The organism is Clostridium frigidicarnis, assembly GCF_900111985.1.
In the GTDB taxonomy this organism is placed as follows: domain Bacteria; phylum Bacillota; class Clostridia; order Clostridiales; family Clostridiaceae; genus Clostridium_Z; species Clostridium_Z frigidicarnis.
On the sequence record NZ_FOKI01000004.1, the window covers coordinates 115,343 to 199,799 of the forward strand.

At 28.0% G+C, this 84,457-nt stretch carries 67 protein-coding genes and 1 riboswitch (1 of these 68 only partly in view); of the genes, 53 read left to right on the forward strand and 14 right to left on the reverse strand.

Annotation, left to right across the window (positions count from 1 at the left end; translation table 11 throughout):
* From gcvPB to BM119_RS03460, 8 genes are all read left to right on the forward strand, one after another.
* A protein-coding gene (gene gcvPB / locus BM119_RS03425; RefSeq protein WP_090038928.1) for an aminomethyl-transferring glycine dehydrogenase subunit GcvPB crosses the window boundary here: on the forward strand, window positions 1-1,358 show its 3' portion. The gene continues 94 nt to the left of window position 1, outside the view; only the last 1,358 of its 1,452 coding nucleotides appear in the window; its start codon lies beyond the left edge, outside the window; its stop codon occupies window positions 1,356-1,358.
* Between the two features lie 305 nt (window positions 1,359-1,663).
* A complete protein-coding gene (gene lpdA, locus BM119_RS03430) occupies window positions 1,664-3,043 on the forward strand; it encodes a dihydrolipoyl dehydrogenase (RefSeq protein ID WP_090038930.1) in 1,380 nt (459 codons plus the stop codon).
* A gap of 186 nt (window positions 3,044-3,229) precedes the next feature.
* Window positions 3,230-4,213, forward strand: a complete 984-nt coding sequence (gene lplA / locus BM119_RS03435) for a lipoate--protein ligase (protein WP_090038932.1) — start codon at window positions 3,230-3,232, stop codon at window positions 4,211-4,213.
* Between the two features lie 259 nt (window positions 4,214-4,472).
* Window positions 4,473-5,276 carry a DUF368 domain-containing protein gene (locus tag BM119_RS03440; protein ID WP_090038933.1) on the forward strand — a complete coding sequence of 268 codons (804 nt, stop codon included), beginning with the start codon at window positions 4,473-4,475 and terminating at the stop codon, window positions 5,274-5,276.
* A gap of 422 nt (window positions 5,277-5,698) precedes the next feature.
* A complete protein-coding gene (locus tag BM119_RS03445) occupies window positions 5,699-6,082 on the forward strand; it encodes a glycine cleavage system protein H (protein WP_090038935.1) in 384 nt (127 codons plus the stop codon).
* 425 nt (window positions 6,083-6,507) lie between these two features.
* Window positions 6,508-6,963, forward strand: coding sequence for a hypothetical protein (locus tag BM119_RS03450; RefSeq protein ID WP_090038936.1), 456 nt, complete (start codon window positions 6,508-6,510; stop codon window positions 6,961-6,963).
* 239 nt (window positions 6,964-7,202) lie between these two features.
* Window positions 7,203-8,411 (forward strand): NAD(P)/FAD-dependent oxidoreductase, encoded by a 1,209-nt coding sequence (locus BM119_RS03455; protein WP_090038937.1) that lies wholly within the window; start codon window positions 7,203-7,205, stop codon window positions 8,409-8,411.
* A 160-nt stretch (window positions 8,412-8,571) separates the two neighbouring features.
* The gene (locus tag BM119_RS03460; protein ID WP_090038938.1) at window positions 8,572-8,997 is read left to right on the forward strand and encodes a hypothetical protein; all 426 of its coding nucleotides are present in this window, start codon (window positions 8,572-8,574) and stop codon (window positions 8,995-8,997) included.
* On the opposite strand, the gene BM119_RS20545 is transcribed toward BM119_RS03460, so the two are convergent.
* Window positions 8,994-9,152, reverse strand: a complete 159-nt coding sequence (locus tag BM119_RS20545) for a hypothetical protein (protein ID WP_423230994.1) — start codon at window positions 9,150-9,152, stop codon at window positions 8,994-8,996. The two genes, BM119_RS03460 and BM119_RS20545, sit on opposite strands and share 4 nt — an antisense overlap.
* Window positions 9,153-9,515: 363 nt before the next feature.
* Here BM119_RS20545 and BM119_RS03470 point away from each other — a divergent pair, with 363 nt between their 5' ends.
* From BM119_RS03470 to BM119_RS03540, 15 genes are all read left to right on the forward strand, one after another.
* Window positions 9,516-9,932 (forward strand): DUF3785 family protein, encoded by a 417-nt coding sequence (locus BM119_RS03470; RefSeq protein WP_090038939.1) that lies wholly within the window; start codon window positions 9,516-9,518, stop codon window positions 9,930-9,932.
* A 34-nt stretch (window positions 9,933-9,966) separates the two neighbouring features.
* A riboswitch (Fluoride riboswitch) is annotated at window positions 9,967-10,028 on the forward strand.
* A gap of 263 nt (window positions 10,029-10,291) precedes the next feature.
* Window positions 10,292-11,575: a voltage-gated chloride channel family protein gene (locus BM119_RS03475; protein WP_242948300.1), complete on the forward strand. Its 1,284-nt coding sequence runs from the start codon at window positions 10,292-10,294 to the stop codon at window positions 11,573-11,575.
* Between the two features lie 76 nt (window positions 11,576-11,651).
* On the forward strand, window positions 11,652-12,245 hold the full coding sequence (locus BM119_RS03480) for a hypothetical protein (protein ID WP_090038941.1): 594 nt from the start codon (window positions 11,652-11,654) through the stop codon (window positions 12,243-12,245).
* 209 nt (window positions 12,246-12,454) lie between these two features.
* Window positions 12,455-14,272: a sensor histidine kinase gene (locus tag BM119_RS03485; RefSeq protein ID WP_090038942.1), complete on the forward strand. Its 1,818-nt coding sequence runs from the start codon at window positions 12,455-12,457 to the stop codon at window positions 14,270-14,272.
* Window positions 14,259-14,855, forward strand: a complete 597-nt coding sequence (locus BM119_RS03490; RefSeq protein ID WP_090038944.1) for a response regulator — start codon at window positions 14,259-14,261, stop codon at window positions 14,853-14,855. Before BM119_RS03485 ends, BM119_RS03490 begins: the two co-directional genes overlap by 14 nt.
* Before the next feature lie 174 nt (window positions 14,856-15,029).
* On the forward strand, window positions 15,030-15,194 hold the full coding sequence (locus BM119_RS03495; RefSeq protein WP_090038946.1) for a zinc-ribbon domain-containing protein: 165 nt from the start codon (window positions 15,030-15,032) through the stop codon (window positions 15,192-15,194).
* 429 nt (window positions 15,195-15,623) lie between these two features.
* Window positions 15,624-16,763, forward strand: a complete 1,140-nt coding sequence (locus tag BM119_RS03500) for a DEAD/DEAH box helicase (RefSeq protein ID WP_090038948.1) — start codon at window positions 15,624-15,626, stop codon at window positions 16,761-16,763.
* Between the two features lie 485 nt (window positions 16,764-17,248).
* Entirely contained in the window at window positions 17,249-17,434 is a 186-nt protein-coding gene (locus BM119_RS03505) for a hypothetical protein (RefSeq protein WP_090038950.1), read from the forward strand.
* A gap of 28 nt (window positions 17,435-17,462) precedes the next feature.
* Window positions 17,463-19,643, forward strand: a complete 2,181-nt coding sequence (locus tag BM119_RS03510) for a DNA topoisomerase III (protein ID WP_090038952.1) — start codon at window positions 17,463-17,465, stop codon at window positions 19,641-19,643.
* Window positions 19,644-19,667: 24 nt separating this feature from the next.
* Window positions 19,668-20,039 (forward strand): hypothetical protein, encoded by a 372-nt coding sequence (locus BM119_RS03515; protein WP_090038953.1) that lies wholly within the window; start codon window positions 19,668-19,670, stop codon window positions 20,037-20,039.
* A gap of 435 nt (window positions 20,040-20,474) precedes the next feature.
* Window positions 20,475-22,199: a ferredoxin hydrogenase gene (locus BM119_RS03520; RefSeq protein WP_090038955.1), complete on the forward strand. Its 1,725-nt coding sequence runs from the start codon at window positions 20,475-20,477 to the stop codon at window positions 22,197-22,199.
* Window positions 22,200-23,136: 937 nt separating this feature from the next.
* Window positions 23,137-24,654, forward strand: coding sequence for a glutamate/gamma-aminobutyrate family transporter YjeM (gene yjeM / locus BM119_RS03525; protein WP_090038956.1), 1,518 nt, complete (start codon window positions 23,137-23,139; stop codon window positions 24,652-24,654).
* Window positions 24,655-24,909: 255 nt separating this feature from the next.
* Window positions 24,910-26,409, forward strand: coding sequence for a glutamate/gamma-aminobutyrate family transporter YjeM (gene yjeM, locus BM119_RS03530; RefSeq protein ID WP_090038958.1), 1,500 nt, complete (start codon window positions 24,910-24,912; stop codon window positions 26,407-26,409).
* A gap of 189 nt (window positions 26,410-26,598) precedes the next feature.
* On the forward strand, window positions 26,599-28,134 hold the full coding sequence (locus tag BM119_RS03535) for a GTP pyrophosphokinase (RefSeq protein ID WP_090038960.1): 1,536 nt from the start codon (window positions 26,599-26,601) through the stop codon (window positions 28,132-28,134).
* A gap of 32 nt (window positions 28,135-28,166) precedes the next feature.
* Window positions 28,167-28,727 carry a DUF3867 domain-containing protein gene (locus BM119_RS03540; RefSeq protein ID WP_090038961.1) on the forward strand — a complete coding sequence of 187 codons (561 nt, stop codon included), beginning with the start codon at window positions 28,167-28,169 and terminating at the stop codon, window positions 28,725-28,727.
* Window positions 28,728-28,887: 160 nt separating this feature from the next.
* Here the strand turns inward: BM119_RS03540 and BM119_RS03545 are convergent, their stop codons facing one another.
* Complete coding sequence (locus tag BM119_RS03545; RefSeq protein WP_090038963.1) at window positions 28,888-29,415, reverse strand: TetR/AcrR family transcriptional regulator; 528 nt, start codon at window positions 29,413-29,415, stop codon at window positions 28,888-28,890.
* Window positions 29,416-29,794: 379 nt separating this feature from the next.
* On the opposite strand from BM119_RS03545, the gene BM119_RS03550 reads away from it, so the two are divergent.
* The 4 genes from BM119_RS03550 to BM119_RS03565 all read left to right on the forward strand — a co-directional run bounded on the left by BM119_RS03550 (window position 29,795) and on the right by BM119_RS03565 (window position 32,919).
* Window positions 29,795-30,301, forward strand: a complete 507-nt coding sequence (locus BM119_RS03550) for a GNAT family N-acetyltransferase (protein ID WP_090038965.1) — start codon at window positions 29,795-29,797, stop codon at window positions 30,299-30,301.
* 171 nt (window positions 30,302-30,472) lie between these two features.
* Window positions 30,473-31,021 (forward strand): nitroreductase family protein, encoded by a 549-nt coding sequence (locus tag BM119_RS03555; RefSeq protein WP_090038967.1) that lies wholly within the window; start codon window positions 30,473-30,475, stop codon window positions 31,019-31,021.
* An 11-nt stretch (window positions 31,022-31,032) separates the two neighbouring features.
* Window positions 31,033-31,374 carry a hypothetical protein gene (locus BM119_RS03560; RefSeq protein WP_090038969.1) on the forward strand — a complete coding sequence of 114 codons (342 nt, stop codon included), beginning with the start codon at window positions 31,033-31,035 and terminating at the stop codon, window positions 31,372-31,374.
* A gap of 345 nt (window positions 31,375-31,719) precedes the next feature.
* On the forward strand, window positions 31,720-32,919 hold the full coding sequence (locus BM119_RS03565; RefSeq protein WP_090038970.1) for an alanyl-tRNA editing protein: 1,200 nt from the start codon (window positions 31,720-31,722) through the stop codon (window positions 32,917-32,919).
* Between the two features lie 68 nt (window positions 32,920-32,987).
* Here the strand turns inward: BM119_RS03565 and BM119_RS03570 are convergent, their stop codons facing one another.
* Window positions 32,988-34,346 (reverse strand): DUF2334 domain-containing protein, encoded by a 1,359-nt coding sequence (locus tag BM119_RS03570; RefSeq protein ID WP_090038972.1) that lies wholly within the window; start codon window positions 34,344-34,346, stop codon window positions 32,988-32,990.
* Window positions 34,347-34,730: 384 nt separating this feature from the next.
* Here BM119_RS03570 and BM119_RS03575 point away from each other — a divergent pair, with 384 nt between their 5' ends.
* From BM119_RS03575 to BM119_RS03610, 8 genes are all read left to right on the forward strand, one after another.
* The gene (locus BM119_RS03575) at window positions 34,731-35,849 is read left to right on the forward strand and encodes an MGDG synthase family glycosyltransferase (RefSeq protein ID WP_090038974.1); all 1,119 of its coding nucleotides are present in this window, start codon (window positions 34,731-34,733) and stop codon (window positions 35,847-35,849) included.
* A 241-nt stretch (window positions 35,850-36,090) separates the two neighbouring features.
* A complete protein-coding gene (locus BM119_RS03580; RefSeq protein ID WP_242948302.1) occupies window positions 36,091-37,431 on the forward strand; it encodes an MATE family efflux transporter in 1,341 nt (446 codons plus the stop codon).
* 128 nt (window positions 37,432-37,559) lie between these two features.
* A complete protein-coding gene (locus BM119_RS03585) occupies window positions 37,560-41,783 on the forward strand; it encodes an acyl-CoA dehydratase activase-related protein (RefSeq protein ID WP_090038976.1) in 4,224 nt (1,407 codons plus the stop codon).
* A 488-nt stretch (window positions 41,784-42,271) separates the two neighbouring features.
* A complete protein-coding gene (locus tag BM119_RS03590; RefSeq protein ID WP_090038978.1) occupies window positions 42,272-43,000 on the forward strand; it encodes an HAD-IB family hydrolase in 729 nt (242 codons plus the stop codon).
* A gap of 474 nt (window positions 43,001-43,474) precedes the next feature.
* The gene (locus tag BM119_RS03595) at window positions 43,475-44,869 is read left to right on the forward strand and encodes a peptide MFS transporter (RefSeq protein ID WP_090038979.1); all 1,395 of its coding nucleotides are present in this window, start codon (window positions 43,475-43,477) and stop codon (window positions 44,867-44,869) included.
* 591 nt (window positions 44,870-45,460) lie between these two features.
* Entirely contained in the window at window positions 45,461-46,855 is a 1,395-nt protein-coding gene (locus BM119_RS03600; RefSeq protein WP_090038981.1) for a peptide MFS transporter, read from the forward strand.
* 1,012 nt (window positions 46,856-47,867) lie between these two features.
* Window positions 47,868-49,205, forward strand: a complete 1,338-nt coding sequence (gene glpT / locus BM119_RS03605; RefSeq protein ID WP_090038982.1) for a glycerol-3-phosphate transporter — start codon at window positions 47,868-47,870, stop codon at window positions 49,203-49,205.
* A gap of 131 nt (window positions 49,206-49,336) precedes the next feature.
* Window positions 49,337-49,972: an undecaprenyl diphosphate synthase family protein gene (locus BM119_RS03610; protein ID WP_090038984.1), complete on the forward strand. Its 636-nt coding sequence runs from the start codon at window positions 49,337-49,339 to the stop codon at window positions 49,970-49,972.
* Between the two features lie 77 nt (window positions 49,973-50,049).
* Here the strand turns inward: BM119_RS03610 and BM119_RS03615 are convergent, their stop codons facing one another.
* Window positions 50,050-50,319 carry a late competence development ComFB family protein gene (locus BM119_RS03615; protein WP_090038986.1) on the reverse strand — a complete coding sequence of 90 codons (270 nt, stop codon included), beginning with the start codon at window positions 50,317-50,319 and terminating at the stop codon, window positions 50,050-50,052.
* A 324-nt stretch (window positions 50,320-50,643) separates the two neighbouring features.
* Between BM119_RS03615 and BM119_RS03620 the strand changes: the two genes are divergently transcribed.
* The 6 genes from BM119_RS03620 (at window position 50,644) to BM119_RS03645 (ending at window position 56,992) form a co-directional block, all read left to right on the forward strand.
* Window positions 50,644-51,150: a flavodoxin family protein gene (locus BM119_RS03620; protein ID WP_090038987.1), complete on the forward strand. Its 507-nt coding sequence runs from the start codon at window positions 50,644-50,646 to the stop codon at window positions 51,148-51,150.
* Between the two features lie 190 nt (window positions 51,151-51,340).
* Window positions 51,341-52,378 (forward strand): ABC transporter substrate-binding protein, encoded by a 1,038-nt coding sequence (locus tag BM119_RS03625; RefSeq protein WP_090038989.1) that lies wholly within the window; start codon window positions 51,341-51,343, stop codon window positions 52,376-52,378.
* Complete coding sequence (locus BM119_RS03630; protein WP_090038991.1) at window positions 52,378-54,027, forward strand: ABC transporter permease; 1,650 nt, start codon at window positions 52,378-52,380, stop codon at window positions 54,025-54,027. The genes BM119_RS03625 and BM119_RS03630 overlap by 1 nt, the downstream gene beginning before the upstream one ends.
* A 1-nt stretch (window position 54,028) precedes the next feature.
* Window positions 54,029-54,982: an ABC transporter ATP-binding protein gene (locus tag BM119_RS03635; protein ID WP_090038992.1), complete on the forward strand. Its 954-nt coding sequence runs from the start codon at window positions 54,029-54,031 to the stop codon at window positions 54,980-54,982.
* Between the two features lie 177 nt (window positions 54,983-55,159).
* A complete protein-coding gene (locus BM119_RS03640; RefSeq protein WP_090038993.1) occupies window positions 55,160-55,858 on the forward strand; it encodes a hypothetical protein in 699 nt (232 codons plus the stop codon).
* A gap of 270 nt (window positions 55,859-56,128) precedes the next feature.
* On the forward strand, window positions 56,129-56,992 hold the full coding sequence (locus BM119_RS03645; RefSeq protein ID WP_090038995.1) for a L,D-transpeptidase family protein: 864 nt from the start codon (window positions 56,129-56,131) through the stop codon (window positions 56,990-56,992).
* A 234-nt stretch (window positions 56,993-57,226) separates the two neighbouring features.
* Here the strand turns inward: BM119_RS03645 and BM119_RS03650 are convergent, their stop codons facing one another.
* Window positions 57,227-57,868 (reverse strand): PHP domain-containing protein, encoded by a 642-nt coding sequence (locus BM119_RS03650; RefSeq protein ID WP_090038997.1) that lies wholly within the window; start codon window positions 57,866-57,868, stop codon window positions 57,227-57,229.
* A gap of 588 nt (window positions 57,869-58,456) precedes the next feature.
* Here BM119_RS03650 and BM119_RS03655 point away from each other — a divergent pair.
* The 5 genes from BM119_RS03655 to BM119_RS03675 all read left to right on the forward strand — a co-directional run bounded on the left by BM119_RS03655 (window position 58,457) and on the right by BM119_RS03675 (window position 64,233).
* Window positions 58,457-59,731 carry a dicarboxylate/amino acid:cation symporter gene (locus BM119_RS03655; RefSeq protein WP_090038998.1) on the forward strand — a complete coding sequence of 425 codons (1,275 nt, stop codon included), beginning with the start codon at window positions 58,457-58,459 and terminating at the stop codon, window positions 59,729-59,731.
* 165 nt (window positions 59,732-59,896) lie between these two features.
* Window positions 59,897-60,310, forward strand: coding sequence for a hypothetical protein (locus tag BM119_RS03660; protein ID WP_090039000.1), 414 nt, complete (start codon window positions 59,897-59,899; stop codon window positions 60,308-60,310).
* A gap of 519 nt (window positions 60,311-60,829) precedes the next feature.
* Window positions 60,830-62,398, forward strand: coding sequence for an ABC transporter substrate-binding protein (locus BM119_RS03665; protein ID WP_090039001.1), 1,569 nt, complete (start codon window positions 60,830-60,832; stop codon window positions 62,396-62,398).
* A 60-nt stretch (window positions 62,399-62,458) separates the two neighbouring features.
* Window positions 62,459-63,412, forward strand: coding sequence for an ABC transporter permease (locus tag BM119_RS03670; RefSeq protein WP_090039003.1), 954 nt, complete (start codon window positions 62,459-62,461; stop codon window positions 63,410-63,412).
* Window positions 63,412-64,233, forward strand: a complete 822-nt coding sequence (locus BM119_RS03675; protein ID WP_090039004.1) for an ABC transporter permease — start codon at window positions 63,412-63,414, stop codon at window positions 64,231-64,233. The genes BM119_RS03670 and BM119_RS03675 overlap by 1 nt, the downstream gene beginning before the upstream one ends.
* 66 nt (window positions 64,234-64,299) lie before the next feature.
* Here BM119_RS03675 and BM119_RS03680 read toward each other — a convergent pair whose 3' ends face one another.
* From BM119_RS03680 to BM119_RS03690, 3 genes are all read right to left on the reverse strand, one after another.
* A complete protein-coding gene (locus BM119_RS03680; RefSeq protein WP_177199302.1) occupies window positions 64,300-66,357 on the reverse strand; it encodes a methyl-accepting chemotaxis protein in 2,058 nt (685 codons plus the stop codon).
* 126 nt (window positions 66,358-66,483) lie between these two features.
* Entirely contained in the window at window positions 66,484-66,846 is a 363-nt protein-coding gene (locus BM119_RS03685) for a rhodanese-like domain-containing protein (protein ID WP_090039007.1), read from the reverse strand.
* Between the two features lie 180 nt (window positions 66,847-67,026).
* Window positions 67,027-70,017, reverse strand: coding sequence for a vitamin B12-dependent ribonucleotide reductase (locus BM119_RS03690; RefSeq protein WP_090039008.1), 2,991 nt, complete (start codon window positions 70,015-70,017; stop codon window positions 67,027-67,029).
* A gap of 615 nt (window positions 70,018-70,632) precedes the next feature.
* Between BM119_RS03690 and BM119_RS03695 the strand changes: the two genes are divergently transcribed.
* Complete coding sequence (locus BM119_RS03695) at window positions 70,633-71,136, forward strand: gamma carbonic anhydrase family protein (protein ID WP_090039010.1); 504 nt, start codon at window positions 70,633-70,635, stop codon at window positions 71,134-71,136.
* A gap of 18 nt (window positions 71,137-71,154) precedes the next feature.
* Window positions 71,155-71,994 carry a CvfB family protein gene (locus tag BM119_RS03700; RefSeq protein ID WP_090039012.1) on the forward strand — a complete coding sequence of 280 codons (840 nt, stop codon included), beginning with the start codon at window positions 71,155-71,157 and terminating at the stop codon, window positions 71,992-71,994.
* A gap of 51 nt (window positions 71,995-72,045) precedes the next feature.
* Here the strand turns inward: BM119_RS03700 and BM119_RS03705 are convergent, their stop codons facing one another.
* The gene (locus tag BM119_RS03705; RefSeq protein ID WP_090039013.1) at window positions 72,046-72,360 is read right to left on the reverse strand and encodes an FHA domain-containing protein; all 315 of its coding nucleotides are present in this window, start codon (window positions 72,358-72,360) and stop codon (window positions 72,046-72,048) included.
* Between the two features lie 273 nt (window positions 72,361-72,633).
* Here BM119_RS03705 and BM119_RS03710 point away from each other — a divergent pair, with 273 nt between their 5' ends.
* Complete coding sequence (locus tag BM119_RS03710) at window positions 72,634-73,122, forward strand: GAF domain-containing protein (RefSeq protein ID WP_090039015.1); 489 nt, start codon at window positions 72,634-72,636, stop codon at window positions 73,120-73,122.
* Window positions 73,123-73,299: 177 nt separating this feature from the next.
* Here BM119_RS03710 and BM119_RS03715 read toward each other — a convergent pair whose 3' ends face one another.
* The 3 genes from BM119_RS03715 to BM119_RS03725 all read right to left on the reverse strand — a co-directional run bounded on the left by BM119_RS03715 (window position 73,300) and on the right by BM119_RS03725 (window position 77,515).
* Window positions 73,300-75,906, reverse strand: coding sequence for a calcium-translocating P-type ATPase, PMCA-type (locus BM119_RS03715; RefSeq protein ID WP_090039016.1), 2,607 nt, complete (start codon window positions 75,904-75,906; stop codon window positions 73,300-73,302).
* 542 nt (window positions 75,907-76,448) lie between these two features.
* A complete protein-coding gene (locus BM119_RS03720; protein ID WP_090039018.1) occupies window positions 76,449-76,976 on the reverse strand; it encodes a chromate transporter in 528 nt (175 codons plus the stop codon).
* Window positions 76,977-76,978: 2 nt separating this feature from the next.
* Window positions 76,979-77,515 carry a chromate transporter gene (locus tag BM119_RS03725; protein ID WP_090039019.1) on the reverse strand — a complete coding sequence of 179 codons (537 nt, stop codon included), beginning with the start codon at window positions 77,513-77,515 and terminating at the stop codon, window positions 76,979-76,981.
* Window positions 77,516-77,749: 234 nt separating this feature from the next.
* Here BM119_RS03725 and BM119_RS03730 point away from each other — a divergent pair, with 234 nt between their 5' ends.
* Entirely contained in the window at window positions 77,750-78,172 is a 423-nt protein-coding gene (locus BM119_RS03730; RefSeq protein ID WP_090039021.1) for a YaaR family protein, read from the forward strand.
* A gap of 273 nt (window positions 78,173-78,445) precedes the next feature.
* Here BM119_RS03730 and BM119_RS03735 read toward each other — a convergent pair whose 3' ends face one another.
* Window positions 78,446-80,365, reverse strand: coding sequence for an NAD(+) synthase (locus BM119_RS03735; protein ID WP_423230995.1), 1,920 nt, complete (start codon window positions 80,363-80,365; stop codon window positions 78,446-78,448).
* A 223-nt stretch (window positions 80,366-80,588) separates the two neighbouring features.
* Between BM119_RS03735 and BM119_RS03740 the strand changes: the two genes are divergently transcribed.
* The 3 genes from BM119_RS03740 (at window position 80,589) to pip (ending at window position 84,088) form a co-directional block, all read left to right on the forward strand.
* Complete coding sequence (locus tag BM119_RS03740; RefSeq protein WP_090039024.1) at window positions 80,589-81,368, forward strand: hypothetical protein; 780 nt, start codon at window positions 80,589-80,591, stop codon at window positions 81,366-81,368.
* 186 nt (window positions 81,369-81,554) lie between these two features.
* Complete coding sequence (locus tag BM119_RS03745) at window positions 81,555-82,913, forward strand: alanine/glycine:cation symporter family protein (RefSeq protein ID WP_090039025.1); 1,359 nt, start codon at window positions 81,555-81,557, stop codon at window positions 82,911-82,913.
* A gap of 218 nt (window positions 82,914-83,131) precedes the next feature.
* Window positions 83,132-84,088, forward strand: a complete 957-nt coding sequence (gene pip / locus BM119_RS03750) for a prolyl aminopeptidase (protein ID WP_177199303.1) — start codon at window positions 83,132-83,134, stop codon at window positions 84,086-84,088.
* 76 nt (window positions 84,089-84,164) lie between these two features.
* Here pip and BM119_RS03755 read toward each other — a convergent pair.
* Window positions 84,165-84,457 (reverse strand): IS3 family transposase (locus BM119_RS03755; protein ID WP_143087286.1); only part of this gene is annotated, 293 nt, incomplete at its 5' end.

An 84,457-nucleotide genomic window follows, 5' to 3' on the forward strand; every position in this document is an offset into this window, starting at 1 on the left:
AAAATATTCTTCCAAAGAATATGATAAGAGAAGGTGAGATAAAGCTTCCAGAAGTAAGTGAGGTTGATGTTGTAAGACATTATACAGCATTGTCTAATAAAAATTATTGTGTAGATACAGGGGTATATCCATTAGGATCATGTACTATGAAGTACAATCCTAAAATAAATGAAGACATAGCAAGTTTGGATGGGTTTAGCAAGATACATCCATATCAATGTGAAAAGAATGTACAAGGAGCTTTAGAACTTATGTATAATCTTTCACAAGATTTATGTGAAATAACTGGATTAGAAGCATTTACTCTTCAACCAGCAGCTGGTGCTCATGGAGAACTTACAGGATTACTTCTTATAAAAGCTTACCATGAGAGTAGAAAAGACCTTAAGAGAAAGAAAATAATAGTACCAGACTCAGCACATGGTACAAATCCAGCAAGTGCTATGGTAGCAGGATTTGAAGTTGTTGAAATAAAGTCATGTGAAGATGGATCAGTTTCAATAGAAGAGCTTAAAGCAGCTTTAAGTGATGAAGTTGCAGGACTTATGCTTACTAATCCAAGCACTTTAGGATTGTTTGAGGAAAACATTGTTGAGATAAGTAATCTTGTTCATGAAGCAGGGGGACTTGTATACTACGATGGAGCAAACTTAAATGCTGTTATGGGATATGCAAGACCAGGTGATATGGGATTTGATGTTTGTCATTTAAATCTTCATAAAACATTCTCTACACCACATGGTGGAGGGGGACCAGGATCAGGTCCAGTAGGAGTGAATAAAAAACTTGAAAAATTCTTGCCAGTTCCTTTAATAAAAAAACAAGATGACTTGTTTACATTTGATTATGATAGACCAGATTCTATTGGTAAGGTAAGAAGTCTTTATGGAAATTTTGGTGTTTTAGTTAGAGCTTATACTTATATATTAACTATGGGAAAAGAAGGATTAAAAGCTGTTTCTGAAAATGCTGTTTTAAATGCAAACTATTTAAGAGTTGCATTAGAGGATTATTATAAAGTTGCTATAGATAAGGTTTGTAAACATGAAATAATATTTGATGGTTTGAAAAATAATCCAAATAATGTAAGTACATTAGATGTAGCTAAGAGACTAATAGATTATGGTGTTCATCCACCAACAGTTTATTTTCCATTAATTGTCCATGAGGCGTTAATGATTGAACCAACAGAAAGTGAAAGTTTGGAGTCACTTAATGACTTTATTGAAATTATGAAAAAAATAGCTGTAGAAGCTAATGAAAGTCCAGAATTATTACATGAAGCACCTCATAATGCGCCAGTAAGAAGGTTGGACCAAGTTAAGGCGGCAAGGACTCCAGTATTAAAGTGGCAGTAAGATTTTAAAATATAAAAGGTGTGGCGAAAAAGTCACACCTTTTTAAATGTACGGGAAAGTATAAAGTCTTGAGGTAGTGACAAGTTGCAAGCGGCAAGTGATAAGTTAGGGAAGTTTTTCTTCACGTTGTTAATAAAAACTAATAATTTAATGTCTAATTTTAAAATTTAAAAAATATAATTAAAGAAAATCTGTGATTTTCAACCTCAACTTGTCACTTGTAACTATAAACTTGTCACTAAAAAAGTTACATTCAACCACAATTGTAAATTCTCAATTCTCAATTTTATAAGGAGGATCAGTTTATGAAGGATATTATAGTAATAGGAGGAGGCCCAGGAGGTTATGTTGCAGCAATAAGAGCTGCTCAACTAGGGGCAAATGTTTCAGTTGTTGAGATGGATAGGTTTGGGGGAACATGCCTTAATAGAGGATGTATACCAACTAAAGCTATTTATAGAACAGCAGAGTTATTTAATACATTAAAACATATATCAGATTTTGGTATTAATGTTAAAGAATTTAGCATAGATGTAGACACAATACAAAATAGAAAATCAAACATTATAAATACACTTGTATCAGGTATTGAAGCTTTATTAAAAGGTAATGGGGTAGAGGTTATAAGAGGGGAAGCTATACTTATAGATAAAAATACTGTTAATGTAAAGTGTGAAAATGAAGAAATTATTTTAAAAGGAAAGAATATAATAATTGCAACAGGTTCACAATCAGAAATTCCAGAAATTCAAGGGAAAGAACATAAAAATGTTATAACTAGTGATGAACTTTTAGATTTTAAATCTATACCAGAAACTTTAGTGGTAATAGGTGGTGGGGTCATAGGTATGGAATTTGCAACTATATTTAATGCTATGGGAAGTAAAGTTAAAGTAATAGTTGCAAGGGATTCTATATTATATGATGTAGATAGAGAATTAACAAAGAGATTTACAGCTATGGCAAAGAAGTCAGGAATAGAAATTCTTACCTCCACAAAGGTTAAATCATTTGATGGAGAAGAAAAAGTTTTAATTCAGTGTGAAGGAAAGAAAGGCGAAGTTAGTATTGAAGCGGATTTAGTTTTGTTAGCAAAAGGAAGAAAAGCTTTATTAAACGGAATTGACACAGAAAAAATAGGCATAGAAACTTATAAAAAAGGAATAAAAGTAGATAAAAATTACGAAACATCAGTTAAAGACTTATATGCTATAGGAGATGTCAATGGAATATCTCTACTTGCTCATGCCGCATCTCATCAAGGAGTTCAAGTAGTTGAACATATACTACTAAATAAACCATGTGATGATTTAGTGATTCCAAGCTGTATATTTACTTTCCCAGAAATAGCTACAGTTGGAATTACTGAAGAAGAAGCAAAAGTTAAAAACATTTCTTATAAGAAAAACAAGTTTATGTTTGGGGCTAATGGTAAAGCTTTAGCTTTAGGTGAGGGAGAAGGTTTTGTTAAGGTAATAAGTGATGAAAATAATAAGCTTATAGGAATTCATATAATGGGACCACATGCTTCAGATTTAATACTAGAAGGAACCTTAGCTGTGGAAAAAAATATGACTGTAAAAGATATTAAAGAAGTTGTCCATAGTCATCCAACATTAGGTGAGGCTCTTTATGAAGCCATACTAGGAATAAATAAAGAGGCTATTCATAGTATAAATAAGTAATCTTTCTTTATAGAAGAAAAAAGCATATAAATCAATTAATTCTTAGCTTTAGATGGAGGTTAATTATAATGAACAAATTAACTTTAACTGAAGCTAAGAATAATTTATATTTAATTTAATAACTATTGAGTAGAAATATATATGAGTAATTATTAGTTAATTTTAAAATATATGGGGGGATTTTTCATGAGATATATAGATATTAAACATACAGATCCATATTTTAACTTAGCATTAGAGGAGTATTTACTTAAACATAGTGACGATGATGAATATTTTGTCTTGTGGAGAAATGAGCCATGTATAGTAGTTGGTAAAAATCAAAATACTTTATCGGAAATAAATGTTGATTACGTTAATGAAAATAAAATAAAGGTTGTAAGACGGCAAACAGGAGGAGGAGCTGTATTTCATGATTTTGGAAACTTAAATTTTACTTTTATAGTAAAGGATGATGGCAGAAGCTTTACCGATTTTAAAAAATTTGTAAAACCTATAATAGGAGCTTTAAATGAATTAGGAGTAAAGGCTGAGTTTTCTGGTAGAAATGATCTTTTAATAGAGGGGAAAAAATTCTCAGGAAATGCCCAATGTAAGTATAAACATAGGGTTATGCACCATGGGACTTTATTATTTTCTTCTGATATAGTTAATTTAAGTGATGCATTAATATCAAAGCCTATAAAATTTTCAGATAAAGCTGTAAAGTCTGTATATAGTAGAATAACTAATATAAGTAATTACTTAGATGATAGTTTGAGTGTTATAGATTTTAAAAACAAAATTTTTGAATATGTAACAAGACATGAAGAAGATAAAAAAATAACATATTTAAGTGATGAAGAGATACGGTATATAGAAGATTTAAGAGAAAGTAAATATTCAACCTGGGAATGGAATTTTGGAAAGTCACCTAAATATAATTTTTTTAATGAGAAAAAATTTAAGGGTGGAACAATAGAAATAAATATAGAAGTGAAAAATGGTTTCATGAAAGAGGTTAAGATTTTTGGAGATTTTTTTGGTGTAAAAGATGTGTGTGAAATAGAAAGGGCACTTAAAGGAAAAAAACATAAAAAAGATGCTATAATAAGTGAATTAAATGAATTTAACATAGATGAATATTTTTTAAATATATCTTTTGATGAAATAGTATCTGTGTTTATCTAAATCTATAAGAAAAAACCCTACAATTTTTATTAATGTTATGATAGAATTCTGTATAAGATTAAAGTTACTTTGTATAATAGTTTATTAAATGTAAATTTACTTTAATAAACTATTAGTAACATCATATATTAGTTAACCATTATTAAAAGTAGGATATAGATAATGAGTATAGGACAAGGGTTGTTTTATAGGTGAGAAATAAAACTTATAAAATGATTTAGTTATAATATATGAAAAATAATAAAAAGGTAGGGTACATATGGAAGTTATACTAAATATTTTAAAAGGGATGATAATAGGAATATCAAATATAATTCCAGGAGTAAGTGGGGGTACAATGGCAGTTGTACTTGGAATATATGACAATCTTATATCATCAATTAATAATTTACTTAAAGAGTGGAAGAAAAACTGTGTGTTTCTTGGAGAGATAGTAATTGGTGCTGGACTTGGAATAATCTTATTTAGTAAATTGATAACAATATTATTAGATAAAGCTCCAATGCAAACTAATTTCTTTTTTATAGGACTTATAGTTGGCACTTGTCCAATAATATATAAAAAGGCAACAGAAACAAAAATAAAACCAATAAACTATTTAAGTTTTATTTTAGCGTTTGGACTGTTAGTAGCAATGGCATTTATAAGAACTCCTGGAGAAAGTGTTGTGATTATAAGAGAAATTTCAACAATAACATTTTTCAAATTAGCATTTGGTGGATTTTTAGCAGCAGCAGCAATGATTTTACCAGGAGTTAGTGGATCATTTTTACTACTTGTATTAGGCATGTATAATACTATAGTAACAGCTGTATCAGAAATGAATATACTAATACTTATTCCTGTAGCTATAGGTGTTATATTAGGGCTTGTAACTATGACAAAAATAATCGACTCATTTATGAAGAAATATCCTCAAATAGCATATTTATTTATATTTGGGCTGGTTTTAGGATCAATATTTTCTATTTATCCAGGATTTTCTTTTGGGATAGTTGGAGTATATTCTATAATCGCTTTGATAGTAGGGTTTATCATAGCATTTTTGATGGGAAAAAAATAAGGCGTTTTATTAAAAGTATAATAAGCAAAGGGATATGAAATTTTTTGATTTCATATCCCTTTTATTATAATGAGAAATATAGATTAAAAGACAATTACATTATAGGAGAAAGTAGTCTGCAAATTGACTCGAAGAATTTATTTAATAAGCTTCGTTTTTAAACTCATTATACAAAAATAAAACACAAATTCAAAAGAAATAGACATGGCATCTTGGACTTGTTATTTTCTTTCATGTGCCTTATTTAAAAATATATAAGGTAGTTTATAAAAATACAAGTATATTTTCCTAAACTACCTTATATATTTATAACAAACTACAATGTAAAGAATAACTTTAAAAATCAAGTAATTCTTAGATTTAGATGATGTTATAGTGATTAGCCATCATATAAATTGAATTTTAAATTAGGGGGAGTATAAATGACTAACTTAGAAAAATTATTTTATACAGAAGATCATCAGTGGGTAAATGTTAAAGGGAAAAAAGCCTATATAGGAATTACGGATTATGGACAAGAGTTATTTGGAGATATAGGTTTTATTGATTTACCAGATAATGAGGAACAGTTTGAAAAAGGGGAGGCATATGTTGTTGTTGATGGACTTAACATAGCATGTGATGTGTGTATACCATTAGATGGGAAGGTTTTACTAACCAATGAAATTTTATCAGATAATCCAGCAGTGATAAATGACAGCCCGTATAATAATTGGATTATATTAATTGAATTAGATGACAAGAACCAGTTAGAGGATTTGTTAAGTTATTCGGAATATGAAAGTATATGTGAAAAGGAGAAATAATATATTATAATTTATATTTAGGCTAAGATAAAATTTTTCTTAGCCTTTTATATAATTTAGTGTTAGTTATAAATTATCCTATTGAAATAAATAAGGCTAAAGGGTATAGTCTATGTTATTAGCGACAAGTTGCAAGAAAAATAAACCTTAATTTTAACTCTCAATTCTTAACTTTATGTAAGTGACAATTGAGAGATTACAAGTTATAATTGAAGGCTATAGGTGTATAGAATTATGCTATGATATTAGTGAGAATAGACAAATTAACATTAAAGTTTATTAGGTGAAAATTCTAAGGAGTAAGCTTATAAAATTGAGAATAAAGTTTTATGTGAGAAATTATAGATGTTAATCATTAACTTCTATAAGAGTTAGCATTAGAAATACTACAAATATAAATGATTTTAAAAGGAGAAAATATAGTTATGAAGAAAATTAAATTAGAATACATAGTTGAGCATTTTCAAAATTGTATAGAAGAATTATACGTTTTCGTTGATAAGGAAAACATGGAGTTAGAAGCAATAAGTAAGGAGGCTATGAATCTTGCAAGAACAGGAAAAAAGTCAGAAGAACAATGGATGCAAGATCAAATTAAAAGTGCAATAAATGTTCTTAAGGATATGAAAAATAAAAGATTTATATTGCTTCCTAATGAGGATTCAATAGAACTGCCTAATTTACAAGAAGATTTTTGCTATACATTAGATAATGAAGATATAAAACAAAAACTTTTAAGTAATATAAGTGGTTTTGGAACATTTAGAAATATATTAGAGAAAGAAAACTTAATAGAAAATTGGTATGAATTTGAAGATGGTTTTTATGTTAACATGGCAAAAAAATGGTGTGAGAATAATAAAATAGAGTATGAAATATAGAGAAAACCAAAGTAACAAAGTTTAAGTCTAAATTAGATTTTGCAATAACTGGAGGTTATACTGATATTGAGTACGATTGGGTTGTAATACTTTTTAAGATTAGGAATATTATCAATTGTAAAATTATATATGTGATATAAAAATTAAATAATATTAAACTCTAACTTGGATAAAATAATAAGTATAAAGACTGCTAGATTTTAAGGTAAAATTTACTTATTAAGGAGTTTGAGGCTTTTATGGAACAATATGTACAGGGTGAACCTATATTTTTAAAATTGAACAGTATACCCAAACAATATCCTTATTTAACAGAGGATATTTCAACTGATGTAATAATAGTTGGAGGAGGGGTGACGGGGGCAATACTTTCCTATTATTTCAGTGAAAATAATATACAAAATGTTATTTTAGAAAAGAACAGAATAGCACATGAAAGTACAAGTATAACTACTTCTCTTTTGCAATATGAATTAGATGAGAACTTAAAAGCGTTAACAAGTGTTACTTCATTAGAAAATGGAGTATTAGCATACAAACTAGGTGTTAAAGCTTTAAAAGAAATAGAAAAGTTTATAAATAAATACGGAAATAATTGTGAATATTCTTTAAAAGATACACTTCTATATACATCAAACAAGATAGAGATAAAAGAGATGAAACAAGAATATGAATTAAGATTAAAGAATGGATTTGATGTTGAATACATAGATGAAAGTAATAATCCTTTTTCTTTTGATTTAAAGGCAGGAGTTTATGGGAAAAATGGTGGGTCACAATTAGATCCATTTAAATATACCCATGAACTAATAGAAATTTCACAGAGTAAATGTGGCAAAGTTTTTGAAAACTCAGAAGTTACAAAGGTAAACTATTTTGAAGAATATGTAGAAGTAGAAACATGTTATGGGCATAAAGTAAAAGGAAATATAGTCATCGTAGCAACTGGATATAACACAAAAGTTTTTACAGACAGGAATTTTGGAACTAAAACTACTACTTTTAATATAGCAACTAAACCAGTTAGTGAGTTTAATGGATGGAAGAATAGAGTTTTAATTAGGGATAACAACGATCCATACAACTATTTAAGAACCACGGATGATAATAGAATAATAATAGGCGGAGAGGATATAAGCTTCATACCAGGTATATTTAATGAGAAAAAGGCAGAAGAAAAGTATTCTATTTTAGAAAATAAGTTGAAAAATATGTTCCCCAATATAAAAGATATTGAGGTTCAATATAAATATTGTGGAGCATTTGCTTCAACAAAAGATAATATGGGTTTTTTAGGGAAAGATCCTAATAACGAAAAGCTTTGGTACTGTTTAGGATATGGAGCTAATGGAATATTGTTTTCTATTTTAGGTGGAGGTATGCTTAGTAAACTATATCTAGGAGAAGAAGATAAGAACTTAAATTTATTCAAAGTAGATAGATTTTAAGAATAAACACTAGAATCAGTATATTTTACTGATTCTTTTTTTGATGACTAAGTAAATTTAAGGTGAAGTTAATGAAGAGAGTAGAAAAATCCACGATAACTATATTAGAAATCTTTATCCTTTAAAATACATTTAGTTATTTAAAAAGGGGGAAATAGTTATGGGAAATGGAATTGTTAGAGATTATTATAGACAAATGAAAGTATTATCATTTGATCATAATAATTTTAAAACAAAGGAGTCTATGATAGATAAACTCAAAGAGAATAATAAACCACTAGATAACAAAGGAAAAGTAACAACAAAAGATAAAAATAAAGAGGATAAGAGTAGGATTAAAACCAGAGAAGCAAAACTAAGACCAGGTTCCATATATAATGGAAAAGGAATTCAAATGGATAGGATTTCACAAACAAAAACAAATTACTTGAAAAAAATAACAAATCAAGGAAATAAAATGAATTATTTCATAAAAACAAAAGAAGAAAATAAAGCTAGTACTAATAAAAATACTAAGCAAAATTATAGTATAAACACATTAAAAAGCAATGATATAAGACTTAGAATGTTAAGAACAATGTTTTAATAAAAAATCCTAGTAAGATATAAAATGTTACTAGGATTCTTTATTAAGCCCAACTTCATCTGAAGATGTAGTATCTTCAATAAGATAGCAGTTTTAATCATTGGTTCTAAGAATCTAATACAATTTTCATTTTGTGCTTTATCTCCTTTAGCCACTTTGTATTCAAAGTTTTCACTTAAATCACAATGGGGTCTAGCTTCTTTAAGTTTTGACTAATATGTAAAAATATTTATGAAGTTGAAATTATGGAACTTAAGAATTTCTTGAAATCAAATCATATATGTGTTATTAATATATAATATATGGTAAAGAAAAAGGGGAATTTATAATAAAGCCAAATATGTTGATAATTTTTAGAAACATTAAAAATACATAGTTGTTTTTAGTTGAAAGTTGAATGGAGAAAGCGTATTTGTGTGACAAGTTAATGATAAAATCTTCTTAGAAAGATTTCTAAAATAATACATAATATCATAATATATTTATGAAATAAAATACAATACCATAGGGAGGAAAAAATGAATTATAAATTTATATTTAAAGATAAAGAATATGATCTTATAGAAGAAAAATGTGAATGTTTTTTTAATGATGAAGAAACACCTATAAATAATATTGAGGTTTTAAACATATTAGATTTATTAAACAAAGCAGAAAACATAAATTTTGGATTAGAATATTATGCAGAACCTTGCGAAGTGTGCCTTCATGGAAAAGAACAAAGAAAGAAAGTGTTTCCATTTTTAGAATACCATTTTTATATTTTTACTAAAGATAATAACTACATTACAAGTAGTATATCAAATGATTATGAAGAAAATAGCTACAGTGGAATATATAAAAAAGGTAAGGTTGATAATAGTTATATTGTAAGTATAATGATATGTGAGAATTGTGGAGATTATATTATAGAAATAGAACAATGCAATATGTAATAGAGCTTGATTTATTCTAAAAAACATATATATAATTAAATTAGGTGATGGAGTTCACCTTAACTGCTAATTTTAGCTAATGACTCCTACAAGTTAACTAAGGGTATTAGTATACTTGTAGGAGCTTTTTTTAATGTAAAGAAAGGTAAAAAAAATTTGGTTCTAAAGTACTGATAAAACCTAGAGTTAAAGAGGTTTTTAATTGGTGACAAGTTGCAAGTGATAAGTGGGAAGTTAAGGATGGAATCTTCTTACAGAGGATTTCTATAATGAAAATATTTTTTAAGAAAACCTGTGATTTTTAATCGCAATTGTCAATTGTAAACTGTCAATTCTTAATTAGAATTGGAGGTATTAAAGTGAGTGAGTTTAAAAAAAGTATTAATAATATTTTTATGGCAAAGGAATATAAAAACATTATTAATAAATTTGTTAAATGGGTGACTTTAGGAGGGATATCTGGGGTCATTGTAGGATGTTTTATAGCATTATTTTTAAATAGTCTTGTTTTGGGAACAAAATTAAGAGAAGAAAATCAGTGGTTATTATATTTATTGCCTTTAGGCGGGGCTTTTGTGAGTTACTTATATGTTAAAATAGGGAAAAACTCCATAAAAGGCAATAATCTTGTAATAGAAGCTATAAATGATGGTGAAGAAAACATTCCTTTAAGAATGGCTCCACTTGTATTATTTGGAACATTTATAACCCATTTATTTGGTGGATCAGCAGGACGAGAGGGAACTGGGGTACAAATTGGTGCTAGTATAAGTGGGTTTATAGGAAGAGTATTTAAACTAAATAATATAGATTATAGAATTCTAATTGTTAGTGGAGTAAGTAGTGGATTTAGTGCTGTTTTTGGAACACCTATAGCAGGAACTATATTTGGTCTAGAAGTAGCAGCAATAGGTGTAATGAAGCACGAAGCATTAATACCTTGCGTTGTAGCAAGTTTCACAGCGAATTTTACCACTATGCTATTTAATGTGTCCCATAGTCACTATAATATGGGGGAAAGAATGACACCTAGCTATTCATTATTTATAAAGATAGTATTATGTGCCATAGCATTTGGGTTAATGAGTAGAGTGTTTTCATCATTAACTCATTATTTGAAAAAACTATTATCTAAATTATTTCATAGTAGCAGTGTAAAGAGTTTTATTGGAGGAATAATAATAATTTTATTAACATTCATAGTAGGAAATAGAATATATTTAGGGCTAAGTTTAGATTTGTTAAGTAATTCTTTTACACATGAAATACCTAATAGTGCATTTTTATGGAAAACAATTTTTACATCATTAACTCTTTCAGCAGGGTTTCAAGGAGGGGAAGTTACTCCATTGTTTGTAATAGGAGCGACACTTGGAAATTTCATAGCTCCTTTTATAAACTTACCAATATCTTTTATAGCAGGACTTGGAATGATAGGAGTATTTTGTGGTTGTACCAATACTCCAGTAGCTTCCTTTATAATGGGAATAGAATTATTCGGAGTTAATAATTTAGAGTATGTATTTATAGTATGTATTATAAGTTATTTTTTCTCAGGGAATGGTGGAATATATTCATCACAAAAAGCATTTAGGCCTACTATTATGTTTAAAGATGAAATAGAAGAAAAACAGATTGTATAATATGAATTTCCAGTTATAATTATAATGAAAAGAAAGTATTAATAATATGAAAGTATAATATAAAGGAATGATTTTAGTGAGTAAATTAATGAAACCTATAAGTTATGAGAAGTTTTTAGAAATAGTAAAAACACCAATAAAAAATATAGACTATGCTTTTGATAATTATAGCAGTGGTATTTTAGATACTCAGGATCATTGTTTAAGTTTGAAAGAAGCAAAAGAATTAAATGTAGGGCAGGTTTGTAGTTATAATGTAAGTAATGAAGATAAATATATTAATTTTATGAAATCAGTATATAATCTAAATAAAAATAAACCAGTAGTTGTTGATTTCTATCTGAAAGAAATAGATAATGAAGGATGTCTTAAAATTTTACAACATTTAGATTATGAGGATAAAATAATATTTATAGACCATCTAAGAAACTTGAACACTGAAACTGTATATTTTTTACTAGAGTATGAGGAATTAATTTCATTTGTAACGAGACTATCAACAAGGGAACTTCATTTTTGTACTATATATTTTAATGAAATTCCAATGGCTATATGGGGTAATTATGAATTGTCTTTTCCAGTATTTTTTAATAATCCTAAAGATATGGAAGTTTATCATGATTTAGCTAATAAAAATAACTTGTTTATTAGAGATGTAATTTTAAAATAACTTTAATTTAAGGTTTGCTTTTAATAAGTTTTTTATAAGCAAGCTTTTCTTGTAAGTTAATTTTCACTAAAAACTTAGCTTAATAGCTAATGTAGAGAAGTTACTTTTTATTTATTTAATATAGGAGAAAAATTCTCTAAATTTCATATCAATATAAAGTTGAGAGAAAACATTTAAAAATATATTATATAAGGAGGGGGGGACAGGTTATGAAAAGAGGATTAAAACAAAAGTTTTTCTTTCTATTTTCTACAATGTTTGGAGTTATCTTTATTATAGTATCAGTATCTATATATAATCTGTTGAGAATAAAAAGTACTACAGATACATTAATGGCAGATAATTATTCATCTATTGGTGCTACAAGTGCTATGGCGACAATAGTAGATAAACAAAACACAAATATTGTGAATTTTATTAATACCAAAAAGGATGAATATAGAAAAGATTTTTACATTTTAAACGGAGAGTTTTATAAGCAATATATCTTTCAGAGCAATAATATTACAGAGAAAGGTGAAAGCAATGGGAATAATAATGTAAGAACTGACTATGATACTTTTATGGAGAAAGCAGTTAAGGTTTTTAAAGGCGAGGATAGATCAGCAGAGGAAAACTTGACAATTTACATGAAGGAAGTTCAACCTCAATATATGTCGTTAAAGGAAAATTTAAAATATATAGAGAATTTAAATGAAGAAGGATTATTAAATAAGCAGCAAAATTTAAAAGATCGAGTAGATTTATCTATGTATACAATGGTTTTTTTATCAATAATACTGATGATATTTACTATAAATATATTTATAAGATATATAAATAAATTTTTAGAACCTATAGTTATTCTTAAAGAAGATATTATAAATTCTAAGCAAAGTGGTTTTTTACATAAAACCCGTGTTCTTTCTGATGATGAGGTAGGACTTTTAGCAAAAGAATTTAATAAAATGAATGAAAAAATAAATGAATTCAAAAACTCAACTTTAGGAAAAATTATGGAGGAAAAAAACAAATCAGAGGCTATAGTAGAAAGTATTTCAGATCCTATTATAGTTTTAGATGAAAATTTTAGAATAGTATCTTTAAATGATTGCTGCGAGAAGGAATTTAAATTATCTCTTAGTATTGTAAGGAATAGACACATATTAGAAGCCATAACTAATGGAGAGCTTTTCGATTGCATATCCTCATTTATTAAATATGGGGAAGATAAGGCTTCGAAGATTATATCAATAGAAAATACAACTTATGATGTAACTTTATGTTATTTCATGGATATAGATAAGAAAAGAAGAGGGTTAATAGTGTATTTCCATAATATAACAGAAATTAAAAGAGTTGAAACAATGAAACAAGAATTTATATCATCTTTATCTCATGAAATAAAAACTCCTTTAACATCTTTAATTATGGGGGCCTCTATATTAGAGGAAAGTGATATAGATAACAATTATAAAAAAATAGTAAAAACTATAAGTGATGATGGTGACAAAATATTAACACTTATAAATAACTTTTTGAGAATACATGAAATAGAATCCTATAATAATTTATTGAATATAGATAGCTTCTCAATAATACAACTAATAGAAGGATGCTTAGATGGCTTTTACACCCTAGCTGATAGCAAAGAAATAAAAATATTAACAGAATATGATGAAGATATACCTAGAATTACGGGAGATATGGAAAAACTAGGGTGGGTTATAAATAATCTTCTTTCTAATGCGATTAAATATTCAAACAATGAAGCAACTGTAAAAGTAACAGTTAGAAAAGATAAAAATAATATAGAAGTAGATGTTAAAGATAATGGTATAGGTATATCTAAAGAAGATCATCCTAAAATATTTGATAAGTTTTATAGAGGCGTAGATGATACTGAGGGCACAGGCCTTGGATTAGCTTTATCAAAGGAACTTATAGAATTACATAAAGGATGTATAGAGTGTGAAAGCAAATTAGGAGAAGGTAGTTTATTTAGAATAATATTGCCTATTGGAGGAGATATAAATGAAGAAACGTAGAGTATTAATTGTTGATGATGTAAAAAATATACGCGAAATGTTAAAAACTTGTCTTGAAGTAGAAGGTTATACTGTTTTTGAAGCTTCATGTGCAAAGGAAGCTATGAATATAATAGAGAGAGAAGAAATAGATATAGTATTTAGCGACATAAAAATGCCAGAAGTAAATGGTACAGAGCTTTTAAAGATGATAAAAAGATATAATAAAAATATTATTGTAATAATAATGACTGCATTTGGAACAGTTAAAAATGGAGTTGAATGCACTAAGTATGGTGCATCAGCATATCTTCAAAAACCATTTACAACAAAGAGAGTAAAAGGGGTATTGGCTGAAGTATTAGAAAAAGAACATCTTAGAACAAATATAAACTTTTATATTGTATCAGCTAAAAAGCTTATTGAAAAGGGAGATTTAACTAAGGCACATGATATTTTGAAAAAGAGTCTTAATATAAGGGATGATTGTGGAGAAGTATATTATCTTATAGGAAAGATAGAAGAGTTAAATGGAAATAATGATAAAGCAAAGCATTTTAAAGAATTTGCATGTGTACTAGGATTTAAAAGTAATGAAGTTTAATATTGGGGAATTTTGTATAGATAAAAGTAAAAATATAGGTTGCAAAGTTAACTATAATATGGTATTCTGAACAAGTAATAAAAATAAATTTGAGAAGATTAAAGATAGTAATATTTCCTCTATTTTGGAAATAAATTATTAAACTTTAAATCTTATAAAATGGAGGAATATAAAATGGAAGATAAGACTTTAGTATGTGTTGATTGTGGAAATGAATTTGTATTTACTGCAGGAGAGCAAGAATTCTACAAAGAAAAAGGATTCGATAACGAGCCTAAGAGATGTTTAGATTGTAGAAAAGCTAAAAAAGCTCAAAGCAATAGAAGATTTGAAAGATAATCATTATTAAGAATTTTATGACTATAGGAGTTTCTCTTATAGTCTTTTTTAATGTATAAGAAAGTATAGAATTTTTTAAGTCTGAAAAATTGAGAAAATTCTATAATTAGAGAGATTTTTAAATTCAGAATGAAGTATGAAACCTTATTAGGAAGATTTCTGAAATAAAAAATATTTTCAAGAAAACCTGTGATTTTCAACCATAAAGTTCAACTTCATATTTAGAAAGTCTACAAGTTTTAATTGTAAATTGTAAAATCTCGATTTCAATTAGAGTGAGGTGTAACAACTTTTAATCTAAATAATTAATTTTGACAAGTAAAAAAACAACTGATAAAATTGATTATTAATATAAATATATACATATAATAAAAATGGAAAAATATAAGATTAAGTTTACATAGAGTGTAAAGAAGAAGAGGGATATAAATGGAAAATAAATTTAATAGTTTAGGACTTGAAAAAGAAATAGTTAATGCATTGGAAATATTAAAAATAGTTGAACCTACAGAAATACAAAAGAAGGCTATACCAGTTGCATTGAGAAGAGAAAATATTGTAGCTCAATCAGAAACAGGAACAGGCAAAACTTTAGCGTACCTTTTGCCTATAATACAAAATATAGATAGTTCTAAAAAAGAGGTACAATGTATAATTCTTGCACCAACTCATGAATTAGTAGCTCAAATTCATAACGCATTAGTTGAATTAAGGGAAAAAGGAAATCTTGATTTTACATCAACTTCACTAATAGGAAGTGCAAATATAAATAGACAAATAGATAAATTAAAATCAAAACCTAATATATTAGTTGGTTCAGGTGGAAGAATTTTAGATCTTATTAAAAAGAAAAAAATAGATGCTAGAAAAGTAGATACTATTGTCTTGGATGAAAGTGATAAGCTTTTTGATAAAAAAAATGTAGACAGTACTAAAAAATTAGTAGACCAATTAAAAGAAGATATACAAATAATGATGTTTTCAGCTACTCTTACGGAAGAGTCAATATTAGGTGCACAATCTATAATGAATGATGCTGAAGTAATAAGGGTTGAAGAAGAGAATAGAGTAAACCCTGATATAACTCATGGATATTTTTTAGTGGAAAATAGAAAGAAAATAGAGGAATTAAGAAAGATAGTTTATGCAGATAAGATAGAAAAGGCTTTAGTATTTATAAATAATACCTATGATGTAGGAATAGCCTTAAAAAAGCTTGGCTTCCATAAGATAAAGGCAGAAGCTTTATATGGTAATAATGGAAGAGATGATAGAAAAAAGGCCTTGGATAATTTTAGAAAAGGTAAGGCTACATTATTAATAGCAACAGACATAGCGGCTAGGGGATTAGATATAAAAGGTATGACTCATGTTATAAACTTAAATATGCCAGAAGATTCTAAGGACTATATACATAGAGTTGGTAGAGTTGGTAGAGCGGGAAATTTAGGAGTAGCATATTCCTTAATAGATCCAAAAGAAGAAAAAATAATAAAGAAATTTGAAGATAAACTAGGATTAGATATACCAAAGCTTATAGTAGCTAATGGTAAAATTTCAGAAGATTAGATAGTCTTTAGTCATATTGAAACCTTTAAGAGCATAATATTAACTATTAATATATGTTATTAGGGGGATGGAGATATGCCAGACAAGGGCAAAAGTAAAAGTGGATCAACTAAAAAAAATACTGGTAAAAAGGATACTAAAAACAAAGGAAGTAAGAAAAAATAAGATTTTAATATAAGATAATTAGGATGTGTAAGATAAATTTTACACATCCATTTATTTTAATATGCACTTTTTTAGCTAAAAAAATGGTTTTAGTGATATAATTTAAATATCTATATATTATTAGTGGCAATAAGGCACATTCAAAAAAAATAACAAGTCAGTATGCTAGTCTATTTTGTGCCATACTGTGTCAGCCATATTAGCCCATAGTCTATGCTATGAACTAATATCACTTTCTTGTCTGACACAAAATATACATGGCATCTTTGACTTGTTATTTTCTTTCATGTGCCTAAGATAAGCATAGGAGGAGTTACACTATGGAAGTTAATGTTTATTTAAAAGGAAATACAGAGCCTGTTACATATAAAGGTGATAGAATAGATGTTTTGGATTTCAAGATGAATGGAATTAATTATAAACAAATAAGATGCTTTAAAAATGGATTTTCTAAAAGTGAGCTTATAGAAGTTAATGGAATTGATAAAATAAAGGAAGAAAAATAATTTAAGAGAAGACTGAAAGGATATTAATATGAGTAAAATATTAGTTTTAGCTGAAAAACCTTCAGTAGGAAGAGACTTAGCTAGAGTTTTGAGATGTAATAAAAAAGGCAATGGGTGTCTTGAAGGAGATAAATATATTGTAACGTGGGCATTAGGACATTTAGTTACTTTAGCAAACCCAGAAGCATATGATGATAGATTTAAAAATTGGGAAATGGAAACATTGCCAATGATTCCAGATAGATTTAAGATCGTTGTTATAAAATCTAGTGGAAAACAGTTTAGTGCTGTAAAGGAACAAATAAATAGAAATGATGTTAGTGAGATAGTTATAGCTACTGATGCAGGACGTGAAGGGGAACTTGTGGCAAGATGGATACTAGACAAGGTACATAACAGAAAGCCATTAAAAAGACTATGGATATCCTCTGTTACGGACAAAGCAATAAAAGAAGGATTCAGTAAATTAAAACCAGGAAAAGAATATGAAAATTTATATTATTCAGCTGTAGCTAGGGCAGAGGCTGATTGGGTAATAGGAATAAATGCAACAAGGGCATTAACTTGTAAATATAATACAAGTCTTTCTTGTGGAAGAGTTCAAACACCTACTTTAGCAATGATAGCTAAGAGAGAAGATGAAATAAAGAATTTTAAGCCAAAAACTTATTATGGAATAAGTGCAGATGTTAAGGGAATGAGGTTAACGTGGCAAAATAAAAGAAACAATGATACAAAAACATTTAATAAAAAAGAAGTAGAAGATAGTTTGAAAAATATAAAGTCAAAGGATGCAATAGTTAAGGAACTAAATAAATCCATGAAAAAGGAATATGCACCAAAGCTTTATGATTTAACAGAACTTCAAAGAGATGCAAATAGAATTTTTGGATACTCTGCAAAAGAAACTTTATCAATAATGCAAAGACTATATGAAAATTATAAGGTTCTTACTTATCCAAGAACAGATTCAAGATATTTAACAGATGATATGGTAGACACATTAAAAGATAGAGTAAAAGTTTGTATGACAGGTCCATATTCTAAAGTTGCAATGAATATATTAAAAGGAACTATAAAAGGAAGTAAGTCTTTTGTGGATAATAGTAAAGTATCAGATCACCACGCTATAATTCCAACAGAAGAAAGCATTGTTTTGAGTAAATTAGGAGATAAGGAAAGAAAAATTTATGATCTAGTTATAAAAAGATTTTTAGCAGTTTTAAGCAAACCATGTGAGTATGAAGAAATTACATTGAAAGCTGAAATTGGAGAAGAAGTATTTAAAGCAAAAGGAAAAAGAATAATATCATTAGGGTTTAAAGAAATATATTCTAAAGAAGAGCATGGTGAGGATAGTAAAGAAAATCAATTACTACCTGATGTAACTAAGGGACAAATATTAAAGGTTATTAATATAAAAGAGACTAGTGGAGAAACTAAGCCACCAGCACCGTTTAATGAAGGTACTCTTTTATCTGCTATGGAAAATCCTGCGAAATATATGGAAAGTAGCAATAATGAATTGGCTAAAACTCTAGGGGAAACTGGTGGACTTGGAACAGTAGCTACAAGAGCTGATATTATTGAAAAATTATTCAATACTTTCTTACTTGAAAAGAAAGGTAAGGATATATATATAACATCTAAAGGAAGCCAACTATTGAATCTTGTTCCAAGGGATTTAAAATCTCCAGAACTTACGGCTAAATGGGAACAAAAACTTAATAATATATCTAAAGGAAAACTTAATAAAAATGTTTTCATAAATGATATGAAAGAATATTCAAAAGTTATAGTAAATGAAATAAAAAATAGTGGAGAAAAATTTATTCATGAAAATGTAACTGGAGAGAAATGTCCAAAATGCGGCAAAAAAATGCTTCAGGTAAACACAAAAAAAGGAAGAATGCTTGTATGTCAGGACAGACAATGTGGAGAAAGAAAGAATTTAGCAATGGTAACAAATTCAAGATGTCCAAATTGCCATAAGAAATTAGAACTTCGTGGTGAGGGAGATGGAAGGATATTTGTTTGTGGTTGTGGATATAGAGAAAAATTAAATTCATTTAATGAAAGAAAGAAAAAAGAATCTCAAAATGTATCTAAAAAAGAGGCTCAGAAATATATAAAGAAAATACAAAAAGAAAATGATGAACCAGTAAACTCAGCTCTTGCAGAAGCCTTAGCAAAGTTGAATTTAAAATAATAGCACCATAAGGAGGAGTAATATATGGCATTTGGAAAGAAAAGGTTATTTATAGGGGCACTTCCTGAAAAATTTATAAATAGTAATTTACCAATATGTCCTATGTGCTTAAATAAGACAGAATGGTTACATGAGCAACAGTTTACTTTTCAAGGAGTAAGGTTTAGGTATAAATGTCTGAAATGTAATTGTATAATATCCATATCAAGAAAAGAAGTTTTAAAGTATAACGATAATGAAATACTAATATTAAAAACAAAGAAAACAAGAAAAGAATTTCAGCCGCTTATGGGGGTTGAGGATATGGGGAAAAGTAAAAGTGATAATCTAAAAGTTGGATATCAATATTCATTAAAGGATATGAAAACATTAACTGGAGAAATCTTGAAAAGATAATATTAAAGGTATATTTTTATATTGTATCAATGGAAAATACATATGAAAATATACCTTTTTGTTTTCTTGAAAATCATAGATATATAAATTCTAAAAAAGTTTATTCATTTGAATTTAAATTGTGATTTTGATAATTCCTAACAAGGTAACTTAGAAAATTATGAATTTTCTAAGTTAGAACTTATATAATGAAATGTAAAAACTTTCTTCTTGATTTTACAACAAAAAATTATATTAATATAAGGTACTATTAATGCATCCATGAGAAAAATACCTATGTGAAACAGTATGCGGAAGATTAAAACATTTAAATTAGCAATATTTAATAATAATAGAAGTGGATTAATAATGATATTTTTAAAAACCTGTGCTAGAATTTAAAATGTCGATTTCGTGATGACTTAATGGATAATGGTGCACACATAGGAGGATGTTATGGTAAGAATTATAATAAACAACAAAAACATAGAGGTTGAAAATAATACGACAATATTAAAAGCAGCAAGAGAAAATGGAATAGATATATCAACTCTTTGTTTTTTAAAGGATTGTAACGATGTTGGAAATTGTGGAATATGTGTGGTTGAAATAGAAGGATATGATGATTTAGTAATGGCATGTAATACAGTGGTAGAAGAAGACATGGTTATTACTACTAATAGTGAAAGAGTAGAAGATTCAATAAAGAATAAACTATCTGTACTTTTGGATAGTCATGAATTCAAATGTGGACCATGCAAAAGAAGAGAAACATGCGAATTTTTAAAACTTATTATAAAACATAAGGCTAGAGCTAGCAAACCATTTATAGTAACCAATAAAACAGAATACATAGATGATAGAAGTAAATCTTTAGTTATAGATAGAACAAAATGTGTTAAGTGTGGTAGGTGCGTAGGAGCCTGTGAGAAAAAAACAGGTACATGCACCATACAATTTATTCAAAAGGGACAAGACAAAGTTATAGGTACTGAAGGATTAAAATGTTTTGATGAAACAAATTGTTTATTATGTGGACAATGCGTAGCGGCATGCCCTGTTGATGCTTTGTCAGAAAAAACTCATATGGATAGAGTTAAAAATGCTTTGGGAAATCCTGAAAAGCACGTTATAGTTGCTATTGCGCCATCTATTAGGACTGCTATGGGTGAAGAGTTTAGGATGGGATATGGAGTAGACGTAACAGGAAAGCTTTATACAGCATTAAGAATGTTAGGATTTGATAAAATATTTGATATAAATTTTGGGGCTGATATGACAATAATGGAAGAGGCAACAGAGTTGGCTGAAAGAATAAAAAACAATGGACCATTTCCAATGTTTACATCGTGCTGCCCAGCTTGGGTAAGACAAGTTGAAAATTATTATCCAGAGTTCTTAAATAATATATCAACAGTTAAATCTCCTCAACAAATATTTGGAGCTGCAAGCAAAACTTATTATCCAAGTGTAGAAAATTTAAATCCAGAAAGTGTTTTTACAGTAACAATAATGCCTTGTACAGCTAAGAAATATGAAGCGGATAGAATAGAAATGGAAACTAACGGGTTAAGGGATATAGATGCTGTTATAACAACTAGAGAACTTGCAAAAATTATAAAGGATGCAAAAATAGATTTCGCAAAACTAGAGGATAGTGAGGTTGATCCTTCTATGGGAGAATACACAGGAGCGGGAGCCATATTTGGAGCTACTGGTGGGGTATGTGAAGCAGCAATAAGAAGTGCTAAGGAATTTATAGAGGGAAAAGAACTTGAAAATATAGAATATAAACAAGTAAGGGGATTAAATGAAATAAAAGAAGCTACAGTTGAAATAGATGGAAAAGAATATAATATGGCAGTAATAAATGGAGCAGCAAATGTATTTGAATTTATAAAATCAGGGAAAATTCAAAGTAAGAAATATCATTTTATAGAGGTTATGGCATGTTCTGGAGGTTGTGTTGATGGTGGTGGTCAACCACATGTTAGTGCCAAGGATAGGGAAAACATAAATATAAGACAAGTAAGAGCGTCTGTATTATATAATCAAGATAAGGTTCTTAAGAAAAGAAAATCTCATGAAAATGGGGCTTTAATTAAGATGTATGAAGGTTACATGGGTATGCCAGGCAAGGGTAAGGCTCATGAGATATTACATCATAAATATGTAAAATAATTAATAAGAAACTTATTTGATAAACTCAAATAAGTTTCTTTGTTATATTTATAACAAATTTTAATGAAACATACATAATATAGAAATAAATATTATACATTCTTAATAGTAAAAAGTAGGAGCAGTGTGAAAGATTTAAATGAAACATGAAAAGTAATATACAATTTTTACTTAAAAGTTAAAGTAGTTAAAAGTAAAAATCCTATAGATATAATAAGGGATATAAAAAAATAGGTAATACGTATAGAAATAGGAAGTTCATAATAATATTTAATTTAAACGTATTAGTATGTTTAAATTAAATTATAGCATGGTTAAAATTAAGCTAGTATGGTTAGTGAAATATATTTTTAGGGTAATCTAGTATACATAATTAATATATAATAAAAAAGAAGCAGATAAGGACAATGTTAAGTAAATGAAACAATAATTGCAATATTGAATGAAAAATTATTAAAATCTAAAATAAAAAGAATAAAATTTGGCAAAAGAAAAATATTTTTAATTAAATTAAATTTTAACAATGTATAAATAAATAATAATAAATTTTTATCAATAAAAGGGTATGGAATAAGGGGTAATAGATAATGTTGTAACCTTTAAAGTGGTGGTGTATTTAAAATTGAGATGAAAATTTATAATCACGTACAAAATTACAAAAATATACAAAAATTGTGAATTATATCACAAGATTATTAAAAATCAACTAAATTTTTATGATATATTTCAAAAAAAATCAAGAATTTATCTATTATTTAATAGGAAATGCAAGAAAATTTTCATTAAATAATAAAAATCAAGTTTAACTATTAATAATGTGTCGTTTTTATTGAAAATAATAAAAATAACAAAAAGTAAAAACATTGATTTTATTGGTGCATTATGTATACTTATATATAGAAACATAAAATTAAACATTGAATTAGGGGGAAAAAAGATGTCTTCAAATGGAGAAAAAACTAAAAAACTAACGTTAGTGCCATTAATACTAATGATATTTACATCAGTATTTGGATTTGCTAACATGCCAAGATCATATTACTTAATGGGATATGGTGCTATTCCATGGTTCATATTCTCAGGACTATTATTTTTCATTCCATATGCATTTATGATGGCAGAATATGGAGCAGCATTTAAAAGTGAAAAGGGTGGAATATACTCTTGGATGGAAAAATCTGTTGGAGCTAAATATGCTTTTGTAGGAACATTTATGTGGTATGCTTCATACATAATATGGATGGTAAACGTTTCAGCTAGTATATGGATACCAGCATCAAACGCAATAATGGGAAAAGATACTACACAAGCTTGGTCTTTATTTGGACTAAACACAACTCAAACTTTAGGAGTATTAGGAATTTTATGGATAATATTTGTTACAGTTACTGCTTCTAAAGGATTAGAGAAAATAACTAAGGTAACATCTGTTGGAGGAACTGCAGTTGCATTACTGAATGTTGTTTTATTAGTAGGTGCCATAGTTGTACTAGCATGTAATGGTGGAAAGTTAGCTGAACCAATAGTATCAGCTGCATCACTAGTAGATTCACCTAACCCTGCTTATCAAAGTACACTTGGAATGTTATCATTTGTAGTTTTTGCTATATTTTCATTCGGGGGAATAGAAGTTGTTGGTGGAGTTGTTGACCAAACAGAAAATGCTGAAACTACATTCCCAAAAGGATTAAAAATGTCAGCAATTATAATCTGTGTAGGTTATGCTATAGGAATATTCCTTTGTGGTATATTTGTTAACTGGGCTGGATCACTTGCAGGAAAAGAAGTTCATATGGGTAATGTTGCATATGTAATGATGCAACAATTAGGATATAAAATAGGTATGGGCTTTGGATTAGGAGAAGCAACAGCTTTAACTATAGGAGCTTGGGTTGCTAGATTTGTTGGATTATCAATGTTCCTTGCATTAACTGGAGCATTCTTCACATTATCTTATGCGCCATTAAAGCAATTAATAGAAGGATCACCAAAAGAAATTTGGCCAGGAAAAATGGGCAAAATAGAAGATGGAATGCCAAAGAACGCCATGAAAATTCAAGCAATAATAGTTTGTGCAATGATAGGTTTAGTATCATTTGGTGGACAAGGTGCTACTGAATTCTTCTCAAAACTAATACTTATGACTAACGTTGCAATGACAATACCTTATATATTCTTATCACTTGCTTTCATAGGATTCAAGAAAAATAAGGATATAGTAAAACCTTTCGAAGCTTATAAGAGCGAAAAAAGTGCAGTAATTGCAGCAGTTGTAGTTAGTTTAGTAGTTGGATTTGCTAATATATTTACCATAATAAAACCAACGATTGAAGGAAATTATGGTGATACTATATGGATGATAGCTGGACCAATTGTCTTTACATTAATAGCATTATTGTTATTTGGAAATTATGAAAAGAAAAATCTTGTAAGTAAGAAAGATAACGTAGCTTAATACGATTTAATGAAAAACCAAGGAAATTTATTTCCTTGGTTTTTATTTTTTTGTATGGCTATAAACATATAGAAATTATAGGTATAAAAACTAAAAAAAATAACAAACTAAACATTATAAAAGTAAAAATTAATAAATAATACCTTTCATATATTATATATGAAAGTATGACTATTAAAAATTTATATTATTTTTATTGTATGTTTATGTATAGTTATACTCATATTTTTAAAAGCATACATAGGAGGAAGAGAAATGTCTGTAAATGAACAAAAGAATAAAAAGTTAACATTAGTACCTTTAATATTAATGATATTTACATCAGTATTTGGGTTTGCTAACATGCCAAGATCATATTACTTAATGGGATATGGTGCTATTCCATGGTACATACTTTCTGCAATAACATTTTTTATACCATATGCATTTATGATGGCAGAATATGGGGCTGCTTTTAAAAGTGAAAAGGGTGGTATTTATTCATGGATGGAGAAATCTGTTGGATCTAAATATGCATTTATAGGAACATTTATGTGGTATGCATCTTATGTAGTTTGGATGGTTAACGTTTCTTCAAGTATATGGATACCTTTTTCAAATGCTATATTTGGATCAGATAATACAGCATCTTGGTCCTTGTTTGGATTAAATTCAACTCAAACATTAGGTGTTTTAGGAATAATATGGATAATATTTGTTACAATTACAGCTTCAAAAGGGTTAGAAAAGATAACAAAAGTAACATCTATAGGTGGAATAGCTGTATCATTCTTAAATATTCTTTTGTTAGTTGGAGCTATGGTTGTTTTAATAGCTAATAAAGGACAATTAGCACAGCCTATAACATCAGTGTCTTCATTTGTACAATCACCAAATCCACAGTATCAATCATCTATATCAGTGTTATCATTTTTAGTTTTTGCTATATTTGCATTTGGTGGAATAGAAGTTGTTGGTGGAGTTGTGGATGAAACTGAAAATGCAGAAGTAATATTTCCAAAAGGTTTAAAAATAGCTGCAATAATTATATCTGTTGGATATGCACTTGGAATATTCCTTTGTGGTATATTTGTTAATTGGGGAGAAGTTCTTTCTTTCAATACAGTTCATATGGGTAATGTTGCCTATGTAATGATGAAGAACTTAGGTGTTGAGATAGGCTTAGGGTTAGGGTTAACTCAAACAGCATCATTAAGTATGGGTGTATGGGTAGCTAGATTTGTTGGTATATCCATGTTCCTTGCATTAAGTGGAGCATTCTTTACATTAACATATGCACCATTAAAACAATTAATAGAGGGAACTCCAAAGGAGTTATGGCCAGGTAAAATAGGGGAAATAGAAGATGGTATGCCAAGAGTTGCAATGATAGTTCAAGCTTTTATAGTGTGTATAATGATATTCCTAGTATCATTTGGTGGAGAAGGAGCTTCAGAGTTCTTTAAAAAGCTAGTGCTTATGACAAACGTTGCAATGACTATACCATATTTATTTTTAGCAGTTGCATTTCCTAAATTTAAGAAGAAAGACAGCATAAAGAAACCATTTGAAGTTTATAATAGTTATTCAACAGCATTAATTGCATCTGTAATAGTTACATTAACCGTTGGATTTGCTAATCTATTTACAATAATAGAGCCAGCTATAAATGGTGATATGGCATCAACTATATGGATGATTGGAGGACCAGTTATATTTACCTTAATAGCAGTATTACTTTATAATAATTATGAAAAAAACTATTTAAAAAGATAATATTTATATATTTAATTTAAAGTTTTAAGAAAGCCTTAATGATATTCATTAGGGCTTTTAATTTTAAAAGTAATTAATTATATATTAAGTTTTATACAATAAGTTGAATTAGTGTTTTTAAAAAGATATACTAGGTATAGAGGAGAATATGCTTAAACAACAGGAATAACTGCAACTAGGAGGATTACTATGTCATTAAAAATGTTTAAGTTTATTGATGAGGTTATAGGCGTTTTGGAGAATTCTAAAGATGCTTTAGAAACAGCATCAGATGACCTGTCAATATTTTTTGAGCAACTAATAATTGAGAAAAATGAAGGATACTTAAATGTAAATTCCAGAGTTAAAACTAAGGGTAGTTTAAAAGAAAAGATATTAAGAAATAATTACTACAATAAGTACAAGACACCAGAGGAGTTATTATCTAATTTATCTGATTTAATAGGGATAAGATTAGAATGTAGATTTGTAGACGATGAAGCTAATATATATAAAATTATAAGAAAGTACTTTAACAAAATATATGATGATGGATTATATTATAATGCATTGACACCTAATATAAGATTAGATTTAAGAGGAAAACAACCTCAAAAACAAAAAAATGGATTTAAAATTTATAGAATTGACGGAAAATATGAAGTTAATGATATGTCAATAAATTTTGAACTTCAAATAAAATCTTTGGTTAATATATTTTGGGGAGAGATAGAACATAAAATAATATATAAAAATTATAATTATATGTTAGGTGATACATTTTTAAAGGATATTATGGGGTCTATAAAGAAAAACTTGTCAATGATAGATAACCAACTGCTTATAATTTTTAATCAATTTAACAATCAAAACACTATGAATCCACAAATAAGGAAAAATCAATCTGAAAAATTATTATCAAAAATAATTTATGATATATTTTCTACTAGAATGAAAAATAGTATAGGGTTTGTAGTAGATTTTAAAAAACCATGTGACACTATTATGAAATATATATTTAGAACAAATAATGTTGAGTATGTTGAGGAGTATGTGTCCACTATAACAAAAACAATTTCTAGGTTAAATGAAATATCACAAAACGAAATTGAATTTGACAAAGAAATAAAATTTGAAAGAGCAATAGAATTTAAGGATAATTTTTCGAAATCTATAGGAGAACTTCTAGTAGAGTCAATAAATGAAGAATTTCAATGGAATTTGTTTTTTAGAATATTATTCACAATAGAAGAAGGAAATAACTGTGAGGATCTTGAAAATTTTATTAGTTTCCTAAGAAATAGATTTTATTGCAATGAGGGATTTTTGAAATTGCCAATTGGTTTCACAGATGATGAAGCTTTAAATGTAAAAGAATGTTTTATGAACATTATTGCAGATAGTTTTAATAGATTAGATTCAATTGACTTTATATATGATGATAATTTAGATAAAATTAATGATGCAATAGAAAAGGTAATAGATTTGGTTAATGAGGATATAGAGGATTTCACACAGTGGCAAGAAAAAAAAGATATTTACACCAAAATGTTATCTCTTAAAATTTTATCTATATTTAATGATAAGCTTAATATAGAAGATATAGAGGAGTTTATAAATAATTTAAATAGAAAATGTTGTAAAGAAGAACTAAGTGAATTATTATTTAGATATTTAGATTATATGAATCTATTATCTAAAGTTAAACCAGAAGATTTCTTATCAATCTTAAATAAATCAGTTTAATTAAAAATAAATTTTAGTAGTAAGGAGAGATTATTATGGATATTATAGATTTTAATCAGCTTAAAAATAGGGCTAGAGATAAGGATGTAGACAAGTTTGAGGCATACATATATGATTTATATTATTCATTATCTCAGGGTCAAATAACTATAAAAGATTTATATGAAAAAACAAATAAATACATGGCTGAAAACAATATATCTCAAGAGAAGTTTTTTAATATACAAAAAGAAATGATGAAGAGATATGGATTTGATATGGATAATATAACTGAGCAAATGAAAGGATTAGGTGTTGATACATCAAGTCTTAATATGAACTTAGATTATGAAAATATGAGAAAAAATATTAGTTTTCAGGAAAAATATAATGGGAAAATAAAAATTGAAAATTTCTCTTTGTATTCTATAAAAAACTCTTTAAATAATGTAGAGATAATGCTAAATGAAAATAATATTATTATAAAAAGCGAAGGTAAAGTGAATTTAAGTGATTCTGAATTGAATGAATTTATATGTTCATATAAAAAGGTAGTAGATGACAAAGAACTAAATGTGTCAATATTTGAAAATGTTAAAAGTTATAAATATTAAGAAAACCAACCTCTTCTAGGAGAGGTTGGTTTTCTTAATATAAAGTATTTTTAAAATTATCCGATGACTACCACCTGTAAACACTTCACCCCTTTTACAAGGTGGTAGTTAACAGATGCTATGCCCCTTGATTAACTCATATAATCTTCAGATAAGTTTTTTATATATTTAAACAATTAAAAAGCTCATCAAAAGTTATATAAGTATTTTTTGAAATATGAATTAAGTTATTAATAATTACATAAGCAAGTTTCTTATCTTCTATAGGATTAGTTACTTCATTTTTAACCCTATGAAATCTTATAATATTCTCTAAAGAATCGTATAAAGGATCTATAATATTATCTTTAGAGCATTCATAGTTTCTAGAACTCATTTCAAAAAATATGTTTCTATAATTTTTAAGAAATTTATCTATGTTTGTATATAATGTTCTAAGTTTATCTTTTAAAGATGAATTTGATAATTCAATTTTTTGGAGAGATAAGGTGATTTTATTCCAATCGGTTTCAAATATTTCCATTACCAAATGTTCTTTGCTTGGAAAATAGTTATAAAATGTTCCTATAGCTATACCACATTGTTTTGTAATATCTCTTACATTTAATTTATAATATCCTTTTGATATTAATTGTTTTTTTCCTTCATTAAGCAATTTGCTTCTAACATTCTCAATTATTTTAGGCATTATTATAACTCCTTTATTAATGAACTATGTTCAAATTATATAAATTAATAAGTCATTTTATATAAAATATAATCTGTAAATTTATGTTTTCTAGTATATTTTACTATTAATATGTGAAAAAAGTAAGCTATACCTTAGATTATCTTGAAATATATATAAGAATCTGGCTATAATATAGAAAGAGTAAGTATATTCAATTGATAATACTGAAAGGTATACGATTCTTAACATCTACATCCTTTTATGAGGTGTAGAAGAATAGGTGCTACCAATCCTAGATTAGCTTATCTAACATTTAAGTGGGAAGAGCCGTTATATATTTTAAGTATTAAATATATATGTATTGATTATATAATATTGAAATGAAAGGAATAAAGTCATGATAGTTTTAAAAGATATAAATGAAGAAAATTGGGAAGATGTAGTTATGCTTAAACCAGAAAGCGGAAAGCATTTACAAGTTGTATATAGATTTGTAGATTCAGCATCCTACTCAATGGTGTGGGCATCAATGGACAAAAATTTGATTGCAAAGGCTATATATAATGATGATGAACTTATAGGTTTTGTAATGTATGGATATTGTGATGAAATAAAGGGATATAAAATGTTTAACTTTTTTATAGATATTAAACATCAGGGTAAGGGGTATGGAAAAATGGCATTTGAAGTTATACTCTATACTATAAAGAAAATAAGCACTGGAAAGGATATATATCTTACATTTCATAATGATAATGAAAGAGCTAGAAAAATGTATATATCATATGGATTTGAAAACACAGGTAAAAGATTTAGATTGCCTAGTTCTGTTATAAAAGATGTATATGGGAATAATAAATATGATGAAAATAACGATGAATACTTATATATATTAAAGTGTTAGATACAAGTACATCAGATTTGATTAAAATAAATACATTAATCTTAATGATTAGATAAATTAAATTGAAAGTAACAAGAGAGATTAATTTTGAAATAGAAAAGTTAAAAGTTTTAATTAGTAATATTAGGCATGGAATAAAAATTATTAAATAAGATAAAAAGAGGATAAAAGATGGATAACATAATTGAAGTAATAAAGAAAAGAAGAAGTATAAGAAAATTTAAAGAAAATCAAATAAAAGAGGAAGAATTAAATTTAATATTAGAGGCGGCAGTACATGCTCCAAGTGGACACAATGATCAGCCTTGGCATTTTACTGTAATTCAAAACAAAGAATTAATAGAAAAGATAAGTGATTTATCAAAAGCTGAGATGGCTAAAAGTAATGAAGAATGGATAGCTAAAATAGGAAGTTCAAATAGAAGTATAGTACACAATGTGCCCACACTTATAATTGTATCAGGTAAAAAAGATTCATATTCACCATTAGTAGATTGTTCAGCAGCTGTAGAGAATATGATGTTAGAATCAACCAGTTTAAATATAGGAACATGTTGGCTAGGACTTGTAAATTATTTTTTTAAAATAGAGGAAGCAAAGGTGTTAAATATAAAAGATGGCTATGAACCGTACTATGCAGTAGGAATTGGATATATATCCGATGAATGTAATATACATAGCATAAAGAGAAATGCAGATGTATTCACATATATAAAGTAAGGGAGATTACTATGGATAAATTATTTGCAATACAAGGAACAGACTTTAATAAAAAAGATTATCAAGATGATTTAAATGAATTTTTAGATTTAATACCTATAATAGAAGATCTTCAAGATGAGTTAACACTAGAAAAAATAGAGTGTGTCCAAATTAATGATTGTTGTGAAGAAACAAAGATGAATTATTTTTCAGAAATTCAAGGATTTATAGATGAGGATGATGAGTTTATATTAAAATCAGAATTGGATGCTAATAAAGGGGTCATGGAAGGAAAGCATTTAGACTTATTTGTTATAAGAATATACAAGTGTGTTAATTGTGGAAAATGGATAATTGATATACTAGAATAATATACAAAGATATAAAAACCTATGGTATAAATGCTGAAATATATGAGACTCACAAAATGTATGTTTAATAAAGAACATTTTGTGAGTTTTTTATATTTAAAAATAAATTTAATGATATAATGTTGAATAGAGTTAATGTATAAAGTGATTTTTAGCTTCAGAGTGAGGTCATTAAAAAGAATGTATTAATAAGGTTGAAATTTAGAAAAAATGATTTTGAACATGACAATCTGAACTATGGGAAAGTGGCGAGTTTTAAGTGAATTTATATTTACTTTATAAGGTTATTCTCAATAGTATATATGGGGTAAAATCACTGCATTGTATAAGAAAGGGAGTTTTTTTGTGGAAAAGATTTATTATGAAAATCAATATATTAAGGAATTTACAGCAAATATAGTTGATATAAATGAACTAGAGAATAAATTTCATATAGTTTTAGATAAAACAGCATTTTTCCCAGGGGGCGGAGGACAATTTTGTGATACAGGAATAATAGAAAATGAAGTTGTATTAAATGTGTATGAAGAAAATGGAGTTGTATACCATATATTGGATGCAAAGCCTGGAAAAAATCAGGGGCTAAAATGTAACATTGATTGGGATAAAAGACAGGATGGAATGCATCAACATTTAGCTCAACATGTTATTTCAGGATGTTTTTATGAACTGTTTAATCAAAATACTGCAAGTTTTCATTTAGGAAGTGATTTTAGTACTGTAGATATAGTTGGAGAACTAGATGATGAAAGAGTAAAAAAAGTAGAAATTTATGCAAATGAAGTAATTAATAAGAATTTAGATGTGATGTCTTTTGTACCAACAAAACAAGAGTTACGTAAATTTAAATTAAGAAGAATTTTGCCAAAAACAAATGAGGAAATAAGGGTTGTAAAAATAGGAGATTTAGATATAAATGCATGTTGCGGAGTTCATCCTAATAATACATTAGATCTTAGGATGATAAAAATAAAAAAATATGAAAAACATAAGGGAAACACAAGAATAGAGTTTTTAGCAGGAAAAAGGGCAATTAATGACTCATTAAAAAAAGATATGTTATATGGAGAGGTATGTAGATTTTTAAATAGCAGCGAAGACGAGACTATAAATAGAATAAAAAATTTAAATGATGATTTAAAAAGATTAATAGATGAGAATAAAAAGGCAAAGGATAAATTAAGTCAATATGAAATAAAAGAAATGATAGATAATGCACATAAAATTAAAGACTTAATAGTTATAAGTAAGGTGTACAAAAATGAAAATGCAAAGTATGTAAATAAAGTTATTTCTAAACTTGTAGAAAATGAAAACACAATTGCATTAATGGCAATACAATCTATAGACAAAGTTAATCTTATATTTGGATGTTCGAAGAACATAAAAAACATAACAATGAAAGATTTATTAAGTGATAGTATAACCCTTATTGATGGAAGAGGTGGTGGAAGTAATTTTCTAGCTCAAGGTGGTGGAAAGAATAACAATAATTTAGATTCATGTATAGATTATGCAATTAATAAAATAAAAAGAGAAGCTTAAATAAAAAACACTACATAATAATTTATTTGTATTTATGTAGTGTTTTTGTTTATCTTTAAGAATGGGTTTTAACGGCTAAAATCTTTAACATAAGAAGTAACATAGCCGTGTGATTTTAGAGTATATATAATTTCATGTAAAGGTGAATTTTTTGAGTAATTAATGCTTAAATTGATATCACTATAAGTGATATCAATAAAATCAAATTCTATAGTAGGATGATAGTAAAAACTTGAAAGCTCATAAGGTAAGTGGTTAATTAGTCTTTTTATTATTGGCTCTGTGTTTAAATCTTTTACATAGCCAAGAGGCGTTGGGATGTATATAGTATTTTTTATAATTTTTAGTGTAGTAAAACTAAAAATACTATAAGGTTGATAAATATATTGAAAATAATTTGAGGCTATGTCTAATTGCTCCTTAGTTGCATCATAATGAGGACTTTCAAAAAAGTCTAGAGGAATATTTAATGCGCTAGCTGTATCAATAGCCTTTTCAATAATTGATTTAGTTGATTCTAAATCATTATTACATTCTTTAGAAAATTCTGTTCCGGAAAAACTTTCCTCATTACAAAACTGATGAGTGTATCCATGCAGTCCTATAGAAGCACCTTGAAAAATAAGATTGTCCATAATATTAATAAATGCTATATTTTGTAAGTTATTAATGGATAATAAATCATTATCAATGGATTTTTCAGGGCAAACATACCTAGGAACCCAAGATACGTGAAATTTTATATTATTTTCTTCTAAAAAGTTACCTATAACTTTTATTTTCATTATGTTTTTTTCGTCAGATATATAAGGGCTTGCCCCAAAATCTTCTAATCTTAAAAGTGCACAGGGACCGTTTAAAGATTTATCACATATATAACTAGGTTCTAATTTTGGAACAAAATTTATAATATTATCATTATAATAAAAACACGCTGTTAAATTAAATATTTTTTCTATATCTGATATAGATAAATAAGGGAGAGAGTCTATGGTCAAAATTTTTCCTCTCAAATAAAGAGTTTTATCTCCAACTTTAAAAGAATTATTATTTTTATTAATTGTTATATTATCTATTTCTATTGACGAATCATTGATTTTAAATTTAAAATCAAGGTAATGTGAAATTTTATCAATAGGAATATAATATCTTTGAGACTTTAAATATACTTGATTAGTTAAATTTAATGGCTTTCCTAACATACATATTTTTATATTATTGTCCTTAGAAGTTTTTGAACATTCAAAATTTAATTTTGGAACATAAGGGGAAGAGTATAGATGTTTAGGCAGAATATTAGTTATAATTTTTCCGTTTTTAATTTTTACCCATCCCTGAAAGAAATTAAAGAAAGTAAGTGTTCCCAATATAGTAGTTATTAGCAGTAAAATAGCAATACAAGTATAAATATATCTTTTAAGTTTCATATATATACCTCATTTCATTTATCATATTGTAGTATAATATTTATTGTAATAGTAAATTAGTACATCATTTGAAACTTTTAAAAGATAATTTAAATGTGGAAAATAGATTATTAATATAAAATTTAAAATCTAAAGTAATTGAATAAATAGAAAAATGACTGTAAAAATATTGAAAATTATTGAAGTATGTAGAATTGTATGATATAATAACATGTGAAAATTGTATTATATACATTTAATATGAATTAATTTAGGCTATATAGATATGTGTTTAAGCCCTGATTCCATCAGGGTTTTTATTCTATTGTAATTTATAGCTTATAATATATAACATAAGTATGTATTGGTTATTAAAAATATTTAAATATAGAGGGGAAGATCGTTATGAATATTCTTATTCTATCGGCATCTACAGGGGGAGGTCATATGGCATCTTCTGAAGCATTAAAAAATTTTATTGAAACACAGGATAAAGATGCCAATGTTAGGGTAATTGATACAATAAAATACATAAATCCTACATTAAATAAGGTAGTATCAGGTGGATATACTACACTTGCTAAAGAATTTCCTCTAGTCTACAAAAGATTATATAAACTTACTGATCAAAAGCGTAAATTAACTTCTATGGTGGGCAAAATGAATTTAATATTTAGCAAAAAATTAGCACCATTAATAAATGATTTTAAGCCAGATATAATAATAACTACTCATCCTTTTTCCACTGAAATGATTTCACTTCTTAAAGAAAGGAAAAAAATAGATATACCATTGATGTGCATAATGACAGATTATATAGCACATAACACTTGGATAAAGCCTCGTGTTGATGCATATATTGTAGCTAGTGAAACTATGAAGAATGAGATGATTGATAGAGGGATAAGTGATAAAAAAGTGTATCCATACGGGATACCAGTGGATAAGAAGTTTTTAGAAGAATTTGATAAAACAAAGATAATGCATGAAGTAGGTTTTAAAGAAGGTAAAACTACTATACTTGTTATGGCGGGTAGTTTTGGCGTGAAAAACATATCTACCATATACGATGAGATTTCTAATATACCTTTAGATATTCAAATTATAGTTATTACAGGTAATAATAAAAAATTGTTTGATGAGTTATCTTATAAGGTAGAAGTAAGTAATAAAAAAACTGAGCTTATAGAGTTTACAACAGAAGTAAATAAATTTATGAAAATATCGGATGTTATTATAACAAAACCTGGTGGAGTTACAACATCGGAAGCTTTAAGTTGCAATTTGCCTATGATAATTTTTGATGCAATACCGGGGCAGGAGGAAGGAAATGCAAGGTTCTTAATAGAAAATAATATGGCTATAACTATCGGTAATGGTAATAAATGCAAAAATGAAGTTGGTAAACTTCTTAGAGATAAGGATAAGTTAAAAGATATGAAAAATAAATGTTTGGCATTTGACAAATCAAAGTGTAACGAAAATATTTTAAATTTAATAGAAAAACTTTCAAAAAATAATTAGAAAAAAGGTAATGAATACTTATAAGTATTCATTACCTTTTTTAAACTAACATTTATTATTTGATATAAAAATATTATATATAAAGATCTATTTAAGTTTAAAGAGTATGTATGGTGAAAAAGAAAATATTTGTTTCAAAAATTTTATTAATATTCGTATTTTTTAATGAAATATTACTATTACAATAAAAAATAATATATAATAACTTATGTATACTTAAAATGCATAAGGAGGAAAGATTTTGTCAAAAGAACGAGAATTTTATACTAAACTTTTAAAAATAGCTTTACCAATAACTCTTCAAAGCTTAATAGTTTCATCACTTAATATGTTTGATACTGTAATGGTAGGTACTTTAGGAGAAGAGGCTGTAGCAGCGGTAGGGATTGCAAACCAATTCTTCTTTTTATTAAACCTTATACTCCTAGGAGTAAGTGGCGGATGTAGTATATATATATCACAATTTTGGGGAAAAAGAGATAATAAAAATATAAAGAAAATAGTGGGTATAGGAACGATAACTGCATCAATTTTAGGGATTATATTTACATTAATGGCTTTAATATTTCCAGAATTTATTGTTACTATATTTTCAAGGGAAAAACAAGTTATTGAATTATCGTCATCATATTTAAGAATAGTGAGTATAAGTTACATATTTACAGCTATAAGTATAATGTTGTCATCAGCATTGAAGTGCATGGAGAAAACTATAATTCCTATGTGTGTAAGTTTTTGTGCTGTCATTATAAATATAGTATTTAATTACATATTAGTGTTTGGAAAATTTGGATTTCCTGTTTTGGGAGTTGATGGATCAGCTGTAGCAACAGTTATAGCTAGAATAATAGAATTTGCTATAATATTATATGTAACTTTTAATAGAAGAAGTATTATACATGGTAAATTAAGAGAATATTTAAATTTTGATTTTAAATATTATTTAAATATTATAAGAGATGTTCTACCAGTTGTTATTAATGAAAGCTGTTGGGCACTTGCAACTATATCGTATTCTATAGCATATGGTTTTATTGGAACATCTGCTCAGGCATCTATACAAATTTGCAATAACGTACAAAATTTATTTATGGTTGTTACATTTGGATTAGCTAGTGGATCTTTAGTTATAATAGGAAACACTATAGGTGCTGGTGATAATAAAAAAGCAAAATTTTATGCAAAAAAATTCTATGCAATATCAATAATTGTTGGAATTATATTAGGATTATGTATGGTTGCATCCACTCCAATAGTTATGAAATTTTTTAAAGTATCAAATGAAGTTGTATATGCATCAGCAAACATATTGAAAGTTATGGCAATGGTTGCTCCTTTTAGAGTATTCAACATAGTAGTTGTTGTGGGAATTTTAAGGGGCGGAGGCGATGTAAAAAAAGCTATGTATATAGAAGTATCTACAATGTGGTTAATAGGTGTACCAATGGCATTTTTAGGTGCATTAGTATTTAAATTTCCTGTGGAATATGTAGTTGGATTAACGTGTCTTGAAGAAGTAGTGAAATTTATACTTTGTGTATATAGACTTAAGTCGGATAAGTGGATAAGAAGAGTTGTATAAGGGTTTTAACTTTTATAGAAATTGAGAATAAAATAATATATATATAGTTGTATATTGAAATAATAATAAACTAAAAAATAATCATTTTATATAAAAGACATAGGACAAATGAATAAGGAGGCACATAAATGGACAAATTACTTCGAATAGGAATTGACATAGGGTCTACAACTATAAAAATGGTAGCTATAAATAATTTAAATGAAATTGTTTATAAAACATACAGAAGACACTTAGCAGATGTAAAAAATGCATTTGTAAAATGTTTGGAAGATGGAATAAATTGTATAGGGGAAAATAGTAAAATTTCTATGGTTATAACTGGATCAGGAGGAATGAGTTTAGCAAAGGAATTAAGTGTAGATTTTACTCAAGAAGTTATAGCTAGCACTAAAGCTATACAAATGTATAATGAATCTACTGATGTTGTCATAGAACTGGGTGGAGAAGATGCTAAAATTATATATTTAAATGGTGGGATAGAGCAAAGAATGAATGGTACATGTGCAGGTGGAACTGGAGCATTTATTGATCAAATGTCAGGGCTGTTAAATACGGATGCTACAGGATTAAATGAACTAGCAAAAGGATATAAAAATATATATCCAATAGCAGCTAGATGTGGTGTTTTTGCTAAAACAGATATACAACCACTGATTAATGAAGGAGCAAAAAGAGAAGATATAGCTATGTCTATTTTTCATGCTGTAGTTGTTCAGACAATTAGTGTTTTGGCTTGTGGGAGACCGATAAAAGGTAAGGTAGCATTTTTAGGGGGGCCACTTACTTTTCTTTCAGAACTTAGAAGTAGATTTATTGAAGTTTTAAAATTAAAGAAAGAAGAAGTTGTTTTTCCAAATGACTCTGAGTTGTATATATCATTAGGGGCAGCATTATCCTGTAATGATTTAAAAACTACAACCATACATGAGGTATTATATAAATTAAAAAATATAAATAACATAGAAAATAACAATAAAACAATATTAAGACCATTATTTAAAAATAAAAAAGAATATGGAGAGTTTATAGAAAGGCATAACAAAAATAAGATTAAAAGAAAACCTATAGAGAATTCAAAAGGAGATTGTTTCTTAGGAATTGATGCAGGGTCAACAACAACAAAAGCAGTAGTTATAAACGAAAATGGAGAAATACTATATTCACATTATGCAAACAATGATGGAAGTCCTCTAAAATCAACAATAGGTATAATAAGAGATGTTTACACCAAGATGCCAAAAGATTTAAAAATAGTAAATTCAGCCGTTACAGGTTACGGAGAGGCTATGTTGAAAGAAGCTTTTGGAATTGACATAGGAGAGGTGGAAACAATAGCTCATTATAAAGGAGCTAAATTCTTTAATAGTAATGTGGACTTTATTCTTGATATAGGTGGACAAGATATGAAATGTCTAAAAATAAAAGATGGATGCATAAAAAGTATAACTTTGAATGAAGCATGCTCAGCAGGATGTGGATCTTTTTTACAGGCATTTGCAAAGTCTTTGAAAATAGATATAGAAGAATTTGCAAAAAAAGGACTCTTGGCAAAGAATCCAGTAGATTTGGGATCTAAATGTACAGTATTTATGAATTCAAAAGTTAAGCAAGCACAAAAAGAGGGGTTTGGAGTTGATGACATTTCAGCTGGACTAGCTTACTCAGTTGTGAAAAATACCTTATATAAGGTTATAAAACTTAGAAATCCAGAGGAGCTAGGCCATAATATAGTTGTTCAAGGTGGAACTTTTTATAATGAAGCAGTACTTAGAAGCTTTGAAATATTATCACAAAGAAATGTTGTTAGACCTGATATATCAGGTTTAATGGGAGCGTTTGGGGCAAGCCTAATAGCGCTAGAAAGATATGAGGAAAATATAAGTACAACTCTTATAACCTTAGAGGAACTTGATAATATAAAAATAAAAAATAGTACATCTAGATGTGGTAAGTGTTCCAATAATTGTATGCTTACAATAAATGATTTTGGAAACAATAAGAAATTCATTGCAGGAAATAGATGTGATGAAGCATTAGGAATAAAAAATGATAAAAAGAACATACCCAATATATATGAATATAAACATAAAAGAGTATTTAATTATAAACCATTAAATAATGATATGGCCTATAGGGGAGTCGTGGGAATACCTAGGGTACTTAATATATATGAAAATTATCCATTTTGGTTTACATTTTTTGATAATTTAGGGTTTAGAGTTATCTTATCAGATAAATCTAGTAAAAAAATATATGAAAAAGGTTTAGAGTCTATAGCATCTGAAACAGTATGTTATCCAGCTAAAATGGTACATGGACATGTAGAAAATTTAGTGGAAAAAGGTGTGAAAAACATATTTTATCCTTGTATAACACATGAGGTTAAAGAGCAAGAACATGCTAAAAATTCTTTTAACTGTCCAGTAGTAACTTCTTACCCAGAAGTTATTAAAAACAATATTGAATCTTTAAGGGAAAATAACATAAGCTTTATGAATCCATTTTTGCCTTTTAGAAATAAAAGCAGACTTAAAAAAAGATTAGAAGAGGAATTAAAATCTTTTAATATTACAAAAAAAGAAATAAGTTTAAGTGTTGATAAGGCATTTGAAGAACAAGAAAAATTTAAAAATGATATAAGAAAAAAAGGTGAGGAAACTTTAAAATACATAGAAGAGAATAATATTAGAGGAATACTTTTGGGTGGAAGACCTTATCACATAGATCCAGAAATAAACCACGGAATACCAAAACTTATTAATAGTTTAAGTATGGCTGTATTTACAGAAGACTCATTGGCCCACCTAGGAAAATTAAATGATCCACTTAGAGTAGTTGATCAATGGGCTTATCATTCAAGATTATATGCATCTTCAAACTTTATAGCTAACAGAGGTGATATAGATTTAGTGCAATTAACGTCTTTTGGATGTGGTATAGATGCAATTACCACTGAACAGGTACAGGAGATTTTAGATAAAGAGTCAAAAATATATACAAATATAAAAATAGATGAGGGCAGCAACTTAGGGGCAGCTAGAATAAGGCTTAGATCACTAAAAGCAGCCATAGAAGACCGAAAAAGAAATAATTTTAAGGAAGAAATAAAAGAAAATTATAGAAGTTTAAATCAGAATGAAAGCAAAAATAACCTAAGAACTACTATAATAGCACCTCAGTTCTCACCTATACATTTTGATATTTTAGTACATATATTCAACATTAATGGTTTTAACTTAGAAATTCTTCAAAATTATGAGGATATAGTTGAAGAAGGATTAAAATATGTAAATAATGATACATGTTATCCAGCTATAGTTGTTATAGGTCAGATTATAAAAGCACTTAAATCAAATAAGTTTGATATAAAAAATACAAAGATTTTATTGGCTCAGACAGAAGGACAGTGCAGATTTACGAATTATACAAGTGTTCTAGAAAAGGCATTAAAAGATTCAGGTTTTGAAAATATACCTATAGTATCATTAAGTTTGGCAGGAGCCGAAAAAGAACAAGGCTTAAATGGATTAAATATAACTCTTATGAAAAAACTTATATTAGGAGTTATATATGGTGATTTGTTAACGAAAGTTTTATATAGAGTAAGACCATATGAAAAGGTAGATGGAAGTGCAAATAAACTTTATGAAAAATGGGCAAATGTATGTAAAAAATCCTTTGAAAGTCAAAGTAAAAAAGATTTTGAGAAAAATATAAAAGGTATTATAGAAGAGTTTGAGAATTTACCAAGAGTAGATGTGAATAAACCTAAAGTTGGAATAGTTGGAGAATTATTGGTTAAACTTCATCCTGTAGCCAATAATAATATTATAGATATATTGGAAAAAGAAGGTGTTGAGGTTGTAGCAAATGATTTATTAACTTTATTTTTATCTACTTCATATGATAATATATATAATTATAGATATTTAGATGGTAAACTTGTTAATAAATTAATAGGACAAGTAACAATTAAATTTATAGAAAAGTATCAAAGTGTATATATAAGAGCATTAAAAAATAGTAAATTATTTAATGCACCAGAAAAAATAAAAGATATAGCTTTAAATGCAAGCAAAATAATATCTTTAGGGAACCAATCAGGGGAAGGATGGAAACTTCCAGGTGAAATTATAGAACTTCTTCAATGGGACGTTAAGAATATAATATGTATGCAACCATTTGGATGTTTACCAAGTCATTCTATAGCTAGAGGGGCAATAAAAGAAATAAAAAGAATATATAATGATTTTAATATAGTTCCTATAGAATATGATCCGGGTGCCAGTGAAGTAAATCAACTGAATAGAATTAAATTAATGTTATCAAAAGCATTCAATAAAATATAATAAGTATAGCTTAAGGTTAAAAAATGAAGAAACCTTAAGCTTATTTTATTTTGTAGAAATATATGTATATTTGACGATTTTAGCATTATAGAGTAAACTTGAATCAAGTTCAGCTACTGAACCTTAGAAGAAGTTATCTATAATAAGTGCATGTTGTGGAGTTAGTAGGACACTATTACATTCCATTTTTTACAAGACGGAAGTATTATGTAACATAGTTATAAATACATAAGGAAAAACATATACTTATACTTGTAAAATTCTAAAGAATATATAAGAGTCTTTTTTATATTTATTAATGTTATTGAAGTTAGTGTAGGAATTTTAAAAGAGTAAAGTGAAAGAAAAAAATTACAATTAAAAACAACGAAACGTATAATTGAATGTGAATAATATGATAATAAAATAAATGAATAAATTCTTGCAAATATTTCACAGGTGTTTAATTGAATAAAATACATTGATAGAAAATTTAAGGAGTGAGAATTATGGGAAATATAGCAGCATTTTTTGATATTGATGGAACTATATACAGAGAAGGTCTCATAACAGAGGTTTTTAAGAAAATAATAAAGTATGAGCTTGTGGAAGAAAATAAGTGGTATAGCGATGTTAGACCAGCATTTATAAAGTGGGATAAAAGACAAGGAGATTATGATACTTATCTGCTTAAAATGGTTGATATATATATAGAAGCTATAAAAGGTGTGAATAGACACAATATAGAGCATATAGCTAAAAAGGTAATAGAACAAAAGGGTGATAGAGTATATACATTTACAAGGGAAAGAATAAAATGGCATCATAACCAAGGGCATAAAGTAATTGCAATATCAGGTTCTCCAATTGAATTAGTAAGAGAAATGTCAAATAAATATAAAATGGATGATTACAGAGGATCAGTATATTTATTAGATGAAAAAGATGCTTATACAGGAGAAATAATTCCTATGTGGGATTCGGAAAGTAAACAAAATGCCATAATTGAATTAAAAGAAAAGTATGATTTGGATCTTAAAAATAGTTTTGCATATGGGGATACATCAGGAGATTTTACTATGTTTCAATCAGTAGGTATACCATATTGTATAAATCCAACAAAAGAACTATTGACAAAGGTTATAGAAGATGAAAAAGTTAGAGAAAAAATAAAAGTTGTAGTGGAAAGAAAAGATGTGACTTATAATTTAAATATTAATGATATACAATTTATATAGATAAATTTATAGAAAGAACTAAATAATAGAAAAGTTAAGAAAGTACATTAGTGCTTTCTTTTGTTTTTTGTCAAAATAATGGTTAAAAAAATAACAAGGACTAAACGAGTTCATAAGTTAGCACTTTTTTTAAAAATGATTAATATATTCTTTTGAAATTTCATAATTAGCAAAAAACACAAATAACAATTCCATATAATTTAATGTAGTTTAGTGTATGTTTTGAGAAAAAAATAGCAGAAAACGTATTGATTTTTTGAATTTAATAAAAAAAGTGGTTTTTTAAAAAATAACTGTTGAAATATAAGAAAAAAGATAATATTATAATAATGCATGGAGTAATAATACTAATGCATAGTACTGAAAATTTAAAAATTAATATTGTAACTTAAGATTAAGGATGAATATGGATAACTTAAAATGTATATGAGCCTTAGGGTTTATAGAAATAAACTAATTTAAGGGGGAAGAAAAATGAGTACACCAAACACAACAACTCAAGTTGGAACACAACAAAAGAAACATCCCAAGGGATTGTATGTTTGTGGTTTTACTGTGGCATTTGAAAGATTTGCTTTTTACGGAAGTAGAACATTATTGTTATTATTTCTAGCAGAAACAGTAGCAAAAGGCGGATTGGGTATTGGAAGATCTGATGCAGCCATTATAGCTGCAGACTTAGCAGCATGGACTTATTTAGCACCTATATTTGGCGGAGTAATCGCTGATAGATGGATAGGACCAAGATGGTGTGTTATTATAGGGTCATTCATCATGGCAAGTGGATATGCGGTGGGATATTTTGCAACAAGTGTAATTTGGGTACATGCAATGATAATCTTAATATCTATAGGAACGGGATTCTTTAAAGGTAATATTAACTCTTTACTTGGAGAACTGTATGATAAAACGGATTCAAGAAAAGATATGGCATTTTCTATATTATATTCTTTTGTTAACTTAGGAGCTTTTTTAGGACCTTTACTTACAGGTATATTTGTTACAGGAATTTTTGCTACAAAATCAGGTGGACAACTTATACAGTATGGATATAGAGAAGTGTTTTTAATGGCAGCAGTACTAACATTAATATCAGGAATATTCTTTATATTAACTATGAAATATTTAGGTGATGTAGGAAAAGTGCCGAACTGTAAGCTTCAAGGACATGAAAACATTGGAGAAGAAAGTAAATCAAATGAACCATTAACTCATCAAGAAAAACAAAGAGTTAAAGTTATAATGATTTTAATATTCTTTACAGTAATTTTCTGGTTTGCTTATAACCAAGCAGGTTCATCTATAGCTTTATATATGAAAGATTTCGTTAATCTTAATGTAGGTGGATTTGAAGTTCCAGTAAACTGGGTAGATGCTATAAATGGGTTAATGTGTATAGGATTATCTCCAGTTATGGCTATAATATGGGAGAAGTTAGCTAACTCTAAGAGAGGCGACTTAAGCATGGCTCAAAAGATTGGATTAGGATGTATACTACTAGGATTAGGATTTTTATTCATGGTTGGAGCAGAGATGTCAAGAGGCGGAAGCGATGATCAAGGAGTTAAAGCAAGTATATTATGGATTTTATTTTTTATGGTATTCCAAACATTAGGAGAAATGTGTTTTTCACCAATAGGATCATCAGTAGTAAGTAAACTTGCACCAGCAAAATACTTATCACTATTAATGGGATCTTGGACTATTGGAACTTTTGTTGCAAATAAGTTAGCTGGATATGTACAAGGAATAATGGAGACAATGGGAAGAATGCAAGTATTTATAGCTATTCCTGTTATACTTGTTGTATCAGCACTGTTAATGATAGCTTGCAATAAAAAGCTTGAAGAAATGACTAAAATGGAATAATAATAATTTTATATTAAATGGGATGAACTAATGTTCATCCTATTTTTTTATATAATAATAATTTTAAAAATAGTCATTGTGAAAAAATTAAAACCAAAGTTCATAAAAATCTATTCTACTAATATTAAAAAAATAATGATAAAAGAAGGATTTTAAGAACAAATGTAAAATATATACATGGGATAATATTAGTAGAATATAAGAAAAAGGAACTTTTTCTTTGATAAATTTATAAAAATATAAATTATAAAAAATTAATATTGAAAAAATAAGAAAACAGTAGTATTATTATAAACATAATACATTAATGTAAAATTAAGGTGTTAAATAAATGTTCTTTAATTAAATATAAGAATTATTTTTACAAAAGATATGTTATATATAAGTTATTCCTTAAATAAAAGCATATACAAGAAATTGTTATTATCTAAATATTTAGATTAATTCTAAAAGTATTTATGTGGAAACGATTTCTTGAATGATTTATTAAAGGGATTTTTTATGTAGAAATCAACAAAAAGCAATAGTATATTTTTTATTTACAATATTAATTTAGAGCATTTATAAGTTTAAAATTTAGGGGGGAAATTAATGAGTACACCAAACACAACAACACAAGTAAGTACACAAAAACAAAAACATCCTAAAGGATTGTATGTTTGTGGATTCACAGTAGCATTTGAAAGATTCGCCTTTTATGGTAGTAAAACTTTGTTGTTACTTTTTTTAGCAGAAACAGTAGCAAAAGGCGGATTAGGTGTAGGAAAAGCTGATGCAGCTGTAATAGCAGCAAACTTAGCAGCATGGACTTATTTAGCACCAATCATAGGAGGAATAATTGCTGACAGATGGATTGGACCTAGGATGTGCGTTATAATAGGATCATTTATTATGGCGGCTGGATATGCTCTGGGATATTTTGCAACTAGCGTAGGTTGGATTTATGCAATGATAATATTAATATCAATAGGAACAGGATTCTTTAAAGGAAATCTGAATTCTTTACTTGGAGAATTATATGACAAAAATGATCCAAGAAAAGATATGGCCTTTTCTGTACAGTATTCATTTGTAAATGTTGGTGCATTCTTTGGACCATTACTTACAGGTATATTTGTTACTGGTTTATTTGCCCAAAAATCAGGTGGACAACTTGTTCAATATGGATATAGAGAAGTATTTTTGTTATCTGCAGTGTTAACACTAGTATCAGGAATATTCTTTGTATTAACTATGAGGCATTTAGGTGATGCTGGAAAGGTACCTAATAAAATGCTTCATGGAGAACAAAATGAAGTTACTAAAAATAAATCTACTGAACCATTAACTCATGAAGAAAGAAATAGAGTATTAGTAATATTAATATTAATATTTTTTACAGTAATTTTCTGGTTTGCATATAATCAAGCTGGATATTCAATTGCATTATATATGAAAGATTTTATAGATCTTAAAGTAGGTAGTTTTGAAATTCCAGTAAACTGGATAGATGCTATAAATGGTTTAATGTGTATAGGATTATCTCCTCTTATGGCTATAGTATGGGGTAAGTTAGCTAAGTCAAAGAGAGGCGATTTGAGTATGGCACAAAAAATTGGATTAGGATGTATATTATTAGGAGTTGGGTTCTTGTTTATGGTTGGAGCTGAAATGTCTAGACATGGAAGCGATGATTCAGCAATTAAAGCAAGCATCCTTTGGATTATATTCTTTGTTGTTTTTCAAACATTGGGAGAAATGTGTTTCTCGCCAATAGGATCATCAGTAGTAAGTAAACTTGCACCAGCAAAATATTTATCATTATTAATGGGATCTTGGACATTTGGAACATTTGCAGCTAATAAATTAGCTGGATATGTACAAGGACTAGTTGAAACAATGGGAAGAATGCAAGTATTTGTAGCTATTCCTGTTATACTTGTTGTTTCAGCATTATTGATGATAGCATGTAATAAGAAACTTGAGAGTATGACTAAAATGGATTAAATAAAGATTAATTAGTATATAGGATAAGTAGTTAATACTTATCCTATATTTTTTTATTGTATAGGAAATTATAGGATTTTTGATATTCTATAATTCTGATAAAACCTAGGGTTAAAAAGATTTTTTAGATTTAGATGTAGTTTTATTAAATAGATTAATCCAGTTAAAGTTTAGGAGAATTTATATAGAATAGTGTAGGAAGTTATTGAGTTAAGGTTATCTCTGAATTAAAAAGGTTCATCATAGAAATAAGTATTATATAAAAGTTAAAGTACTTATATATAATTTCATATGAAAGAAATTACTTATATTAAAACATAGGAATGGTTTGAGATTTTTAATTTATTAAATAAATAGTTAAACTTTATAGATAAAATGTAAAAAAAAGTTTTAAATATACATAAAATAACTTAAACTTCTTTAAAATAGGTCAAATACATAAAATATACCTATAATTCTCATATAAACTCTTAAATGGTATGATTTTCAAAAATAATGGTGAAAAATATTGAATTAACCAAAAAAAGGTGATAATATGTAAACATAAATAAATTCAAAATTTATGGCGGAGATTTAGAGAGCCTTAATTTAAGAAGAATTGAAAAGGTATAACATATGTGTTTGGTTATCCTAATACATAATTTTATATATTTTAATATTCTTTTTACATTAAGGTTTTTTTGCGCCAGAAATAGGGCAGACTTTTTGTATGAATTTTTAATATATTTAAAATTTAAGTACTTAAAACCACAGTTTAATATGAAATGATTCTTAGTTTTAAATGGAAGTTTTATAATTCTTCAGGTGAAGCTTAGAATAATTTATCTAGGCTAATAACAGTGATTGTTTCTAATTTAAGAAATTTATTGATAGTAATGGTATAAAAGTATATTAAAAATAACAAATACAAATGAAGAAATTTAACCTTATAGTAATAAAAACACCATAAAAGTCAAAGCAATATTTACAAAATTAGTTTTATTTATATTTTAAGTTAAAGAGGGGATAATTTATGTTAAATTTTTTAAAGCCAGCGCCTCATATAGAGAGGATGTCAGAAGAAAAAATACCATCAGCTTATAAAAGATATCGTATACAAACATTTATAAGCATTTATATCGGTTATCTTATTTATTATTTTGTAAGAAGTAATTTTTCACTAGCAAAGGTATATTTAATTGAACAAGGTTTTACCAAAACTGAAATCGGTTTTGTAGCGTCAGCTCTAGGATTAGCTTATGGAATAAGCAAATTTGTAATGGGAAATTTATCGGATAGATCTAATCCAAGATACTTTTTAGCCATAGGACTTATATTATCTGGAATAGTAAACTTATTCATACCTAATGCAAATGGAATAGGTATGATGTTTATATTAATGTTATTAAATGGATGGTTTCAGGGAATGGGATGGCCTCCATGTGGAAGAGTAATGACTCACTGGTTTTCAGATAAGGAACGTGGAATTAAGATGTCTGTATGGAACACTGCTCATAATGTAGGTGGTGGATTTATAGCAACAGTAGTTTTAATAGGAGTATCAGTATTTGGAAGTTGGAAAGGTGCATTTTATTTGCCTTCAATAATTGCAATAGTTGGTGGAATATTATTTATAGTATTTGCAAAGGATACACCGCAATCAGTAGGATTACCACCAATAGAAGAATATATGGATGATTATCCAGAAGTAGTAGTAGAAGATAGAGAGAAAGAACTTTCAGGAAAAGAAATATTATTTAAATATGTTTTAAATAACAAATATTTATGGTTTATTGCTATATCTAACGTATTCGTTTATCTAGTTAGATATGGTGTCATAAACTGGGTACCAACATACTTACAAGAAGTTAGACATTTTAATCCTAAAGATTCATCAATTGCATTTGCGTTATTTGAATATGCAGCAATACCAGGAACTATATTAGTTGGATGGATTAGTGATAAGGTTTTTCACGGAAGACGTGCACCAGTAGGAGTATTTTGTATGATTGGAGTTGGTATAGCAACTTTTGTATACTGGAAAAGTACAAGTATGCTAGCAATAAATTGTGCATTAGCTTCAATTGGAGCATTAATATATGGACCAGTTATGCTTATAGGGGTTAGTGCATTAGACCTTGTTCCTAAAAAGGCAGCAGGTACTGCAGCTGGATTCACAGGATTATTTGGTTATATGGGTGGACAAGTTTTAGCTGAATTAGCTATGGGAGCTATAGTCGATAAGTTTAGCTGGGATGGTGGATTTATAACTTTAATGATATCATCGGTTTTAGCAATAGTTTTCTTGGCTTTCACATGGAATGTTCATGACAGATCAGAGGATAATAATAAGAATGAAGTAACTGCTTAAACTAAAAGCTGTATCTTAATAGATACAGCTTTTTTCTTATAATACTTAATGTAAATGGGATTAAAGTCATAAATTTAGGTAATAATATATAAATAGTATTAATAATTTTATGGCAAAACGAGGAGTGTATTATGAGATTACCAAAACATATTGGAATTATTCCAGATGGAAATAGAAGATGGGCGTTAAGAAATGGATTAGATAAATCTGAAGGATATGATTTAGGGTTAGATCCAGGTTTAAAACTTTTTAAAGCTTGTAAAGAAATTGGGGTTAATGAGATAACATATTATGGGTTTACTACTGATAATACCAAAAGACCTAAGGAACAAAGATTAGCTTTTACTGAAGCATGTATAAATGCAGTAAAACTTTTATCAAATGAGGATGCAGAGTTATTAGTATTAGGAAACACAGAATCAAATATGTTTCCTAAAGAGTTAAAACCATACACTACGAGAAAAAAATTTGGAAAAGGAAGTATCAAGGTTAATTTCTTAGTCAACTATGGGTGGGCTTGGGATTTGGAAAAATTAGCATTAAATGATGGAAACAAGGTTGTGGATAAACTTAAATCTAAGGATATATCCAGAATAGATTTAATAATACGTTGGGGAGGCAGAAGAAGATTAAGTGGATTTTTGCCAGTTCAATCTGTATATTCTGATTTTTATGTAATTGATGATTACTGGCCAGATTTCAAAGAGGACCATGTATATGAAGCTTTAAAGTGGTACGATGAGCAAGATGTTACATTGGGTGGTTAATAATATAGTTAGGAAGTAAAATAAAGGTATGAAGAATAGTGTAACATACATTAATTTTCATACCCTTAACTAATTTTTTAACAATTATGGCGCTGATTTTTTTTAACAATTTCTATTGCATTAGTAACTGATGATACAACATCTGTAATTGTCTGTTGCTTTAAACTTTCAACCTTAGTAAATAACTCTCCTTCAGAAGAAGAAACATAGTGGGGTTTTAAATTATTCAGGGCTAAAGACATTACATCGTCTTTACATTTTTCACAAGTACACATGTTAAGTTTATTATTATCCCAGATTGTAGAAAGAAAATCTTCAACTAGATACTCCATATAATTTTTAATCATGAAATCACACTTTCTAAATATATTTATTCAACAAAGTTTGTAGTGAATTTTTATAAGATAAAAGATTATTATTAAATATTTAATAATAAGTCAATGTTGAACATATTAAATATAATATATATAGTTAAATTTTAACATATAGTCAAAATCACTTCAAGTATATGTTAATGAGGGGATTTTTAGTTTAAGATAAGTTTTTGTTCAAAATGGAATGCATTACGAAAATCTAATTTTAAACTAATAATATAGATATAAACATTGACTTGAAGTTAAGGAAAGTATAACCTAAAATTAAGAAATAAATTTATATTTTGAGGTGTTAATATGAATAATCAGTTAGTTGTATATTATAGCTTAGATGGCAATACAAAATTTATTGCAGAACAAATTCAAGAAGAACTAAAATGCAATATTCTTCAACTTAAACCTATAAAAGATTTAAAGAGTGATAGCATGAAATTAGCTAAGTATTTTTGGGGAGGAAAACAAATTTTTACAAATGAATCTCCGGAACTTATGCCATATAAAGTAAATTTAACTAAATATGATACATTATTTATAGGAACTCCTATTTGGGCTGGTAATTTTGCTCCAGCAATAAAAACATTTATTAAAGATAATAAAATAGAAAATAAAAATATTTACTTATTTTGTTGTCATGGAGGCGGAGGGGTTGGAAAATCCGTTAAAGAATACGAAAAATTTTTAGGGGGAAATAATAAAATAATTTCTACAATAGATTTTAAAGATCCTTTAAAGAATTCTTTGGACATTAATAAACGTAAAGTGATTAAATGGATAGAGGATATAAAAGTCAATAAAGAAAAATAGAGTTTTTTAGTGTACTTAAAAAATTTGGAATAAATTTGTTGGGAAAGTCTTGGAATTTAAAGATAGGTAAATGATTTTCTATTTGAAATACAAATAGAGCTATAGATAACTATTTGATATATCTATAGAAGGTGAATATTTCCTCAAAATATGTTACATTATTGTTAACAAATGAGAGTGGGGGATACCAATGAAAAGGATTAAAAAAATATTAGGTATTGCTTTAGCTGCTACGCTATCTTTAGGAATGGGTGCTTGTTCTCAAGGTACCTCAAAAGATAATGCTAAGGTAAGTAAAAAAGATGGGAATTTAAAAATAGTTGCAACTTCAGATGATTATAAAAAGCTTTTTGACAAGTTCACTGAAGAAACAGGAATAAAAACGGAGTATCTATCTATGTCGTCAGGGGAAGTAATATCTAGAATAGAAGCTGAAGGAAATAAGCCTATGGCAGATTTTTGGTTTGGTGGAGGGGTAGATGCTTTCATGAAGGCAAAAGATAAGGGATTACTAGAACAATGTGAATTTGATGGTGCAGAAGATATATCTAGTGAATTTAAAGATGATGATAATTATTGGTTTAGTAAGGGGCTTACTGTAGTAGGGTTTATAGTAAATAAGGATATACTACAAGAGAAAAATTTACCTGAGCCTAAAACATGGAAGGACTTATCAAATCCTATATATAAAGATGAAATAGCTATGTCTAATCCTGCTGTATCAGGGACAAACTATGCAGTTGTTAATGGTATTCTTCAAAATATGGGAAATGAAGAAGGATGGAAATATTTAAGTGATTTAAATAAGAATATACCTTTTTATGATAAAAGAGGAGCAGATCCATGGAAAAAGGTAGTTGCAGGGGAAAGAGCCATAGGAATAACTTACTTAGATACTGCATTAGAAGGCATGGAAAAAGAGAAAAATGTAAAATTAATATATCCTGAGGATGGTATTCCTTGGATGCCAGATGGAGTTGCAGTATTTAAAAATGCAGCTAATTTAGAAAATGCAAAAACATTCTTACAATGGGTTTATAAAGATGAAAACTTAAAACAAATAGTTGAACTTGATAAAAAGGGTACATTAAAACTAGTAAAACCAAATTTACAAGGGGTTGAATTAAATATAGATAATTCAAAGCTTCTTAAGGAAGATTTATCTTTATTTGGATCTCAAAGAACTGAAGTTTTAGATAAATGGAATAAACTTGCAGGAGATAAATAATGAGGAATAAAAATAAAAGGGTACCTAATTTAGGTACCCGTTTTTGTGGTTTTTTTGATAAGGTTTTAATAGTTTTAATTATATCATTAATAGTTTTATTTATACTTTGGCCTGTTATAGCGGTTATTAGTAAAAGTTTATTTCTAAATGGGAAATTCACTTTAGATTTATATAAGAATATTTTTACTAATAACAAAAAATTGATTTATAATAGTTTGTTTGTGGCTACGATTACTACAATAATATCTACAGTGTTTTCAATTGTAATTTCCACATACGTATATTTTTCTAACAATAGAACAAAAAAAATTCTTATGTTAATACTTATGCTTACAATGATTTCACCTCCTTTTGTATCATCATTAGCATACATACAACTTTTTGGAAGAAGAGGATTTATAACATATAAAATTTTAAAATTAAATATAAATCCATATGGATGGCAAGGGATTGTATCTATGCAAAGCTTAGGTTTTATATCATTAAATTCGTTAATGATTTTAGGATTTATAAAGAACATAAATAAGAGTCTTCTACAATCTTCAAGAGATTTAGGGGCTAGTGTTTTGTATACATTTAGGAGGGTATTATTACCTTTAATGGCTCCTAGTATAATAGTATGTTCCTTACTTACTTTTATAAGATCATTATCAGATTTTGGAACTCCAATGACCATAGGAGGTGCTTTTAACACTTTGGCTACAGAAATATATCTAAAAATAATAGCTCAAGGAGATTTACCTATGGCCGCAGCTATGAATATTTTAATACTTGTTCCTACTATTTTAATATTTATACCATATAGAATGTATATGAAAACTGCAAATAATACTTATAATGAAAAAGTGACTTCTAATACTGTAGATTTTAAATTTAAAGGTATAGTATTAATAATATTCAGGATAATCACATATTTATTTGTAGTTGTTATGATTGTTCAATATTTAACCATATTTTTATCAGCCATAACTAAATTTAGCTATGGAAAAACTAGTTTTACATTTGAATATATTAAATATTTAAAAGAGTATAATGCTTCATCAATAATAAGAAGTATTATATATGGATTAATTACAGGTATAATTGGCACTTTTATAGGAATGATAATTTCTTATTACATGGAGAGAAGAAAAATAAGGGGAAGAAAAATAATAGACTTTATTGTAACTATACCTTATATAATACCTGGAACATTCTTTGGAATAGGATACATTTTAGCTTTTAATAGTGAACCATTAGCATTAACAGGTACAGCATTTATAGTTGTATTAAACTGTATTTTTAAACAGTTACCAATGGTTACAAAGACAACCTCTGCTTCATTAAGTCAAATTAATAGGGATATGGAATATAGTGCTAAGGATTTGGGAGCTAATAAGTTTTATATCTTAAAGGACATGATTTTTCCTAATGTAAAATCAGCGTTTATTGTAGGCTTTATAAATAATTTTACAGCTACTATGACAACGTTAGGTGCTGTAATTTTTCTTATATATCCAGGTCAAAAGGTTGCTACCATTGATTTGTTTGAGGCTATAAATGGAGGGAATTATGGTGTTGCAGGAGCTATTTCATCTATCATAATAATAATAACTCTTTTAATAAATATTGGCTTTTCAAAATTAGTTTTAAGAAATGAGGAATATTAGCATGTATCTTCAATTAAATAATTTAACAAAAAAGTTTGGTAATAATATAGTATTAGATAATTTAACACTAGGCATAAATAGAGGTGAAATTTTATGTCTTCTAGGTCCATCTGGTTGTGGGAAAACTACAGCACTGAAAATTATAGGAGGATTTTTACAAGGTACTAGTGGAGAAGTAATAATTGATAATGAAAAAATGACTAATCTCCAACCAGAAAATAGACCAGTATCTACAGTTTTTCAATCATATGCATTATTTCCACATTTTACTGTAATAGATAATGTAATATATGGTTTAAAATTTAAGGGGTATAGTAAAAAAGATGCTCTTAAAATAGGAGAAGAATATTTAAATATAGTAGGCTTAGAGGGATTTGGACACAGAAAAATCCAAAGTTTAAGTGGTGGACAACAACAAAGAGTTGCACTAGCTAGAGCCTTGATTGTAAGCCCTAAAATATTACTTTTAGATGAACCTTTAAGTAATTTAGATACAAAACTAAGGATTAAGATGAGAAATGAAATAAGACAACTTCAGAAAAAATTTAATATAACAATGATTTTTGTAACTCACGATCAGGAAGAAGCATTAGCATTAGGTGATAAAATAGCAATAATGAATAAAGGAAAAGTGGAACAAATAGGAACACCAGAGGAAATATACAATAAACCTTCTAATCCATTTGTTTTAGACTTTATGGGAAGTGCTAATTTAAAAAAAGAAAAAAATCAAATTAAAAGTTTTATTAGACCAGAAAATATAATTTTAAGTAAGAGTATTGGCGAAAACAAAGGGGTAATAGAGGATAGTATATTTATTGGATCTTATACCATGTATAAGGTTAGAGTAGGGGAAAGGATCTTAGATGTTAAAGTTCAGAATACATATAGAGAGAAATTTCATATTAAAGAAGAAGTATTCGTAAGCTTTACTTATGAGGAGAATTTTAGTTGAAGTAAGTTATTTTTAACTAAAATCCAACTAAATTTAATTTCAAATTATCATGATTAAAAGGATAATGGTTTTTTAAATAGAAGTTTAATTATATGAGAAACACATAAAATTTGGTAGAAATCATATTTATATATGTAGACTATAGAAATTTTCAATTGATTTAGGAGGATTTAATGAGTGAAAAGGGGTTTTAAAATAATAATTGTAGTTTTAATATCAATAATTGTAATTTTATTTATAGTCTTAAGAATACCAACAAAGCATTTCAGCAATGAGGTTAAAGATTTTTTTGCGATTCGCGATGATGAAATTGCAAAAAAGTACGCCCCTATAGTTTTGACCACTAATGAATATGGGCAAGCTACTAATTTGTATTATAGAGCAGCAAAAGATAAAGAAGGTAATACTTATTTTGCATATCATTTTTTATGGAATAGAGAAGTGAATAAGACAAAAGGAATAAAACCATTTTTAAATAGATATTTATACACTGGAGGATTAAGTGTTCAGAAGTTTATGTACGGAAAAGGTGATATTGAAGTTATAGAAATTAAGCTGGATAACAAAGGTAAAGTAGATAGAATTACATTTGAAACACCAGAGAACTATGATCCCTATGCATTTTCAGTAAAACATAAAAAGGTTGTTTTAGAAGGCGATATTGAACAAAACCCTAAATTTAAAGTGGCATCATGGAATCATTTATTTTACTATGTACATGATGATAAAAAAATAGAAGGTAATTTCATTGCAAATAAATTGGAACCATCCTATTTTGAAGAAAATTTATGGAATGAATATGAAATGTTTAAGGAAAAAGAAACTATTTTAAGAAAAAATAGAGCTCATTATGAATATGAGCGAAAAGGAGCTTAATAAAGTTGTTGAGATTAGGGTGTAGTTCTTTAAAACTACTTTCTAATTTTTATAAAAAAATAATAGCAATATACAAATATAAAAAAATATAAAAGCCTTTAAATGTAAATTTGATTAAAAAAATATGAATAATAGTTAAAATTTATAAAAATGAAAAAATAATGACAAATTTGTAACGCACATTAGTTAAAAATTGAAATATAATAAAAATGTAGTATATTAAAAATATATAGGGGTAATGCCTGAAAATAAATATAAGGAAGAAGATATATGAAAAAATCAATTGGAATTTTAAGTTTAATTTTATTTTTAACTATTGTATTTGCGGGTTATAATTTTTTTAATTATCGTTCAGTAACCCAAAATAATATTTTAACAAGTGATGAAAAAACTAATGAAACAAATTCTGATGAGAAGCTACAGGAAAACGATTTAGAAGTTAAGGAACCAGAAAAGCCTAGAATTCACAAATTGGGAGATACAGGAGATGATATTAAAGAACTTCAGGAAAAATTAAGGCGATTTGGATACAAGGTATCTGAGGATGGAGTATTTGAATATTCAACATCTTGGGCTATAAAAATTTTTCAAAAAAGGAATAGCCTTCCTGTAGATGGAACTGCTGGAGAAGAAACTTTATACAAGCTGTCCTTAGAGCCAACAGAAGAAACTATGTACAAGCCTCAGGAGGTGGAAGTTTCAGAAAAGCCCCAGGATAGAAGTTCAGAAAAAATTATTAACACAATGAACTTAACAAGTCCAACTAATTATTTAATGTGGGTAAATACTAAAAATCAACATACTTATGTATTTTCTGGGGAGAATAATAATTGGAGTCTTATAAAAGATATGCCTTGTACAGTAGGAAATGATAGTACTCCAACCAAAAAAGGAACCTTTTACGTAGATGAAAAGGGATTATATTTTAAAGTAAAGGGCAATGTCAGATGTAAATATTTTACTCAATTTTCTGGGAATTATTTATTCCATAGTGTACCATTAGATAACAATGATAATGTACTGGATAGCCGTCTTGGAGTGAAAGTATCTCAAGGATGTGTAAGACTGTCCATAGAAAATGCAAAATGGGTACAAGATAACATGGAGTTTGCCACAACAGTCTTTGTAAATTAAGCAAAAAAAGCAATGATTATAATAAATTTATGATCATTGCTTTTTTGGTTAAGTAATTTAGAATTATATAGGTTCCAAAAAGTTTATCTATTTGATTTTAAACTGTGATTTTAGTAATTCATGACAATGCAAATTAGTGAATTATGAATTTTATTAATTAGAACTTATATGTATCATAGAATAAAAGTCATGAAATTCAGGAATTTAAAAACTAAGTATTATATAGATAGTTTACTATGTTAAAGTATTATAAATATTTATATTTTCAAATCCTGTATTTTTTCTTATAACAGGGCAATAAACTTTGCTTTTTATAGCTTCTATAAAATCCTTCTCATCACGTATATTACTTCTAAAGTTAGTAGCATAGGTACCTAACTTTTCTATTACATGAGAATCACTGGCCCCTAAACACCCTAAATTCATCTCAGTTGACTTTGAATAGGCTAGTAAGTTAGCATGAGGGAATGTACTTCCATTAAAGCATTCAACCCCATGTAATAGATCCTTTAATGCTCCAATATTGTCACCTAGCCCTCTATTATTGTTTCTATATGGATGGGCAGATACAGCAACTCCATTATTTTCTTTTACAAGATTTAGAAGTTCTTTAGCAGGAATTTTTTTGCTTGGAAGAGTTTCTAATCCAAATACCAATATATCGCCTTCAAATGTTAAAAATTCTGCACCTACTATAACTAAAGTTTCATTTCTATAAAAAGAAGATCCTATATCACGCCTAAGATCATTAGATTCATGATCAGTTATGCAAACTCCATGTAAACCAAGTTCATTAGCTCTTAATGTAATTTCATCTAAAGATATAAAACTATCTTTAGAATACTTATTTTCATGAACATGAGTATCAATAATCATGTAACTTTCCTCCGAATAAATAATTAATTTGTAGTTAAATATACTTTTATATATTTAACAGTTAGTATGGAAATCCTCTAAATATTTTTAAATAAAATAGGTTCTTGAAGTACTATTGATAATAGTAATAGTAAAATCATATAGCTATACCAAATGATTATTAACGTTACATGTAATTCACTTAAAAAATACTTATTCTAGCTAAAGATTATAATGATATATTTTAAAAGTGATAGGTTACAAGCTGAAAGTTATGATTATAACAACTTCATACTATAAAGTTGTTGAGAAGTTATTATCTTTAATAAAAAGTATGAGTAGTAGAAAGGGTATCCATGGTATAAAGGTATTTTGAAAGCTTTTGAACATTAAAAATTAAGAAAGTAAATCAATCACTAAATAATAAAAAGTGAAAGAAATAGATTCATAAAAAAACAAAAATGTAAAAAATGCAAGAAAAACAAAGTTAAAATTTCAAAAAGGTATTGAAAAATGTAAAAAAATATGGATAATAGAAGATGTAGAATAAAATAATGAATTCAAATGAATTTTTCACATAAGAAATTATGCATAAAGGAGAATAAAGAGATGAAAAAAAACAGTAAAACTTTAAAAATAATTGTAGCTTTAATTTTAGGAATAATAACAGGTCTTATATTTAATTTATTTATCCCAAAAGCTGTAAATGATGAAGCTATTAAGTGGGTATTAAAACCACTAGGAGACATGTTTTTAAGAGCAATAAAAATGGTTGTAGTTCCACTTGTTTTATGTTCTTTAATAGTTGGTACTGCAAGTATTGGAGATATAAAAAAACTAGGAAGAATAGGTGGGAAAACATTAGGATTCTACATAGGTACAACAGCTATAGCTTTAACTATAGCTGTAATTTTAGGAAATTTATTAAAGCCAGGAGTTGGAGTAGATATAACTAATATAGTATCAACTGCTTCAGAGGTTAAAGATACTAGTGCTCCATTTATAATGGATATATTTACTCAAAGTATATCAGTAAACCCAATAGAGTCTTTAGTTAAGGGTGATATGCTACAAATTATAGTTTTTGCAATGATATTTGGAGTTGCAGCAACATTAGTAGGAGAAAAAGCAAAAGGTGTAATTACTTTTATAGACAATTTAAATGAGATTTTTCTTAAAATAATATTAATGGTTATGAATTTTGCACCTATAGGAGTTTTTGCTTTAATGAGTCAAGTTATAATGACTCAAGGGGTTTCAGTGTTACTTTCATTGATAAAATATACAGTTGTAGTTATAATTGGACTGACAATACATATTTTATTAGTATATGGAGGGGCATTAAAGATCTTATCTGGATTAAGTCCTAAGGTGTTTTTCAAAAAGTTTTATTCTGTTATGTTATTAGCATTTAGTACATCTAGTAGTAATGCAACAATACCTATAAATATAGAGACTTGTAAAGAAAAGTTAGGTGTATCAGATAAGATAACATCTTTTACCATACCATTAGGTGCTACCATAAACATGGATGGAACAGCAATTATGCAAGGGGTAGCAGCTATGTTTATAGCTCAGATTTTTGGAATTGATTTAACAATACAACAACAGCTTATGATTATTTTAACAGCAACACTTTCATCCATAGGTACTGCTGGGGTTCCTGGAGCAGGAATAGTCATGCTTACAATGGTAGTTCAACAAGTAGGGCTTCCAATAGAGGGAATAGCTTTAGTTTTAAGTGTAGATAGGATAATAGATATGTTTAGAACTACAACTAATATAACAGGGGATGCTGTGTGTACTATGATAATAGCAAATTCAGAGGGTGAACTAAATAGAGACGTTTACTATAATGAAGAAGTAAAAGAAGTTTTATGTTAGTAGATTTAAAATAAAGTAATCCTAAGTGTAAAATAAAGATATGTATTGTAAAAAATATATATCTTTATTTTTTTATTTATGAGGGGTGTAACATGGTGAATTTTAAAGGTATAATAGAAATAGAATACAAACATGTAATTTAATGTAGAATTAAAGGTGGTAAAAATGATAAGGTTAAAATTGGAGAGAGAAAAGAAAAATGGCATTATATTAAAAGTTGGAATAGTAAACAAAGAAGAAGTAAATAATCCGATAATTAGGAGAGTTTTATTTGAAGGTCAGGAGATAAAGGGTGGAAGAAAATATAATTATATAATTCCTTTAAAATTTCTTATACCAATAGTTAACAATATAAATAATGAAGAAGTAGTTATAGAAAAAAGCTCACTACTTAGTTACATAGAATATTCTGATGAATATGATGAACATTATTATTATATACAAGAGGTTACCCCAAGTTATATGAAAAATTGGAGAAAGTGTGGATGTCCTAAAATTTATAAGGTTACATTGGATGTTAATAAAAAATCTGTAAATAAAGAAGTAATATTTAATAAGATTAGTTCAATATTAAATTAAAAGTATAATGTGATTTTTAACTTCAAGTGTTGGTTTCTTAAAAGAAATATAGTACTTAGCTAGATTAGAAGAATATATTTTTAAAGTGACTATAAGTTGAATGAAGTTTTAAATGAAAAGGGATGGATGTTATAAGTGTCAATTCTTAACTTTCAATTTATACGCAGTGTGATAGGGCATAAATTTATTGACTTAAAATAGAGAGATAAGCAAATAGTTTTGTTTATCTCTCTATTTTAAGTTACACATGTTATATATATTAAATTTAGCTAAGGATGAGATTATGAGTTGAAAAAATTAAAATGTATCTAATTTAAGTGTATTTTAAAAGTATATTGATTACAATTATCCAATTGTTTAATGATTTAAAGTTGAATAAAATAAGAAAATATGTACATTATTAGTATTTATGATATAAAAATGTATAACTATAGAAAAAATGTATTAGAATCATTGTCAAATTATATGTTATGATTTGAAGTTGTTAGAGGAATTAAAATAAGTGAGGGGGATAATATAATGAAAGGCAAAAAAATTATGTCACTATTTTTGGCAGTGTCATTAGTTGCACTGACAGCTTGTGGTGGAGCAAAAGATAGTGGACAAAAGACTTCAAACATAAAAGAAGGGGGAACTTTGATTTTAGCAGCAGGTGGGGATCCTAATGTTTTGAATCCTATGTATGGCAATGATAGAGTTACAATGACAATTAATAATTCTTTATATGCACCATTATTTGAAAAAGTAAATGGTAAAATAAAGTATTATTTAGCAGAGGATTTTAAGGTGTCAGATGATTACTTAACATATACAATAAAACTTAAAAAAGATTTAAAGTGGCATGATGGTACTTTAATAACTGCAGATGATATAGTTTTTACTGTGGATAAAATTACAGATGAAAAACAAAATTGTATGTCAAGACCTGATTATTTCATAGATGATAAGAAGGTTGAATATAAAAAAGTCGATGATCAAACTATAGAATTTAAGCTTCAAAAGGTGTCAATGGCGTTTGAAGGAGTTTTAGAAGGAATAAGACCTATTCCAAAACATGTATTTGAGGGAGAAGAAGATATTGCAAAGAGTAACAAAAATGAAAAACCAGTAGGAAGTGGTCCTTATAAATTTAAGGAAGCTAAAAAAGGTGAAAGTGTTACTTTAGAAAAATTTGATGATTATGTGGATGGTAAACCACACATAGATTCTGTAGTATTTAGAGTAATACCAGATGCAAATGCTTCAAATACAGCTTTACTTAATGGGGAGATTTCAGCTAAATACTTAAAAGCTCAAGATGTTGAAAAATTTAAAGAAAAAACTAATATTGTAACTTATAGTGAAGGTATGCTTAATTATATAGTGTTTAATTTTAACAATAAATCAGTGGCTAAACCTGAAGTTAGAAAAGCAATGGCCTATGCTTTAAATAAAGATGAGTTATTGAAAGCTGGAAATATTTCTACTGAATTTGCAGACACAGCATCTTCAGTATTTACACCAGATACTCAATACTACACAGATGATGTAGAAAAATATGGGTATAATCTAGATAAGGCAAAAGAACTTATGACAAAATCTGGAGAAAAGGATTTGAAATTAAGACTTGCTTATGTAAATGGAATTAAAGATGAAGAAGCAGAGGTATTAGTAATTCAACAAAAATTAAAGGATATTGGAATAAATATTGAGCTTATACCTATGGAACTAAATGCTTTCATTCAAAAATTATACAGTATGAATGAAAATAATGATTTTGATTTAGCGCTAAATGGATATGTTATGGGATCAGAACCTGATTCATATAAATCAATTTTTATTACTAACGATGGAAACAATGTGTCTAATTATAGTAATAAAGAGTTAGATCCATTATGGGCAAAAGCAAATTTAGAAACAGATAAAATTAAAAGAGAAGCTATATATAAAGAATTACAACAAAGGATGGCTGATGAATTGCCACTATATCCAATGGTTTATCCAAAATCAATGGTAGGTGTTGATAAAAAAATCGGAGGAACAGAGGAAGCTAGACCAGCGCCAATATATATGTTTAGAGATTTATCTAAATTATATTTTACAGAATAGAATTAAATCAGAGGAGCGGGGGAAAATCTCCGTTCCTTTTTTGATAAAAGGGGAATAAAAATGGCAAGATATATTTTAAAAAGGATATTACAAACAATTCCTATGCTTATAGTTATATCTATAATTTCATTTACAATAATGAGAATGGCACCAGGAGATCCAGCTCAATCATATATAAGGCCTGATATGAAATATGAAGAAATTAAAAGGATAAAGGAAAACTTAGGGCTTAATAGACCTTTATATATTCAATATGGAGCATGGCTTTCTCAAATATTAAAAGGAGACCTAGGATATTCTCTTATAAATTTTAGACCTGTTTATGAACAAATAGGGGAGAGAATACCTGCAACATTATTGCTTATGGGTATATCATTAATAATTTCTCTTATATTAGGAGTAGTTCTTGGGCTTATAAGTGCATTTTACCACGATAAGATTATAGATAAAGTTATATCAGTAGTTACATATATAGGAATTTCCATACCTTCATTTTGGTTTGCAATGGTACTTATTGTTATATTTTCAGTGCAATTAAGACTTTTACCAAGTGTAGGTATGCATACAGTAGGGGTAGAGGATTCAATCTTAGATGTTTTAAAACACACCATAATGCCTGCTATGGTTTTAAGTTATGGAAATATGTCAATTATATCTAGATATATAAGGAGTAATACTATAATTCAGATGAACGAAGATTATGTAAGAACGGCAAAGGGGAAAGGGTTATCAACTAAGGTGATATTTACAAAACATATTTTGAAAAATGCTTTACTTCCTGTAATAACAATGCTTGGTATGTCTTTGCCAGATTTAGTAACTGGAGCATTTATAACAGAAACTGTCTTTGGTTGGCCAGGTATGGGAAGATTGGGAGTGCAAGCTGTCTTTAGTTTTGACTACCCTCTTATAATGGCAATAACTATGGTTTCATCCTTATTACTTATAATAGGGAATCTACTTTCAGATATCTTATGTGGAGTGGTTGATCCTAGAATTAAGGTGGTGTCTTAATGTTTGAAAGATTAAAAAAAAGATTTAAGAAAAATACATTGGCAAAGATAAGTTTATTTATAATTATATTTTTATGTGTAATAAGCCTATTAGCATTTTTATCTCCATATGATCCCAATAGTATAGATATAGCAAATAAACTACAAAAACCAAATTTAACTCATATATTTGGCACTGATGATATGGGAAGAGATTATTTTACAAGGGCTTTATTTGGAGGAAGAGTTTCATTACTAGTTGGTCTTTCTTCTATGATAATATCTAGTGTAATAGGTACTATTGTGGGAACTACTTGCGGATATATAGGAGGATGGGTAGATAATCTTATAATGAGAACTATTGATATACTTATGAGCATACCAAGTTTCTTTTTAATTCTTACCTTAAATGTTTATTTAAAACCAGGAATAACAACAATAATAATAATTATTGCTTTATTTAGTTGGATGGGACTTGCTCGTATAGTAAGAAGCGAAACATTATCTGTAAAGGAAAGAGAATATGTAACTTGTGCCATAGCTCAAGGAATACCAACCACGAAAATAATACTTAGACACATTATACCAAATGTATTACCCAGTGTAATAGTTTCAGCAAGTATAAATGTGGCAGGAGCCATATTAATGGAATCATCTTTAAGCTTTTTAGGATTAGGTGTACAAGCTCCAAATGCATCATGGGGAAGTATGTTGCAAAATGCCCAAGGATATATGATGGATGTTCCAACTTTAGCAATTTTTCCAGGACTATTAATACTTTTAACAGTTCTAAGCTTTAATTTATTAGGAGATTTTTTAAGAGATACATTACAAGCAAGGTAATCGAGTTCTCTAAATGAAGGTGAATTTTATACAAAATAAAGGAGTTCTATAAGGAACTCCTTTTTTCTATATTTTAAATTTACTAGATAAATCTTCAAGGTTATTAACGAGTTCTTTTAAGGTATCTGTTATAGATACAATATTATTCATTTCATTAATCCCCTGGTCGAGAGAGGCAGAAATCTCTTCACTTGAAGCAGCAAATTCTTGAGATGTTGCTGAAATTCCTTCTATGTTGTTTATAACATCATTTTTATATTTGTTTATATAATTTATTTCTGTCATTAAGGTATTTAAATTATCTGAAACTAAAGCAAAGGAATCATCTATATTTTTAATAGAGCCTTTTAATGTAACGACAGAGGAAGTTACGTCATTGGATGAGCTAGTCATGGTGTCCATACCTTCCTTAGTAGATTCAACTTCCAACTTTATTTCACCTAGAAGATTATCTATTTCTTTTGCAGAATCAGTTGTTTGTTCAGAAAGTTTTCTTATTTCATCAGCAACAACTGAAAAACCTTTACCATGTTCACCAGCTCTTGCAGCTTCAATAGCAGCATTTAATGCTAAAAGATTAGTTTGGGTTGCTATTGTTTGTATGGTTGTAAGTATTGAAGATATAAATTGAGATTTCTCATTTAATGAGTCTACTTTATTTATTATACTAATAGTTATATTAGAGTTAACATCCATTTTGGAACTTAAATCTTCTAAAGATTCAAAGCAGTTATCTGTGTCATCTTTTACAGCTATAGATTTTTTAGTTACATCATTACTAAGAGTAACAACAGAGGTGATTTTGTCACCCAAAGATATAAGCTTGGAAGAGGCAGATTCAGTATCTACGGTGTTTTGCTGAACTCCAGCTGATAATTGTTCCATAGTAGCTGAAACAGCTTGTATACTATCAAGCATTTCTTTATTAGATTCATTAAGTGTAGTAGATGAATTTAATGTTTCAGAAGAACTTTTCTTAATGCTTGAAACAATATCTCTTAGGTTAACTCTTAAATGCATAACAGAACGAGCTATATCTCCTGTCTCATCTTTATTGTTTGTTAAATCTTCAAATTCTTTATAATAGTTTAAATCAAGTTCTGAGGTTGAATGTATAAGAGTTACCACCTTTTTTAGGTTTTTAGTTATGCTTTTTGAAACATATACTCCAATAAAACAGGCAATAGAAACCAAAACTATGGCTATTAATAATAAGAAAATAGAAGTTTTTCTTACATCCTGAAAAATATCATTATAATTTTCAAGAGCAACTAAAGACCAATTACTACTAAGCTTATAGTAGTATAATAAATTCTTTTTATTATTATATTCAACATAACCTTGCTTATTATTTGATACAGTATCTTTTAAGTTGCCTAAAGATTTTGAATCTAAATCTGAGAGATTTCCTTTTAAATCTTTATGTATAACTATGTTTAAATCATTGTCAACAAGGGCAAAGCTACCATTTGCTAGGGGTTTATTATTTAGAATTCTATTTTGAACTTTATCTAATAGAATGTCTATCATTAAAACACCTAATAAGGCATTGTCTTTATATATAGGTTTATAATATGTCACAACAGGTTTGCCTGTTGTTTCATCGGTATAAGGTGTCATCCATACAGATTGTTTGTTTTTAATACACTCAAAATACCAGCTTTGTTTTTGGTTACTAGGATCTAAAGTATATCTTACAGATGCATCTACTTCTACAAAATTACCATCAGTATTTGGATCATTAATCCATATAGAGTGGTGATTTGGATTTATAGATGTATCAAATAGTACTAAAAAATTAAAAATATTCTCGTTGCTTTTAGCAATACCGTTTACAGAAGGCTTAAGGCTTTCCACTAGATTATTCATATAAGCATCATCATGAGTTTTTGATAAATCTATAGAACTCTTAATAGTTTCTTCTAATATATCAATACTAGAGGAAGCACTACTAAGACAATCTTCAAATTCTTCTCCTTCTTCAGTTATAGTTTTTTCAATTAATTTTGAAGATTTATCGCTGACCATAGATGTGGTTTTGTATAAACTTACAGAACTGAGTAAAACAGCAAGTATTATACAACAAGATGCTATAGATAAAGTAATTTTTTTTGCAATAGACATGTTTATATCCCCCTCTTTAGTAAATGTCTTTAACATATCTATTTTACAACAAAATATAAAAAAATGTAATATATTTTATAAATTTGTAATAATAGCTTATATTGTTAAAAAAAATACAGCTAGGTTTTAAAAACCAGCTGTATATTCGATTTGGTATTTCCAATCCTTTAACCCTCTATATAGGTTAAATATATTTGTGAAATTGTTTTTCAATAAAATATTAACAGCTATAGAACTTCTATTACCAGAAGCACAATATACTATTACAGGTAAACTTGAATAATCTTTAATTTCATTTATTCTATACATAAGCTCAGAAGCTGGAATGTTTTTAGCCTTAGGTATATGACCATATGAGAACTCATCAAAATTCCTAATATCAAGAATCAATATATTGGAATTATTGCTTATTAATTCATAAGCTTCATCTCCGGAGATGTTTGTTGATTTATTATTTATTAAATTATTTCTTATACTTGAGAAAAACATAGGTATCCTCCTCATATCACTCTTAATATAATATGTACACTTTAAGAAATTGTATACATTAGAGGGAAAATTTCTAAAGAAAGGTGAGGGGTAAGCATTAGTAAACTATTTGCTGAACAGCTAATTTACGTTGCTTAACCCTCACTTTTTGGGTTAGATGAATTTTAGTGTATATTGATTTTAAGAGCAACCTGTAGTTGAACCACAATCAAGGCATACCATGCAAGTTCCGTTTTTTACCATTCTAGTAGAGTCACATGTTGAACAAGTACTACCATAAACTCGTTCACCTTTAGGTGCTTCATTTTCTTCTGTTATAGATGCTTCTTCAGATATAAGGACAGGAGTGCTATTATTAAGCATATGTGAAGAATCAGGTTTAATTTGACACCTTGAAAAATCTCCTAATTCAATATCAATGACTTTACTTATAAGATCTGATATTGAAGAAACATATTTTATATATGGGTGTTTTTGTACAAAACCGTAAGGTTCATATTTTTGTCCTCTAAGCATATCAGAAATATCCTTTGGTGGAACGTGATATTGTAACATTACAGATATTGATTTTGAAAGTGAATTTAAAAGTCCAGTAATTATTGTACCTTCTCTATCTGTTGTTATATATATTTCAGATATTTCATTTCTATGGTTTCTATTTACAGTGGTATATATTTTAACATCTTCTATTTGAGCTGGATGAGTATTACCATATCTTATACCAGTTAATCTTTCACGCTTTGAAGTATTTAAGGAGTTTTGCATATTTTTTGCGGTTTTAAGAAGAGAAGAATAAGTCAAGTCTTCTAAATTAGTAGTTTTAGCATTATCAAGTGAATTATTTAAAGGTTGACTATGTTTAGATCCATCTCTATAAAGTGAAATACCTTTTACTCCAAGTCTCCAAGAATCTATTACTATATTTTTAAAGTTTTCAACAGTGGCTGTGTTTGGAAGATTTACAGTTTTAGAGATTGCTCCGGATATTAGTGGAGTTATACATGCAACCATTTTAACGTGACCCATTGGGGATATATACCTAATACCAGTGCCACATATGTTTGCTGTATCAAAAATACTTAAGTGTTCATCTTTTAGGTGAGGAGCACCTTCAATTTTACCATCAAGTATTTTATCATACTGAAAACCATCAGATTGTACTTTTTCTTTTCTCATAATATAGTCTAGAATATCTTTTATTTCCGTGTAAGTATATCCAAGTACAGTTAAAGCCTTTTCTATCATCGGATTGGTTAATGTCATGTATCCACCACCAGAAAGCTTTTTATATACTATATGACTGAAAAACGGTTCAATAGATGTAGAGGCACAATCCATTGCAAATGATATAGTTCCAGTAGGGGCAATGACAGAAACTTGTGCATTTCTAAATCCAAACTCTTCACCAGAATTTAATGCTAAATTCCATACTTTTATTAAGGTATTACTTAATTCATTGCAATTCATACTTTTTAATACATTATGATTAACTTTAATAGGTGAGTAAGATAAGTTTTCAAAGTTAGAATTAATAGCTCCAGCAACTCTTGAGTGATTTCTTATTACTCTTAACATATAGTTCTTATTTAAATCATAGGTTTTAAATGATCCTATTTCTTTTGACATTAGAGAAGAGACATAATAAGAGTAACCAGTCAAGGTTCCTATTAGTGAGCTTGCAAGATTTCGTGCTTCTTCTGAGTCATAAGGAATACCCATAGACATAAATAAAGACGCTATATTAGATATACCAAGTCCTGTAGTTCTAAATAAGTAAGTTCTTCTTGCTATATCTTCAGTTGGGAATTGTCCCCAATTTATAGAGGCTTCTAACATAAGCTGGTTTAATCCTATAATGTGTAGATATCCATCAATATCAAAAACTTTTTTATCTTCATTATAAAACTTATATATATTTATAGAACTAAGGTTACAAGATGTATTATCTAAAAACGCATACTCACCGCATGGGTTAGTTGAATTTAATTTATTATAATGAGCATTTATGTTTCCATCTTCTCCAGCAGGGCATGTATGCCATGCATTAAATGTATCAGTAAACTGAGGAGCTGGATCAGCACATTTATGAGATGCTTCATTGAATATATTCCATAGATGTGAAACACTAGTTAACCTGTTTACTGAGGAATCTACTCTTCCCTTTAATTCTAAGACCTCATCTGGATTATTTTTAAGATTAACAACTTTTTTCATGAACTCATCAGAAATTCTTAAAGAGTTATTTGAGTTTTGACCTGAAACAGTAGAATATGCTTCGCCTTCAAAATCAGCATCATAGCCCATTTTAGCTAAAGCACGAACCTTATCTTCTTCTTTAGCTTTCCAAAGAATAAAGTCTTCTATTTCTGGATGATCTATATCAAGGCAAACCATTTTAGCAGCTCTTCTGGTAGTACCACCAGATTTTATAGCTCCAGCATTTCTGTCAAAGCCTTTTAAAAAGCTCATTAGTCCAGAAGATATACCACCACCAGATAATTTCTCACCCTCAGCTCTTAAAGTTGAAAAGTTAGTTCCTGTTCCTGAACCACCTTTAAAAAGTTTAGTTTCAGTTATATACTGGTCAGATATAGAATGTTTTCCAAGTAATTTATCTTCTATTGACACTATAAAACATGCAGAAGCCTGAGTTCTTGTATAAGCATCAGTGGAAGGTACAACTTTATTTTCTTTTTCATTGAAGTAATAACTTTCTTGACTTGAACCTTTAATTCCATAACTTAAATTTAATCCAGTATTAAACCATTGAGGAGAATTAGGAGCATACATTTGGTTTAGTAAGGCAAAAACCATTTCATCATAAAATATTTTTCCTTCTTCTTTTGTATGTATTAAATTTTCATCCTTTAGAGATTCCATCCAAAAATTAACTAATCTATGGGCAACTTGCTTCATACTAGTTTCATATCCTAGTTTTCCAGGAACACCTGCTTTTCTAAAATATTTAGATGCTATGATATCACAAGCATTTTGAGAATAATGAACTGGAAATTCTAGGTTTTTCATCTCAGTTAATATTTTACCGGTTTTGTGATTTTTGAGAATCACATCTATGGTTTTCCATTCGAATAAATCATATACGGATTTAGAATTATCATGCTCTAAATCTTTTGTATAATATCTTTTAAATAAATCTTTTATAGAATTCAATTATTAAGCACCCCCGAAATTTTATAAAGTATTTACTCTATGGGGATCATTGATAATGCTTTTTAAACAGAACATCTTCAATGATATACCATTGGTATAAGTGATTCTAAGTTTAGAGGGAGTAATGTATTGGGTTTAAATAAACTTCACCTGAAATTAAGAATCACTTAATAATAAATACTTGTTAAATTATAATACAAAACAATATATGGTGTACAAGTGGTTTTATATGTACAACATATTGGATAACAAATAATATTATACTTTATTATACGATGTTAATCAATAAAGAATAGCAAGTGAATTTTAGACACATTTAAGCATTTAATTTTTTAAAACCTAAGATATCTCTAAAATTCTTAGTATTATAAGAATTTAAATTAAAATCTGTAAATCATATATTTGATTAAATATAATTAAGTGTAAAAAAATCAAATTAAGACTAAAAAGAAATATTTTTGTTAAGTATATTATAATATGGTCAATTTATATGTAATGTATATCTTAACAAGTATTTACTGTTAATATAAGCTTATATATGTTAATATATTGTAGAATAAAATATGTTCGGAGTTTAATCTGCAGGATAAAAAGATATTTTAAGGAGTGGTAATAATGATAATGGGTTTTAAAAATACAAAGCCACAAATACATGAAAGTTGTTTTATTGCACCTACTGCTGATATAATAGGAGATGTTATATTAGAAGAGGATGTTAATATATGGTTTGGAACTGTTATAAGAGCAGACGGTAATGCTATAAAAATAGGGAAAAACACTAACATACAAGATAATTCAGTAGTCCATATAGCTGGAGAAAATATAGATACAATAATAGGAGAAAATGTTACAGTAGGACATAATGCAATAGTTCACGGATGTGTTGTTGGAGATAATTGTCTTATAGGTATGGGAGCAATAATATTAAATAGGGCTGATATAGGAAACAATACTATAATAGGAGCAGGTTCTTTAGTAACAGAAGGCAAAAAAATACCTTCAGGTGTGTTATGTTTAGGCTCTCCAGCAAAAGTAATTCGTAATCTTACTGAAGAGGAAATAGATGGATTAAAAAAACATGCTCAAGGATATGTAGATTTATCGAAAGATTATAAGTAACAAGAAGGAGAAGATTTCATGATAAATATAGGACAGTTTAATATATTAAAGGTAGCAAGAACAGCTGAATTTGGATACTATCTTACTATTGATGGAAATAAAAGTGACGATGATATACTTTTACCTACTAAAAGTGCATTAGAGAGAGAATTAAATGTAGATGATGAGGTAGAAGCTTTCATATATAGAGATTCAAAGGATAGATTAATAGCAACATTAAAGACACCTTATGCAAAGGTTGGAGATGTTTCATATTTAGAAGTTGTTGATACAACAACTTTCGGAGCATTTTTAGATATTGGATTAGAGAGAGATGTTTTTGTGCCTCATAGAGAGCAAAAATATAAGCTTAAAAAAGGGGAGAAATATCTATTTTACTTATATGTAGATAAAACAGATAGAATTGCAGCAACTACGGATATAGATGGTTTTTTAGAAACAAATACTGATTATGTAGTAGGTGATGATACATATGGTATAGTATATGATATTCAGCAATGTGGAAACATCCTTGTTGCAATAGAAGGTAAATACAGAGGTATAGTTTTAAAAAGTGAGTATTATACTTATGTTAATATGGGAGAAGAACTAAAACTTACTGTAAAGAAGTTTTATGAAGATGATAGAATAGGACTTACAACAAGAAAACGAAAATTAGAAGAAAGAGATTTAATTCAAGAAAAAATTCTTAATTATTTAAAAGAAAATGGTGGAGTTATGTCATATAATGATAAATCATCCGCTGATGATATTAGAAGAGACTTTAATACATCAAAAAATTATTTTAAGATTGCATTAGGCGGTCTTATGAAGAAAAAATTAATAACCCAAGATGAAAATGGAACAAAGCTTTTATAAAAGATAATAAAAAAGGGATGGTAAACACAGTTTATCATTCCTTTTATTTATTTACCTGTATTTAACTTCAAAATTCATATTGGCTAAACTTATAACATCTCCACCATGTAAGGGAACACATGTATTAGGATAAAGCTTTAATCCGTTAAGTTTAGTGCCATTTATACTTCCAAGATCCTCTATAACATAGCTTCCTCTAAGATAATATATTTTTATATGTTTTCTGCTTATATAAGGGTTTGTAGAAAAATAGTTAGTACCTATATCACCATTTCGACCTATTATTCCACCTATTTCAGGGATTTCAATTAATTCATTATCTTTTAAATTTTTTAAAAGCAATTCCTGTAAACCAGAAGTATTCATTATATAAACTCCTTTAGAATATTAACAAATTTTTAATATAAGTATATTTTACCATTAAATAGAGATTAAGTATATTATATATTAAAGAAAATAAATAATAGTTACTTTAAATATACATTCTAAAAACATGCTTGATTACTAGTATACGCAATGTAGATAAAAATATAGTATACAAAATATTGATTTAATAGGGTATAATCTCAATAAATAATTTATTTTGTTTTTAAATTTAACTTTTAACTTGTTACTTGTACAAGATTGGGGGAGTGTAAAATGATTAATTTAAAATCTATACAAAACTTTTCAAAGGAAGAAAAACTGAAATATATGTTAATATTAACAGAAGGGCAATTAAGTTCAGAAAAGGATTTTATAGCAAATTTATCTAACATATCAGCTATAATTAATGCATGCATTCAGGGATGTAACTGGGTAGGATTTTATTTGGTGAAAGACTTACAGTTAGTTTTAGGGCCATTTCAAGGATTGCCAGCATGTAATAGAATAGAAATAGGTAAGGGGGTATGTGGAAAAAGTGTTGCTGAAGATAAAGTTATGGTAGTTGAAAATGTTCATGAATTTGAAGGTCATATCCCTTGTGATAGTGCTTCAAATTCGGAAATAGTAATACCACTTAAGAAAAACTCAAAAATAATAGGAGCATTAGATATAGATAGTCCTCATTTAGGTAGATTTACTGAGCTGGAGGAGAAATATTTAGTGAAGTTAGTAGATAAACTTGAAAAATATTATTCAAACTAGATAATTAAGATTTGGTTCTAAAATACCACTAAAAGTTAGGAAAAGAGAGTTTAAATTAGTGACAAGTTGTAAGTTGAAAGTGACAAGTTAAGGATGAAATCTTCTTAATGAGATTTCTAAAGGAAACTTGTGATTTTCAACCTCAACCTATCACTTGAAAAATAGTGTAGATATTTTTTATTTTTTTGATCTTATAAAGATTTTTGCTATTTCATTAATAACTAAAGGTACAATAGATAAACCACTAACAACTAACCAATCCTTCATTGTTAAATCAAAAACACCAAAAGTATTTGCAAGGAATGGTACTGTTATTATTATATCTTGAAGAAATATACCAAATAGTATTGAGAAGATTAAGAACTTATTTGTAAATAATCCTACTTGAAATATTGATTTTTCAGTATGTCTCATGTTAAGAGAATGTACCAATTGGGAAACACTTAAAACTACAAAGGCCATAGTTTGAGCATGAGTTATATTACCATATTTTTTAAGCCCAAATTGGAATGCAAATAATGTAAGGACACCTATTAAGACACCGTTTAGCACAAGGGAAATTCCACCCTGCTTTAAGAAGTTTTCTTTAGGATCTCTTGGATTATCATTCATAACGCTCTTATCACCAGGATCAACTCCAAGGGATAAGGCAGGTAAACTATCAGTAATTAAATTAACCCATAATATATGAATTGGTTTTAATGGAGCAGCCCAATTAAGAAGTATGGCAACAAATAGTGCGAAAATTTCACCTAAATTACAAGAAAGAAGGAACATAACAGATTTTTTAATGTTATTAAATATATTTCTTCCTTCTTCTATGGCAGATACAATAGTAGAAAAATTGTCATCTGTTAATATCATATCAGATGCACCTTTAGCCACATCTGTACCGGTTATACCCATTGCAACCCCAATATCTGCAGTTTTTAATGATGGAGCATCATTAACTCCATCTCCAGTCATAGATACAACATTTCCTTTAGCTTTAAAAGCTTTAACTATTTTAACTTTGTGTTCAGGAGAAACTCTTGCAAATACTCTTAAATGATCGATTTCTTCACTTAATTCACTATCAGAAAGATTATCAAGCTCTGAACCAGTTATGGTATCTTTTATATTTTCAGCAATTCCAAGTTCTTTAGCAATGGCAAAAGCTGTATTTTTGTGATCACCAGTTATCATAATAGTTTTTATTCCAGCTTTTTTACAAGTTTTAATTGAATCTTTAACTTCTAATCTAGGGGGATCGATCATTCCAACCATACCTATAAGAATTAGATCTTTTTCTAAATCTTGAGGAGCAATGTCATTAGAGTCAAGTTCTTTAAATGCGGAACCTAAAACTCTTAATGCGTCATCAGACATATTGTTAGAAGCATCCATAATAAGAGTTTTTATTTCATCAGTAAGAGTTTTTATTTCACCGTTTATATAGACTCTATTACAAATTCGTATTATATTATCAATAGCACCTTTTGTAAAAACTTTAAATTTATTATCATATTTATTTACTGTTGACATAAGTTTTCTATCAGAATCAAAAGGTAGTTCATTTACTCTTTGATGATTAGTTAGAAATTCATCTTTTACTATATTGAATTTAACTCCAGCTTCTAAAAGTGCTATTTCTGTAGGGTCGCCAGTAGAGTTTTCTGGAGAAAAGGTTGCATCATTACAAGCAACTAAATTTTCAAGAAGTAGTTTTTCAGTAGGGTCTTCATGATTTAAATCTTGTAGATTTTTTAAAGATGAATTAGCATAAAATTTTATAACTGTCATTTTATTTTGAGTTAATGTACCAGTTTTGTCAGAACATACAATGTTAACAGATCCTAAAGTTTCTACAGAAGGAAGTTTTCTTACTATAGCATTTTTCTTAATCATTTTTTGTACACCCATAGCAAGTACTATAGCAACAACAGCAGGAAGTCCTTCTGGTATAGCTGCAACAGCTAAACTTATAGCTGTAAGTAACATTTCAAACATATCTCTTCCTTGTATAAGAGATATAGTAAACATGACTCCGCAAATTATTAAAGCTCCAACACCTAACAATTTTCCGATTTCTTCTAACTTTTTTTGAAGAGGTGTCATTTCATTTTCAGCTTCATCAATCATTTTAGCGATTTTACCAATTTGAGTATCCATACCAGTGGATACAACAATACCCACACCTCTACCATAAGTAGCTAGAGTAGAAGAAAAGGCCATATTTTTCTGATCACCTAAAGGCACATCTTTTTCATTTATAATATCACTAGATTTATCTGAAGGCACTGATTCACCAGTTAAGGCGGATTCCTCTATTTTAAGATTAGCACTTTCAACTAACCTTAAATCAGCAGGGATGTACCTACCAGCATCAATAACAACTACGTCACCAGGAACAACATGTTCTGATTGAATTTCTATAATAGATCCATCTCTAACAATTAATGCTTTAGGGGTGGATAGTTTCTTTAATGCATCTAATGCTTTTTCAGCTTTTGCTTCTTGGGCAACCCCAATAACTGCATTTAGCATAATTACTAATAGTATTATAATAGCTTCATTGTAATCCTTCATAAGGACTGAAATTCCAGCTGCACCTAAAAGAATATAAATCATTGTGTCCTTTAGTTGGGCAAAAAACATTTGAGCAATAGTTTTCCCTTTTTTTGCTTCAAGTTTATTTTCGCCATATTTTTCTAAACGTTTTTTTGCTTCTTCAGAGGTTAGTCCATTTGAAATGTTGGTTTGGAAATGATCCAAAACCTCTTGAGATGATTTGTTAAACCACATAATATACCTCCTATAAATTATTTTGATAATAGAATATAAATAAAATTATTAGGTTACTATATAGAAATATTTGTTATTAATTTATATAGTATAAATAATAATTATAACTATAGCTTAAAGTTACAAAATTAGTTTCTCCATAAAACTTTAATATATAAGGGAAAGTATAGATTAAAAGTTTTATTATTTAATATATATATGTTCTAAAAAAGTTTATTCATTTGAATTTAAACTGTGATTTTAGTAATTCATAACAAGGTAACTTACAAATTTTATTGATAGAACTTATATATATTAGTAAATAACTGTATCGATGTAATAAAAAAAGACTTAGGTGCAATGTATAAAAACATTACACATAAGTCTTACAATTTCATACAAAGCCAGATGCGAATACACCGGTTGTTGACTTTGTAACAAGGTAAATACCTTGCCAGTTACTCCCTTATGCTTATGGTTCATTTGTAAATATTATACAATATTAGAATAAATTAGTCAACATAAAAGATATATTTATTTGATTTAATTATATAGTGAAATTTCTAGAAACTAAATAATAATAAACCCATTAAAGCTGCTATTACTATAACAATAATAGGATGTATTTTACTTTTAAAGCTTATAAATGCTATTACTATACCAATTAGTATAGATTTTAAATTTACAAATGACTCTTTTGCTAAAGACAAAAATGCACAAATAATAAGTCCAATTAATGCTGGTTTCATACCTTTAAGCATAGATTTAAGAGTAACAGAATCTTTAAATTTAATTATATAGTGTGTAGCAATGGAAACTATAACAAAGGAAAATGTTACAACTCCTAAGGTTGCCACTACACTTCCTAAAATACCTGCTACTTTAAACCCTACAAATGTGGCTGAATTTATAGCAATAGGACCAGGAGTCATTTGAGAGATTCCTATTATATCTATAAAATCACTATAAGATATCCATTGATGGTTATTTACAATTTCTTTTTCTATCATTGGTAGCATTGCATATCCACCGCCAAAACTAAACATACCTATTTTTAGAAAGGTAAAAAAGATCTGTAGAAGCAACATAATGATTACACCTTCTTCCTAAGAAATATAGCACCATATAATGCTGAACAGATAATTATAATAACTGGATGTATATCAAATATTCCTATTAGGATAATCGTTAGTATGAGAATAATCCAATTAGTTAAATTTTTTTTATCTATGGACTTGGAAAGACTTTGAACGGCAATTAAAACTAATACAGGAACAGCAGCATTTATGCCTTTAAAACATTTATCTACTATAAGATTACTTCTAAAGTTAAGAAAAAATACTGCAATGACAAGTATTATAAAAAATGATGGTAAAACAACTCCAAGAAGAGCAAAAATAGCACCAATAAACCCACCAATCTTGTATCCTATAAAAATACAACTATTAACGGCAAGTGCACCAGGAAAACTTTGACTTATTGCTATAAGATCTGAAAATTCCTCTTTAGAAACCCATTTTTTTGAGTTTACAACTTCTTCTTCAATAAGAGGTATCATTGCATATCCACCACCAAAAGTAAAAGCACCTATTTTAAAAAAACTGAAAAACATAGTTAAAATTTTATTCAAAGGTAAGACCTCCTTATTAAAATATAAGCAAAATATGATATCAATTGTTATATGTAGTCGTCTTTTTATTATAAACCCAGATATTTAAGTTTTCAAATTAAGCCCTGATAAGTTAAGAAAAACGGGGGGAAGTTGTATTGTAAATTTAATGTATATGTATTAATATAAATTGTACAGGTATTTAGATAATTAATTACATTAATATATAAATAATTTACAAAAGGAGAGAAAATCATGGAAATATCGAGAGTAAGAAATGGTTCGGCGGTTAATTCAGAAAGAAAAAAAGTTGATTTGAAAAAAGACTTTTCACAAAGCTTTAATTCTTCCAGAGAAAGAAAAAGTGAAGAAGAATTAAAGGAGATACTTGATGATATAAAGAAAAAGGGAAATAGATTGTCTATAACAAAATGTTATGGCGATGTAAGAATGTATAAAAAGCTTATAAAAGAATATTTAGAAGCTGTTTTAAAGCATATGTATTCAGTAAAAAAGGATATAAGTTTTTGGCAAACTCAATATTTTATAACAGTAGAAACTGTAGATGAAAAGCTAGAGGAGTTAACAAATTTAGTTATGGATGGAGAAAAAGGCAATATAACAGTTGCATCTGCTATAGATGAAATTCAAGGGCTTATAGTAGACATATATAAGTAATAAACAAGAATTAACCAAGATTTGTGGAATTAAAAGTGGAGAGGTGTATTAATTGACAGTTGATAATTGAGAATTGGCAATTAAGGAGGTTTTCTTCACTCTGTTCAGAAAAACTTAGAATTGATTTGTATATAGAAAAGAGAGGGATAAGCAATAGTAAACCACCTGACGAACAATTAGCATTGTTGGTATAAAAATTTTGTGCAGTCGGCTTACATTGATTATCACTCTCTTTTCGGGTTATATGAATATCCTTTTTGCTAATCTTTAAATTTAAAGAAAACTACCATAGCTTGCATCAGATGGCATTCTCCAATCACCTCTAGGTGATAAACTTATTGATCCAACTTTTGGACCATCTGGAAGAGCAGAACGCTTAAATTGTTGAGTAAAGAATCTTTTCATAAACATAGTAAGCCATTTTTCAATAATCTCTTCAGGATATTCTCCTTTAAAAGACTCTTTGGCAAGGAAAAGGATTTTTTCATAAGGTGCACCTTGCTTTATAAAATAATATAAGAAGAAATCATGTAATTCATAAGGACCTACTATATCCTCTGTCTTTTGAGTTATATTGCCTTCCTTATCTTTTGGAAGAAGCTCAGGACTTACAGGAGTAGCTAGTATGTCTATTAAAGTTTGCGCAGTTTTATCTTTAACTTCAAATTCAGCAACATAACCAACCAAATATTTAACTAATGTCTTAGGAATAGAGCAGTTAACAGAGTACATAGACATATGGTCTCCATTATAAGTACACCATCCAAGTGCAAGTTCAGATAAGTCCCCAGTACCTATTAAAAGTCCACCTTCTTTATTAGCCACATCCATAAGGATTTGAGTTCTCTCTCTTGCTTGAACATTCTCATAAGTAACATCATGTTTTTCAACTGGATGATCTATATCCTTAAAATGCTGTAGGCATGCGTCAACAATGTTTATTTCTCTAAAAGTAGTTCCAAGCTCCTTACATAGATGAACAGCATTATTATAAGTTCTATCTGTGGTTCCAAAACCAGGCATAGTTATAGTTAGAATATTTGTCCTTGGGATATTTAACATATCAAATGTTTTTAATACAACTAATAATGCTAAAGTTGAATCAAGTCCACCAGAAATACCTATAACAGCTTTATTTATATTTGTATGTTCAAGACGCTTTGCAAGAGCAGAAGTTTGTATGTTAAATATTTCTTTACATCTTACATCTCTTTCATGGGCATTTGAAGGAACAAAAGGATGTCTATCTATGTATCTATCAAATTTGCCATAATCTTTTACTTTAAATTCAAAGTTTATTTCTAATGGTTTTAAAGATGAATTTTTCAAACTATCTCTAAAGCTTAGATTTTTCATGCGTTCACATGTAAGTTTATCCACATCAATTATAGAAGTTATTATTTCATTTTCACGTTGGAATCTATTGTTTTCATTTAAAGTAATTCCATTTTCGCAAATAGAAAGATGACCACTAAATAAAAGATCAGTAGTGGATTCATGTACACCAGCAGAAGCATATATGTAGGATAACATACATCTAGCACTTTGATTTTCAAGTAAAGATTTTCTGTAATTATATTTACTTACAAGTTCGTTTGAAGCAGATAAATTACCTATTATGTTTGCTCCCATTAGAGATAAATTTGAACTTTGGGGAATTGTAACCCAAAGATCTTCACATATTTCAAAACCAAGTTTAATATCCTGGCATGTGAATAATAGGTTAGTTCCAAATGGAACTAATTTATTCCCATTCTTAAATGGTAATGAAATTGTTTCATCTTTTATAGAAGCACCTTCTGTAAACCATCTTTTTTCATAGAATTCACTATAGTTTGGTATATAGCTTTTAGGTACAACACCTAAAATTTTCCCTTCAAATATAACATATGCACAATTATAAAGTGTGTAGTTGTGAAGGCAAGGTCCGCCAACAGCAATTACCATATCAAGAGATTTTGAATAATTACATAAGTCTTCTATTGCTTCATAGGTCTTATCTAGAAGTCTTTTTTGTAAAAATAAATCTCCACATGTATAAGATGTTATACAAAGTTCAGGAAAAACAAGAATTTTTGTGTTATTTTTACTTCCATCAACAATACATTTTTTAATGTTTATTAAATTTTCATCTACATTAGAAACTTTAGTTATGGGACAAGCTGCCCCAACTCTTATAAAATTCATTTTAATCACTCCGTAAAAAAATTGTTTTAAAGATAAATAAGAAAATATAGAATTATAAAAGCTAAAACTTTAAAACTCTAAATTCTATATATAGTTTATGTATTTAACACTATTATAATGTAAAAGAATATTACTAAGCAAATTTAACCAGTTAATAATATAAATAATTTTAAAGCTTATAGGTAATAATGTTGCTTGTAGGTTAAAAATTACTTAGGAGGAGTTTGTAATGAATAAAAATAGTAGAGCAAAAAAATATCTTATTATTACTTTACTAATAATAGGAGTATTTTTTATGGTTGGATTTAAGTCTAATGATAATCTTAATGGAAAATGTGAAGAAAACAAATGTAAAATAGAAGATAAGGAAGAAAAAAGTGATAAGGAAACATTAGAAGAAAAAGATGAACTTGAAAGAGAAGAAAAAGATGAGACAACTGAAAGTGATGCGGAAATAAAAAACAAACCAGGGGCTGTAGGAAAAATAGAAGAAATCAGGAAAGATGGAGAGAACATACTCATAAGAGTCAAGGGTGATAGACATGCAGGATATATGTTTGACGAAATAGTAGCTGTAATAAATGAAGATACTGAAATAAAGGATAAATGTGGAAATGAAATAAGAGGAGAAGATTTAAAAGAGGGAATGTTAGTAGTTGTTGAAGTTGGGGATGCTGTAACTAGTTCTCTTCCACCACAAGGAGTAGCCAAATACATAAAAGTTCAAGATTGTAGCAAAGGTGATGTTCAGGGAAAGGTTAAAAAAATACAAAAGGATAAAAAGGATAATACATTAAGGCTTAAAGTCAAAGGTGAGAAAAATGAAAATTTTATCTTTAATGAGGCTATAGTAATAGTAAATGAAAAAACAGAAATATATGATAGTTGCGGACATAAAGTTCCTATGAATTCTATTAAAAAAGGCTCTAATATCCAAGTAGTATTTACAGGACCTGTAACTAAATCAATTCCTCCTCAAGGAATTGCTAAGATTATACTTATACAATAAGAATAAAAACATTAAAGCATTGTGAAAAAATAATTATTTTGCAATGCTTTATTTGATTATTAAATAGCAAGTATTGGAATAATCTTTCAGAATATTTAAACAATTACATTGAAAAAATTGTAAAATAACTATACACTTATAACTAAGCATAAATGTTATATTACAGATTTTAAGGGGGGATTATATATGATGGAAGTAGTTAAAACGCTTAACCATTATCTATGGAATTATATTTTGATTTTTTTATTATGCGGAACAGGTATATATTTTTCATTTAGGCTTAGGTTTGTTCAATTAAGAAAATTTAATGAAGCTTTTAAAAAAACATTTGGAGGTTTAAGTTTTGGTAAAAAGGCAGGAAATGAAGGAATGTCATCCTTTCAGGCATTAGCAACAGCAATTTCTGCACAGGTGGGAACAGGTAATTTAGCAGGAGCTGCAACAGCCATAGCATCTGGAGGACCAGGAGCAATATTTTGGATGTGGCTTAGTGCTTTCTTTGGGATGAGTACTATTTTTGCAGAGGCTACATTAGCTCAAGTATATAAAACTGAAAAAGATGGACAAGTTACAGGAGGTCCAGCATACTACATTAGCAAAGGGCTTAAAAGTAATTTTTTAGCAGGATTCTTTGCTGTAAGTATAATTATAGCCCTTGGATTTATTGGTAATATGGTACAGGCTAATTCAATTGGAGCAGCATTTAAAAATGCCTTTAATATTAATCCATATATAGTAGGAGCCGTTTTAGCAATACTTACATGTGCAATAGTTTTAGGAGGAATGTCAAGAATTGCATCTTTTGCAGAGATGGTAGTTCCTGTTATGGCTTTATTCTATATTTTGGGCAGTTTATTTATTATAGTGAAAAATTATGATAACATACTTCCAGCATTTCAAATGATATTTGTAGGAGCTTTTAATCCTCAAGCTGTTCTAGGTGGTGGAATAGGTATTACAGTAAAGCAAGCAGTTAGATATGGTGTATCAAGAGGATTGTTTTCTAATGAAGCTGGTATGGGATCTACACCTCATGCTCATGCTGTGGCAAAGGTTAAATATCCATGTGATCAAGGTTTAGTTGCTATAGTTGGGGTATTTGTAGACACTTTTGTAATTTTAACATTAACAGCCCTTGTAATTTTGACAACAAATTCAATAGGAGAAGGTGTAACAGGTATAGAACTTACTCAGAAAGCTTTTAATGTGGGCATGGGAAGTTTTGGGGAAATATTTATTGCTATATCACTATTTTTCTTTGCTTTTTCTACTATTATAGGATGGTATTTCTTTGGAGAAGCAAATATAAGGTATTTGTTTGGTAAAAAAGGATTACCTATATATAGGATTTTAGTTATGGCATTTGTTTTCTTAGGATGTGGCATGAAGGTAGATTTAGTATGGGAGCTTGCAGATTTCTTTAATGGAATAATGGTAATTCCAAATTTAATAGCTGTTATTGGTTTATCTAGTATAGTTACAATAAAGTTAAGAGAATATGAAGAGGTAAATGTAAAAAAATCTAGGGTACATGAAAGAAAGTAACAACACAAAATAGACTAGCATACTGACTTATTGTTTTTTGAATGTGCCCAAATAAGTATTAATGTATTAAGAATTTAAAAAATATATGTTATTCTAAAGATTAAATTTATAATACAAAAATAGGTTTATCTAACTTATCATAAAGATATAATTAGATAAGCCTCTTATTATTTCAATATGATATAATAAGAAAAGGATATCATAAAGGGGTGTAGATTATGAGTAACAGAATATTATTTCCTGAAATTAAGCCATATAAAACAGAAATGTTAAAGGTTTCAGAATTACATACAATGTATTATGAGGAAGTAGGAAACCCAAATGGTGAACCTATATTGTTCTTACATGGTGGACCAGGAGCTGGATTAAGTGAGGGGTATAGAAGATATTTTGATCCAGAATTTTATAGAATTATTTTGTTTGACCAACGTGGGGCAGGTAAAAGTATTCCTCATGCAGAATTAAGAGAAAATACAACAAAGCATTTAGTTGAGGATATTGAAAAATTAAGAGAACATTTAAATATAGAAAAGTGGGTAGTTTTAGGAGGGAGTTGGGGAACAACGTTAGCATTGACATATGCTATCAACCATCCTTCAAAAGTACTTGGACTTATTTTAAGAGGAATATTTCTTGGAACAAAATCTGAAATTGATTGGATTTATCAAGAAGGAGCTTCAAAAATATACCCAGATAAGTGGGAAGAATACTTTAATTTAATTCCTGAAGATGAAAGAGGAAATATGATAGAAGCTTATTATAAGAGATTAACTAGTAGTAATGAAGAAGAAAGGCTAAAAGCAGCTAGAGCATGGAGCATGTGGGAGGGAAGTATAGTAAATTTAATCCCAGATGATGAAACTATAGAAGAATTTGGATCATCAGGCTTAGCACTTTCAATGGCAAGAACAGAATGTCATTATTTCATAAATAGTATGTTTAATGAGAGTGATAATTATATATTAGAACATGCTGATAGCATAAAAGATATTCCTTGTAGAATTGTTCATGGAAGGTATGATATGGATTGTCGTGTATTTGCAGCATGGGAACTTCATAAGTTACTACCTAAGTCAGAACTTAAAATTATTAAAGATGCTGGTCACTCAGGTATGGAACCTGGAACTATAAGTGAACTTGTACAAGCAGCAGAGGATTTTAAAAAGTTATATTAAATTTCACACAATAAATACAGAAATTTATTAGGGAAGTCATTTTTGAAATGAACCCAAAAAGTTAGACAAAGTATAATTACGCTACTTCCAGGGACTGGATCCTGTACTGGACAGGACTCAGTCCTTTCAATTTGCTCTTGATTCGTTTATTGTTATAGTAATCTATGTAAGCTACTAATTCTTTAATGAAATGTTCTATGTTATCGAATTCCTGTAAATATAGCAATTCTGTTTTCAGTAAGCCAAAGAAATTTTCCACAACTGAGTTATCGAGACAGTTACCTTTACGAGACATACTCTGTCTAATGCCTTTCTTCTTCAACATATTTTGATAACTGAACATTTGATATTGCCATCCTTGGTCAGAAT

Coding starts and splice junctions, on each gene's coding strand:
- lpdA (WP_090038930.1), top strand. CDS start 1,664: ATGAAGGATATTATAGTAATAGGAGGAGGCCCAGGAGGTTATGTTGCA.
- lplA (WP_090038932.1), top strand. CDS start 3,230: ATGAGATATATAGATATTAAACATACAGATCCATATTTTAACTTAGCA.
- BM119_RS03440 (WP_090038933.1), top strand. CDS start 4,473: ATGGAAGTTATACTAAATATTTTAAAAGGGATGATAATAGGAATATCA.
- BM119_RS03445 (WP_090038935.1), top strand. CDS start 5,699: ATGACTAACTTAGAAAAATTATTTTATACAGAAGATCATCAGTGGGTA.
- BM119_RS03450 (WP_090038936.1), top strand. CDS start 6,508: ATGAAGAAAATTAAATTAGAATACATAGTTGAGCATTTTCAAAATTGT.
- BM119_RS03455 (WP_090038937.1), top strand. CDS start 7,203: ATGGAACAATATGTACAGGGTGAACCTATATTTTTAAAATTGAACAGT.
- BM119_RS03460 (WP_090038938.1), top strand. CDS start 8,572: ATGGGAAATGGAATTGTTAGAGATTATTATAGACAAATGAAAGTATTA.
- BM119_RS03470 (WP_090038939.1), top strand. CDS start 9,516: ATGAATTATAAATTTATATTTAAAGATAAAGAATATGATCTTATAGAA.
- BM119_RS03485 (WP_090038942.1), top strand. CDS start 12,455: ATGAAAAGAGGATTAAAACAAAAGTTTTTCTTTCTATTTTCTACAATG.
- BM119_RS03490 (WP_090038944.1), top strand. CDS start 14,259: ATGAAGAAACGTAGAGTATTAATTGTTGATGATGTAAAAAATATACGC.
- BM119_RS03495 (WP_090038946.1), top strand. CDS start 15,030: ATGGAAGATAAGACTTTAGTATGTGTTGATTGTGGAAATGAATTTGTA.
- BM119_RS03500 (WP_090038948.1), top strand. CDS start 15,624: ATGGAAAATAAATTTAATAGTTTAGGACTTGAAAAAGAAATAGTTAAT.
- BM119_RS03505 (WP_090038950.1), top strand. CDS start 17,249: ATGGAAGTTAATGTTTATTTAAAAGGAAATACAGAGCCTGTTACATAT.
- BM119_RS03510 (WP_090038952.1), top strand. CDS start 17,463: ATGAGTAAAATATTAGTTTTAGCTGAAAAACCTTCAGTAGGAAGAGAC.
- BM119_RS03515 (WP_090038953.1), top strand. CDS start 19,668: ATGGCATTTGGAAAGAAAAGGTTATTTATAGGGGCACTTCCTGAAAAA.
- BM119_RS03520 (WP_090038955.1), top strand. CDS start 20,475: ATGGTAAGAATTATAATAAACAACAAAAACATAGAGGTTGAAAATAAT.
- yjeM (WP_090038956.1), top strand. CDS start 23,137: ATGTCTTCAAATGGAGAAAAAACTAAAAAACTAACGTTAGTGCCATTA.
- yjeM (WP_090038958.1), top strand. CDS start 24,910: ATGTCTGTAAATGAACAAAAGAATAAAAAGTTAACATTAGTACCTTTA.
- BM119_RS03535 (WP_090038960.1), top strand. CDS start 26,599: ATGTCATTAAAAATGTTTAAGTTTATTGATGAGGTTATAGGCGTTTTG.
- BM119_RS03545 (WP_090038963.1), bottom strand. CDS start 29,415: ATGCCTAAAATAATTGAGAATGTTAGAAGCAAATTGCTTAATGAAGGA.
- BM119_RS03550 (WP_090038965.1), top strand. CDS start 29,795: ATGATAGTTTTAAAAGATATAAATGAAGAAAATTGGGAAGATGTAGTT.
- BM119_RS03555 (WP_090038967.1), top strand. CDS start 30,473: ATGGATAACATAATTGAAGTAATAAAGAAAAGAAGAAGTATAAGAAAA.
- BM119_RS03560 (WP_090038969.1), top strand. CDS start 31,033: ATGGATAAATTATTTGCAATACAAGGAACAGACTTTAATAAAAAAGAT.
- BM119_RS03570 (WP_090038972.1), bottom strand. CDS start 34,346: ATGAAACTTAAAAGATATATTTATACTTGTATTGCTATTTTACTGCTA.
- BM119_RS03575 (WP_090038974.1), top strand. CDS start 34,731: ATGAATATTCTTATTCTATCGGCATCTACAGGGGGAGGTCATATGGCA.
- BM119_RS03585 (WP_090038976.1), top strand. CDS start 37,560: ATGGACAAATTACTTCGAATAGGAATTGACATAGGGTCTACAACTATA.
- BM119_RS03590 (WP_090038978.1), top strand. CDS start 42,272: ATGGGAAATATAGCAGCATTTTTTGATATTGATGGAACTATATACAGA.
- BM119_RS03595 (WP_090038979.1), top strand. CDS start 43,475: ATGAGTACACCAAACACAACAACTCAAGTTGGAACACAACAAAAGAAA.
- BM119_RS03600 (WP_090038981.1), top strand. CDS start 45,461: ATGAGTACACCAAACACAACAACACAAGTAAGTACACAAAAACAAAAA.
- glpT (WP_090038982.1), top strand. CDS start 47,868: ATGTTAAATTTTTTAAAGCCAGCGCCTCATATAGAGAGGATGTCAGAA.
- BM119_RS03610 (WP_090038984.1), top strand. CDS start 49,337: ATGAGATTACCAAAACATATTGGAATTATTCCAGATGGAAATAGAAGA.
- BM119_RS03615 (WP_090038986.1), bottom strand. CDS start 50,319: ATGATTAAAAATTATATGGAGTATCTAGTTGAAGATTTTCTTTCTACA.
- BM119_RS03620 (WP_090038987.1), top strand. CDS start 50,644: ATGAATAATCAGTTAGTTGTATATTATAGCTTAGATGGCAATACAAAA.
- BM119_RS03625 (WP_090038989.1), top strand. CDS start 51,341: ATGAAAAGGATTAAAAAAATATTAGGTATTGCTTTAGCTGCTACGCTA.
- BM119_RS03630 (WP_090038991.1), top strand. CDS start 52,378: ATGAGGAATAAAAATAAAAGGGTACCTAATTTAGGTACCCGTTTTTGT.
- BM119_RS03635 (WP_090038992.1), top strand. CDS start 54,029: ATGTATCTTCAATTAAATAATTTAACAAAAAAGTTTGGTAATAATATA.
- BM119_RS03645 (WP_090038995.1), top strand. CDS start 56,129: ATGAAAAAATCAATTGGAATTTTAAGTTTAATTTTATTTTTAACTATT.
- BM119_RS03650 (WP_090038997.1), bottom strand. CDS start 57,868: ATGATTATTGATACTCATGTTCATGAAAATAAGTATTCTAAAGATAGT.
- BM119_RS03655 (WP_090038998.1), top strand. CDS start 58,457: ATGAAAAAAAACAGTAAAACTTTAAAAATAATTGTAGCTTTAATTTTA.
- BM119_RS03660 (WP_090039000.1), top strand. CDS start 59,897: ATGATAAGGTTAAAATTGGAGAGAGAAAAGAAAAATGGCATTATATTA.
- BM119_RS03665 (WP_090039001.1), top strand. CDS start 60,830: ATGAAAGGCAAAAAAATTATGTCACTATTTTTGGCAGTGTCATTAGTT.
- BM119_RS03670 (WP_090039003.1), top strand. CDS start 62,459: ATGGCAAGATATATTTTAAAAAGGATATTACAAACAATTCCTATGCTT.
- BM119_RS03675 (WP_090039004.1), top strand. CDS start 63,412: ATGTTTGAAAGATTAAAAAAAAGATTTAAGAAAAATACATTGGCAAAG.
- BM119_RS03680 (WP_177199302.1), bottom strand. CDS start 66,357: ATGTCTATTGCAAAAAAAATTACTTTATCTATAGCATCTTGTTGTATA.
- BM119_RS03685 (WP_090039007.1), bottom strand. CDS start 66,846: ATGTTTTTCTCAAGTATAAGAAATAATTTAATAAATAATAAATCAACA.
- BM119_RS03695 (WP_090039010.1), top strand. CDS start 70,633: ATGATAATGGGTTTTAAAAATACAAAGCCACAAATACATGAAAGTTGT.
- BM119_RS03700 (WP_090039012.1), top strand. CDS start 71,155: ATGATAAATATAGGACAGTTTAATATATTAAAGGTAGCAAGAACAGCT.
- BM119_RS03705 (WP_090039013.1), bottom strand. CDS start 72,360: ATGAATACTTCTGGTTTACAGGAATTGCTTTTAAAAAATTTAAAAGAT.
- BM119_RS03710 (WP_090039015.1), top strand. CDS start 72,634: ATGATTAATTTAAAATCTATACAAAACTTTTCAAAGGAAGAAAAACTG.
- BM119_RS03715 (WP_090039016.1), bottom strand. CDS start 75,906: ATGTGGTTTAACAAATCATCTCAAGAGGTTTTGGATCATTTCCAAACC.
- BM119_RS03730 (WP_090039021.1), top strand. CDS start 77,750: ATGGAAATATCGAGAGTAAGAAATGGTTCGGCGGTTAATTCAGAAAGA.
- BM119_RS03740 (WP_090039024.1), top strand. CDS start 80,589: ATGAATAAAAATAGTAGAGCAAAAAAATATCTTATTATTACTTTACTA.
- BM119_RS03745 (WP_090039025.1), top strand. CDS start 81,555: ATGATGGAAGTAGTTAAAACGCTTAACCATTATCTATGGAATTATATT.
- pip (WP_177199303.1), top strand. CDS start 83,132: ATGAGTAACAGAATATTATTTCCTGAAATTAAGCCATATAAAACAGAA.